At 66.0% G+C, this 115,343-nt stretch carries 93 protein-coding genes, 2 tRNA genes, 1 pseudogene and 2 other annotated features (1 of these 98 running past the window's edge); of the genes and pseudogenes, 28 read left to right on the top strand and 68 right to left on the bottom strand.

The window, feature by feature from the left end:
* From KF907_RS00005 to KF907_RS00030, 6 genes are all read right to left on the bottom strand, one after another.
* On the bottom strand, positions 1 to 1,844 hold a 1,844-nt coding region (locus KF907_RS00005), incomplete at its 3' end, for a phospholipase D-like domain-containing protein (protein ID WP_291216778.1).
* Positions 1,845 to 1,882: 38 nt separating this feature from the next.
* Complete coding sequence (locus KF907_RS00010) at positions 1,883 to 3,217, bottom strand: hypothetical protein (RefSeq protein ID WP_291216780.1); 1,335 nt, start codon at positions 3,215 to 3,217, stop codon at positions 1,883 to 1,885.
* 46 nt (positions 3,218 to 3,263) lie between these two features.
* A complete protein-coding gene (locus tag KF907_RS00015; RefSeq protein ID WP_291216782.1) occupies positions 3,264 to 4,358 on the bottom strand; it encodes a hypothetical protein in 1,095 nt (364 codons plus the stop codon).
* Positions 4,355 to 5,698 carry a restriction endonuclease subunit S gene (locus KF907_RS00020; RefSeq protein ID WP_343214745.1) on the bottom strand — a complete coding sequence of 448 codons (1,344 nt, stop codon included), beginning with the start codon at positions 5,696 to 5,698 and terminating at the stop codon, positions 4,355 to 4,357. The genes KF907_RS00015 and KF907_RS00020 overlap by 4 nt, the downstream gene beginning before the upstream one ends.
* Positions 5,688 to 7,289, bottom strand: coding sequence for a type I restriction-modification system subunit M (locus KF907_RS00025; RefSeq protein ID WP_291216784.1), 1,602 nt, complete (start codon positions 7,287 to 7,289; stop codon positions 5,688 to 5,690). The genes KF907_RS00020 and KF907_RS00025 overlap by 11 nt, the downstream gene beginning before the upstream one ends.
* Before the next feature lie 29 nt (positions 7,290 to 7,318).
* A complete protein-coding gene (locus tag KF907_RS00030) occupies positions 7,319 to 7,915 on the bottom strand; it encodes a recombinase family protein (protein ID WP_291216786.1) in 597 nt (198 codons plus the stop codon).
* 189 nt (positions 7,916 to 8,104) lie between these two features.
* Here KF907_RS00030 and KF907_RS00035 point away from each other — a divergent pair, with 189 nt between their 5' ends.
* Genes KF907_RS00035 through KF907_RS00045 form a run of 3 tightly spaced genes read left to right on the top strand, consistent with a single transcriptional unit; the run spans position 8,105 to position 11,662 of the window.
* On the top strand, positions 8,105 to 8,560 hold the full coding sequence (locus KF907_RS00035; protein ID WP_291216787.1) for a MerR family transcriptional regulator: 456 nt from the start codon (positions 8,105 to 8,107) through the stop codon (positions 8,558 to 8,560).
* Complete coding sequence (locus tag KF907_RS00040; RefSeq protein WP_291216790.1) at positions 8,557 to 10,905, top strand: N-6 DNA methylase; 2,349 nt, start codon at positions 8,557 to 8,559, stop codon at positions 10,903 to 10,905. Before KF907_RS00035 ends, KF907_RS00040 begins: the two co-directional genes overlap by 4 nt.
* A gap of 1 nt (position 10,906) precedes the next feature.
* On the top strand, positions 10,907 to 11,662 hold the full coding sequence (locus KF907_RS00045; protein WP_291216791.1) for a hypothetical protein: 756 nt from the start codon (positions 10,907 to 10,909) through the stop codon (positions 11,660 to 11,662).
* A 690-nt stretch (positions 11,663 to 12,352) separates the two neighbouring features.
* Here the strand turns inward: KF907_RS00045 and KF907_RS00050 are convergent.
* The 4 genes from KF907_RS00050 to KF907_RS00065 all read right to left on the bottom strand — a co-directional run bounded on the left by KF907_RS00050 (position 12,353) and on the right by KF907_RS00065 (position 15,340).
* Positions 12,353 to 12,730, bottom strand: a complete 378-nt coding sequence (locus KF907_RS00050) for a hypothetical protein (protein ID WP_291216793.1) — start codon at positions 12,728 to 12,730, stop codon at positions 12,353 to 12,355.
* Positions 12,731 to 13,069: 339 nt separating this feature from the next.
* Positions 13,070 to 13,303 carry a GNAT family N-acetyltransferase gene (locus KF907_RS00055; RefSeq protein ID WP_343214746.1) on the bottom strand — a complete coding sequence of 78 codons (234 nt, stop codon included), beginning with the start codon at positions 13,301 to 13,303 and terminating at the stop codon, positions 13,070 to 13,072.
* Positions 13,304 to 13,410: 107 nt separating this feature from the next.
* Positions 13,411 to 14,931, bottom strand: a complete 1,521-nt coding sequence (locus tag KF907_RS00060; protein ID WP_291216796.1) for a WS/DGAT/MGAT family O-acyltransferase — start codon at positions 14,929 to 14,931, stop codon at positions 13,411 to 13,413.
* Positions 14,932 to 15,082: 151 nt separating this feature from the next.
* The gene (locus KF907_RS00065) at positions 15,083 to 15,340 is read right to left on the bottom strand and encodes a hypothetical protein (RefSeq protein ID WP_291216798.1); all 258 of its coding nucleotides are present in this window, start codon (positions 15,338 to 15,340) and stop codon (positions 15,083 to 15,085) included.
* A gap of 218 nt (positions 15,341 to 15,558) precedes the next feature.
* On the opposite strand from KF907_RS00065, the gene KF907_RS00070 reads away from it, so the two are divergent.
* Entirely contained in the window at positions 15,559 to 20,520 is a 4,962-nt protein-coding gene (locus KF907_RS00070) for an alpha-2-macroglobulin family protein (RefSeq protein WP_291216799.1), read from the top strand.
* A gap of 33 nt (positions 20,521 to 20,553) precedes the next feature.
* The gene (gene pbpC, locus KF907_RS00075) at positions 20,554 to 22,962 is read left to right on the top strand and encodes a penicillin-binding protein 1C (RefSeq protein WP_472843805.1); all 2,409 of its coding nucleotides are present in this window, start codon (positions 20,554 to 20,556) and stop codon (positions 22,960 to 22,962) included.
* A gap of 33 nt (positions 22,963 to 22,995) precedes the next feature.
* Here the strand turns inward: pbpC and KF907_RS00080 are convergent, their stop codons facing one another.
* Positions 22,996 to 23,217, bottom strand: coding sequence for a hypothetical protein (locus tag KF907_RS00080; protein ID WP_291216801.1), 222 nt, complete (start codon positions 23,215 to 23,217; stop codon positions 22,996 to 22,998).
* On the opposite strand from KF907_RS00080, the gene KF907_RS00085 reads away from it, so the two are divergent.
* The gene (locus KF907_RS00085; RefSeq protein ID WP_472843842.1) at positions 23,138 to 25,204 is read left to right on the top strand and encodes a TonB-dependent receptor family protein; all 2,067 of its coding nucleotides are present in this window, start codon (positions 23,138 to 23,140) and stop codon (positions 25,202 to 25,204) included. The genes KF907_RS00080 and KF907_RS00085 overlap by 80 nt on opposite strands.
* A 119-nt stretch (positions 25,205 to 25,323) precedes the next feature.
* Here the strand turns inward: KF907_RS00085 and rnk are convergent, their stop codons facing one another.
* The 5 genes from rnk to KF907_RS00110 all read right to left on the bottom strand — a co-directional run bounded on the left by rnk (position 25,324) and on the right by KF907_RS00110 (position 34,873).
* On the bottom strand, positions 25,324 to 25,743 hold the full coding sequence (gene rnk / locus KF907_RS00090; protein ID WP_291216803.1) for a nucleoside diphosphate kinase regulator: 420 nt from the start codon (positions 25,741 to 25,743) through the stop codon (positions 25,324 to 25,326).
* Between the two features lie 177 nt (positions 25,744 to 25,920).
* A complete protein-coding gene (locus KF907_RS00095; RefSeq protein WP_291216804.1) occupies positions 25,921 to 28,023 on the bottom strand; it encodes a zinc metalloprotease in 2,103 nt (700 codons plus the stop codon).
* A gap of 101 nt (positions 28,024 to 28,124) precedes the next feature.
* Positions 28,125 to 31,478, bottom strand: a complete 3,354-nt coding sequence (locus KF907_RS00100) for a hybrid sensor histidine kinase/response regulator (protein ID WP_291216808.1) — start codon at positions 31,476 to 31,478, stop codon at positions 28,125 to 28,127.
* A 123-nt stretch (positions 31,479 to 31,601) separates the two neighbouring features.
* Positions 31,602 to 32,633, bottom strand: a complete 1,032-nt coding sequence (locus tag KF907_RS00105) for an extracellular catalytic domain type 2 short-chain-length polyhydroxyalkanoate depolymerase (protein ID WP_291216811.1) — start codon at positions 32,631 to 32,633, stop codon at positions 31,602 to 31,604.
* Complete coding sequence (locus tag KF907_RS00110; protein WP_291216813.1) at positions 32,633 to 34,873, bottom strand: TonB-dependent receptor; 2,241 nt, start codon at positions 34,871 to 34,873, stop codon at positions 32,633 to 32,635. Before KF907_RS00110 ends, KF907_RS00105 begins: the two co-directional genes overlap by 1 nt.
* A gap of 201 nt (positions 34,874 to 35,074) precedes the next feature.
* Here KF907_RS00110 and KF907_RS00115 point away from each other — a divergent pair, with 201 nt between their 5' ends.
* Positions 35,075 to 36,472 (top strand): GntP family permease, encoded by a 1,398-nt coding sequence (locus tag KF907_RS00115; RefSeq protein WP_291216816.1) that lies wholly within the window; start codon positions 35,075 to 35,077, stop codon positions 36,470 to 36,472.
* A 211-nt stretch (positions 36,473 to 36,683) separates the two neighbouring features.
* Here KF907_RS00115 and KF907_RS00120 read toward each other — a convergent pair whose 3' ends face one another.
* Complete coding sequence (locus KF907_RS00120; RefSeq protein WP_291216819.1) at positions 36,684 to 37,670, bottom strand: hypothetical protein; 987 nt, start codon at positions 37,668 to 37,670, stop codon at positions 36,684 to 36,686.
* Positions 37,667 to 38,224: an RNA polymerase sigma factor gene (locus tag KF907_RS00125; RefSeq protein ID WP_291216821.1), complete on the bottom strand. Its 558-nt coding sequence runs from the start codon at positions 38,222 to 38,224 to the stop codon at positions 37,667 to 37,669. Before KF907_RS00125 ends, KF907_RS00120 begins: the two co-directional genes overlap by 4 nt.
* A 388-nt stretch (positions 38,225 to 38,612) precedes the next feature.
* On the opposite strand from KF907_RS00125, the gene KF907_RS00130 reads away from it, so the two are divergent.
* Complete coding sequence (locus KF907_RS00130; protein WP_291216824.1) at positions 38,613 to 40,103, top strand: dioxygenase family protein; 1,491 nt, start codon at positions 38,613 to 38,615, stop codon at positions 40,101 to 40,103.
* A gap of 95 nt (positions 40,104 to 40,198) precedes the next feature.
* On the top strand, positions 40,199 to 42,889 hold the full coding sequence (locus KF907_RS00135; RefSeq protein WP_291216826.1) for a S8 family serine peptidase: 2,691 nt from the start codon (positions 40,199 to 40,201) through the stop codon (positions 42,887 to 42,889).
* Positions 42,890 to 43,057: 168 nt separating this feature from the next.
* Here KF907_RS00135 and pnp read toward each other — a convergent pair whose 3' ends face one another.
* The 25 genes from pnp to tpiA all read right to left on the bottom strand — a co-directional run bounded on the left by pnp (position 43,058) and on the right by tpiA (position 68,755).
* Positions 43,058 to 45,157 carry a polyribonucleotide nucleotidyltransferase gene (gene pnp / locus KF907_RS00140; RefSeq protein WP_291216829.1) on the bottom strand — a complete coding sequence of 700 codons (2,100 nt, stop codon included), beginning with the start codon at positions 45,155 to 45,157 and terminating at the stop codon, positions 43,058 to 43,060.
* Positions 45,158 to 45,318: 161 nt separating this feature from the next.
* Entirely contained in the window at positions 45,319 to 45,588 is a 270-nt protein-coding gene (rpsO, locus tag KF907_RS00145; RefSeq protein WP_291216831.1) for a 30S ribosomal protein S15, read from the bottom strand.
* Positions 45,589 to 45,818: 230 nt separating this feature from the next.
* Positions 45,819 to 46,751, bottom strand: coding sequence for a tRNA pseudouridine(55) synthase TruB (gene truB, locus KF907_RS00150; RefSeq protein ID WP_291216833.1), 933 nt, complete (start codon positions 46,749 to 46,751; stop codon positions 45,819 to 45,821).
* Positions 46,752 to 46,775: 24 nt separating this feature from the next.
* Positions 46,776 to 47,132 carry a 30S ribosome-binding factor RbfA gene (rbfA, locus tag KF907_RS00155; RefSeq protein WP_291216835.1) on the bottom strand — a complete coding sequence of 119 codons (357 nt, stop codon included), beginning with the start codon at positions 47,130 to 47,132 and terminating at the stop codon, positions 46,776 to 46,778.
* Between the two features lie 112 nt (positions 47,133 to 47,244).
* On the bottom strand, positions 47,245 to 49,842 hold the full coding sequence (gene infB / locus KF907_RS00160) for a translation initiation factor IF-2 (protein ID WP_291216837.1): 2,598 nt from the start codon (positions 49,840 to 49,842) through the stop codon (positions 47,245 to 47,247).
* Between the two features lie 71 nt (positions 49,843 to 49,913).
* Positions 49,914 to 51,398, bottom strand: a complete 1,485-nt coding sequence (nusA, locus tag KF907_RS00165; RefSeq protein ID WP_291216840.1) for a transcription termination factor NusA — start codon at positions 51,396 to 51,398, stop codon at positions 49,914 to 49,916.
* 34 nt (positions 51,399 to 51,432) lie between these two features.
* Positions 51,433 to 51,963: a ribosome maturation factor RimP gene (rimP, locus tag KF907_RS00170; RefSeq protein WP_291216843.1), complete on the bottom strand. Its 531-nt coding sequence runs from the start codon at positions 51,961 to 51,963 to the stop codon at positions 51,433 to 51,435.
* A 143-nt stretch (positions 51,964 to 52,106) separates the two neighbouring features.
* Positions 52,107 to 52,183 (bottom strand) — tRNA-Met (locus KF907_RS00175).
* Positions 52,184 to 52,345: 162 nt separating this feature from the next.
* Positions 52,346 to 53,800, bottom strand: coding sequence for an NADH-quinone oxidoreductase subunit NuoN (gene nuoN / locus KF907_RS00180; RefSeq protein WP_291216845.1), 1,455 nt, complete (start codon positions 53,798 to 53,800; stop codon positions 52,346 to 52,348).
* A 10-nt stretch (positions 53,801 to 53,810) separates the two neighbouring features.
* Complete coding sequence (locus KF907_RS00185; protein WP_291216848.1) at positions 53,811 to 55,319, bottom strand: NADH-quinone oxidoreductase subunit M; 1,509 nt, start codon at positions 55,317 to 55,319, stop codon at positions 53,811 to 53,813.
* 22 nt (positions 55,320 to 55,341) lie between these two features.
* Positions 55,342 to 57,357 carry an NADH-quinone oxidoreductase subunit L gene (gene nuoL / locus KF907_RS00190; protein ID WP_291216850.1) on the bottom strand — a complete coding sequence of 672 codons (2,016 nt, stop codon included), beginning with the start codon at positions 57,355 to 57,357 and terminating at the stop codon, positions 55,342 to 55,344.
* Positions 57,358 to 57,492: 135 nt separating this feature from the next.
* Positions 57,493 to 57,798: an NADH-quinone oxidoreductase subunit NuoK gene (gene nuoK, locus KF907_RS00195; protein ID WP_291216853.1), complete on the bottom strand. Its 306-nt coding sequence runs from the start codon at positions 57,796 to 57,798 to the stop codon at positions 57,493 to 57,495.
* A complete protein-coding gene (locus KF907_RS00200; protein ID WP_291216855.1) occupies positions 57,795 to 58,400 on the bottom strand; it encodes an NADH-quinone oxidoreductase subunit J in 606 nt (201 codons plus the stop codon). Before KF907_RS00200 ends, nuoK begins: the two co-directional genes overlap by 4 nt.
* Positions 58,401 to 58,418: 18 nt before the next feature.
* Positions 58,419 to 58,907 carry an NADH-quinone oxidoreductase subunit NuoI gene (gene nuoI, locus KF907_RS00205; protein WP_291216858.1) on the bottom strand — a complete coding sequence of 163 codons (489 nt, stop codon included), beginning with the start codon at positions 58,905 to 58,907 and terminating at the stop codon, positions 58,419 to 58,421.
* Between the two features lie 25 nt (positions 58,908 to 58,932).
* Entirely contained in the window at positions 58,933 to 59,994 is a 1,062-nt protein-coding gene (gene nuoH / locus KF907_RS00210) for an NADH-quinone oxidoreductase subunit NuoH (RefSeq protein WP_291220186.1), read from the bottom strand.
* An 11-nt stretch (positions 59,995 to 60,005) separates the two neighbouring features.
* Positions 60,006 to 62,348 (bottom strand): NADH-quinone oxidoreductase subunit NuoG, encoded by a 2,343-nt coding sequence (gene nuoG / locus KF907_RS00215; RefSeq protein WP_291216861.1) that lies wholly within the window; start codon positions 62,346 to 62,348, stop codon positions 60,006 to 60,008.
* 118 nt (positions 62,349 to 62,466) lie between these two features.
* Complete coding sequence (gene nuoF, locus KF907_RS00220) at positions 62,467 to 63,777, bottom strand: NADH-quinone oxidoreductase subunit NuoF (RefSeq protein WP_291216864.1); 1,311 nt, start codon at positions 63,775 to 63,777, stop codon at positions 62,467 to 62,469.
* 93 nt (positions 63,778 to 63,870) lie between these two features.
* Positions 63,871 to 64,398: an NADH-quinone oxidoreductase subunit NuoE gene (nuoE, locus tag KF907_RS00225; RefSeq protein ID WP_291216867.1), complete on the bottom strand. Its 528-nt coding sequence runs from the start codon at positions 64,396 to 64,398 to the stop codon at positions 63,871 to 63,873.
* Complete coding sequence (locus KF907_RS00230; RefSeq protein ID WP_291220188.1) at positions 64,395 to 65,624, bottom strand: NADH-quinone oxidoreductase subunit D; 1,230 nt, start codon at positions 65,622 to 65,624, stop codon at positions 64,395 to 64,397. Before KF907_RS00230 ends, nuoE begins: the two co-directional genes overlap by 4 nt.
* A 27-nt stretch (positions 65,625 to 65,651) precedes the next feature.
* Positions 65,652 to 66,371 carry an NADH-quinone oxidoreductase subunit C gene (locus tag KF907_RS00235; RefSeq protein ID WP_291216870.1) on the bottom strand — a complete coding sequence of 240 codons (720 nt, stop codon included), beginning with the start codon at positions 66,369 to 66,371 and terminating at the stop codon, positions 65,652 to 65,654.
* A 90-nt stretch (positions 66,372 to 66,461) separates the two neighbouring features.
* Complete coding sequence (locus KF907_RS00240; protein WP_472843806.1) at positions 66,462 to 67,016, bottom strand: NuoB/complex I 20 kDa subunit family protein; 555 nt, start codon at positions 67,014 to 67,016, stop codon at positions 66,462 to 66,464.
* Positions 67,007 to 67,363, bottom strand: coding sequence for an NADH-quinone oxidoreductase subunit A (locus KF907_RS00245; protein WP_291216876.1), 357 nt, complete (start codon positions 67,361 to 67,363; stop codon positions 67,007 to 67,009). Before KF907_RS00245 ends, KF907_RS00240 begins: the two co-directional genes overlap by 10 nt.
* 71 nt (positions 67,364 to 67,434) lie before the next feature.
* Positions 67,435 to 67,519: transfer RNA gene (locus KF907_RS00250), tRNA-Leu, on the bottom strand.
* Between the two features lie 6 nt (positions 67,520 to 67,525).
* On the bottom strand, positions 67,526 to 67,981 hold the full coding sequence (gene secG, locus KF907_RS00255; protein ID WP_291216879.1) for a preprotein translocase subunit SecG: 456 nt from the start codon (positions 67,979 to 67,981) through the stop codon (positions 67,526 to 67,528).
* A 15-nt stretch (positions 67,982 to 67,996) separates the two neighbouring features.
* The gene (tpiA, locus tag KF907_RS00260; protein WP_291216882.1) at positions 67,997 to 68,755 is read right to left on the bottom strand and encodes a triose-phosphate isomerase; all 759 of its coding nucleotides are present in this window, start codon (positions 68,753 to 68,755) and stop codon (positions 67,997 to 67,999) included.
* Positions 68,756 to 68,887: 132 nt separating this feature from the next.
* On the opposite strand from tpiA, the gene KF907_RS00265 reads away from it, so the two are divergent.
* Complete coding sequence (locus KF907_RS00265) at positions 68,888 to 69,703, top strand: SDR family NAD(P)-dependent oxidoreductase (protein ID WP_291216885.1); 816 nt, start codon at positions 68,888 to 68,890, stop codon at positions 69,701 to 69,703.
* Between the two features lie 18 nt (positions 69,704 to 69,721).
* Here the strand turns inward: KF907_RS00265 and KF907_RS00270 are convergent, their stop codons facing one another.
* The 4 genes from KF907_RS00270 to dksA all read right to left on the bottom strand — a co-directional run bounded on the left by KF907_RS00270 (position 69,722) and on the right by dksA (position 74,341).
* Complete coding sequence (locus tag KF907_RS00270; RefSeq protein ID WP_291216888.1) at positions 69,722 to 71,266, bottom strand: hypothetical protein; 1,545 nt, start codon at positions 71,264 to 71,266, stop codon at positions 69,722 to 69,724.
* Positions 71,267 to 71,410: 144 nt separating this feature from the next.
* Positions 71,411 to 72,346, bottom strand: a complete 936-nt coding sequence (locus tag KF907_RS00275) for an isopenicillin N synthase family dioxygenase (protein WP_291216890.1) — start codon at positions 72,344 to 72,346, stop codon at positions 71,411 to 71,413.
* 41 nt (positions 72,347 to 72,387) lie between these two features.
* Positions 72,388 to 73,761: a phosphoglucosamine mutase gene (glmM, locus tag KF907_RS00280; RefSeq protein ID WP_291216893.1), complete on the bottom strand. Its 1,374-nt coding sequence runs from the start codon at positions 73,759 to 73,761 to the stop codon at positions 72,388 to 72,390.
* A 100-nt stretch (positions 73,762 to 73,861) separates the two neighbouring features.
* Positions 73,862 to 74,341: an RNA polymerase-binding protein DksA gene (gene dksA / locus KF907_RS00285; RefSeq protein WP_291216896.1), complete on the bottom strand. Its 480-nt coding sequence runs from the start codon at positions 74,339 to 74,341 to the stop codon at positions 73,862 to 73,864.
* A 16-nt stretch (positions 74,342 to 74,357) separates the two neighbouring features.
* Between dksA and KF907_RS00290 the strand changes: the two genes are divergently transcribed.
* The 4 genes from KF907_RS00290 (at position 74,358) to KF907_RS00305 (ending at position 77,317) form a co-directional block, all read left to right on the top strand.
* Complete coding sequence (locus tag KF907_RS00290; protein WP_291216899.1) at positions 74,358 to 74,816, top strand: hypothetical protein; 459 nt, start codon at positions 74,358 to 74,360, stop codon at positions 74,814 to 74,816.
* Between the two features lie 97 nt (positions 74,817 to 74,913).
* Complete coding sequence (gene yidD / locus KF907_RS00295; protein ID WP_291216902.1) at positions 74,914 to 75,180, top strand: membrane protein insertion efficiency factor YidD; 267 nt, start codon at positions 74,914 to 74,916, stop codon at positions 75,178 to 75,180.
* Positions 75,177 to 76,511, top strand: coding sequence for a dihydroorotase (locus KF907_RS00300; protein WP_291216905.1), 1,335 nt, complete (start codon positions 75,177 to 75,179; stop codon positions 76,509 to 76,511). The genes yidD and KF907_RS00300 overlap by 4 nt, the downstream gene beginning before the upstream one ends.
* Positions 76,511 to 77,317 (top strand): M23 family metallopeptidase, encoded by an 807-nt coding sequence (locus KF907_RS00305; protein ID WP_472843807.1) that lies wholly within the window; start codon positions 76,511 to 76,513, stop codon positions 77,315 to 77,317. The genes KF907_RS00300 and KF907_RS00305 overlap by 1 nt, the downstream gene beginning before the upstream one ends.
* 83 nt (positions 77,318 to 77,400) lie before the next feature.
* Here the strand turns inward: KF907_RS00305 and KF907_RS00310 are convergent, their stop codons facing one another.
* The gene (locus KF907_RS00310) at positions 77,401 to 78,573 is read right to left on the bottom strand and encodes a phosphoglycerate kinase (RefSeq protein WP_291216908.1); all 1,173 of its coding nucleotides are present in this window, start codon (positions 78,571 to 78,573) and stop codon (positions 77,401 to 77,403) included.
* Positions 78,574 to 78,941: 368 nt separating this feature from the next.
* Between KF907_RS00310 and KF907_RS00315 the strand changes: the two genes are divergently transcribed.
* The 3 genes from KF907_RS00315 to KF907_RS00325 all read left to right on the top strand — a co-directional run bounded on the left by KF907_RS00315 (position 78,942) and on the right by KF907_RS00325 (position 81,496).
* Positions 78,942 to 79,721, top strand: coding sequence for a helix-turn-helix domain-containing protein (locus KF907_RS00315; RefSeq protein WP_291216911.1), 780 nt, complete (start codon positions 78,942 to 78,944; stop codon positions 79,719 to 79,721).
* Between the two features lie 188 nt (positions 79,722 to 79,909).
* Positions 79,910 to 81,103: an NnrS family protein gene (locus KF907_RS00320; protein ID WP_291216914.1), complete on the top strand. Its 1,194-nt coding sequence runs from the start codon at positions 79,910 to 79,912 to the stop codon at positions 81,101 to 81,103.
* 3 nt (positions 81,104 to 81,106) lie between these two features.
* Complete coding sequence (locus KF907_RS00325; protein ID WP_291216917.1) at positions 81,107 to 81,496, top strand: SirB2 family protein; 390 nt, start codon at positions 81,107 to 81,109, stop codon at positions 81,494 to 81,496.
* 100 nt (positions 81,497 to 81,596) lie between these two features.
* Here KF907_RS00325 and KF907_RS00330 read toward each other — a convergent pair whose 3' ends face one another.
* On the bottom strand, positions 81,597 to 82,256 hold the full coding sequence (locus KF907_RS00330; RefSeq protein ID WP_291216920.1) for a PepSY domain-containing protein: 660 nt from the start codon (positions 82,254 to 82,256) through the stop codon (positions 81,597 to 81,599).
* 118 nt (positions 82,257 to 82,374) lie between these two features.
* Here KF907_RS00330 and KF907_RS00335 point away from each other — a divergent pair, with 118 nt between their 5' ends.
* The 3 genes from KF907_RS00335 to KF907_RS00345 are packed head-to-tail and all read left to right on the top strand — an operon-like array spanning position 82,375 to position 85,042.
* Positions 82,375 to 83,076 carry a PepSY domain-containing protein gene (locus tag KF907_RS00335; RefSeq protein WP_291216923.1) on the top strand — a complete coding sequence of 234 codons (702 nt, stop codon included), beginning with the start codon at positions 82,375 to 82,377 and terminating at the stop codon, positions 83,074 to 83,076.
* Positions 83,076 to 83,735, top strand: coding sequence for a response regulator transcription factor (locus tag KF907_RS00340; protein WP_291216925.1), 660 nt, complete (start codon positions 83,076 to 83,078; stop codon positions 83,733 to 83,735). Before KF907_RS00335 ends, KF907_RS00340 begins: the two co-directional genes overlap by 1 nt.
* A 2-nt stretch (positions 83,736 to 83,737) precedes the next feature.
* Positions 83,738 to 85,042 (top strand): sensor histidine kinase, encoded by a 1,305-nt coding sequence (locus KF907_RS00345; protein ID WP_291216928.1) that lies wholly within the window; start codon positions 83,738 to 83,740, stop codon positions 85,040 to 85,042.
* Between the two features lie 144 nt (positions 85,043 to 85,186).
* Here KF907_RS00345 and KF907_RS00350 read toward each other — a convergent pair whose 3' ends face one another.
* The 6 genes from KF907_RS00350 to KF907_RS15395 form a co-directional block, all read right to left on the bottom strand.
* Complete coding sequence (locus tag KF907_RS00350) at positions 85,187 to 87,289, bottom strand: S9 family peptidase (RefSeq protein WP_291216930.1); 2,103 nt, start codon at positions 87,287 to 87,289, stop codon at positions 85,187 to 85,189.
* Positions 87,290 to 87,377: 88 nt separating this feature from the next.
* The gene (locus KF907_RS00355) at positions 87,378 to 90,287 is read right to left on the bottom strand and encodes a serine/threonine-protein kinase (RefSeq protein ID WP_291216932.1); all 2,910 of its coding nucleotides are present in this window, start codon (positions 90,285 to 90,287) and stop codon (positions 87,378 to 87,380) included.
* Positions 90,288 to 90,339: 52 nt separating this feature from the next.
* A complete protein-coding gene (locus tag KF907_RS00360) occupies positions 90,340 to 90,915 on the bottom strand; it encodes an ECF-type sigma factor (RefSeq protein WP_291216933.1) in 576 nt (191 codons plus the stop codon).
* Positions 90,916 to 90,972: 57 nt separating this feature from the next.
* A complete protein-coding gene (locus KF907_RS00365; RefSeq protein WP_291216935.1) occupies positions 90,973 to 93,339 on the bottom strand; it encodes an amino acid kinase family protein in 2,367 nt (788 codons plus the stop codon).
* Between the two features lie 200 nt (positions 93,340 to 93,539).
* Positions 93,540 to 94,169 carry a DUF2238 domain-containing protein gene (locus KF907_RS00370; protein WP_291216937.1) on the bottom strand — a complete coding sequence of 210 codons (630 nt, stop codon included), beginning with the start codon at positions 94,167 to 94,169 and terminating at the stop codon, positions 93,540 to 93,542.
* Between the two features lie 20 nt (positions 94,170 to 94,189).
* Entirely contained in the window at positions 94,190 to 95,350 is a 1,161-nt protein-coding gene (locus KF907_RS15395) for an ABC transporter permease (RefSeq protein ID WP_472843808.1), read from the bottom strand.
* A gap of 161 nt (positions 95,351 to 95,511) precedes the next feature.
* Here KF907_RS15395 and KF907_RS00385 point away from each other — a divergent pair, with 161 nt between their 5' ends.
* Together KF907_RS00385 and KF907_RS00390 are read left to right on the top strand one after the other, a co-directional pair.
* On the top strand, positions 95,512 to 96,051 hold the full coding sequence (locus tag KF907_RS00385) for a hypothetical protein (RefSeq protein ID WP_291216939.1): 540 nt from the start codon (positions 95,512 to 95,514) through the stop codon (positions 96,049 to 96,051).
* A gap of 235 nt (positions 96,052 to 96,286) precedes the next feature.
* Positions 96,287 to 96,703, top strand: coding sequence for a hypothetical protein (locus tag KF907_RS00390; protein WP_291216941.1), 417 nt, complete (start codon positions 96,287 to 96,289; stop codon positions 96,701 to 96,703).
* Positions 96,704 to 96,768: 65 nt separating this feature from the next.
* On the opposite strand, the gene KF907_RS00395 is transcribed toward KF907_RS00390, so the two are convergent.
* On the bottom strand, positions 96,769 to 97,371 hold the full coding sequence (locus KF907_RS00395; RefSeq protein ID WP_472843809.1) for a hypothetical protein: 603 nt from the start codon (positions 97,369 to 97,371) through the stop codon (positions 96,769 to 96,771).
* Positions 97,372 to 97,544: 173 nt separating this feature from the next.
* Here KF907_RS00395 and KF907_RS00400 point away from each other — a divergent pair, with 173 nt between their 5' ends.
* On the top strand, positions 97,545 to 97,820 hold the full coding sequence (locus KF907_RS00400; protein ID WP_291216942.1) for a hypothetical protein: 276 nt from the start codon (positions 97,545 to 97,547) through the stop codon (positions 97,818 to 97,820).
* A gap of 53 nt (positions 97,821 to 97,873) precedes the next feature.
* On the opposite strand, the gene KF907_RS00405 is transcribed toward KF907_RS00400, so the two are convergent.
* On the bottom strand, positions 97,874 to 98,587 hold the full coding sequence (locus tag KF907_RS00405) for an HAD family hydrolase (protein WP_291216944.1): 714 nt from the start codon (positions 98,585 to 98,587) through the stop codon (positions 97,874 to 97,876).
* A gap of 324 nt (positions 98,588 to 98,911) precedes the next feature.
* Between KF907_RS00405 and KF907_RS00410 the strand changes: the two genes are divergently transcribed.
* A protein-coding gene (locus tag KF907_RS00410) for an IS3 family transposase (RefSeq protein ID WP_472843810.1) occupies positions 98,912 to 100,143 on the top strand; the annotation gives its coding sequence in 2 pieces (ribosomal slippage) (positions 98,912 to 99,200 and positions 99,200 to 100,143; 1,233 coding nt in all).
* Positions 99,190 to 99,306 (top strand) — a sequence feature (AL1L pseudoknot). Its footprint overlaps the gene before it by 117 nt.
* 731 nt (positions 100,144 to 100,874) lie before the next feature.
* Here KF907_RS00410 and KF907_RS00415 read toward each other — a convergent pair.
* The 3 genes from KF907_RS00415 to KF907_RS00425 all read right to left on the bottom strand — a co-directional run bounded on the left by KF907_RS00415 (position 100,875) and on the right by KF907_RS00425 (position 102,385).
* A complete protein-coding gene (locus KF907_RS00415) occupies positions 100,875 to 101,129 on the bottom strand; it encodes a helix-turn-helix domain-containing protein (RefSeq protein ID WP_291216946.1) in 255 nt (84 codons plus the stop codon).
* A 1-nt stretch (position 101,130) separates the two neighbouring features.
* Entirely contained in the window at positions 101,131 to 101,418 is a 288-nt protein-coding gene (locus KF907_RS00420) for a type II toxin-antitoxin system RelE/ParE family toxin (protein WP_291216947.1), read from the bottom strand.
* A 163-nt stretch (positions 101,419 to 101,581) separates the two neighbouring features.
* Entirely contained in the window at positions 101,582 to 102,385 is an 804-nt protein-coding gene (locus KF907_RS00425; protein ID WP_291216948.1) for an SGNH/GDSL hydrolase family protein, read from the bottom strand.
* Positions 102,386 to 102,765: 380 nt separating this feature from the next.
* Between KF907_RS00425 and KF907_RS00430 the strand changes: the two genes are divergently transcribed.
* A protein-coding gene (locus KF907_RS00430) for an IS3 family transposase (protein WP_472843811.1) occupies positions 102,766 to 103,997 on the top strand; the annotation gives its coding sequence in 2 pieces (ribosomal slippage) (positions 102,766 to 103,054 and positions 103,054 to 103,997; 1,233 coding nt in all).
* Positions 103,044 to 103,160 (top strand) — a sequence feature (AL1L pseudoknot). It overlaps the preceding gene by 117 nt.
* Before the next feature lies 1 nt (position 103,998).
* Here KF907_RS00430 and KF907_RS00435 read toward each other — a convergent pair.
* The 3 genes from KF907_RS00435 to KF907_RS00445 all read right to left on the bottom strand — a co-directional run bounded on the left by KF907_RS00435 (position 103,999) and on the right by KF907_RS00445 (position 105,331).
* Positions 103,999 to 104,307 carry a hypothetical protein gene (locus KF907_RS00435; RefSeq protein ID WP_291216951.1) on the bottom strand — a complete coding sequence of 103 codons (309 nt, stop codon included), beginning with the start codon at positions 104,305 to 104,307 and terminating at the stop codon, positions 103,999 to 104,001.
* 126 nt (positions 104,308 to 104,433) lie between these two features.
* On the bottom strand, positions 104,434 to 104,826 hold the full coding sequence (locus KF907_RS00440) for a hypothetical protein (protein WP_291216953.1): 393 nt from the start codon (positions 104,824 to 104,826) through the stop codon (positions 104,434 to 104,436).
* A gap of 121 nt (positions 104,827 to 104,947) precedes the next feature.
* The gene (locus tag KF907_RS00445) at positions 104,948 to 105,331 is read right to left on the bottom strand and encodes a hypothetical protein (RefSeq protein WP_291216954.1); all 384 of its coding nucleotides are present in this window, start codon (positions 105,329 to 105,331) and stop codon (positions 104,948 to 104,950) included.
* Positions 105,332 to 105,599: 268 nt separating this feature from the next.
* Between KF907_RS00445 and KF907_RS00450 the strand changes: the two are divergent.
* A pseudogene (locus KF907_RS00450) lies at positions 105,600 to 105,935 on the top strand (phage integrase N-terminal SAM-like domain-containing protein); the annotation flags it as partial.
* A gap of 123 nt (positions 105,936 to 106,058) precedes the next feature.
* On the opposite strand, the gene KF907_RS00455 reads toward KF907_RS00450, so the two are convergent.
* From KF907_RS00455 to KF907_RS00470, 4 genes are all read right to left on the bottom strand, one after another.
* Entirely contained in the window at positions 106,059 to 106,847 is a 789-nt protein-coding gene (locus tag KF907_RS00455; RefSeq protein WP_291216955.1) for an NRDE family protein, read from the bottom strand.
* Positions 106,848 to 106,873: 26 nt separating this feature from the next.
* Positions 106,874 to 109,396, bottom strand: a complete 2,523-nt coding sequence (locus KF907_RS00460; protein WP_291216958.1) for a serine/threonine-protein kinase — start codon at positions 109,394 to 109,396, stop codon at positions 106,874 to 106,876.
* Positions 109,397 to 109,580: 184 nt separating this feature from the next.
* A complete protein-coding gene (locus KF907_RS00465) occupies positions 109,581 to 111,698 on the bottom strand; it encodes a RelA/SpoT family protein (protein WP_291216960.1) in 2,118 nt (705 codons plus the stop codon).
* Between the two features lie 111 nt (positions 111,699 to 111,809).
* A complete protein-coding gene (locus KF907_RS00470; protein WP_291216963.1) occupies positions 111,810 to 112,883 on the bottom strand; it encodes a hypothetical protein in 1,074 nt (357 codons plus the stop codon).
* 191 nt (positions 112,884 to 113,074) lie between these two features.
* Here KF907_RS00470 and KF907_RS00475 point away from each other — a divergent pair, with 191 nt between their 5' ends.
* Both KF907_RS00475 and KF907_RS00480 read left to right on the top strand, forming a co-directional pair.
* Entirely contained in the window at positions 113,075 to 113,560 is a 486-nt protein-coding gene (locus KF907_RS00475; protein WP_291216966.1) for a hypothetical protein, read from the top strand.
* 26 nt (positions 113,561 to 113,586) lie between these two features.
* Entirely contained in the window at positions 113,587 to 114,069 is a 483-nt protein-coding gene (locus KF907_RS00480; protein ID WP_291216969.1) for a hypothetical protein, read from the top strand.
* Between the two features lie 3 nt (positions 114,070 to 114,072).
* Here the strand turns inward: KF907_RS00480 and hrpA are convergent, their stop codons facing one another.
* Positions 114,073 to 115,343, bottom strand: partial view of an ATP-dependent RNA helicase HrpA gene (hrpA, locus tag KF907_RS00485; protein ID WP_291216971.1) — the 3' end only. Its footprint extends 2,686 nt past the window's final position; 1,271 of the gene's 3,957 nt are visible here — the last part of the coding sequence; its start codon lies beyond the right edge, outside the window — the gene reads right to left on this strand; it ends in the stop codon at positions 114,073 to 114,075.

The raw sequence follows: 115,343 nt of genomic DNA on the forward strand, positions 1-115,343 counted from the left end.
AGGAAGGCCCACTCGTCCGGCATCGCAGGATCGCATTGCCGTTCGATGGCATTGACGACCGCGCGTGCGCCAACCGGCCCATCGAGGCGCCACGCTAGCGCGGACTCGGACAGAACTGGTTGTGCGAGCCGCTCCCGAAGGTGCTGCAGTGCACCGCACGCTCGTTGGACGCGCTTGATGAGAAAGCCGCTGGTATCCACCTTCTGATGCGGGTCCACCAGTTCCGGGCCTTGCAGGCCATCCGGGTCATCGTCGTCCGGTTGTCGACGCAGCCAGCCTCGCATGGCCTCATGCAGGGGTCTGGCAGAACTGAGCAACTCGAGTAGAGCGGCCAGCGTCAACCCGCGCAGCTCTTCCGGCGGAGGTAGTGCGCTGGCGTTGCGTACATTCACCGGCCAGTCGGCCATATGCCGCGCCCCGGCGGCATCGATCCACTCAACCACCAGTAGCGAAGGTGGCGGGCCCGAAACTGGCAGTGCGAGCTGCACGATGTCCGGTTGCCCGGCTGCGGTCCAGGAATCGCGCCCGAAAACCTGCTTCGAATCGCGAGACACGAACCAGTCCACGGGCGCGCATCGCGGCTCCAGACGCAGCGTCAACTCGTGCTGATCGTCGGTGCTGGCCAGCAGGTCAGCCTCGAGAAAGAACGCCGGCAGTGGCGGCAAGCCCGCACCGTCCGCATCCTCATCGTTGAATGCCGGGGTGAACTGCGCTCCTGAGCGCAAGTCCACTGCTGTCCCGCCCCGTAGGCCACCCGCTTCGATGGCTTTGTACAGGGCATGCGACGCTTCGGTCCGCACGAAGTAGAGGACATTGGCTTCGAAGTTGCGCCGGTGCTTGCTGAGCCCGGTGCCCGCCGACGTGAAGTTGCTCGACCCTATCAGCCAGGCAACCCAGCCGGGATGCCGAAGCGTGAACATCTTGGCGTGCAAGGGCCTTCGTTCCGGGCCGGCATCGGTAGGGGCCGCTCCGATGTCCACGGGATGCAGGCTGAGCACCGCGCCGCTGCGAGAACTCGGAGCCGATTGCAACACGTGCTCAGGCACCTGCAGGCGCCACTGACCAATCTCCGGCGCGTACTCTCCCGCAACGTGCAGATGCAGCTCGGCCTCACCTCGCTGCCGCAGCATCGCCCACAGCTGGGACTCGGGACCGCCCTGACGAAGTTCGTCGTCGAAGAACGGCGACACGACATGCGCGATCTCCGGTCTGCTAGCTGGCAGCAGCCTGTTCAACTGATCGAAAAGGCTCTCTCGACCGGGGCCCGTCAGCACCAAACGGCGCTGCAAACCTCGCCCCGGCGTGGGGCTGTTGGGCAACGTCTCGTCTACCCAGTCCAGCAGGCGCTCTGCGCGGACCCGGGCTGTGCCCGAGGTGGTCGCCAGGATCTCCCGCAGAAAGGCGATCAGCGGATCGAGTAGTCCTCGATCGGCAGAGCCTCGGTCGAACTCCAGCACCGCCGCGCACTCCTGGCTTCGTCGATAACCCTCGCTGGTGAGGTTTGCCGAGGCCACGATGACCCGTACAACGTCGTTCCAGACCAGGAGGCTGATCTTGGCGTGCATGACCCCAGAGGCGGGTCTTGATGCGAGCAGATCCCAGCGCAGGCTGCGTCGCCCGCCGCAGTGGTGAACATCGGCGACCACGGCTGCGCAGAGAAGCGACGCCAGCTTCTCCTCACGCTCAATCCGATACAGAGCGCCATCACGACCCGGATCGCTCTGGACACCGGCGAAGCGCGCCAAGCATTCCTCCTCGAACAGGGCCGTGTCCAGCGTGAAGGTGGTGGCGAGGACGCCGACCGGTGCGCCGGCGCGTGCAGGTGGCTCCCAGAGCGAGAGCATGCGCCGCTGGTGTTCCAGCTTGTTACGCGAGCGGGCCACTACGCAACCGCCTCAGTGACGCGGGCGCGGCCCAGATCGATGGCGAAGGACCAGATCGGCCGTGTGCGATAGGCGTGCACGTACTCACCCTCAGCGGGAGCGAATTCCTTGGGCTCGTAGGCCGGGCGGATACCAATGCGCCCGTCTCCGAAGGTATCGAACCAGGGCCGCTTTCCATTAGGGGGTTTGGCGCGTTGCACCCGCTCGTGATGCGCGAGCAGGTGAGCCGCAAACTCGGATGCGTTCACGGGCTCGCCCACCCAGGACAGGGAAGACTCCGCACGGACTCGTGCCACGGGATCCACTTCCCCAAGCAGCAGCAAGGCGTCACGCAAGGCCGCCGCACCTTCGCGACTTGCCCGCTGAACGCACGCACCGCCGGCAATCCAGCCTGCAGTCACAGGTCGCCCTTCCTGCGACATGTTCCAGCGCGCCTCGTCGAAGGCATCGGTCAGCAGGCGGGCCAGCCGCTCGAAGGCGCGGATGGTGCGCAGTAGGTGCCGCATGGGCAGGCTGGCGCGGTTGAGCAGGCTTTCGTGGTATGCCGCTTCACTGTCTGCAGCGTTCTGCCAGTCCGCTTGACCGGTCGCATCGGTGAGCAATGCGGCGTACTCGCCACGCAGCGCATCCGACTGAGTCAAGGTCGACCACAGAACGTCACGCTCCATCGATGCCGGCCGATGGGGATTCAGGTGTGCCGCAATCCACGCGCTGATGTCACTACCCGGCGCCGCCATGTGTCCGGATTCAAGCCCAGCACGCACAGTCTTCTCGATTCCACGACGCAGATCGCGCCCGGGGCCCTCGCCATTCAGGAAACCCGCCAACTGCTGATCCTGCTGCCAGGCTTGCAGCACGCGACGACCGCGCTCCAGGGGATTTCCGTCGGCATCGAACAACCCGACCTTGACGCCAAGCACACGATAGATGCCATGGAACCCGAACACGGAGGGCGTCTTGAGGTAGTTGCTGGCACAAACCGGCTCACCCCGTCGCAGGCACTCGGCCACCTTGTCCCGCCCCGGAATGCCCTGAAGATCAGGCGTCCCTGCGAAACGCCTCACCAACGATTGGACGACAAGCCACTCGAAGACCAGCCACGCCGGCAACCGCTTCTGGCTGCCCAATTCCTGCAGCGCACCCTGACAGACCGCGAAGCCTGCCAACGCCAAGGTCAGGTAGCGGGGCTTCGACTGCCGCTCGCGCACGCCCGGCGCAAGTCGAACGCCAAGCGCATCGGCGATCGAGTACAGGCCCAGTGGATCGAGGCTACCTTCCGCCTGCTGAGGCGGGTCGAACGCGGTCTGGAAGGGAAGCAGGGCAAGCGCGCTCACGCTGTCCACTCGCCCGGTGAGTTCGAGATGGAATTCGGCTCATAGATCATGGCTCGATGACCACGTCATCGACGAGACTTTCGAATCCAGCCTCCATGGCACGCCAGAGCGTGGCGAGTTCCCGATAGTCCTCGGCGGTGAACGTGCGACCGTGGTGCGACCGGGCGCGCAGCTGGCCAAGGCGGCCGATCATTTGCCGCAGCGCGTCGACATCCTCGTAGGCAACGGCGAACACCGCCTCGAAGTGTTCGTCGTGGCACATGATCAGCTCGTAGTGCTTGTAGTCGGCGTGGTCCAGCACCGACTCGTCGCCTTCCAACGGCCGTCCAAGCAGCTTCTTGCAGCCGCACAGGGGAAGTCTCTCTTTCGCCCAGTCCTCGCCGTAGGCCGCTTCCATGCACTGGGCGATGAGGGTACGCAGAACTTTCTCGTTCCGATGCACAAGGCCCTGCGCCTTCCTGACCGGAGCGGGCATCGCGTTGTCCTTGATCAGAACTCGGATGTGCCTCCGCTTTTCCTTCCGGGTCAGGATGCGGAACCGGGGGGCGCGTAGCAGGCCGGAGATGCCGAGCAACTCGCGGGCTTGCCGGACGGTGTGCAGTTCGAGCCAAGGGTCCGAGAGCACCGAGTCGATGGCCGACCAAGCGTCGCGACCAAGTACGTCGATGCGGTCGAACATCGTGGAAAGCGCCGAATGCGCGTTCAGCACCTCCGCGCAACCGTCCTCCCACCAGGACAGTCGGTGCGCGTCTGCGAGCTGCGCGGCCAGCGACATGTCCGTGACGCGGTACTGTTCGAGCAGATCGGGCAGCTCGAACGCACCACCGAGGCGAGCCGCCTCGACGGCACTAGCCAGCGAGCCAAGGGCATGATTCGTCTGCAGGTCGAACGCCGATTGACCGACCAGCTGACGATAGGAGTCGAACGCATGGTCCCGCTTGAGGCGCTCCTGCTCGATGATGCTCTCGACAGCCGCCGCGCCCCCCAGCATTCGGTAGAGGTCGTCCGCTGCGGTTGACGCAAGGGGGCGGAGAAATTGCTCCCGCTCTGCGCGCTGCTGCTCCATCACTTGTTCGATGACCGAACTGGCTCCTACTGCGCGAGCCATCTCCCGGATATCGAGATATCTGGAGAGCGTCATGCCACGGCCTCCTCGATCGATTCCTCGACTTTGGGCAGGCGAAGCCTTCCGGAGATCAGGCGTGGAAGCAGGGTGTCCCGGATCTCCGAAAGCAACTGAACCTGCACCGAGTTCGCATGAACTCGACGGTGCATCGACAAGGCGATCAGTTCAAAGGCCTGGATTGCCTCTTGAGGGGGCAGAAGCTGAGGTAAGCCATGCACGTGGTTTCGGTTCAACGTCGGTACTGCCGAGCCTGCGTTGAACTGTTGGAAATCAATTCGACGCAGCAACTCATAGGCGTAGCTGGGTCCGCAGGCGGAGTAGTTCTTGATCCACAAAGTCGTGTTCAGGGGCCAGAAGTCTTCCAGCTCGAGGAAGACCTTACCGAGAACGCCGGACCTTCCCGTAACGATTCCGGGACCTTGCACTTTGGCCTCAGCATGCGTTCCAGCAGGTCCACTGGCTGCGATGATCGGGTATGCACCTGGAACCCGTTGCGTCGCCGGCAGATCGAATCCCCTCTGCAACTCAAGCAGGTCGAGCAAAGTCCCAACGCGCCACCCTTTGGGAATCAACCCTAGCTGCGAGTCCTCGAACTCGCTGGGGAAGAGTGCGGCAGTAGCGGCGTCCATGCCGTCCGGCTCGCGGCCTTCGGCCTTGGCGCGCACCGGGACGAAGTCCACGAACCAGGACTTGAACAGGGCTTGGGCCATGTCTTCAAGGGTGGCGTTGGATTGGCGGAGGAGGTCGATGCGATCGTCGAGCGCCGAAAGCGTGTCCGCAATGCGCTCCTGTTCGCGAATGGGAGGGAGGGCAGCGTGAAATGCCTTCACCTCGGGGAAGTAGATTGTCTGGTGCGTAGTGCCCGACGCGAAGCGTAGAAAGCTCTCCCGCTCTGCCAGAAGCACATACTTGAGGTAGCGGAAGTCGAGATCTTCGGAACACACCCAATTGACGAAATCTTGGCTCGTCGCCATTGGGCGCCCCATGACCACGACGTAGCCGACGGACGCCGTTCGCGACAGGCAAACAGTGTTCACCGGAAGCACTCGAGCAGACGAATTCGCGATTCCCAGATCATTGGTGTACTGATTGGTTCGAAAGAGCGTGCTGCCGTGGTTGGCGGTCGCATCCTTCGTACCGATCCACGGAACGTCACCGCCCCAGTACTCGGGATGCTTTCGACTTGGTGTGTGACCAGTTTCCAAGCGAGCTACATCGGTGAGCCTTGTCCAATGCCAGCCGTCCGGCAAAGGAGACGAGGGCATTCCCACTGAGAGCGCGTAGTCGCCGAGAATGACGCCCGTGGTAGCCGCTCGGCCGCCAGTTCTCGTCTCGCTACGGCCTTTAGACGCCATATCCCAGCGCCCCCAGCTTCTCTCGAATCACCGCGTCCAGCTCCGCCCCCTTTGCCATCTGCTCGGCCAACTGTGCCGTCAGCCGCTCCATCTTGTTGGCGAAGGCCTCGTCGTCATCGTCCTCGACCACAGCGCCTACGTAGCGGCCCGGGGTGAGCACGTAGCCGTGCTTCTCCACATCCTCCAGTGATGCGGAGTAGCAGAAGCCCGGTTCGTCGGCGTACTCACCGCCTTCGCAGAACTCGGTGCCGCGCCAGCGGTGGTAGGTCTGACCGAGTCGCTGCAGGTCATCGTCGTTGAACTCGATCTGGGTGCGCGAAACGCGGCCGCTGGCAGCCTTGCGGGCATCGATGAAGAGGATCTGCCGGCGGCGGTCGATGCGGCCGTTTTCGCCGGCCGCCTTGTTGCGCGACAGAAACCACAGGCAGACCGGGATCTGGGTGTTGGAGAACAGCTGGCCGGGCAGCGCGACCATGCACTCCACCACGTCGGCCTGCACCATCGCGCGGCGGATCTCACCTTCGCCGGACTGCTGCGAGCTCATCGAGCCATTGGCCAGCACGATACCGGCGCGGCCGCGGCTGGAGAGACGGGCCAGCATGTGCTGCAGCCAGGCGAAGTTGGCATTGCCCTTGGGTGGGATGCCGTGCACCCAGCGCGGGTCGTCGGTGAGCTTGTCGCCGTCCCAGTCGGAGATGTTGAAGGGCGGATTGGCCAGGATGTAGTCCGCGCGCAGCGTCTTGTGCTGGTCGTTGGTGAAGCTGGAGCCGTAGGTCTGGCCCAGGTCGCCATCGAGGCCGTGCACCGCAAGGTTCATCAGGCACAGGCGGCGCGTCTGCGCCATCAGCTCCTGGCCGTAGATGGCGAGATCGCCCTGCTTGCCCAGGGTCTTCTGGTGGGCGTCCTTGAACTTGGCCGACTGCACGAACATGCCGCCGGAGCCGCAGGCGGGGTCGTAGATCGTGCCCTTGAAGGGCGCCAGAATCTCGACCAGCAGGTTGACCACGTTCTTGGGCGTGTAGAACTCGCCGGCCTTGGCGCCCTCGTTCATCGCGAACTGGCCGAGGAAATACTCGTACACCTCGCCGAACACGTCGCGGCTGCCGTGCTTGGCGGGGTCGAACTTCAGCCGGGCGATCAGTCCCATCAGCTCGCCAAGCTTGCCCGGCTCCAGGGCAAGGCGTGAGAACTCGCGATACAGCACGCCGCGCAGCGACGGGTTCTCGGCCTCGATGTCGCCCATCGCCTTGTCGAGCAGTTGCGGCAGGTCGGGCGCCGTCGCCAGGGCCAACAGCGTGCTGAAGTGCGCGCCCTTCGGGATCCAGAACACGTTGTCCTGGTCGTAGAAAGTCTTGTCGCCGACGAAGACATCCTCGCTGGCCCTCCGCGTGGCCTCGTCCTCGATGTAGTAGTCCGAGCCTGGCTCGGCGATACGCTGGCGAATGACGTTCGACTGCGCATCGAACAGGTCCGACACGTACTTCAGGAACACCATCCCCAGCACCGGGTACTTGTACTCGGCCGCCGACACCGAGCCGCGCAGCTTGTTGGCGGTGTCCCAGAGTGTGCGTTTGAGTTCTTCGTTGGTCATCGGGTGACTCGTGTCGGCATTGGGGGGGCTCAGGATTCGGGGGTTGGTCGCGCAGAGCCCGTGGCAGCATAGCCTTCGCGAGCCAGCGCCGCGTTCAAGGTGACGCGGCTGACGCTGAAATGCTTGGCGACCTCGGTTTTGGTGATATTCGGATCGGACAGCATCGCCGCCGCCTTTCGCGTGTCGGCCTTCGACATGACGGGCTTGCGGCCGCCCTTCCGACCACGGGCGCGGGCCGCGACAAGGCCGGCCATCGTCCGCTCGCGGATCAGGCTGTGCTCGAACTCGGCGAGCGCGCCGAAGATGTGGAAGACCAGGCGGCCGCCACTGCTGGTGGTATCGATGGCTTCGGTGAGCGACCGGAAGCCAACGCCGCGTTGGTTGAGGTCGTGGACGATCTCGACCAGGTCCTTCAGCGACCTCGCCAGACGGTCGAGCTTCCAGACCACCAGGGTGTCGCCCTTGCGCATCGAGCGCAGGCAGGCGGTCAGCTCAGGCCGCTCGCGGAACTTGCCGGTCGCCTTTTCCTGGAACAGCTCCTCGCAGCCGGCGCCACGGAGCGCGTCGAGCTGCAGCTCCGGGTTCTGGTCCTGCGTACTCACGCGGGCATAGCCGATGATCATCAAACGTACCTTGGCTGTACGTTGATTGTTTTACGACATTTCTTGCGGTCTGGCTAGCGGAAAGTGCAGCTTGGCCTAGCGGTCGTGGAGGCGTACAGGAAACGATCGTTTTCGTTCCTTACCCGGGCAGTCGTGCTGCCCAATCTAATTCGTTGTATGCAACGAATTAGATTGGGAGTATAGTTCAGCGCTATGCGCTACACCCCAGCCCAAGTCAAGGAAGCATTGGAGATCACCGAAGAGACGCTGCGCCATTGGCGAAAGTCTTTGCCGCCGCTCAAGGACAAGCGAGGGTATTCCCCGTGTTTCAGTCCTGGAGATTTGCTTGCGCTAAAAGTTGTCGCTCGGCTCCACGCTTTGGGCATCAGCGTCAGTCAGTTGAAGCTGCACGCTGAGAAGCTTTTTCAGGCCTGCTCTCGATCCGCGTGGTTTGGTTTGGAGGACAAGGTGGTGGTCTACGACGGGCAGACGCTGGAAATGGTTGTTGTTGGTGCAGACGGGCACTGGTCCGAAGTAGTGCGGGTTGCTGCACCGCTTGGGCCGCTTATCCGGCAGTTGCGTCAGCGTCTGTCGGAGGAGGACTCCAATCCTGCGCAGCCTGAAATCGCATTTCCGCCACTGGGCGTTGCCCAAGGGAGGCCTCAATGAGCACACGGCTTCTCCTCAACAGGCTCGATACGTGGCGCACCGAACTAGGACTGATGCCGGTCCCGTTGTTCGGCCACGAAGACGAGAGCCGCTACGTGCTCCTCAATGGTGGCAAGGGCAACTTTTGTTTAGATCTTGCAGGGGACGGGCAGGATGACGCCGGCGCTGAGCGTGATCGCGCTTGGTCGGCCGACGTGGGTCATTACGTAAAGGTGCTGCAAGACCAGGTGCACGTCTGGCGCTGGGACCAGTCGTCCGCGGAGATCATCAAGCGTGATCTCGTTGCCAACAACATCGTCCAGTTCCAGACCTATCTCGAAGAACGCCAGCCGTCCAGGACAAGCTCGGTGGTCGGGCACTTCATCTCGATCTATCGGCAGGTGCGCACGCTTCTGGGCAGTAATGTGGACGGATCTGGCGCTTTGCAGGCATTCCTTTACCTGCTGGCCTGCGCCGACGACTCGAACGGCAATAGCTCGGTCTCCCATATCGACTGGAACAAGCTGCCCCGCGCCCGTGAGCTTGCCGAGTCACTGACACAGCTACAGCGCGATGGCATTCGCGAAGAGATGGTGTGCACACGGCCAGGCGACCGCCTGACGCCCATTATTCCCCTCGTGCTACGTCATGCATCCGGCCGCCTGTTCCAAGAGGCGCACTATCTGGTGGAGCTGGATCCGCAGCAGTCGTTGTTTGGCGCTCCGGAAGCCAAGCCCGTGGGGCGCGATTCGACACTCGGCGCGTTCTTTACGCCGAGTCCGTTGGTGCGTACTGTGGTGGAAGAAGCACTCAAAGCGCAGCCGGCCCTCGCAGCCGATGTCACCGTCTTGGATCCGGCTTGTGGGTCGGGCGAGTTCCTGCGCGAGGCTCTACGCCAACTCCAACTACGCGGACATGCTGGTCGAGTCAGGCTGGTGGGGTGGGACATCTCATCGGCCGCGTTGTCGATGGCGCAGTTCGCACTGGACTGGGAACGCAGCCAATCCGGCCTGAACGTCGACGTTGAGCTCGAGGAACGTGATGCATTGGCGCTCGATGCCTGGAATACAGGCGCGAGCCTGATCCTCATGAATCCACCGTTTGTTTCCTGGCAGGGCATGAATGAGGTGCAGCGTCAGCGCGTGACCGAACGTCTCGGTGCACTGTCCTCCAAGCGGCCTGATTACGCGAGTGTGTTTTTCTTCAACGCCGCCAATGCACTGGGCGAAAACGGAGTCATCGGCGCCGTGTTGCCAGCCTCCCTGCTGGATGGTGAGTCCTACGTGGACTTGCGTCAGGCGATCGCCAACATAGTGAGGCCACATCTCATCGCTAGGCTCGGCAGCCACACCGTATTCGCCGATGCCATGGTCGATGCCGGACTCTACGTTGGTGTTCGAGGGCAGATCGACCGACCACCTCTCGCCGTATGGTCTAGCCATAAGGCGGATTCTTCCGCTCGGGCGCTGCGTCGGCTGAGGTCAATCACGCCTATGCAGGTATCTTCCCACGCCTTCGATGGTGGGGACTACAGCGTCTACGCCGCCGAGCACCTTGGGCGCGATGGAACAAGTTGGGCGCCGCGCCCGTACGCGGCCTATCAACTTCTGCAGGAAGTCGGCCACTTGCCCAAGGTGGGGTCGCTATTCGATGTCTCGCAAGGCACGATCACTGGCCTCAACAGCGTGTTCCTGGTGCCACGAGAATACGTCGAAGCCCTTCCAAAGGGGGAGCGCAAGTATTTTCGTCCGGCGGTGGTCAATAACTCGATCACCAACGGCGTGCTGAACGACAACACCTATGTGTTCTATCCACACGGAAAGGGCCTAGAGATTGATTCGGAAGAGGTGTTACTTAAGAAGCTGAAGGTGTTTTCAGCCGACCGACTCGTTCCGAACATTACCGCTTTGCGCAAGCGCTCGCGAATCAAAGCCGACCAGTGGTGGGTGCTTTCGCTGCCCCGCCAGAAACTGGACGCTAAGGGACCGAAGCTTCTTTCGACTTACTTCGGCGGGGCTGGGTCGTTTGCGTGGGATTCGGATGGGCGCTACATCGCAATTCAAGGCTATGGGTGGACTCCCAAGTCCAACGCAATAGGCGGATGTGAGACTGCCTACCTTGCACTTCTGAATCACCCTCTGGTCGACACGTTGCTGTCTGGCGTCTCCAACAACCTTTCCGGTGGACAATGGAACCTATCCGAGCGATACGTTAATCATCTGCCCTTGCCCAAGTTGCGGGCCGACGAAACGATCACCGAGGTGCTAACTGTCATCGGTAACGCGCTTGCACAAGGCCAGCCCATCGACCGCGATATGTGGAACCGGAGCGTTAGCGCAGCATTCGGCCTGAAACGCAAGGTGTAACGTGGCGAAGCGCCCAAAACGGAGTTCAGCGCCGCTGGCTGACACGGTTGTTCCTCAATGCATCGTTGCTGACGTCGATAGGCTAGCGCGCCAATGCTCGGAGGCATTGAAACGTGCACTGGACTCGCGAGGCGTTTTCGCTACCAAGCGTGAAAGAGGGTCATCGATTTCCATCTACTTCACCGACGGACTCAAGGTCCAAGCGAAGATTCGTGACGCAGAAACGCGCCCCGTCCTTCCCCTCCCAAACACAACAACCGGATGGCTCCATGTCGCCATTGATCTGAATTTCGTGGATAGAAATCAGTGGCGAATTAATCATGTCTCCATTGGTCTTCTACAGGGTGAAACCTCTATCGAGGACAAGAAATCCATTCTGCGCGCCGAGTGGCAGAACCATGAGAAGGCCAACGACTCTGGGCATGCGCAACCCCATTGGCATGTCCTCGGCGCTGCAGGGATTGATGACACGCAGTCGCCACAATTCGAGGAAGTCGTCGAAGTTGCTTCAACAACCCAGTTCGACAGTTTCCTGGCCGAACCTCAGCCCAAAGTCGAACCCTCCAAGGAATTCGCACATTTCCACTACGCGATGGTGGCCGACTGGCATGCCACGCCTTCGCGTGGCCCTTGCCAGACCTTGGATAGTGAAGAGTCGCTCGTATCCTGGCTGGAGGGCTGCGTGCGTTACATCTGCCATCAACTCGTCCACGTCGCAAGCAAGTCAGGTGCGACAGCCGCCGGCGCAGCGGTATAGGGGCCTCTCCAGAGCTTTCGTGTTCTTGCTGCCGGCGTATTGTGATGGCTCAAGCGTGCGTGCGAAACAGATGCCGAGGCTCGAAACACGTGCTGAGCGCGGTCCATGACGCCTATCAAATTGCCGAGCTGATGCCCGACCGGGCGCACTCGCAGTCTCTATCGTGACGAGTCTCAGCGAGTGTTTTTCAGCTTTAGCCAAGCACTTGAAGCATGGAAGACGAAGTGCAAGCATGAACGATCAGAAGTCCAAGCCATTGAAGAGAAGCCAGTCACACCTCCAGGCTCTTCTTCCTGCTGGCAGGAGCAACAGCAGGGGAATAGTTCACACCCTCTCCTGCAATAGTTCACCTATCCGGTTTTCGTCTGCATTCCCCAGTGCTGGCGCGATTTCCGGGCATGGCCTCGCGAGCGCCACCCCTCCGAACCCTGCGTTTTCACCCCTGCCGCCGCCTCTCCGTTCTCCGTTTTCTCTGGTGGTCTCGCGAGCGTTCGCGAGGGCACTTCCTGTATTGGCGCGGGTTTAGGTGCCAAAGGTTGTGGCTGGCAACTCCTGTTGCGGTGGCGACCGAGAGCCGGTCAGGCGCAAAAAAACCGCCCGGAGGCGGTTGCTGGCGCTGGGCTCGACGCCATCACACGGGCGGCGCGAGCACCCGCATCTGATCGCTCCACGAGAGCCGCCGCGTGTCGGCTACCAGTTCATCCAGCAATAGAAATCGCTGTAGTCCTCACACAGGAAACGCTCCCAGCGTGCGATGGTCGCGCGCAGGCTGTCGACCTCCCATTCCTTGACGTCCGGTGACGCAAGACGGAGTTCGTGCTGGCGCCTGCGATCCGCCACCCAGTCCGCAAATCGCGCCGGTTCCAGGGTCCGGAGCCGCTGCGCAAGCGCGGAGATCATTCGTTCAGTCTCGCGGATTTCTTCGGTCACCTTGTCCCAGGCGGCCTGATCATCAGGCCCGTAGCTCGGCGAACGCTCGCTGGCGCCCCAGTAGTAGATGGAGAGCCCCCATAATTCCTGACGACGGCGCAGCAATTCCTCCAGCCTCTCCAGCGGATCACCATTCAAAGGGCACGCCTCCCGAGAAAAAGTGAGAGAAACTAACGAGGCTCCGCCTCAGACCGACAAGCATGCCTGCTTCGATGGAGGCTGTCTTGTCTCCACACCCCCTGCGTCGCGCGCGTGAGTCACTCGACAACCCCTGGTCTGCGCTGCGCGCGCCGCCGCCCCCTTGACTCAAGGGGGCTCCACTGGGCGCTGTCGCAGCCAGCGGCGCAAGGTCTTGAGGCTGACTTGCCAGCGGTCGGCCACGTGCTTTTCGGTCATCACGGGGTAGTGCATCTTTTTCTCCTGAACAGATGACCCCATGACAACGCTGTTCACCGTTGAAGCCAAGCTCGGGATTGATCAAGCCTTGACGGAATTCAAACGCAGCATCAGCGTCATCGGATGGAGCGGCGACGCCTGAAAACCGTAGTGCTCGTAGAACGCCTTGGCGTGGTCGTGCAGTGCGTGCACCAGCAGCGCCCGGACACCAGCATTCTGCGAGACCATCACAGCGCGATGAACCGCGTCCTGCAATAGCGCCCCGCTCAACTGGATGCCTTGGGCGCGATGGTCGATGGCCAGTCTGGCAAGCACCACTCTGTTTCTGCGAAGGAGGACTTCGCATCTCACCCGCTTCAGGGTACGCCGACAGTGCCGGCAACGAGGACGAGGGGTGCAGCCCTCACTGCCATGGTGGTTGGCTAAGCCCGAGGTGAGCGCTGCCTGCGCGGGGACGTTCCGTTGCGCGGGACGGCTTCGCCGGCAAAGCGCGCGAGGGTGGCGGCGGCGTCGCCGGCGCCGATGTCGTCGTCCCAGTCCTCCATCAGGGTGAGCAGGACGAGCTTCTCGAACTCCTCGCCGAAGCGCACGGCGACGGCATCCGGGTCGCGCACGCGCTTGGCGTCGCCGATGATGCCGAAGTGCACGCGGCCGTTGTAGCTGAGGATCGACACGCCGACGCCGATCGAGCCGGTCTGCGGTACCCAGAACATCAGTTCGCGCACTTCGACGCCGGCCAGGAACAGCGGTTGTTGCGGGCCAGGAACATTGGTTGCCACCGTGCTCGCCTTGCGGCTGAACAGTTCGAGTGCTGGCCCCTGCACGGCCGCCGGCGCCATGCCGACCAGGGCGAGCAGACCGAGTGTCACCATGGCCTGGCGCGAACGCTTGAGCTCGCGCATGCCGGCGGCGACGCGTTCGAGGCGACGCAGCGGATTCGCTTCGCCGATCGGCAGTTCGAGGAAGACCAGACCGAAATGATTGCCGAGCTTCTTCGCGTGTTCGAGTGGACGCAGGTTGACCGGCACGGTCGCGCGGATGGTCAAGCCGTCGACGTCGTCGCCGATATCGCGCAGGTAGCCACGCAGCGCGCCGCTGGCGCAGGCGAGCAGGACGTCGTTGACCGTGCAGCCGAGCGTGCGGCCGAGCGTCTTGACCTCCTCCAGCGGCAGCGGCTCGGCCCAGGCCACGCGCTTGACCACGCCGAGCGGGCCCTTCAGGTGCGTGGCCGGATCGTCGGCGAGGCTGAGCGCGACCGCGAGTTCGCGCGTGATCTCGCCGCCCTCACGCGCGAACTCCGCGGCGGCAGCGGGATCGGAGGCCAGGTGCCCGACCGTTTCCCAGGCCTTGACGCCCAGCTTCATGGCCTTGCCCAGACCCGCCTGCGCCGGTTCGAGCATGCGCTGCCACACGCTGCCGCCGTCGCGCTTGAGCCAGGTCCGTGCAAGTTCCGTCTTCTGGCTCGCATTGGTGCTGGTGTCGGTCAACGACAGCAGCACCTGCACCAGGGCCAGGCCATCGGCGTAGCAGTGGTGAATGCGCGCGACCAGCACGCCGCCGCCGCGGTAGTTCTCGACGAGATGGAACTGCCACAACGGCTTGGAATGGTCGAGCGGCGTCGAGGCGAGCTCGCCGACGAAGATTTCCAGTTCACGTTTGTCGGCCGCACCGGGCAGCGCGCAGACTCGCAGATGCCAGTCGAGATCGAAATCGGCATCGGTTTCCCAGTAGGTCGACGTGCCGGCGCTGGTCGCTTTCTGGCGGAAGCGGCGGAAGGCGAGGAAGCGTTCGCCGAGCAAGGTCTTGATCGCGGCCGGATCGAGCGGGCCGGTGAACATCAGCACGCCGGTGATCATCATCAGGTTGGTCGGACGTTCCATGCGCAACCAGGCCGTATCGACCTTGGACATCGCCTCGCGACCGCCACCAGCCGTCTCGAACATCGCCACCTCCGTCATGCCGCCGCGCGACGCACGGCGGCGAGGGCTGCCCGGCCGCGCCGCGTCACGGCGCGATCGGAGCGTCCCTAGCATCGACGCCCGTCAGACAAAACGCAATGATGTCGTCAGGCTGCGCCCGTCGTGCCAGCCACGATCACACGCTTGCGCCCCGCGCACTTGGCGGCGTACGGCACGCGATCGGCAGCGACAACCAGGGCCGCACCGTCGCCGCGGCGACGCCGATGCTCAGCGTGACCCACGGCGCCACCGTCGAGGTCGGATGGTCCAGGCACGGCGACTCGATCTCAACGCGCAGCCGTTCGGCACGCCGGCCCGCCTCGGCTTCGCCGCAGGCCGGGAACAGCAGGGCGAACGCCTCGGGATGCGCTGACCCATTCCGTAACGGCGTCATGCGCATCCGCAAGGTTCGCAGCATGGTGGGCGTGGCGAAATGCAGGCCGACTGCCTGGACGAACGGCGTTCGCCGCGTCACGGGCGTTGTGGAATGGATCGGAGCATCCCGAATCCTGCCGGGTCTTGCCCGCGGAATGCCACAAGCGCGCGGCTATACTGCACCGCGCACGCCACGCGTGCGTCCCGCCGTGCACGCCAACACTGGAAGGTTCCGCGATGCTCTCCTGCCCGTCCCTGCTGCGCCCGAATCGCCTGCTCGTCCTGCTGCCCCTGCTTGTGCTCGCCGCCTGCGGCAAACCGCCGACGAACGTGCCCGAAGTGCAGGTGCCGGAACCGGTCACGGCGCAAGCGGCGAGCGAGCAAGTGCAGGACTTCGCCCTGGTTTCCGCGCGCCCCGAGCAGCACGAGGGCCGGCTCGCGCTGACCCTCGAGTTCTCGCGCCGGCTGACCGGCACGCAGGCCTTCGATGACCTCATCACGGTCAAGCGCGAAGGCAGTGAAACAACCACCGGCAGCTGGGTGCTCGACGAGGACGCGAAGACACTGCGCTTCCCGTTCGTGAAGGCCGATGCGAACTACACGGTCACGCTCAAGCCCGGCCTGACCGCGGTCGACGGCAGCACGCTCGGCGAGATCACCAAGGATGTCCACACCGGCCCGCTCGAACCGGCGGTCGGTTTCGCCGCGCAGGGCAGTGTGCTGCCGGCACGTGATACGCGCGGCCTGCCGGTGGTGTCGGTCAACGTCAGCGAGATCGACGTCGAGTTTCTGCGCGTACGCGACAGCGAGGTGGCGAACTTCTTCGCCGCCTACCAGAAGAATGGCAAGCGCAGCACCTGGGAACTCGATCCTCGCTACGGCTGGTACAACCGCCAGGGCAAGCCGGTGGCCACGATCGCCGAGTCGGTGTACGCGAACCGCTTCGCCCTGACCAGCAAGCAGAACGAGCGCGCGCTGAACTACCTGCCGATCCAGAACATCAACGAGCTGGCCCAGCCGGGCCTGTACTTCGCCACGCTCAAGCGCGCCGGCAGTTTCGAGGACGAACTCGAGACGAGCTTCTTCTTCGTCAGCGACATCGGTGTGCACACGCGCGCCTACAAGGATTCGTTGTTCGTGCACGCCGCTTCGCTGAAGTCCGGCGAGGCAATTGGCGGCGTCCAGTTCCAGATGATCGATGGCGCAGGCAACATCGTCGCCCAGGCCCGTGCCGACGAGTTCGGCAACGCGATGCTGGCCTGGACGCTCGACGCAGCGCACGTGCTGGTCGCGCGCAGCGGGCGCGACGTCTCGTTCGTGCCTTTCAACCAGCCCGCCCTCGATCTTTCCGAGTTCGCCGTCGCCGGGCGCAAGCAGGCCTGGTTCGATGTGTTCGCCTGGTCGGGTCGCGATCTCTACCGCCCGGGCGAGACGGTGCGCCTGTCGGCCTTGCTGCGCGACTTCGACGGCCGGCCGATCAAGCCACAGCCGCTGTTCGTGTCGCTGAAGCAGCCGGATGGCCGGCTGTACGCCGAAGCACGTCTGGAACCGAAGGACCTCGGTTATTTCGAGTGGTCGCGCGAGATTCCCGCCGATGCGCCGACCGGGCGCTGGCAGGTGGAGTTCCGCACCGATCCGAAGAGCAAGGAAATCAGCCAGGGCATGACCCTGCGCATCGAGGAGTTCCTGCCCGAACGCCTCAAGCTCGAGCTCGCCAGCGCGCAGCCAACGCTCGCCCCCGCCGAAGCCCTGAAACTGGAGGTGCAGGGTGACTACCTCTACGGCGCACCGGCCGCTGGCAACCGCTTCAGCGCACGCCTGGTCCTCGCCCCGGACCCGCATCCGGTTGCGGAACACAAGGATTTCTTCTTCGGCGATCCGCTGGTCGAACTGCCGAAGGAAGCGAAGGACATCATCGATGTCACGCTCGACGACAAGGGCCACGCGAGCGAGGAGATCACACTGCTGGACGCGACCGCAGTGAAGGCACCAGTGCTCGCCCTTGTCTCCGGCAGTGTCTACGAGACCGGCGGACGCACGGTCACGCGCACGCTCAAGCGCACGATCTGGCCGGCCGATGCGCTGGTCGGCGTGCGTCCGCTGTTCGATCCGAAGGACGGTGCCGACGCCAACGCGCGGGCCGGCTTCGAGCTGATCCGCAGCAATGCGGCCGGCGAACGCCTGGCCGGCGCCGGCCTCAAGCTCACCCTCGTGCGCGAACGCCGCGACTACCACTGGGTGTGGGACAGCGAAAGTGGTTGGCGCTTCAACTACAAGCAGAGCTACGACAACCTCGAGACGCGCACGCTCGATGCCGAAGCCGGCAAGGCGATCCGCTTCGACGTGGCGGTCGAATGGGGCGGCTACCGCATCGAGATCGAAGACCCGGCGACCGGTCTGGTCATGCGTTATCCGTTCACCGCCGGCTGGAGCTGGAACGACGACAACCGCGGCAGCGAGGCGCGCCCGGACAAGGTCAAGCTCGCCCTCGACAAGCAGGCCTACCGCGCCGGTGACACGCTCAAGGTCACCCTGACGCCGCCGCATGCCGGCCCCGGCGTTCTGATCGTCGAATCGGACAGGATGCTGTACACGCGCAACATCCAGGCCAAGGCCGGCGCGACCTTCGAGATCCCGGTCACCGAGGACTGGGAGCGCCACGATGTGTACCTGACCGCATTGGTGTTCCGCGGCGGCTCGGCGACCGAACGCATCACGCCGGCCCGCGCGGTCGGCGAGGCCTTCGTGCCGATCGATCGCAGCGAGCGCCGTGTCGTCGCCAGCATCGAAGCGCCAACACTGATGAAGCCACAGGCCGACCTGCCGGTCACGGTCAAGGCTCCGGCGCTGGCCGGCAGAAAGGCCTATGTCACCGTGTCCGCGGTCGACGTCGGCATTCTCAATATCACGCGCTTCGCCGTGCCCGATGCGATCGACTGGTTCTTCGCCCAGCGCCGCCTCGGCATCGACGCCTGGGATCTGTATGGCCGCGTGATCGAAAGCTTCGACGGCGGCCTCGCCCGCCTGCGCTACGGCGGTGACATGGCGCTCGATGCGCTGCCGCAAGCACGCCGGCCGACCGCGAAAGTGCTCACCGTGGATCTCTACTCCGGCGCGGTCGAACTTGACGCGCAGGGCAACGCTAAGCTCGCCCTGCCCGTGCCGGACTTCAACGGCACCCTGCGCGTCAGCGCGCTGGTATTCGGCGAGGACCGCTACGGCAAGGCCGACGTCGAAACGGTGGTGCGCGCACCGCTGGTCGCCGAAATCAGCTCGCCGCGCGTGATGGCACCGGGCGACACCGCCGCGGTCGCGCTCGACCTGCAGAACTTCTCCGGCGGCGAGCGCACGTTCAAGGTCCGCGTCAGCGGTGAGGGCCCGATTGCCGTGCGCGACGGCGAACGCAGTGTCACCCTGGCCGACAACGCCAAGACCACGCTGTCGGTGCCGCTGCTCGCCACCGAGGGCTATGGCATCGGCCGCATCCGCGTGACCGCCGAGGCGACGCAGGGCGGTGAGCCGATCCGCGTCGACCGCCGCTTCGAATTGGTCGTGCGCGCCGGCTGGCCGGCCATCGTGCGCTCGACCACGCAATCACTCGACACGCTCGCGCCGGTCACGCTCGGCAGCGGCACGCTCGACGGCCTCATCGCCGACTCCGTGCAGGCACGCCTGACCGTCAGCAGCCTGCCGCCGCTGCCGTTCGCGACCGCACTCAAGGGCCTGCTCGAGTATCCGTACGGCTGCGTCGAGCAGACCACGAGCAAGGGCTTCGCTGCCTTGCTGCTCGACGAGGCGACCGCGGCGAAACTGCACGTCGAAGGACTCGGCGCCGAACAGCGCCGCGAGCGCGTCGAAGGCGCGATCGGCCGCATCGCCTCGATGCAGGCCGCCAACGGACACTACTCGTTCTGGGGCGGCGACACCGGCGTCAATCCCTTCCTCACGCCGTACGTGACCGAGTTCCTGCTCGATGCGCGCGACGAGGGTTTCAACGTGCCCGAGGCGGTGCTGCAGAAATCGCTGGAACGCCTGTCCGAGGATCTGCTCGCCGGTGGCCATCCGTACTACGCCTACGACGAGTCCGACCACCTGCGCTTCGCCGACCAGGCCTGGTCGGGCTACGTGCTCGCACGGGTCAAGCGCGCGCCGCTCGGCACGCTGCGCGCGCTGTTCGACAACGAGCGCGGCAAGGCCAAGACACCACTGCCGCTGGTCCATCTCGGTGTCGCTCTCAAGCTGATGGGCGACGAGCCACGCGCGGCCAAGGCCGTCGAGGAAGCCTTCACCACGACTTACGAGCGTCCGCGCTGGCTCGGCGACTACGGCTCCGAACTGCGCGACGGCGCGCTGATGGTCAGCCTGGTACAGCGCCATGGCCTGTCGAAGCCCGAGTACGGCGGCCGCGTGTTCGAGCTTGCGCGCCTGCTCAAGGTCGGCCAGCGCCAGGCCGAGCAGTACCGCTGGAACATCAACGGCCGCCTGTACCTCAGCACGCAGGAACAGATCGCCATCGCGCGCCTCGGCAAGGGCCTGATCGCCGACGGCGACACGGTCGTCTCGGGCACGCTGGCGATCGGCGCGGAATCGACGCCAGTTTCGCCGGATCGCATCTGGAGCCGCGGCTTCGACGCCGCCGCGCTGCGCGCCGGCGTGCGCATGACGCCGAACGGCACGCTACCGCTGTACGTGTCCACTGATGTCGCCGGCGTGCCGCGCTCGGCACCGGCGGCCGACGACAGCATGGTCGCGATCACGCGCAGCTGGTACACGCTCGACGGCAAGCCGTGGCAACCGGGACCGCTGAAGGAAGGCGACGGACTGATCGTCGGCCTGCGCATCGAGGCACGCGAAGCGATGCCGGATGCCTTGCTCGTCGATCTGCTGCCGGGTGGACTCGAAATCGAGAACTTCAACCTGACCGAAGCCGACCAGTGGGCCGACGTCGTCGTCGACGGCATCAGCATGAGCGAGCGCAGCAGCGCCGCCGACGTGCAGCACGAGGAGTTCCGCGATGACCGCTACGTCGCCGCGCTGAAACTCGACCGCGGCCAGCGCGTGAACGTGTTCTACCTGGTGCGCGCGGTCTCGCCCGGCAGCTTCCTCGTGCCGCCGCCGCAGGTCGAGGACATGTACCGCCCCGGCGTGCGCGGCATCGGCCGCTCGTCGATCACCTCGATCAAGGTGGTCCAGCCCTGATGCGGATCCGGCGCATGCCGGATTCCACGCACGATGAATGCAATCTTCCCCCGCAGGAGCCCGCTTACGGGCGATGCTTTTTCGGCACGTCCCAACGGAGCATCGCCCGTCAACGGGCTCCCGCGCAGGATTTTTCTTTTCACCGCCGCGCTGCTCATCGCCGCAGTGGTGCTCGACCGGCTGTTCCCGCTGCCGCTGCCGGATGACCGCGGCGACGGCACGGTCGTGCTGGCGCGCGATGGTTCGCCGTTGCGCGCATTCGCCGATGCCGAGGGCATCTGGCGCCATCCGGTCACGCCGGTCGAGGTCTCGCCGCTCTACCTCGACGCGCTGATCGGTTACGAGGACCGCTGGTTCGAACATCATCCCGGCGTCAATCCGGTCGCGATGGCGCGCGCGTTCGCGCAGATGGTCGCCAGCAGGCGCATCGTCTCGGGCGGTTCGACCCTGACCATGCAGGTCGCGCGCATCCTCGAACCGCAGACGCGCAGCCTCGGCGGCAAGCTGCAACAGGTGCTGCGCGCGTTCCAGCTCGAAGCGCATCTGTCCAAGCGCGAGATCCTCACGCTCTATCTCGACCGCGCACCGTTCGGCGGCACCCTGCAGGGCGTCGAGGCGGCGGCCTGGGCCTATCTCGGCAAGCCGGCGCGGCGCCTCTCGCATGCCGAAGCCGCGCTGCTCGCCGTGCTGCCGCAGGCGCCGAGCCGCCTGCGCCCGGATCGCGCACCCGAAGCGGCACGCGCCGCCCGCGACAAGGTGCTCGACCGCATGGCTGCGCTCGGCGTGTGGAGTGAGGCCGAGGTGCGCGAGGCGCGCATCGAGACCGTCGTCGCGCGCACGCTGCAACCGCCGCTGGCCGCCGCCCTGCTCGCCGAACGTCTGCGCGCCGCGTACCCGCGCGAGCGACGCATCGCCACAACGATCGACGCCGAACTGCAACGCGCGCTCGAAGGCCGCGTACGCGACTACCTGTCGCGCCTGCCCGAGCGCACTTCGGCGGCCGTGCTGGTCGTCGACAACAGCGATCTCGCCGCGCTCGCCTATGTTGGCTCCGGCCAGTTCGGCGATGCCGGCCGCCTCGGCCACGTCGACATGGTGCGCGCCTGGCGTTCGCCCGGTTCGACCCTCAAGCCGTTCCTCTACGGCCTCGCCCTCGACGACGGCCTCGTGCATTCGGAAAGCCTGCTCGTCGACGCGCCGCAATCGTTCGGCAACTACCGGCCCGGCAATTTCGACATGGCCTACAACGGTCCGGTCGGCGTCGCCGAGGCATTGCGCCTTTCGCTCAACGTGCCGGCGGTCGACCTGCTCGACCGCGTCGGTCCCGCGCGCTTCGCCGGCCGCCTCGCCAATGCCGGTCTCGACCTGCGCCTGCCGCGCGGCGCAACGCCGAACCTGTCGATCATCCTCGGCGGCACCGGCGTGCGCATGGAAGATCTGGTCGGCGCGTTCAGCGCGTTCAACCGCGACGGCCTCGCCGGCCGCGTGCGCTACCGGCCCGACGACGAAACCGTCGAGCGCCGCCTGCTCTCGCCGGGCGCAGCCTGGATCGTGCGGCGCATGCTCGAGGACAACCCGCGCCCCGGCTACCGGCCCGGCACCTTCGACACCGGCAGTCGTGCGCGCGTGGCCTGGAAGACCGGCACGAGCTATGGCTTCCGCGATGCCTGGGCGGTCGGCGGCACGCGCCGGCACACGCTGGCGGTATGGGTCGGCCGACCCGACGGCACGCCGCTGCCCGGCCAGTACGGCGCGGTGACCGCGCTGCCGTTGTTCTTCCAGATCGCCGATGGCCTGCCGCACGGCGCGCTCGCGAATGTCGCCGAGGCGCCGCCGCCCAGTGTCACGAAAGCCGACGTGTGCTGGCCGCTCGGCCTCGCTTTCGATGCAACGAATCCCGCGCTGTGCGCACGCAAGCACGAGGCCTGGATCATCGATGGCGTGATCCCGCCGACGCTGGCAGAGCGCGATGCGGCGTCGTGGCATGCCGGCCTCGTGCGCGTGAAGGTCGATGTCGACAGCGGCCGGCGCGTGCCGGCCGACTGTGCAGGCCATCGCACCCGCGAGGTCGAGATCGCGCGCTGGCCGGTGCTGGCCTACCCGTGGCTGTCGCGTGAACAGCGCCGTCGCGCCAGCCTGCCCGCGCTGGCTGCCGACTGCCGCGCCGATGCGCTCGAAGCCTTGCAGGCATTGCGCATCGAGGGCATTGCCGAAGGCGCCACCATCGCACGCGCACCGAACAGCCCGAACCCCGCCAGCGTGCAGCTGCGCGCGCTCGGCGCAGCAGGCGAAGTGAGCTGGCTGATCAACGGCCGCCTTGCCGCCATCACCGCGAACGACGCTGCCTTCGAACACGCCTTCACCGACACCGGCGCGCACACCATCACCGCAATGACGCCGGCGGGTGCGTGGGCACAGGTGCGCGTCCATGTGCTGCGTTGACGAACTTGCCCGTCCGCGCGGGCGGCGCGACGATCACGGTGCGTCGACTTGCGCGGGGAAGCGGATCTCCATTTCTTGCGCACCGCGGATCTCAGGATCGCGCGACTCCGGCGCATCAGAACGCTGCCCAGGCATCCACTTGCTCGTGAACACGCCACTGCGTATCGCCTTGGTCATGGCAGCCATGCCGATTGCTTCGGCCGGATCCGCCGATGATGCGGTAGTGCCGCTGGAAGACATCGTCGTGACTGTCATGCGCCACGAGGATGCCGCCCTCGAAGTGCCCGCCTCGATCGACGCGATTGCGATCGAACCGGGTCACTACAATCGCGCCGGCACTCACCTTTCCGAAGTGCTCGGACTCACCCCGGGCGTGTCCGTGCGCAATCGCCAGAACCATGCGCAGGACGAACAGCTCTCGATCCGCGGCTTCGGCGCGCGCGCCACCTTCGGCGTGCGCGGCGTGCGCCTGTATGCCGACGGGATTCCGGCCTCGATGCCCGATGGCTCCGGCCAGGTGTCGCATTTCTCCCTCGACGGCGCGCAGCGCATCGAGATACTGCGTGGCCCGTTCTCGGCGCTGTACGGCAATTCCTCCGGCGGCGTCATCCAGATCTTCAGCGCAACCGGCACCGACGAGGACCAATGGCGCGTCACCGGCCGCAGCGGCAGCGATGGATTCCGGCGCTTCGGCGTTTCCGGCCTCGGCAGGATCGGCGACACCGCCTACAACGTTTCACTGGCCCGATTCGAAACCGACGGCTTCCGCGACCACAGCGCCGCGCGACGCGACGCCGCCAACCTCAAGCTGGACCGTGACTTCGGTTCGCGCCGTCTTTCCCTGATCGCCAATGCCATCGACATGCCCGACGTGCAGGACCCGCTCGGCCTGACCTGGCAGCAGGTGCAGGACGATCCACGCCAGGCCACCGCTGCCGCACGGCAGTTCAATACGCGCAAATCCGTATCGCAGGCACAGGCCGGTCTCGCCTTCGAACAGGACATCGGGCACGCACACACGCTGCGCCTGCTCGGCTACAGCGGCAACCGCGCGGTCGAGCAGTTCCTCGCCATTCCAATCGCCCCCCAGGCCCATGCGCTGCACTCGGGAGGCGTGGTCGACCTCGGTACCAGTTACAACGGTCTCGATGCACGCTGGTCGTACTCGACCGAATTCGCGGACCGCAGCTTCAACCTCGTGGCGGGCCTGAACATCGACAGCCAAAACCAGACCCGGCGCGGCTACGAAAACTTCATCGGAACCACGCCCGGCGTACGCGGAGCATTGCGGCGCAACGAAAGGAACTCGGTGAAGGACTTCGACCAGTACCTGCAAGCCGACTGGCGCATCGGTGAACACTGGTCACTGCTCGCCGGTGTGCGCCGCAGCGCAGTGAAATTCGCTTCGCGCGATCGCTACATCGTCGGCGACAATCCTGACGACAGCGGCAGGGTGAAGTATTCCGCCACGACGCCGGTGGCGGGCCTGATGATCCACGCCAGCGACAGGCTGAAGCTGTACGCGAGCCATGGCGAAGGTTTCGAGACACCGACGTTCGCCGAGCTGTCCTATCGCGCCGATGGCGCGGCCGGCCTGGCCTTCGACCTCGTTCCCGCGACAAGCCGCAACCGCGAAGTCGGCCTGAAGTGGCAGCCAACCGGAAGGCTGTCGCTGGAAGCCGCGCTGTTCCGCGCCGACACCAACGACGAACTGGCAGTGGCACGCAACACGGGTGGGCGCTCCAGTTTCCGCAACATCGGCACGGCACGGCGCCAGGGCGCGGAGTTCTCCCTGGCGATGCAACTTGCGCAGCCCTTGTCGCTGCGCCTGGCCTGGACGCGCGTCGAGGCGCAGTTCCGCGCCGATTTCCTGGCCTGCACCGGAACGCCGTGCCTTGCGCCCGATACCCTAGTCGAGGCCGGCGCACCGATTCCGGGCGTGCCGCGCTCGCAACTCGCTGCGCGCCTGGAATGGAAACAAGGGGCGTGGCAGGCCGCGTTCGACGCGAGCCGCACCGGCGTCGTCGTGGCCAACGACATCGGCAGCGCGTTCGCGCCTGCCTGCACACTCGCCGGCCTCGAAGCCGCGCGCGGATTCGGCAGGCTGCGCCTGTCCGCGCGGCTCGACAACATGTTCGACAAGGCCTGCATCGGTTCGGTCATCGTCAACGAAGGCAATGGCCGCTACTACGAACCGGGCCCCGGCCGCCAATGGCTCGCAGGGGCGCAATGGATGTTCTGAACCAAGCCGAGAAGCATCGCCCCTGAAGGGGCTCCTGCGGGGGCATGTATTCATGCGCAGGAACTCGTTTACGGGCGATGCTTTTCGGATCGACGAGAGCATCGCCCCTGAAGGGGCTCCTACTCGGGTAACCCCTTCTCTTCGGGCTGGTAGAGGATGCGGGTCGCGGTCAGGCGCGTCGCACGACCGCCGGGCAGCGGCCATTCAATGGACTGGCCGACCGACAGGCCGAGCAGGGCGGCACCGACCGGGGCGAGCACGGAAACGTGGCCGAGCGACATGTCGGCTTCGTGCGGATAGACCAGGCGCAACACGCGCACCTCGCCGCTGGATTCGTCGCGGCACTCGACAATCGAGTTCATGGTGACCACGTCGGGTGGGATCGCCTCGGGTTCACGCACGTCGGCGCGCACGATCTCGTCCTCGAGGCGCTTGGCCGAGGCCGGAAGGTTGTCACCTGCATGCGCGAGCAGGGCTTCGAGCCGGCGCACATCGCGCGCGGACATGATGAGCGGGGGATTGGCGGGGGCGGCAGTCATGGCGTCGCGCGCACACGTGGACGTGTGCGTCCTTCAGGCGGGGGAATGGCGCCACCGTAGCCGCGTGCGTGAACAAGGTCAACCATGTCGCCGCGGCTTGACGACGCACGGTTCCACATCGGCGCCAGGCCCCGGATCGACAATCCGGCCCGGGGCCTGTTGCCGCAACCCGTTGGCTCAGTCTGCTTCGAACCCGTGCTTGAAGATGCGGTCGGTCACCACTTGCCGATAGGCCAGGGTGAACGTGCCCTGCGCGGTATTGTTGTAACCACGGACCTCCACGGTGCGCATCGTCGTCGATGCGCTGGTGAACTGGATCCGCGACTGCAGACCGCAATAGTCATCGTTGCTGATGACGCCGACCACGCTCATCAACGTGTCGAAGCTGGCCGTCCCTCCGCCCAACGCGTTGCACAGCGACAGTTCGTAGGTACGACCGGCGACGACTGGCAGATTGAGGCGCCAGATGCCGGACGGTCCGACACGACCGAGACTCCATGTGCGCCAGGCTTCGATCGGCGCCAGCGTCGCTGGAACGTTGTTGACGGTCAGTTGTACGTTCGGCGACGAGAAGGCCGAGTTGTTCTCGGTATCCTCGTCGCCGGTGAGACGCAGGTACAGGGCCGGATAATAGCGACCGACCGGCACCGTGGACGGAATCGTCGTCCCGCCCGGCGTATGGACGATGGTCGCCACAGGCGCCAGCGTGGTCCCGAACGTAGCCGTGCGCAGGTAGATGTACGGTTCGCTCCAGTCACGCCATGCGTGGGCAAGGTAGATCTCGACCTTCGGGTTGCTGAAGGTCGTGCGCCCGGGGTTTTCGATGTTGAAGCCTCCGAGCGCCAGCGAACTACCGTGCGTGATCGAGGTGCTCGACGAAAATGCCCCCGTGTAGCTCGCCTGCATCGACGCGCTATCGTCGGCAGTCCGGTACATCGAGACCAGGCCATCCAGGTTCGTCGACGCCGTACCCGGAAAGCTGGTGCGTGCCGCAGCCGTATCGTCCGCGTGCAGCATCGGCAAGCGGAACTGCTTCGGCGCATAGTTCATCACCGAATCAACCCAGACGCTGTAGAACTCCCAGGGATGGTCGAGCCCCCAGCCGTGACCGAGTTCGTGCAGCGCGGTCTGGCGGACGCCCCAGCAACTGCCAGCCTGCGTCGCCGAAACGAACTCGTCGAGTGTCCAGCAGTACGCCGGGTTGAAGGCGATGTCCACTTCGAGAATGACGCTGCCGCTCCAGCGCCGCCAGGCGACGGCCAGCGTGGACGCGCCCCAGCCTTCGCCGAACTGGTCGATCATCATCTGGTTCGTCGGCCAGCCGACCATCTCGAAGCGGTCGTTCTGCCACGCCCAGGTATCGAGCTGGCTGTTGCTGACGAGGTTCAGGTCATCGACGATGCGGTTCCACTTGATCATCATCGCCTGGTCGACGTGGCCCACCCACCAGTCTTCCGGCCACTGGTCCCATACGATCGGCCGGTTGGAGAGCCGCGCGACGTGCCAGGCTGGCGCGTCCGGCGTTGACACGTGGTCCTGGCTCGGTTCCGCGGCATCGTTGGCCTCGGGTGAGAGCGGTTCACCGGGAATCGGCGTCTCGATATCGGGTGCATCCTCTGCCGTCGGCTTGCGCGAGCCGGCGACGGTACCGCCCGCTCCTGCGGGCGAATAGGTCTTCGATGGCATCGGCCGCAGGCTCTGCGGATCCGCCCGGTGCACGCGCAGCGGCGGGTCGTTGCCCCGCAGCGCCAGCAGCGACTGCACCTCGCTGACGAGATCACTGAGCATGAGGCGATCGTTGCCCGACAAGGCGATGGCAACGCCATTCGTGTCGACGCGGTAGATGCCCTGACTGCCGCCGACGAACGGCGGAAACACTTCGCCACGGTCAGGGTCGAGGAACACGACATAGCGTTCGCCGACCCGCAGGCGCGGGTTGGACGTCATGTCCTGGCCTTCGTTGCCGATGGTGCCGCCACCCTGTGTGACGACGAACTCGAAACCGCCAATGCCGCCGTCGAGCAGGGTCTGCTCGATGCGAAAGCGGTAGTCCGTGACAATGAGGGTGCGCTTGGCATTCCAGCGCGACTGCGCCGACAGCAGCCTTGCCACGCTGATCGATTGCGCTTCGAGAACGAGGTCCGACGGCGTCATCGGCACCTCGTGCTGGGCGCTTGCCTGCGCCGCCATCGCCAGCACGCCCGCGGCAACCCAGCCCAGGCGGTGCCGCCAGTACGCGCGAATTGGACGTCCCACACCCGGTATTCCCCGACGACTCATGCCCGCTGCTCCTTGACCACGAATGGAATGCGCTGCGCTCCCGATGGGAACGACAGCTATTCATACAAACGAAATCCGGCGCGAAATCGTGACATCGCCGCTCACGCAGGCGTGCGGACGGTTATGCGCGCGCTTCCGCCGAGACGTGCCATCAGCGAACGCAGCGCCAGCGGCCTGAGCGGCTTGTGCAGCAGGTGCACGCCGGCGGCAAGCACGGCGTCGCGCACGACGTCGCCGTGGTCGGCCGTGATGATCACGCAGGGCAAGCCGCGCGCCTCGTCACCGAGCGCCGCACGCAGGTCGAGGCCGGTGACGCCGTGGTCGAGGTGGTAGTCGAACAGCAGCAGGTCGAAGCGTCCAGCGTCGGCGAATGCAGCCTGCGCCTGGTCGGGCGTCCGCGCGGCGGTGACCTCGCACCGCCAGCCTTCAAGCAATGTCTGCATGGCCTTGAGCACGGCCGGATCGTTGTCGACGACGAGCACGCGGCTGCATGGCAGGACGTTGACCGGCGCCGCAGTCGCGACCACGGCGGGTACCTCTGGCGCCACGATCGGCACTTCGATCGCGAACATCGTGCCGCGGCCCGGCGTCGAACGCAGGCGCAGGCGATGTCCGAGCAGGCGCGCGATGCGCCGCGCTATGGCGAGGCCAAGACCGAGCCCCTCGCCGGTATCGCCAAGACGGCGGAACTCCTCGAAGATCAATTCGTGGTCGCCTTCGGCGATGCCGGGGCCGCTGTCCCAGACCTCGATCGACAGCGCATCGCCGCGGCGCCGGCAGCCGAGCACGATCCGCCCATGCAACGTATGGCGTACCGCATTGGCCAGGAAGTTCTGCACCACGCGGCGCAACAATTGCGGGTCGCTGCGCACCCAGGCACGGGAACCGATGCAACGCAGGGCCAGGCCCTTGTCCGCGGCGAGCACGCTGAACTCGGCGGCGAGTCCACGCAGCCAGTCGTCGACGCACCAGACCTGTACGCTGGCCTGCATGCGCCCCGACTCCAGCCGCGACATGTCAAGCAGGCCGGCGAGCAAACCCTCGGCCGAGGTCAGCGCACCGTCGATGTGAGCAACGGCTTCGCGGTACTCGTCGTGCACCAGGCGCTGTGCGAGAGCATGCGTGAACAGATGCGCGGCATTGAGCGGCTGGGCGAGGTCGTGGCTGACCGCGGCAAGGAATCGTGACTTCGCGCGATTCGCGCGCTCGGCCTCGCCGGTCGCAGCGGCCAGTTCAGCGGTTCGCGCCTCGACGCGCTGTTCGAGCGTCTCGGCGACCCGTTTCAGTTCGGCCTCGCTGTGGCGGAACGCGGTGACGTCGGTGAAGGTCGCGACGAAACCGCCGCCCGGCATCGGGTTGCCGCGGATCTCGACCACGCGATCGCCATGGGCGCCGGCGAAGCGCCGCTCGGTGACATAGGGAGTCCCGGCACGCATGTGGGCGATACGCTTGCGTACCTCTGCTTCGACGTCGGCACTGCCGGCGAGTCCGCGGCGCGCGTTGAAGCGCACCAGGTCCTCGATGGACACGCCGACCCGCAGCAGTTCGCGTGGATAGCCGAACAGTTCGGCATACGGGCGGTTCCACGCCACCAGGGCAAGATCGCGGTCGACCACACTGATGCCCTGGCTCATGTTCTCCAGCGCCGCTTCGAGCACGCGCTGGTTGAAGCGCAGATCCTGCGAAGCCTCGCCGACGATCGTCGCCACCGTCTCGAGTTCGTCGGTGTGCTCGCGCCGCGCGACCGAAACGAGCAGGCGTGCCGAGGCGGCGCCAATCACCGCGGCGAGCTCGTGCTCGACCTCGGCGATCAGCGGCTCGGAGGCGGTCCCGCCGGTATCGTGGTCGCCGAACAGGGCCTGCACGCGCTCGGCCGGGAGGAAGCGCAAGGCCAGCTCGCGCAGTTCCACCGTACCGACCACGCCGAGCTCGCCGCGCGAGCGCGCATGGGCGAAGCGCGAGCCGGCAACCAAGGCCAGCACGGCAACGTTCGCAGCAAGGCTCACCGTGACGGCGCGCCCGATTCGGCTCCAGTCACCGAGGCCGAACAGTGCATCGGGAGCGAGCCAGGCGATGCCGAACGGCCCCTCCCGCAACCAGGCGCTCTCGCCTGCGAGCAATGCCGGCAGCAGCAGTGCGTACAGCCAGACCAGGGTGCCGACGACGAGACCGGCAGCGACGGCGCGCGCCCCGAGCTGTGGCCGATACACGGCGACGAGCACACCCGGTGCGATCGCCGACAGCGCCGAAAACGACACCGCACCTATGTCGGCCAGTGCGTCATTGGCGACGAGCACGCGGCTGTAGGCCCAGGCGAGCAGGATGACCACGAGGATGATCACGCGGCGCTGGACCAGTACCTCGCCGCGCAGGTCGCCCGCCAGGCCGCGGCTCCAGCCGGTACGCACACGCAACGGCGCGATCCAGTGGTTGCCGATCATCAGGCTGAGAGCCAGCGTGGCGATCACGACCATGCTCGTCGCCGCGCTCAGGCCGCCGAGGAAGGCGACGAGGGCGAGTGCATTCTGCCCTTCGGCCAGCGGCAGGGCGAGCACATACAGGTCTGAGGGCACCCCGAGTGGCGCCAGCATCGCATCGCCCGCGCGCGCCAGCGGCAGGATCGGCAGCGCGATCAGCAACATGTACAACGGGAACAGCCAGCGTGCCGTTCGCACGTGGCCCGGATCGCGGCATTCGACGACGCCGGCATGGAACTGATGCGGCAGGGTGAACATCGCCAGCGCACCGAGGACGACCAGAGCGGCGAAGCCGGAGGTATCGGCAGCGGATTCGCGCGCCGGAGCGGCCGGCAGGTCGATGCCGAACCAGACCAGCGCGCCGAGGGCGAGCATGGCGAGGAGCTTGAACATCGACTCGAACGCCATCGCCAGCACGAGGCCACGGTTGTGCTCGGTCGCGCTGGCGCGGCGTGCACCGAACAGCATCGCGAACAGGGCCATCGCCAACGCAACCCACAAGGCACTGTCCTGCCACGCGGGCGCGATCAGCTCCTGGCGTCGACCGAGCATGCCGTAGCTCATCGCCACGGCCTTGAGCTGCAATGCGATGTACGGAACGATGCCAATGACCGCCACCGTGGTGACCAGTGCGGCGATCGCCGGACTGCGACCGAGGCGGATGGCTACCAGATCGGCGACCGAACTGCTGTTGTGGGCGCGCGCGATGGTGACCAGGCGCATGAGCAGACCGAACGCGAACACGTACAGCAGGATCGTGCCGACGAAGGTCGGCGGCAGCCACCAGCCCGAACGTGCGGCTTGGGTGACCGTGCCGTAGAACGTCCACGACGTGCAGTAGACCGCGAGCGAGAGCGCGTAGACGATCGACCAGTGGCGTGCGAACACCCCCTCACGGCGATCACCGAGCAGGGCGACACCAAACAGCAGGCCGAGCCAGAGCAAGCCAGCGGCAATGACGCCGAGATCAGACAGCATGACCGTGGTCCGGGGGGGACGGCGTTTGCGCCGGGTGGATGCAGGCATCGCCCCTGAAGGGGCTCCTGCAGCGCGTGGAACCCGTAGGAGCCCCTTCAGGGGCGATCCCGCCCCCTGTCCCGCCTACTCGAGCGGCGCCCCCAGCGCGGCGGCGGCTTTCGCAAGCCAGCGCAACTGCACACCGTCGCGCGTGTCGTAGTCCACTCCGCCGTAGCCCCACCAGTCCCAGCATGCCTTCGGATTCAACGGCGCGAAACTCGCTCGCGTCTGAGGATACAGCACGACCACGCCGTAGGCGTCGGCCCAGCGGTTGTAGCCGGCATCGCGCACGAAGGCCTCGCCGATCGCATCGGCGTTCTGCTGGCAACCATGGAAGGCGATGTGCAGGCCACAGGTTTCGCCGGCCGCGCAGGCTTTGGGCACGTAGACGAAACCTTGTTCGGCGAGCATCGCGTCCTTGCCATCGGCGCGGTAGGCGTCCTGGTCGAAGCGGCGCAGTTCGCCGTCTGCCGCGCCGACGGCAGCCGGCGGCGGTCCATACAGCGCGGCAAAGAGCGCAGCGGCACCATCGAAACCGCATTGGCCGATGTACGGGCTTTCGCTGCGGTCGCAGGCCCCACCCTTGTCCATGGTCGGGAAGGTATGCGCGATCGCGCGCCCATCGTCGAGTTCGACGCGGGCTCCGCCGAGTTCGCGGTACAGCTCGGCTGCAGCGTTGCTGACAGCCATACCCACCGTGGTATCGAGCGCGCCGTGCATGACCAGCACCGCATCGCCGGCCAAGCCGTCGAGCGCGGCAATGCGCCCGCCCGCGGCACGTGCGCGAACCGTGTCGGCGAGTGCGGCAACATCCGGCAGCATGCCGGCTTCCGGAGCAAGGCAGGAACCCAGGGCGATCTCGAGGCTGCCCTGCGCGCAACCATAGGGACCACCGGCGAACAACGCCGCACCCGCGATGCGGTCCGAATAGGCCAGATGCACCTGGGTCGCCATGTACGCACCCGACGACAAGCCGGAGACTGTCGTGCGCGCGGCGTCGAGCTTGAGCGCGGGCAGTCCGGCCGATGGCGCATCGCCCGAACAGGCGGTGGCGAACAGGGCCGACACCGCAAGCGCGGTGCCGGCCTTGGCCATGGAACGGCGCGGCAGGTTCATCAGAAGTTGTAGCGTGCAGTGATGTAGTAGTTGCGCGGCATGCCGTAGTACGCCGTCTGGATGTTGCCGACGCTGGAGAACTCCTGCGCATCCGTCTTGTACAGCTTGTCGGTCAGGTTGCGCACCCCGGCGCGGATCTGCCAACGATAGTCGGCGGAATCCCAGATGCCGAACAAGCCGACCAAGCCGAATGCGTCCTGCTTGAGCACATCGCGGTTGTCGACGCTGAGCCAGCTTTCGTCACGATAGGAAACGTCGCCGCCAACAGTCAGGCTGCCGGCATCGCCGAGCTGGAATACCTGGCTGGCAGCGAGGCGTGCGGTCCAACGCGGCGAGAACGGCACATGGTCGTGCAGGCCGGCAAGCGCCGGCGTGGTCTCCACGCGCGGATCGTTGAACTCCGCGTAACGCGCATTCATCCAGCCGACCTGGGCCGACAGGCGCGTGCCGTCACCGATCAGGGCCATGCCTTCGAACTCGACGCCGTCGATCTTCAGCTTGGCCGCGTTGAGTACCGGGAAGCTGCCGGCTTCCTCACCGCTGACGCGGGCCTGGAAGTCGTCGTAGTTGCTGTGGAAGGCGGTGATGCCGCCGAGCAGACGACCATCGGCCGAGCTCATCTTGAGGCCGATCTCGTAGGTCCAGACGAACTCCGGATCGAACTCGGGGCGTGCCGCTTCTGCGACCGCATTGGCGCGCCCGTTGAAACCACCCGACTTGAAACCACGGTTGGCCGAGACATAACCCATGAGCTGGTCGCTGAACTGCTTCTGCAGGCTCAGCGACGGCGTGACCGCGTTCCAGGTCTTCTTCGCGTCGAAGGCAACGGTGCCGTTCAGCGACGCCAGCACCGGCCCCCAGAACGTGCTCGTCGTGCGGTCGTAGTCCTTGGTCTCGCGCGTGTAGCGCAGGCCGGCGCCGAGGGTCCAGCTCGGCGCGAACTCCCAGTTGACCTGGCCATACGCGGCGGCGCTGCGCGTGGTCAGGTCGTCGTCGATCGTGCGCAGGAAGGTGATCGGCGTGCCGGCGAAACCGAAGAAGTCGTCGGCCCAGGCGAGCTGCGCGGACGGCACGTGCTCACGCATGTAGTACAGGCCCCAGGTCGCATGCAGGTTGCCGCCGTTGTCGTATTGCGCCTGCAGTTCCTGGCTGAACTGGTCCTGGTCGATGCCGACGTAGACGTCACCGAGCGAGAACTCCGAAGCGTCGATGTCGATGTAGGCCTTCGAGACGAGGTCGCGCCAGGCGGTGATGCTCTTGATCGTCCAGGCATCGGATGGCGTCCACGTCAACGCCGCCGAGGCACCCTTGTGGATGAGCTTCTGGCGCTCGTCAGGACCGAACGACGTGCGCGTGCGGTAATCGTAGCGATCCGCGTCGATCGGGCGCAGCACGATCGGGCCAAGCGCCAGGTCGGTGCGGATCAGCGGCGCCTCGGGATGACCGAGCGTCAGCGGATTGTCCTGGTGCGTGTAGTCGACGGCAAACACCGCCTTGAACGTGTCGCTCGGCCGGCCGACCAGCTTGAGGCGGATCGCTTCGTTGTCGTTGGAGTTGTAGCGCTTGCGTGTTGTCGGGTCCTTCACGTAGCCGTCGTTGTCGGTGCCGACCACGGCGGCGCTGATGCCCCAGCGGTCATTCAGCGGCGTGGCGACATAGGCCTTGGCCTCGAGCAGGCCGAAACTTCCGGCCGTGACCTCGACGCTGCCCGTGGTCTCGTCACCCGGCTCCTTGGTCACGATCTTGATCGCGCCGCCGGTCGAGTTCTTGCCGTACAGCGTGCCCTGCGGGCCACGCAGCACTTCGATGTGATCGACGTCAAACAGGTTGAACAGCGCGCCCTGGATGCGCGAGTAGTAGACGTCGTCGACGTACATGCCAACACCGGGATCGAAGGTCTGCAGCGCATCCGGCTGGCCGATGCCGCGGATGAACACGTTGACCGACGAGGACGAGCCACGGCCCTGCACGATGTTCATGTTGGGCACCGAGCCCTGCAAGCCATCGATGTTGCTGACCTGCATCTCGACGAGATCATCAGCCGTGAACGCGCTCACCGCGACCGGCACTTCCTGCAGGGTTTCCTCGCGGCGGCGTGCGGTGACGACGATGTCGTCGAGGCGCTGCGATTGCTCGGTGTCGTTCGACGGCGTCGCCGCCGATTCCTGCGCGAAAGTCGCGCCGGATGCCCAGACACCGAGCAGCAGGCCGATGGCAAGACTGATTCTGTTGCGCTTCATGACGCCCCCTTCTCTGGCGATCTGGCTGATGGGTAATCGGGTTCGGCAACCACGCGGCCCGCATGCGCGGGATCCCGGGCTCCGGCGGGGCGCAGTCTGGCGGCGATGCGCCGGGGGCGACACCTGTACCTTGGTACAGTGGGCCGCGCATGCCATGCCTGCCGATACTCCGCGACCATCGCGCGTGCCCTGGAGTCCCGGATGTCGCTGTTGATCGTGCTGGCCGCGCTGGCCTTCCTGATGCTGGTCGCCTACCGCGGCTACAGCGTCATCCTGTTCGCCCCGGTGGCCGCGCTCGGTGCCGTGCTGCTGACCGATCCGTCGCTGGTCGCACCGATGTTCACCGGCCTGTTCATGGACAAGATGGTCGGCTTCCTCAAGCTGTATTTCCCGGTGTTCGTGCTCGGCGCCGTGTTCGGCAAGCTGATCGAAATCTCGGGGTTCTCCAAATCGATCGTCGCCGCGACCATCCGCATGGTCGGCGCACAGCGCGCGATGCTGTCGATCGTACTGGTCTGCGCGCTGCTGACCTATGGCGGCGTGTCGCTGTTCGTCGTCGTGTTCGCGGTCTATCCATTCGCCGCCGAGTTGTTCCGCCAGAGCGACATCCCGAAGCGGCTGATCCCCGGCACGATCGCGCTCGGCGCGTTCACCTTCACGATGGACGCCCTGCCCGGTACGCCGCAGATCCAGAACATCATCCCGACCGGCTTCTTCGGTACCACCGGCTGGGCCGCGCCGGCGCTCGGCACGCTCGGCGGTCTGTTCATCCTCGTCGTCGGCATGCTCTACCTGGAGTCGCGCCGCCGCGCCGCCGCACGCGCCGGTGAAGGCTATGGCGGCAATCTGCTCAACGAGCCGGAGCCGTTTCGCGGTGACCGCCTCGCCCATCCGCTGATCGCGATCCTGCCGCTGGTGCTGGTCGGCGTGGCGAACTTCCTGTTCACGCGTTGGATTCCGCAGTTCTATGGCACCAGCCAGTCATTCGTGCCATCGGTGATCGGCAATCCGGCCCCGGTCGTGCAGGAAGTCGGCAAACTGGCTGCGATCTGGGCCGTGCAGGGCGCGCTGCTGGTCGGCATCGTCTGCGTGCTCGTGTTCGCCTGGCGCACCGTGTTCGCGAGCTTCGCCGAAGGCTCGAAGAACGCGGTCGGCGGTGCCCTGCTCGCCTCGATGAACACGGCGTCCGAATACGGCTTCGGTGCCGTCATCGCTGCCCTGCCCGGCTTCCTTGCCGTCGCTCACGCCCTGCAGTCGATTCCGAACCCGCTGGTCAACGAGGCCGTGTCGGTCACCGCCCTGGCCGGCATCACCGGCTCGGCCTCGGGCGGCATGAGCATCGCGCTCGCCGCGATGGCCGACAGCTTCATCGCCAACGCCAACGCCGCCGGCATCCCGATGGATGTCCTGCACCGCGTTGCTTCGATGGCCTCGGGCGGCATGGACACGCTGCCGCACAACGGCGCCGTCATCACCCTGCTCGCCGTGACCGGCTTGAGCCACCGCCAGAGCTACAAGGACATCTTCGCGATCACCGTCATCAAGACGCTGTCGGTGTTCGTCGTGATCGCGCTGTTCTACCTGACCGGGTGGGTTTGAGGGGCTCCGACGACCCGCCCCGCAATCCCGGCACGACGCTCGGACAACGCCGCGGGCGTACCGGCGTGGATTCCGGCGTCTGGCTGGCCATCAGGGAAGCCGAAGCGCTCAAGGGGTGAGGAAACAGCCTTCGAGGATATGCGTGCGGGTACGGCCGGCGGCTGTCGCTGCACGGCCGAACGCCGATTCTCCGTGGTCGGGTGGTCACCTATCAGGCCCACGCATCGCGCCAGTTGAGCCACCAGCGCTTGGGCTGTACCGGCAGGCGCGCCCACCATGCGTCGATCGCCTCGCGCGAACCCGTCTGCCAGGCGCGGCGATGGGTGGGGTCGACCGATACGCCAAGCGCACGCGCGAGGCGCGGATACAAGCGACCTGAAGCCAGCTCGGGATATTCGGTCAGCAGACTCAACAGCGTGATGGCATCGGTATCCTGGGCCACGTCGGCGACGCGATCGGCCACTCGCGCAAATGCGTCATGGTCTCCATGCGGGGAGAGCCGCTGTGTCTCGAAGGCAGCCATCGCCTGGCGCAACGCCGGCTCGGCATCCATTCGCAGCGGCAAGGTGATGCGCTCGCCGTCGAAATGCACTTCGAAACCTGCCGGAACGAGCTGTTCGTCCATTCCACTGCGCCAGGCGATCCAGCCGCTGTGGACGATAGCGCGCCCGCTGCCGTCAGCCTGCTTCCAGACCTCGAAATCGCAGCCGAGATCGACGATCTCGCGGTGCCTGTCGCTGAGGCCGAAATAGCCGGGCGGCGCCCAGATGCGTGCACGCAGATGCCCGTGCTCCAGATCGACGCGATGATGTGCCGTGCGCGTCTCGACCAGCCGCAGCACGGAATCGGGTGACAGCTCGATGCGACCGATGCGCGCGACCTCGATCGATGTGCCGGCGTCGCCGGTGGCGATGCGCTGCCCCTCGGCGAGCGTGCGCATGGGTCCGTCGAGCGCCCACGATCGCCCAGCCTCCCATTGCAGGCGATGGTGGTGCAGACCGGACACGATCAGCATCACGGCCGCGGCTGCGAGGGGCCACCACCGCCCAACCGAACGACGCCGGCGCACGATCCGCAACGCCGGCCAGCGGGCGATGCCGCGCGCGGCGACAGAGTACGGCGCCAGCATCGCGCGCAGACCGACCAGTTCCGCGTCGGGCGCAGCCTCGGGATCCCACAGCGGATCGTCATCGATCATGGTGATGTCTCCTTCGCGATCGCATCCTCGGTGATGCCGAGCGCGGCGCGCAGCAAGCGCATGCCGCGATGCAGGTTGACGCGCACGGAACCCGCGCCGAGGCCGGTGAGCGCGGCGATCTCGGCACCGCCGAGGCCCTCAACGAGGCGCAGCATCAGGGTCTCGCGATAAGCCTCGGGCAGGCTCGAGATCGCGCCGAGCACGCGCGCGGCCTCGGCACGCTGTTCGGGTGTCGCCTGCGGGTCGGGGATTTCTTCCGGAACTTCGGCCAGGGCTTCGCGCGACGGCAGCTCGATGCGCCGCGCGATCACGGCGATCCAGGCGCCGAAGCGCCCGTCCTCGCGCAACTGGTCGAGACGCGCAAAGGCCAGGGCGAAACACTCCTGGGTCAGTTCGTCGGCGAGCGCAGGGCGCGTGCGGCCAAGTAGGATCGCATGCACGAGCGGGGCAAAACGGGTGTAGAGCTCAGCGAAAGCCTGCTGCGAACCGCGCCGCGCCGCGCGCGTCCACAACGCGACATCGAAGGCAACGGGCTTCGCGGTGGTCGGTTGCAAGTAGGCATCCATCCGCTACGGGAGGGCTCCCGCGGGCGCGGCGTTAACAAGGGATGCTCTGATCAATCCCACAACGGCGCCACCGTCCAGTGCGGGCGCAGATCAAGGCGCGACGGCGAAGGCAGGCCGCCTGTCGAGCCGGCGCAACGCCGAGCTGCGCCCGCACAGGACGGCCCCAACCTTGCGGATGTCATGACGCCATTGCGGGATTGATCAATGCATCCCAAGGGTTTCGATTCATCTCCAGCGTGGCTGCAACCGATCGCGCGAGACCTGTACCGGCGGGAGCGATTGCAGCCGCGATCAGTGCGGATCAGCACTCCCTGAAGGTTAACGCAGGCCGCGCCAGCGCACTCGTGTAAGCAAACCCCCGAGGAGTCTGTCACCGATGCGTCACTTGTCCATCCTGTTGTTCGTGCTGCTGGTGCTGCTCGTGGGCTGCACACCGGCACTGGCCGGCGTTCCGCGCTGGGATGCCCTGCCTGCCCTTGATGTCGAACATCTGGCCGGCCCGCATGCCGGCACGCGCGTCTGCCCGATGTGCCGATACGGCTACGATGCCGGCCTGCTCGTCCTCGTGCCGGCGGCGCTGGCGGAAGGCGCAGCAGCCGAGATGAGCGGTCGGCTCGGTGACGTCGCACGCCGGATCGGCGACGAACGCTTCCGTGCCTTCATCGTCGTGGAAGGCACGCCGGCGCCTGCCTTGCTCGACCGCCTGCGCAGCGACGCGCCGGGCTGGCATGTGGCCCGCGGTGAGCGCTTCCCGGACGCGCTGTTCGACAGCCCAGATCGCAGCGTCGCCTACGTGTTTGCCCAACGCCGCGTGCTCGCCCAGTTCGATCCGCGAGACACGTCCATCGATGTCGATGCACACGCGCACGCAGCGATGCGCCTTCTTGCCGCGACCTACGCGCACGCAGTCTCCGACATCGACCCCGACACCCCGAAGGGCAAGCTCTGGCTCGCACCGATGCACCTCGATCACCGTGCGCGGATCGGTGCCGACGATTCGGCACCCGCGCGCCGCATCTGCCTGGTCGATGCGGCTGGTCGGCCCATGCCGGGTACGCTGCTGGCCCTGCGCAGCGTCCCGAGCATGCGCGTACGCCCTTCGCAATGGCTGCGCACCGATGACGAGGGCTGCCTGAGCCTGAGCGGTGCGGACGCGACCGTCGAACTGCATGCCGAAGGCTTCGTGGTCGACGGCAGCGCATTCGCCGCGCAACTCGATACACAACCACGCGACATGCCCTTGCGCCCGCGGCTGCACCGCACCGATGGATCGGCAGTGAGCGGCCGCGAGCGCGTCGTCGGGCTGCCCTGCGAAGACTGCGCGGACATCCTCGCCACGGCGCCGACCTCGTTCGCGTCGCAGGCAAGCCTGGCCGATCTTTCGGAACCCGGCGAACGCCTGCACGTTTCCGGGGTGGTGCGCGACCGCAGCGGACATCCGCGCGCGGGTGTGATCCTGTTCGCCTACCAGACCGACGCCGCCGGCCTCTACCACCCCGACCCGCGAGCGGGAGGCCTGCCGTCAGCACAGGCGCGCCTGCGCGGCTGGGTGCGCAGCGACAGCGACGGGCGCTATCGGCTGGACACGATCAGGCCCGGCCACTATCCCGGCCGCGCGGTACCGGCGCACATCCACCTGCACGTGGTCGAACCGGGACGTTGCACCTGGTACGCCGGCGACATCCTGTTCTCCGACGACCCCCTCCTCGACACGACCACACGTGCCGAGAGCAACAGGGCTCATGGCGGCAGCGGGATCGTCGATCCGAGGCGCGGCAGCGATGGTTCTTGGAGCGCCGAGCGCGATCTCATGCTCGGCCTCGATGTGGCGGGCTACGAGGCCTGCAGGGCAACCGACTCTTCGTGACGGCGGGAGCCCTGCACGATCTCCGGAGGCCGACCTTGCGCCAGGAAGCGAGGTGTCTCTAGCATTCGGAGTTCACGACTTCCGGGGAACCGTCCTTGAAACGACTCGCCTTTGCGATCGCCGCTACGATCGCTGGTCCTGGCGCACTTGCCGCGCACACCTCCACCACTGAATCCACCTGGCTGCGAGTCGACGCCTCCGCGTCCGCACTCGTGCAATTCAGTGCGCGCGGCAGCACGGCGATCGACTACGGCCGCTTCCAGTGGCTGCCGGCCTCGGCCGTCGACGCCGATGCGCTGCACGCCGCCGGGGTGCGGGTCGAACAGATCGCCGACGCCTACCTGCTCGATCTCGGTGGCTCGCGCTTCGACCCACTGGTGGCGGTGCCGGCAACGACCGCGCCGCGCGACAGCGGTGCCGACTGGCGCCTCGTGCAGTTCAAGGGCCCGGTCAAGGCCGAGTGGCTCGCACGCCTGCGCGCCGATGGCGCGATCCCGGCACAGTACATCCATCCGTTCGCCTATGTGGTCTGGAGCGACGCATCCACGCTCGCGCGCAGTGCCGCGCGCGAGGAAATCCGCTGGAGCGGCGAGTTCCAGACCGCGTTCCGCGTGCAGCCGGAACAGCGCGCCTTCGCCGCGACACGCCGTCCGACCCTGGCCTTGGTCAGCCGCCATCGCGATACGCAACTCATGCTCGGCGAGATCAAAGCGCTCGGCGTGCAGGTCGAATCGTTCACGCCAGTCGACGAGCATTTCGCGGTCGTGCATCTCGACGCGCCGGGCGACCGCTATCTCGACCTCGCCGCTCTCGCCGGCGTCTACACCGTGCAGGACAGTCCCGCCACCGGCGGCCCACGCGGCGAGATGAGCAACCAGTCGATCGTCGGCGCACACGCTGCAGCGCCCCCATACACGATCGTGCCGGGCTATGCGACCTGGCTCGATGCACTCGGCTACGACGGCACCGGCGTCATCGCCAGTGTGATCGACGGCGGCATCCGCACGACACACACCGACCTCGCATCGCGCATGTTGCCCTGTGTGTCCGCAGGCGGCTCGCCGACGAGCTGCACGAGCGGCAACAACTCGCATGGCACCCATGTTGCGGGCGCGATCGCCGGCACCGGTGCGAGCGGCATCTCGCTCAATGGTTTCCTGCGCGGCCAGGGCGTCGCGCCGGGCGCAAACCTGGTGCAGCAGCGATACAACGCATTCCTCGGCTCGGGCAGCGGCTCGATGATTGCCAACGGCATGCTCACCCTGCTCAAGGAGGCCAGTCTGAGCAGTGCCGTACTGACCAACAACTCGTGGGGACCGACCTCGACACCGCAGGGTTACGACATCCCGACCCAACAGGTCGACATTGCCACGCGCGATGCCAATGCCGATGTTCCCGGCAACCAGCAACTGCTCAATGTCTGGTCGATCATGAACGGCAACGGCGATCGCCCGAGTGGGGCCTGCGCACCTTCGTCGCTGGGATCGCCCGACGAGGCGAAGAACCTTTTCGCCATCGGCTCGACGACCCTGCAGAACACGTCCGGCGTGCAGCAGGCCGGCATCTTCAACGTGTCGGCCAACTCCGCGCACGGCAATGCCTGCGATGGCCGCCGCGTGCCGCACATGGTCGCCCCGGGTTGCTACACCGATTCCACTGGCAGCAGCAGCGATACCGCGTTCGGCTTCAACTGCGGCACCTCGATGGCCTCACCTGTCGCCACCGGCGCCGCAGCCGTGTTCATCGAGAAGTATCGTGCCGAACACGGTGCCGCGACGCCGAGCCCGGCGCTGGTGAAGGCCGCGTTCACGGCCGTCGCCAAGGACCTGTCCGGCTTCAACGACGCCGACGGCCGCACCATGGGTCATCGCCCGGATCGCTTCCAGGGCTACGGACGTCTCGATCTCGATGCCGTCGCCGATCCGGTCGTTCCGGTGCTGTACTTCGATCAGGCCGTGGTACTCGACGCGACCGGTGCGAGCTGGACGCGCCAGGTGACGCCGGTCGACCCGTCACGCCCCGTGCGCATCATGCTTGCCTGGACCGATGCCAAGGGCCACGGCCTCGGCGGCACGACGCCGGCCTGGGTCAACGACCTCGACCTCACGGTGACCAGCAACAATGTCAGCTACCGCGGCAACGTCATCGGCGCCGACGGATGGTCGGCCAGCGGCGGCAGTGCCGACACGAAGAACAACCTCGAAGGCGTGTTCCTTGGTCCGGATCAACTCGGCGGACCGATCGCGATCCAGGTACTCGCCGCGAACCTGGGCTCCGATGCGCTGAATCCGTACACGCCCGGCGCACCGGCCCAGGACTTCGCCCTGGTCTGCTACAACTGCAGCGATGCCCCGCTCGGCAGCGCCGATCTCGGCCTGTCGATGGCGGGCGTACCGGCGGTTGCCAAGCCGGGCGGCAGCGTCCACTTCGTCGCCAGCATCGTCAACTTCAGTGGCGATCCCGTGCCGAACGTGAAACTGGTACTCGAACTCGCCGATGGACTTTCCTACGTCGGAAACCGCTCCGTCACCGGTGGCGGAAACTGGATCTGCACCGGCACGACGACCGTCGAGTGCACGCTCGAAGGCGATAGCATCGCCCCCGGCACCTTCGCCCGCATCCTCGACATCGAAGCGCAGGTCGATGGCGATGCTGTTCCGGGCAGTGTCCTGGTCAGCACCGGCACGGCGAGTGCCGACCAGTTCGCCGACCCGAATGCGGTGAACGACAGTGCCTCGGTCACGACACTGATCAGCGATTCGATCTTCGCGGACGGGTTCGACTGAGCGGCCCGTCTCCGCAGGAAGCCCCGCAGGAGCCCCTGCAGGGGCGATGCTCTCCGGCGCACAAACGAAAAGCATCGCCCGTACACGGGCTCCTGCAGCCGGCTTTCAGACCCACAAAAAAGCGGGCCGTAGCCCGCTTTTTTTGTTTGCCATCGTGTCAGGCGTGGCTCAGAGGCCTTCGCCCTCGGCCACTGCCTTCATCGACAGGCGGATGCGACCCTGCTTGTCGACTTCGAGCACCTTGACCTTGACGACATCGCCTTCCTTGAGCTTGTCGGAGACCTTCTCGACGCGCTCGTTGGAAATCTGCGAGACGTGGACGAGGCCATCCTTGCCCGGCAGGATCGTGACGAAGGCGCCGAAATCCATCAGCTTGGCGACCTTGCCCTCGTAGATGCGGCCCGGTTCGACGTCGGAGACGATCATCTCGATGCGCTTCTTCGCTTCGTCGGCGGCAGCGCGATTGACCGAGGCAATGACCACGCGACCGTCGTCGGTGATGTCGATCGTGGTGCCGGTTTCCTCGGTGATCGAGCGGATCACCGAACCGCCCTTGCCGATCACTTCGCGGATCTTGTCCGGGTGGATGTGCATGGTCAGCAGGCGCGGCGCGTATTCGCTCATCTCGGTGCGCGCGGCGCTGATCGCCTTGTTCATCTCGCCGAGGATATGCAGGCGGCCCTCTTTGGCTTGGGCCAGCGCGACCTTCATGATCTCCTCGGTGATGCCGTCGATCTTGATGTCCATCTGCAAGGCGCTGATGCCGTCGGCGGTGCCTGCGACCTTGAAGTCCATGTCGCCGAGGTGGTCCTCGTCACCGAGGATGTCGGAGAGCACGACGAAATCGTTGCCTTCCTTGACCAGACCCATGGCGATGCCGGCAACCGGCGCCTTGAGCGGCACGCCGGCATCCATCATGGCCAGCGAGGAACCGCACACCGAGGCCATCGACGACGAGCCGTTCGACTCGGTGATTTCCGAGACCACGCGCAGCACGTACGGGAATTCCTCGATGCTCGGCTTGACCGCGAGCACGCCGCGCTTGGCGAGGCGGCCATGACCGATCTCGCGGCGCTTCGGGCCCATCATGCGACCGGCCTCGCCGACCGAGTACGGCGGGAAGTTGTAGTGGAACAGGAAGGTGTCCTTCCACTCGCCCTCGACCGCGTCGATGACCTGCGCGTCGCGCCCGGTGCCGAGCGTGACCGTGACGATCGCCTGGGTCTCGCCGCGGGTGAACAGCGCCGAGCCGTGCACGCGCGGCAGCACGCCGGTGCGGATAGTGATCGGACGTACCGTGGTGAGGTCACGGCCATCGATGCGCGTCTTGGTCGAAAGGACCGAGCGGCGCAGGGTGTTGTATTCGAGGTCACCGAATTCCTTGGCGATGTCGCCGACGGCCCAGCCGTTGGCTTCGGCCTGCGGCTTGAGATCCTCGATGACGCTCTTCTTCAGCGCGGAGATGGCATCACGGCGCTCGAGTTTGTCGCGCACCGCATACGCCTTGGCAAGCTGGTCGCCGACAAGGCCAGAAACCGCGGAAATGAGGGCATCGTTCTTCGCCGGCGCCTGCCACGCCCACGGCTTCACACCGACCTCGGTGGCCAGCTCGTTGATCGCACGGATGACGGTCTGCATCTGCTGATGGCCAAACATGACCGCACCAAGCATGACCTCCTCACTGAGCAGCTTGGCCTCCGACTCGACCATCAGCACAGCGTTGCTGGTACCGGCGACGACGAGCTCGAGCTCGGAGGTCTTCAGTTCGGTCGCAGTCGGGTTGAGGATGTACTGCCCGTTCGCATAGCCGACCTTGGCCGCGCCGATCGGGCCGGCGAACGGCAGCCCGGACAGGGCGAGCGCGGCGGATGCGCCAATCATCGACAGCACGTCACCGTCGATCTCCGGGTTCAGCGACATCACCGTGGCGATGATCTGGACTTCGTTCTTGAAGTCTTCCGGGAACAGCGGGCGAATCGGACGGTCGATCAGGCGCGAGGTCAGCGTCTCCTTCTCGGTCTGGCGACCCTCACGCTTGAAGAAGCCCCCGGGGATGCGCCCACCGGCGTAGAACTTCTCCTGATAGTCGACGGTGAGCGGGAAGAAATCCTGCCCCTCGCGCGCCGACTTCGCGCCGACTGCGGTGACCAGCACGACGGTGTCGTCCATGCGGACGATGACCGCGCCACTGGCCTGGCGGGCGATTTCGCCCGTTTCCAGCGTGACCTGATGTTTGCCGTACTGGAAAGACTTGGTTACTTTCGCCACGTTGATTGTCCTGTCTGGAAAGGCGCACTCCCCACGGAGCCCGCTCGTGCTTCACTTGAAAAGCGCGGCCATGAATGGCCGCTCTGGAGTTTCACGTCGTGCGGAGTGCATGCGCCCATGAGCCGGCAGATCCTGCCGCGCTCATGGACGGACGCACGCACTTACCTGCGCAGGCCGAGGCGTTCGATCAGCGACTTGTAGCGGTCGCCGTCCTTGCTCTTGAGGTAGTTCAGCAGGCGGCGGCGCTGGTTGACCATCTTGAGCAGGCCACGACGCGAGTGATGGTCCTTGTCGTGGTGGGCGAAGTGCGTCGAGAGGTGCTCGATGCGCGCGGACAGCAGGGCGACCTGCACTTCCGGCGAACCCGTGTCATTGGCGACGCGGCCGTAGTCCGCGATGATCTTGCTGGTCTGTTCTGCGTTGAGCGACATGGAAATCAACCTTGTTGGAGCAAGGCGAGGCTTGGGAACGGCCACCACCCGGTGACGGTTTCCAAACCCCGCGTGGAGGTTCGGGGGGATGAAAGCTCGCCATTTTAGCCGGCAAAGCCGCGCCGCAACAAGTTCCCCGGCCTTGGACGGCATTCGCGCCCGCCCCCGGGCGGCGCGCGCAACTCACTGATTCAGCAAGCATTCCGCGTGAACGGTGCAGCTGCTGTCGTTCAGCGCCGAGCGAAACCGCGCAGGCTGCGCACGCGGCCCGCTGCATCCATCCCGACCAAGGCAACGGCCTGTCCGTCCGGGCCGCAAGCCAAGCCACGCCCCCCGGGCAGGGCGTAACCGCTCAGCATCTGCCCCTGGGCCAGGCGCATCGCCTCGCCAGCATCGAGGTCGAGGCGCGGCAGCCCGGCGAGCCCGGCCTCGAGCGGCAACAGCAACCCATCGAGCGCGGCCTCGCCGCCATCCTTCGCGATCGCCTCGAGTTCATCGAAGGTGTACATGCGCGGGTCGCGGAACGGCTCGACCCACAGGCGGCGCAGCGCGGTCACATGCGCGCCGCAGCCGAGGCGCTCGCCCAGATCGCGCACGAGGCTGCGCACATAGGTGCCGGAGCCGCACTCGACGGCAAGGCGCAGACGCTCGCCATCGCGTGCAAGACACTCGAAGCGGAAGACCTCGACCTCGCGTGGCGCAATCTCGACGCGCTCGCCACGTCGGGCACGCCGGTACAGCGGCTCGCCGTCACGCTTGAGTGCAGAGTAGACCGGCGGCACCTGGGCGATGCGGCCGCGGAACGTGGCCAGCGCACGTTCAAGGGTAGCGTCATCGAAGGCCGGTACCGTGCGTCGTTCGAGGACGGCACCCTCGGCGTCATCGGTTTCGGTGGTGACACCGAGCAGGCACTCGGTCTCGTAGGCCTTGCGCGAACCGAGCAGCAGACCGGCGATCTTGGTCGCCTCGCCGAAGCACAGCGGCAGGAGCCCGGTGGCGAGTGGGTCGAGACTCCCCGTATGACCAGCCTTGTCGGCCCGAAACAGCCGCCGCGCGCGCTGCAGGGCGGCGTTTGAACTGATCCCGCCGGGCTTGTCGAGCAGGAGGATGCCGCCCAAAGGCCGGGAATGGGGGGTGGGGGTCGGGGAATCGGAAAAAGCCATGCTCTTTGCCGCTTTCACCATTCCCTATTTCCCGGTCTCCATTCCCCGCTCTCCGCGCAACAACGTCTCGATGCGTTCGCCACGGTCAACGGAATCGTCGTAGTGGAAGCGCAGCTCCGGCACGCGCCGCATCTTCAGCGTGCGCGAGAGCTCGCGGCGGAACTCGACGGCCAGCTCGTTGAGCGCATCCACGGCCAACTTCGACTCGTCGGACAACAGCGTCGTCACGTAGATGCGGGCCATGTCGAGATCCCTGGTGACCTCGACGTCGGACACACTCGCCGACGGCAACGCATGGTCGCGCACGGCGCGATGCACGAGCACCGCGACTTCCTTGCGCAGTTGCACGGCGATGCGATCGGAGCGGGTGAAGTCGGGCATGGGGCCGGGAATAGAGTGTCGGGAACAGGGATGGCAGAAGCGATGATTCAGAAAAGCAGGACCGAGCGTGGAATCGGCTGCTCACCGATTCCCCATTGCCGAATTCCCGCCTTCAGAGCGTCCGAGCCACCTCGATGCGCTCGAAGCACTCGATCTGGTCGCCGGGTTTGACGTCGTTGTACTGCTTGACGGCGATGCCGCATTCGGTACCGTTGCGCACCTCGTCGACGAGCTCCTTGAAGCGGCGCAGCGATTCGAGCTCGCCTTCGAAGATCACCGTGTTGTCGCGCAGCACGCGGATCGGCTTGTTGCGGCGGACCACGCCTTCGACAACCATGCAGCCGGCGACGGCACCGAACTTCGACGAACGGAACACCTCGCGCACTTCGGCAATACCGATGATCTCCTCGCGCACCTCCACTCCGAGCAAACCCGTGGCGACCTGCTTCACCTGGTCGATCACATCGTAGATGATCGAGAAGTAGCGCAGATCGACACCATTGGCCTCGATGATGCGGCGCGCGGATGCGTCGGCGCGCACGTTGAAGCCAATGATCGTGGCTTTCGACGACACCGCACGCATCGCGTCGGACTCGGTGATGCCGCCAACACCCGAGGAGATGACGTTGATCTTGACGAGATCATTGCCGAGCGCAGTCAACGACTGGCGCAGCGCCTCGACAGAGCCCTGCACGTCGGCCTTGACCACAAGGTTCAGCGACTGCTGACCTTCGCCCTGGCCCATCTGGGCCATGATGTCTTCCATGCGGTTGCCTGCGGCCTGCACGAGGCGTTGCTCGCGACGCTTGGCGTCACGCTGCTGGGCCACGTCCTTGGCCAGGCGCTCATCGGCGACGACGACGAAGTCATCGCCGGCCTCGGGCACACCCGACAGGCCAAGCACCTGCACCGGGATCGACGGACCGGCTTCGTCGACCTGTTTTCCGGTTTCGTCGAACAGCGCGCGCACGCGGCCATACTCGACGCCACAAACAAGGAAGTCGCCCTTCTTCAACGTGCCCTGCTGGACAAGCACGGTGGCGACCGGGCCGCGTCCTCGATCGAGGCTCGATTCGATGACCGCGCCGGAGGCACGACCGTCGCGCACGGCCGTCAGCTCCATGACTTCGGCCTGCAGCGAGATCGCCTCGAGCAACGCATCGATGCCCATGCCGGTCTTGGCCGACACCGGCACGAACTGCGTGTCGCCACCCCAATCCTCGGGAATGACCTCGTGCTGGCCGAGCCCTTGCTTGACGTTGTCCGGATTGGCGTCGGACTTGTCCATCTTGTTCATGGCGACGATCAGCGGCACCTTGGCTGCGCGCGCATGCTGGATCGCCTCGATGGTCTGCGGCATCACGCCGTCGTCGGCGGCGACGACAAGGATGACGATATCGGTCGACTTCGCACCACGCTGGCGCATCGAGGTGAATGCTGCATGGCCCGGCGTGTCGAGAAAGGTGATGACACCCTTCGGTGTATCCACGTGGTACGCACCGATGTGCTGGGTGATGCCGCCGGCTTCGCCAGAAGCGACGCGCGTGCGACGAATGTAGTCGAGAAGCGAGGTCTTGCCGTGGTCGACGTGCCCCATGATGGTGACGACCGGCGGACGCGGCTCGCGCACGCCGCCCGTCTCGCTGTGGGCGATGAGGTCGATCTCGGCGTCATTGTCGCTGGCACGCACGGCAGTGTGGCCCATTTCTTCGACAACGAGCACCGCAGTGTCGTGGTCGATGACCTGGTTGATCGTCGTCATGACCCCCATCTTGAACAGCGCCTTGACGACCTCGGCACCCTTCACCGCCATCTTCTGGGCGAGGTCGGCGACGCTGATCGAATCTCCGATCGAGACTTCACGCACGACTGGCGCGGTCGGACGCGAGAAGCCGTGCGTGCCGGTCGCGCCACGCGCGCTTTCACCGGGACGGGCGCGTGGCTTCTTGCGACCGGTGCGGCGCGCACTGCCTTCTTGTGAGAGATGCAGTTCGTTGCCGAAATACCGGCCCGGCGAAGGGGAGTCATCGTCGCCGCGGCCGCGATGGCCGCCGTGACGGGGCTTGTGACGGCTGCCGGCATCGCCGGAGCGGTCCTCGCGCCGGCCATGGGTGCCGCTCGGCGGCGGTGGTGGTGCCGCATCGCGCACCGGCGGGCGCTCCACCACCGGCTGCTTGCGTGACTCCGTAGCCTGCTCGGCCTCGGCGCGCGCCTGCTCGGCAGCCTGCTGGCGTGCCTCTTCGGCGGCACGCTGCTTCGCCTCTTCTTCCTGGCGGCGGCGCTCCGCCTCGGCACGCGCCTGGTCTTCCGCCTCGCGCTTCTGCTGCGATTCCTGCAGCTTGCGCAAAGCGTCCTCGCGTTCGGGATCGAGCACCTGGTCGTCGACCGCACTGCGCTTGACGTAGGTGCGCTTCTGGCGCACTTCGACGTTGACCGTCTTGGTTGCTGCACCTCGCTGACCGGGGTTGACCGTCAGCTCACTGACCGTGCGACGCTTGAGCGTGACCTGACGCGGCGCAGCGTCGTCGCTGGAGGCTTCCTGCTTGCCGTGGTTGCGGCGCAGAAAGCCGAGCAGCTTCACCTTCTCGGTGCTGCTGATCGATTGTTCCGGATCCGAGAACTTCATTCCGGCCTCGGCAAGCTGCGCGAGCAGCTTGTCGACCGGCGTGCCGAGCACGGTGGCCAGTTGCTTGATCGTTACGTCCGACATTCTTGCTGTACTCCTGACCCGCCGCGCGTTGCCCTTGCCACCATCGACCGCCCTACCCGCTCAAGCCTCCATCACGCGGCACGCGCCGCCATGATGAGCTCGCGCGCACGTTCCTCGTCGATGCCATCGATGGCCAGTTCGACCAGTTCGTCGGTGGCAAGGTCGGCGAGGTTCTCGCGCGTCACGACGCCGTTGCGGGCGAGTTCGTAGGCGAGCGCCTCTTCCATGGTGTCCACCGCCAAAAGATCGTCGGCCGGCCTGTGTTCCTCGATTTCCTCTTCGACCGCCAACGCGTCGGTGAGCAGTGCATCGCGCGCTCGTGCGCGCAGCTCCTCGACGATGTCCTCGTCGAAACCGTCGATTGCAAGCAACTCGGCTGTCGGCACGTAGGCGATCTCCTCGATCGTCGAGAAGCCTTCCTGCACCAGGATTTGCGCGATCTCCTCGTCCACCTCGAGCTTGGCGATGAACAGCTGGCGCGCGGCTTCCTGTTCGGCCTCGCTCTTCTGGCGCACCTGGTCGGCGGTCATGACGTTGAGCTGCCAGCCACTCAGCTTGCTGGCGAGACGCACGTTCTGCCCACCGCGGCCAATCGCCTGCGACAGCTTGTCCTCGGCGACGGCGATGTCCATCGAGTGCTTTTCCTCGTCGACGATGATCGACTGCACTTCGGCCGGCGCCATCGCGTTGATGACGAACTGCGCGGGATTCTCGTTCCACAGCACGATGTCGATGCGTTCGCCGTTCAGTTCGTTCGACACCGCCTGCACACGCGAGCCGCGCATGCCGATGCAGGCGCCGATCGGGTCGGTGCGGTGGTCATGCGCGAGCACGGCGATCTTGGCGCGGTCGCCAGGATCGCGTGCACAAGCCTTGATCTCGACCAGGCCCTGACCGACCTCGGGCACTTCGAGTTTGAACAGCTCGATCATGAATTCCGGGGCAGTGCGCGAGATGAACAGCTGCGGGCCGCGCGCTTCCGAACGCACCTCGTGAAGATATCCGCGCAGGCGGTCGCCGGCGCGCACGGCCTCGCGCGGGATTGCCTTGTCGCGCGGGATGAAGGCCTCGGCGTTGCCACCGAGGTCGATGTAGATGTTGCCGCGCTCGACACGCTTGACGATGCCGGTGATCAGTTCGCCGACGCGGTCGCGGTAGGCGTCGACGACCTGGGCGCGCTCGGCCTCGCGCACGCGCTGCACGATGACCTGCTTGGCCGCCTGCGCAGCGATGCGCCCGAACTCGGGATTCTCGATCTGCTCCTCGATGAAGTCGCCGACCTCGACGCCCTCCTTCTCGTCAACTGCATCCATCAGGCGGATCTGCCGATCCGGCGATTCCATGACGACATCGTCGGCGACGACCTCCCAGCGGCGGAAGGTTTCGTACTCGCCGGAATGGGTGTCGATCGACACGCGCGTGGCGACGTCCTCGTTCGGATAGCGCTTCTTGGCGGCGGACGCCAGCGCGGCCTCCATCGCCTCGAAGATCACGTCCCTCGGCACGCCCTTCTCATTGGCGACGGCATCCACGACCAGCAACAGCTCTTTGCTCATGACTCTCGGCTCCTGCGCGACCGCTCCGGCGGCCTCACCCGTGTTTCGGACCGCGCTTGCGCGGTCCGCTGTCCTCATTCCTGCGCTTCGCCGCGACCAGGCCCATGGCCTCGTAGTCGGGCACCAGGCGCGCCTTGGCGATGTTCGTATGCGCGATCGCCACCTCACGCCCATCCTGCTCGATCACGACCGTCGCATCGTCGACGGTACGCAACACGCCGTGAAAGCGCCGCCGACCTTCGATCGGCAGCGCCGTGTTCACGCGCACCTCGCTGCCAATGAAGCGCGCGAACTGCGCCGGCGTGAACAGCGGCCGGTCCAGGCCCGGCGACGACACCTCGAGCGTGTAGCGCCCTTCGATCGGGTCGTTGACGTCGAGCAGCGCGGAAATCTCGCGGCTCGTGCGCTCGCAATCCTCGATCGTCACCGGGCGCCCCGGCGCGTCGATATAGACGCGCAGCAGGCTGCTGCCCCGGTTCGGGCTGAACTCGATGCCCACGTACTCGAGACCGAGGTCGGTCACGAGCCGTGCGAGCATGTCGCCAAGCTGTTCGTTCGTCGCCATGCCGTCCGTGTCGAAGAAAACCAAAAAAAAATGGGCGCAAGGCCCATTCCGTAGTCCGCCGTTGTCTGCTTCCCAACATCGGCAACCTGCGCATCCTGCGCCCCCGGCAGAAGGGCCGCCGAGGCGGCCCTTCACCGAAGTACTGGTAGCGGGGGCAGGATTTGAACCTGCGACCTTCGGGTTATGAGCCCGACGAGCTGCCAGACTGCTCCACCCCGCATCAGAGCCGGCTATGGTAGTCGGAATGCTGCATCTGCGCAACACATTTGCAGGCGCCACCGCCCACGGACACCTGCTGCAGGGGGGAGGAGAAGGCGCGGTATGCGGATGCGCGGTTCGAGTCACGTTCGCTCGATCCGCGCCGGCGAGGCTCGCCAAGGGCTCAGGAGACGCCGAAGGCGCGGTTGCACCAGTCGAACAGCGGTCCCCACAGGAAGCCTAGCGCGACCAGGGCGAGGCCGTTCAGCGAGATCACCCAGCGCAGCGGCAGGTCGGCCGGCAGCGGCAATGTCGCCTCGTCGGCCGGCGTATCGAAGTACATGACCTTGACCACACGCAGGTAATAGTAGAGGCCGATGATCGCGAACACGATGGCGACGATGGCCAGCCACAGGAAGCCGGCGTCGATCGCCGCCTTCAGCACGAGCAGCTTGGCGAAGAAGCCGAACAGCGGCGGCACGCCGGCCAGCGAGAACATCGCGATCGCCATGATGCCGGCGTACCACGGGCTACGCTGGTTGAGGCCCTTGAAATCATCGATCTCCTCGGCCTCGAAGCCGGCGCGTGCGAGCACCGCGATCATGCCGAAGGCGACCACCGCGGTCAGCACGTAGCTGATCGCGTAGAACATCGCCGCCGCGTAGCCGTCCGGCGTCGCGCCGACGAAGCCGAGCAGCAGGAATCCGACGTGCGAGACCGTCGAGTAGGCGAGCATGCGCTTGAGATTGGTCTGCGCGATCGCAAACAGGTTGCCGACCGCAAGCGAGGCAACCGCGAGCATCGCCAGCATCAGCGACCAGTTCCCACCCAGGCCACCCAGGCCTCCTTCGAGCAGGCGGTAGGCGAGGCCAAACGCGGCGAGCTTGGGAGCCGAGCCGATGAAAATCGTCACCGCGGTCGGCGCGCCGTGGTAGACGTCTGGCAGCCACATGTGAAAAGGCGCCGCACCGAGCTTGAAGGCGATACCGACGACGACGAAGACGAGGCCGAACGCCAGCAGGTTGGCATGTTCCACCTGGCCGATCGAGGCGTGGATGCGCGCAAGGTCGAGCGTTCCGGTCGCGCCGTACAGCATCGACATGCCGTACAGCAGCAGTCCGGAAGCCAGCGCGCCGAGCACGAAGTACTTGATCGCCGCCTCGGCCGACACTGCCGAATCGCGATTCAACGCGACCAGCGCATACGACGACAGCGCCAGCAATTCGAGGCCGAGATAGGCGGTGATCAGGCTTCCGGCCGACACCAGCAGCAGCATGCCGAGCGTGGCGAACAGAATCAGTAGGTAGAACTCTCCCACCAGCAGGCGTCGCTCGCGCATGTAGTGGCGGCCATAGATGAAGGCAAGAGCACTCGTCAGCAGGATGAATTGCTTGAGTATGACGCCGATGCCGTCATGCAGGAACATGCCATTGAACACAGCGATGCCCTTGCCCGTTGGCAGCGCACCCTTCCAGACGAATACCGACGTCGCAGCCAGCGCCAGCAGCGCCAGCGTATGGGTGATGCCACGCTGTGCCGGCTTAAGGAACAGGTCGACGAGCAAGATCGCGCAGGTCGCGCCAAGCAGGACGAGTTCCGGCAGGATCGCGAGCAGGTCGTTCGGGTCGAATTCGATCATCGTCGGATACTCAGGCCTTCGCGAGCAGCAGGGCTGAAACGAGTTGCTGTACCGAAGTCTCCATGAGGTCGGTCAGCGGCTTCGGGTAGATGCCGAAGAACAGCACGGCGGCAGCGAACGAACCGAGCACGATCCATTCGCGCATGTTCACGTCGTCGAGCTTGGCTACCTTTGGGTTGGTGATTTCGCCGAAGATCACGCGCTTGACCAGCCACAGCGTGTAGGCCGCGCCAATGATCAGGGTGAAGGCGGCGACCGCCGCGACCCAGACGTTGTCCTGGAACGCCGCGAGGATGACCATGAACTCGCCAACGAAACCGCTGGTGCCGGGCAGACCACAGTTGGCCATCGCGAACAGCACGAAGAAGGCCGCGAACCACGGCATCGCGTTCACCACCCCACCGTAATCCTTGATCATGCGCGAATGCAGGCGATCGTAGAGCACGCCGATGCAGGAGAACATCGCGCCCGAAACGAAACCGTGCGAGATCATCTGCACCATCGCACCCTGCATGCCGAGGCGGGCGGCATCGGAATTTTCGTGGATGCGCACCAGGGCCAGCGCAATGAAGATGCCCAGGGTGACGAAGGCCATGTGCGCGATCGACGAATAGGCAATCAACTTCTTCATGTCGTCCTGCACGAGGGCGACGTAGCCGATGTAGACAACCGCGACCAGCGACATCGCGATGACCACCCAGGCGTACTCCTGCGAGGCATCCGGCGTGATCGGCAGCGAGAAGCGGATGAATCCGTAGCCGCCGACTTTCAGCATGATCGCTGCCAGCACGACCGAGCCGCCGGTCGGCGCCTCGACGTGTGCATCCGGCAACCAGGTGTGTACCGGCCACATCGGCACCTTGATCGCGAAGGCAATCAGGAAGGCGAAGAACAGCCAGAACTGTTCACGAGAGCCGAGCGTGGCCTGGGCGAACGCGGCCAGCGAGAACTCCCCGGTCTTCATGTGCAGGTAAATCAGCGCGATCAGCATGAAGATCGAGCCGAGGAAGGTGTAGATGAAGAACTTCAGCGTCGCGTAGACGCGGCGCGGCCCGCCCCAGATGCCAATCAGGATGAACATCGGGATCAGCATCGCCTCGAAGAACACGTAGAACAACAGCGCGTCGGTTGCCGCGAACACGCCCACCAGCATGCCTTCGAGAGCGAGCATCATCGCCATGTACTGCGACACGCGCGTGTCGACCGAACCCCAGGCACCGATGACCACGAGCACGCTGGTGAACGTGGTCAGCACGATCAGGGCGACGGAGATGCCGTCGACGCCGAGCGCGTAGAACACGTTGAGCGCCTGGATCCAGGAATGTGATTCGACGAACTGCATGCCGCCGCGCGCGGCGTCGTAGTGCAGCCACAGCGGAATGCTGATCGCGAAGGTCGCCAGGGCGACGGCGACGGTCAGCCAGCGCGCGGCATCGGCACGGCGGCCGCAGGCGAGCACGGCGACGGCGCCGGCGATGGGCAGCCAGATGAGGACGCTGAGAATGGGCCAGTCAGGCATGGTGGTCGTCGTTCCCCGTCGATCAGGCTGCAACGCGAGTGATCCACCACAGTCCCGCCAGCAGCAGGATGAGGCCGAGAATCATCGCGAACGCGTAGTGGTAGAGGTAACCGGATTGCAGGCGGCGCACGCTCGCGGAGACGCGCGCGACCAGGCCAGCCGAACCGTTGACGACCGCGCCGTCGATCACGCCGGCGTCGCCGGCACGCCAGAGACCGCGGCCGAGGGCGATGCCACCGCGTGCGAATACGGCCTGGTAGAGGTCGTCGATGTGGTACTTGTTCATCAGCAGCGAGTGCAGCGGTTTAAGCGCACGCTCGGCCGCGTCGGCGATGCCGGGCTTGAACAGCCAGATCCAGGTCGCCGTGGCGAAACCGGCCAGGGCAATCCAGAACGGCGGCTGCATGATGCCGTGCAGGACAAAGCCGAGCGGGCCATGCCAGTGCTTGCCGAGTTCACCGACGACATCGTTCGCGTCGCGCACGAGGATCGCGTTGCCGAAGTACTCGCCGAACAGCATCGGTCCGATCGTGAACCAGCCGATCGCGATCGATGGGATCGCGAGCAGGATCAGCGGCAGGGTAACCACCCAAGGTGACTCGTGGGGCGCGTGCGCGAGATGCCCTGGCGCATGGTGCCCATGGTGGTCTTCGTGGCCGTGACCGTGATGCTTGTCGACGACGAAACGCTCCTTGCCGTGGAAGGTCATGTAGAGCAGACGGAAGCTGTACAGCGCAGTCACGAACACACCCACCATGACGCAGAAGTACGCATAGCCGGCGCCGACGCGCTGCGATTCGTGCACGGCCTCGATGATCGCGTCCTTGGAGAAGAAACCGGAAAAGAACGGCGTACCGGCCAACGCCAGCGAACCGATCCACATCGTGATCCAGGTGACCGGCATGTACTTGCGCAGCCCACCCATATGGCGCATGTCCTGCTCGTGGTGCATGGCAATGATGACCGAGCCGGCGCCGAGGAACAGCAGCGCCTTGAAGAAGGCGTGCGTCATCAGATGGAACACGGCCGCCGAGTAGGCCGACACGCCGAGCGCGACGGTCATGTAGCCGAGCTGAGACAGGGTCGAATACGCAACCACGCGCTTGATGTCGTTCTGCACGATGCCGATCAGACCGGTGAACAGTGCCGTGGTCGCGCCGATCACGAGCACGAAGCTCAGTGCTGTGTCGCTCAGTTCAAACAGCGGCGACATGCGCGCGACCATGAAGATGCCGGCCGTGACCATCGTCGCCGCGTGGATCAGCGCCGAGATCGGCGTCGGGCCTTCCATCGAGTCCGGCAGCCAGACGTGCAGCGGCACCTGCGCGGACTTACCCATCGCGCCAACGAACAGGCAGATGCAGACGATCGTGGCCACGTGCCACGGATGGCCGGCCAGCAGCTCGACCGTGCGCGCCCCCATGTCGGCAGTCGGATCCTGGGCGACGGCGAACACGCTGGCGTAATCGAGCGACCCGAACCACAACAGCACGCCAGCGATGCCGAGCAGGAAGCCGAAGTCGCCGACGCGGTTGACCAGGAAAGCCTTCATGTTGGCGAAGATCGCCGTCGGCCGCCTGTACCAGAAGCCGATCAGCAGGTACGAAACAAGACCGACTGCCTCCCAGCCGAAGAACAGCTGCAGGAAGTTGTTGCTCATCACCAGCATGAGCATCGAGAACGTGAACAGCGCGATGTAGCTGAAGAAGCGCTGGTAGCCATCATCCTCGGCCATGTATCCGATCGTGTAGACGTGGACCATCAGCGACACGAAGGTGACGACGACCATCATCATCGCGGTCAGGCGGTCGACGAGGAAGCCAACGTGGGCCGAGTACTTGCCGACAGCGAACCAGGTGTAGATGTTCTCGTTGTAGGTCGGCGCGCCGCCCCAGACGAGGCTGTAGAGTACGTGGATCGACAGGACGCAGCTCAGGGCGACGCCGGCGATGGTGACCGTATGCGCGCCGACCCGGCCGATCTGGCGGCCGAACAGGCCGGCCAGCACGGCACCGGCCAGCGGGGCGAGGATGATCATCAGTAGTATGGTCTTGCTGATCACAAACTACCCTTCATTCAAGTAACCGTCCATGGTGCGTGGTTCCGGTCTCGACATCCGTGTCGAACCGTTTGTCGGCTCGCGATGCCCGATGGCATCGCTCGAAAGCCCGACTCACCCCTTGAGCCTGTCGATGTCGGTCACGTCGATCGTCGCGCGGTTGCGGAACAGCACGACGAGGATCGCGAGGCCGATCGCCGCTTCGGCGGCGGCGACGGTCAGGATGAAGAACACGAACACCTGGCCGGCCGGATCGCCGAGGTGGCGCGAGAAGGCGACGAAGTTCGTGTTGACCGCCAGCAACATGAGCTCCAGGCACATGAGCAGGACGATCACGTTCTTGCGGTTGATGAAGATGCCGGCCACGGCGATACAGAACAGCACCGCGCCGATTGCGAGAAGATGGGCGAGCGTCATCATGGGGCGGTGCCTCCCTTCGTTTCCGCGTCCATCTTGACCATGCGCAGGCGGTCCGCGGGATCGACCATGACCTGGCGGCCCGGGTTCTGGCTGCGCACTCCTGCGCGACGACGCAGGGTCAGCGGCACGGCGGCGATCAGGCCGACAGTCAGGATCAGTGCGGCGATCTCGAACGGCAGCAGGAAGTCGCGGAACAGCGCATTGGCCAGCCAGGCGATGTTCGATTCACCAGCCGGGTTCGGCGCGGGCGGCACGGCAAGGGCCTTGAGGCCAATCAGAGCGAGCATCTCTACCAGCATGACCGCGGCGATGACGATGCCGCCCGGCAGGAACTTCACGAAACCTTCGCGCAGGGGTGCGATGTCGACGTCGAGCATCATCACCACGAACAGGAACAGCACCATGACCGCGCCTACATAGACGAGGACAAGGGCAATGGCGAGGAACTCGGCCTCGGCCAGCAACCACACGCAGGCCATCGAGAAAAAGGTCAGCACGAGGCAGAGCGCCGCGACGACTGGATTCTTCACGCTGATCACGCCGAGCGCGGCCATGGCGGCCACGATGGCGAAGAAGTAGAAGCAGACGAGCTGGAACGTCACCGTGTATCTCCCCGTTGCTCAGCGGAATGCCGCATCCTGCGCGCGCGCAGCGGCGATCTCGCGCTCGTAGCGATCGCCAATGGCGAGCAGCTGTGGCTTGGTCACGACGTTCTCGCCACGCAGCTCGAAATGGTATTCATGGATGCCTGTCTCGACGATCGAGTCGACGGGACAGCTCTCCTCGCAAAACCCGCAGAAGATGCACTTGAACAGGTCGATTTCGTAGCGCGTCGTGCGGCGTGTGCCATCTTCGCGTGGTGCCGAGTCGATCGTGATCGCCAGTGCCGGGCACACCGCCTCACACAGCTTGCAGGCGATGCAGCGCTCCTCGCCGTTCGGATAGCGCCGCAGCGCGTGCAGGCCGCGGAAGCGATTCGACTTCGGGATGCGCTCTTCGGGGTAGCGCATCGTGTACTTCGGCTTGAACATGTAGCGCAGGGTCAGCCACATGCCGGCAAGAAGCTCGAGCAGCAGCAGACTCTTGAAGTAGTGGACAACTCTGTTCATGGCTCGGATCCGGGTCCTGGCTCGCTCATGCACCGATGGTTACGATGCCGAAGTGCTTCATCAGCGCCGCGACAACGACCCAGGCCAAAGTGATCGGAATGAACACCTTCCAACCCAGGCGCATGATCTGGTCGTAGCGGTAGCGCGGGAACGTGGCGCGAAACCACAGGTAGATGAACGCGAACAGGAAGGCCTTGATGAAGGTCCACTGCCAGCCGCCCTTCCAGAGCCAGTCGATCCACGGTACGTCGGCGCTGACCCAGCCCTGGATCGGGCTCAGCCAGCCGCCCATGAACAGCACCGAGGCGAGGAACGCGATCAGGATCATGTTCGCGTATTCGGCCAGGAAGAAGATCGCGAAGGCCGAGCCGGAGTACTCGACGTGGAAACCGGCGACGATCTCGGATTCGCCCTCGGCGACGTCGAACGGGGCGCGGTTGGTCTCCGCAACGCCCGACACGAAATAGATGACGAACATCGGCAGCAACGGCAGCCAGTACCAGTCGAACAGACCCTTGCTGCCGCGCTGGCCCTCGACGATGACCGAGAGGTCGAGGCTGCCGCTGAGGATGACCACGCTGACCAGCGCAAAGCCCATGGCAATCTCGTAGGAGACTGTCTGCGCCGCTGCGCGCATCGCGCCGAGCATCGCGTAGCGCGAGTTCGAGGCCCAGCCGGCGATGATGATGCCGTACACGCCAGCCGAGGTCATGGCCAGCAGGAACAACAGGCCGACGTTGATCTTCGACAGCGCCACTCCGGCATCGAACGGGATCACCGCCCACGCCGCGAATGCCGGCACGAGGGCGACCAGCGGGGCGAGGAAGAACAGGAAGCGGTTTGACGCCTGTGGATGCAGGACTTCCTTGAACAGCAGCTTGAACACGTCGGCAAAGGCCTGCAGCAGGCCGAGCGGGCCGATCTGGTTCGGCCCCATGCGCACGTGCATCCAGCCGATGACCTTGCGTTCCCAGTAGACGAACATGGCCACGGCGATGATCAGCGGCACCGCGATCGCAAGGATCTTCAGCACCACCCAGACAACCAGGCCGGTGTTGCCGTAGGCGAGCAAGGTGTCGCGCAACATATCGAGCATGCTCAGGCCCTCGCGATCGTCAGGCCCGCGCCGTTCGGCGGCAGCAGGGCGGTTTGCGGATATCCCGATTCGACCCAGGCAGCGCCACGCGGCACGGCATGGCTGAGCTCGACCGGCAGCACTACGCCGTTGACACGCGCAGTGGTACCGGCACCGAGGCCGAGGCCGAGCGCGTCCTCGGGATGCAGGGTGACGCAGGCGCGGCGCGTGAGCGGATGCGTATTGAGCGCCGTGGCGCGGCGCACGACCGCATCGACGCGGTAGATCGCCGTGGTCGCGATGCGCACAAGGCCCTGCACCGGCGTCGTCGCGCGCGCGGCCGGCGCGGCGGGCGCGGGCGAAACGATGTCGGCGAGGCCGGCACGCACTTCGTCGAGGGTGGTGAACTCGAAGCCCTCAAGTGCCAGCGCGGCACCAAGCGCGCGCAGCACCTTCCAGCCTGGGCGCGCATCGCCGGGCGGCTTCGCGCCTGCGGCGACGCGCTGGACGACGCCATCGACGTTGGTGAGGCTGGCATCGATCTCAGGGAGAAGGCCGATCGGCAGGATCACATCGGCGACATCCTTGAGCGACGCACTCGCGTACGCGGAGAAGGCGACGACCTGGCCAGCGGCGGCAAAGGCCTTCCAGGCCGCCGCGCCATCGGCGAAATCCAGCGGCGACTCGATGCCGTACAGCAGGTAGCCCTGGCGCGGCGTGGCGACCTGGGCGCGCGCATCGAGACCATTGCCCTGCGGCAGCACGCCGGCACGGCCGAGGCCGAGCGCATTGGCGCCGAGCGGAATCTCGTTGCAGGCGCTGCCCGTGGCCTTGGCAACGAAACGCGCCGCGGCACGCAGCCAGGCCGCTTCGGCATGCGTCGTCACCGATTCGCCGAGGACGATGACGGCCGAAGCGGCATCGGCAAGCGTCCTGACCAATTCCTGCGCGGCGGCATCGGCGGACAGTCCGGCGATCGCCTGGGCCAGCGCCGAGGATTCCGGCAGGTGACCGGCATCGTTGGCGGCCTTGGCCAGGCCCAGCAGCACATCGACGAGGGCGGCCGGTGCGAGCACGCGCTCGCTGGCCAGCGTGAAGATCGGATCGAGCGCGAGCGTGTTGAGCGCATGGATGTGCGCGCCCCGCTTCGACGCCTTGCGCAGGCGTGCGCCGAGCAGCGGCAGTTCGCTGCGCGGATCGCAACCGACGAGGACGATGACGTCGGCCTTCTCGATTTCGGCGAACGGCAGCTCGAACGCGGTCGCCGCGGCGCGATCGGAAAGATCAAGCGATCGCAGGCGGTGGTCGAGATGCTGGCTGCCGAGACCGTGGGCGAGGCGGCGCAGCAGCGCGCCTTCCTCGGTCGAGGTCGCGCCGTGCACGAGCACGCCGAGATCGCCCGTCGGCACTGCGCGCAGCGCATCGCTGGCAGCGCGCAGCGCTTCATCCCACTCGACCTCGCACCACGCGCCGTTGCGCTTGACCAGCGGCTTGCGCGCACGATCGTCCGAATCCAGCCCCTGATGACTGTAGCGGTCGCGGTCGGACAACCAGCACTCGTTGATCGCTTCGTTGTCGCGCGGCACCGTGCGCAACACCTCGCCGCGACGTGTGTGCAGCCACAGGTTCGAGCCGAGCGCATCGTGGTAGCCGATCGACTCACGGGCGATGAGTTCCCACGGCCGCGCACGGAAACGGAACACCTTGTTGGTCAGCGCACCGACCGGGCAGACGTCGATGACGTTGCCGGACAGTTCGCTCATCAGCGGCTTGCCGACCCAAGTGCCGATCTGCAGCCGCTCGCCACGCTCCATGCCGCCGAGTTCATAGGTGCCGGCCACTTCGGCCATGACGCGCACGCAGCGCGTGCATTGGATGCAGCGCGTCATCTCGGTCTCGACCAGCGGGCCGAGGTCCTCGTCCGGGATCGTGCGCTTGCGTTCGGCGAAGCGGCTGACCGAACGGCCGTAGCCAACCGAAAGATCCTGCAGCTCGCATTCGCCGCCCTGGTCGCAGATCGGGCAATCGAGCGGATGGTTGATCAGCAGGAACTCCATCACGTTGCGCTGCGCCGACAGCGCGCGCTGCGACTGGGTGAAGATCTTCATGCCGTCGGCGACCGGGGTCGCGCAGGCCGGCTGCGGCTTCGGCATGGGCCGGCCGCCCATCTCGACCTCGACCATGCACATGCGGCAGTTCGCGGCGATCGGCAGCTTCTCGTGGTAGCAGAAGCGCGGAATCGCGATACCGAGGCGGTCCGCGGCCTGGATGATCATCGAGCCCTTCGGCGCGAAGGTCGGCGTGCCATTGATCTCGATGGCGACGTGATCCGGTGGCGTGTTCGGGTTGACGGGCTGGGCGCTCATGCCTTGGCTCCTTGCGGAGCGGGGAATGGGGAATGGGGAATGGGGAATGGGGACAGCAGGACGCAGCGGGTTTCAGACCATTCCCGATTCCCGAACCCCGATGCCCAACGACGGACGCTCATGCGACTGCCTCCAGCCGTGCATCAACCATCGAGCGTCCGTTGGCAATGAAGTATTCGAACTCGTGCCAGTAGTGACGCAGGAATCCCTGCACCGGCCAGGCGGCGGCTTCACCGAAGGCGCAGATCGTGTGCCCCTCGATCTGGCCGGCAGCGGCCTTGAGCATGTCGAGATCACCGACCTCAGCCTTGCCTTCGACGATGCGCGTGAGCATGCGGTACATCCAGCCAGTGCCTTCGCGACACGGCGTGCATTGCCCGCAGGATTCGGCAAAGTAGAAGCGCGCGATGCGCTGGCAGGCGCGCACCATGCAGGTGGTTTCGTCCATGACGATGACCGCACCCGAACCGAGTCCGGAGCCGGCCTTCTGGATCGCGTCGTAATCCATGGTCAGGCCCATCATCGTTTCGCCGGGCAGCACCGGCATCGACGAGCCACCCGGGATCACCGCCTTGAGCTTGTGACCATTGCGCACGCCACCGGCCATCTCGAGCAGTTCGGCGAACGGCGTGCCGAGGCGGATCTCGTAGTTGCCGGGCCGGTTGACGTGACCGGATACCGAGAAGATCTTCGGGCCGCCGTTGTTGGGCTTGCCAAGATTGAGGAACCACTCGCCGCCATTGCGCAGGATCGCCGGCACCGAAGCGTAGGTTTCGGTGTTGTTGATCGTGGTCGGCTTGCCATACAGGCCGAAATTGGCCGGAAACGGCGGCTTGAAGCGCGGCTGGCCCTTCTTGCCCTCCAGCGACTCCATCAACGCGGTTTCCTCTCCGCAGATGTAGGCGCCGGCGCCGAGCGCATTGTGGATGTCGACATCGATGCCGCTGCCTTGGATGTCCTTGCCGAGCAGGCCGGCCGCGTAGGCCTCCCGCAACGCTTCCTCGATGTGTTCGAATGGCTCGTGATGGAACTCGCCGCGCATGTAGTTGTAGGCGACCGTCGAGCCGGTCGCGTAGCAGGCAATGGCCAGCCCCTCGAGCACGGCGTGCGGATTGAAGCGCAGGATGTCGCGGTCCTTGCAGGTGCCTGGCTCGGATTCGTCCGAATTGCAGAGGATGTACTTTTGCATGGCACCCTTCGGCATGAACGACCACTTGAGCCCGGTCGGGAAGCCGGCGCCACCGCGACCGCGCAGGCCGCTCTTCTTCACTTCCTCGACGATCGTCGCCGGATCGGGCTTCTCGGCAAGGATCTTCTTCCACGCCTGCCAGCCGCCGGTCGCGAGATAGTTCTCGAGCGACCACGGCTTGTCGTGGTGGAGCGTCGTATAGACGACCTGGTGTGCCTGGGGTGCTGGACCGTATGCCATCGTCGTTCTCTGGTGCTTCGCTTCGGTGCCTGGCTTCGGACAATGGGGTCCGGAACACGGGCATCGCGGCTGAAGCCGCTTCCTACGGGGTGTTCATTTCAGGGCGTCGAGAATCTCGTCGACCTTCGCGGTGTCGAGCTTCTCGTGGTAGTGACCGTTGACGACCATCATCGGCGCGCCACAGCAAGCGGCGAGGCATTCCTCTTCCTTCTTTAGATAGATGCGCCCGTCCGCGGTGGATTCGCCGAGCTTCGTGCCGAGCTTCTTCTCGCAATGGCGCACGAGGTCCTCGGCGCCGTTGAGCCAGCAGGAAATGTTCGTGCAGATCGCGACGTTGTTGCGGCCGACTGGTTTCGTCTCGAACATCGAGTAGAAACTCGCCACCTCGAACGCCCACACCTGTGGCAGGTCGAGGTACTTCGCCACCGCGACGATCAACTCATCGGTCAGGAAGCCGCCGTTCTGCTCCTGCGCTGCAAACAGCGACTGGATCAGCGCCGAGCGCTTGCGGTCGGGCGGGAATTTCGCTTTCCAGTGCTCGATGTGATGGCGCGTGTGCTCGTTGAGCACGACCATCGGGTCGACGTCCTTGATCTCGTTGAAGGTGCCAGTCGCTTTCATCGGTCGATCTCCCCGAACACGACGTCGTAGGTGCCGATCATTGCCACGACGTCGGCGAGCATGTGGCCACGCACGACCGCATCCATCGACGACAGGTGGGCGAAGCCGGGCGCACGCAGCTTGACGCGAAACGGCTTGTTGGCGCCGTCGGAGACAAGGTAGCAGCCAAATTCGCCCTTCGGCGCCTCGACCGCGGCATACACCTCGCCAGCCGGCACGCTGTAGCCTTCGCTGAACAGTTTGAAATGATGGATGAGGGCTTCCATGTCATCCTTCATCTCTTCGCGCTTCGGCGGAGCGACCTTGTAGTTCTGCACGATCACCGGGCCCGGGTTCGCACGCAACCACTTCACGCACTGCTGGATGATGCGGTTGGACTCGCGCATCTCGGCGACGCGCACCAGGTAACGGTCGTAGCAGTCGCCGTTGCTGCCGACCGGGATGTCGAAGTCGACTTCGGCATACTTCGCGTACGGCTGCTTCTTGCGCAGGTCCCAGGCGATGCCGGAACCACGCAGCATCGGCCCGCTCATGCCCCAGGCACGGGCCAGTTCCGGCGAAACGATGCCGATGTCGACGGTACGCTGCTTCCAGATGCGGTTGCCCGTCAGCAGATCCTCGTACTCGTCGATCTTGGCCGGGAAATCGGCACAGAACTGTTCGAGGTAGTCGAGCATCGAGCCTTCGCGCCAGGCGTTCATGCGCTTGAGGTCGTCACCCTTGTGCCAGCGCGATTCACGGTACTTCGGCATCTGCGCCGGCAGGTCGCGATAGACGCCACCCGGTCGGTAGTAGGCCGCATGCATGCGTGCGCCGCTGACCGCCTCGTAGCAGTCCATCAGTTCCTCGCGCTCGCGGAACGCGTACAGGAACACCGCCATCGCGCCAAGATCGAGCCCATTCGAACCGAGCCACATGAGGTGGTTCAGGATGCGCGTGATCTCGTCGAACATCGTGCGGATCCACTGCGCGCGCTCGGGCACCTCGATGCCGAGCAACGCCTCGATGGCGCGCACGTAGGCGTGTTCGTTGCACATCATCGACACGTAGTCGAGCCGATCCATGTAGCCGATCGACTGGTTGAACGGCTTGGACTCGGCGAGCTTCTCGGTGCCACGGTGCAGGAGGCCGACGTGTGGGTCGGCACGCATCACCGTCTCGCCGTCCATCTCGAGCACGAGGCGCAGCACGCCGTGTGCAGCGGGATGCTGCGGTCCGAAGTTCATCGTGTAGTTACGGATTTCCTCCACGGCTTATTTCCCCGCCTCGCGTTCGGCGTTGGCCTGTTCGTAGCGCGAATCCCCGCGCAGCGTGCGCGGCACGAGCACGCGCGGTTCGATCGACACGGGCTCGTAAACGACGCGCCGCTTGTCGGGGTCGTAGCGCATCTCGACGTTGCCGATCAGCGGGAAATCCTTGCGGAAGGCGTGCCCGACGAAACCGTAATCGGTGAGGATGCGGCGCAGGTCCGGATGACCCTCGAAGACGATGCCAAAGAGGTCGAACGCTTCGCGCTCGAACCAGTTGGCCCCGGGCCACACCTCGACCAGCGAGGGCAGCACGGGCAGGTCGTCGTCGGTACAGAATGCGCGCAGGCGCAGGCGTTGGTTGTGTTCGATCGACAGCAGGTGGACAACGACGGCGAAACGGCGCGGGATCGCAGCGGGGCGCGGACGATCCTCCCAGCGGAAGCGACCCGGCCCGGCGCCCTCGACGCCGCGCGAGAAGCCTTCCGAGGAGACGTCACTGGTGTCCCACTCACCCTCGCCATAGCCAAGGTAGTCGACGCCGCAGACGTCGATGATGACGTCGAAGCGCAAGGCGGGATCGTCGCGCAAGCTGCGCGCGACGGCGAGCCAGTTCTCCGGCAGCACCTCGATCGTCGTCTCGCCAAGGCGTTCGACGAGCGACACGAGGCGCTGGCCCAGCGTGGCTTCGAGCTTCTGCGCGAACGGGGATGGGGTTGCTGTCATCGCTTCACTGCCGCTTCGATTGGGTTGCATCCTGCGGCCTCGACACGGGGCTTCATGCCCGCGCGTTGTTCGTTGCGGGTGGCCGCGCGCTCAACGCGCGATCGTATTGGTCCGGCGGATCTTCTTCTGCAACTGGAGGATGCCGTGGATCAGCGCCTCGGCCGTGGGCGGGCAGCCCGGCACGTAGACGTCGACCGGCACGATGCGATCGCAGCCGCGCACGACTGCATAGGAATAGTGATAGTAACCACCACCGTTTGCGCACGAGCCCATCGAGATCACCCATTTCGGCTCGGGCATCTGGTCGTAGACCTTGCGCAGCGCCGGGGCCATCTTGTTGACCAGGGTGCCGGCCACGATCATCACGTCGGACTGGCGCGGCGACGGGCGGAAGATCACGCCGTTGCGGTCGAGGTCCAGACGCGCGGCTCCGGCATGCATCATCTCGACCGCGCAGCAGGCCAGGCCAAACGTGACCGGCCACATCGAGCCGGTGCGCGCCCAGTTGACCAACTCGTCCAGGCGCGCGGTGACGAAGCCGCGCTCGAGCAGCGGGTTGTCGTCACCGGGGCGCAGGATGTCGTCGACCGGACCCGACGGCGTCGGGTTGTGCATGACCCGGCTGATGGTGTCGCTCATTCCCATTCGAGCGCTCCCTTCTTCCAGACGTAGACGAAGCCGAGCACGAGCAGCCCGACGAACACGCCCATCTCGATCAGGCCGAACAGGCCGAGGCTGTCGAAGACGACCGCCCACGGGATGACGAAGGCGATTTCGAGATCGAAGATGATGAACAGGATGGCGATCAGGTAGTAGCGCACATCGAACTTCATGCGCGCGTCCTCGAACGCCTCGAAGCCGCACTCGTAGGGCGCGGCCTTCTCTGCAGCCGGCTTCTTCGGCCCGAACAGGTTGCCGAGAACCAGCAGGGCCACGCCGATCACGGCTGCCACCGAGAGGAACAGCAGTACCGGAAAATACTCGGTCAGCACACGCACCTCCGCGCCTGGCGGCGCATCAGCGGTTGTCGCAAGCCTCACGACAACGACGGTTACTTTCAGTTTGGTGCCCAAGGGGGGACTCGAACCCCCACAGCTTTCGCCGCTACCACCTCAAGGTAGTGCGTCTACCAATTCCGCCACCTGGGCAACGCTTCAAGCTCCGTCCTTCCCCTTCTCCTCGGGCTTCGGCACGTCGGCCGGCTGGCCTGCCTCGGCGGCCGGTTGCGCCAGATCGGCGGGCACCGGGGCCGGGGCGTCCGCAGCCGGCTCCGCCACCGGCGTCGCCGCCGGGACTTCACCGGACGCGGGTGCAGGCTGCTGCACCGAAACGCCGGACATCACGCCAAGGTCGTCGGAAGTGACGCCGACGGCACCCGGGCGACCGTGGAAAATGCCCATGCCGAGGCTGAGCAGGAAGAACAAAGTGGCAAGGACCGCCGTGCTGCGCGAAAGGAAGTTCGCCGAACCGCGCGCACCGAAGACGGTCGCCGACGCGCCGCCACCGAACCCGGAGCCTGCATTGGCACCGGCACCACGCTGCATGAGGATCAGCGTGATCATCGCGGCTGCGATCAGCACGTAGAAAACCTGGGCAATGATCGAAAGCATTACTGCGTTTGCACCTTAAAGCGCGGCGTTCCGAGCCGCATCGACGATCGCCAAGAAATCGGCCGCCACCAGCGAAGCGCCGCCGATCAGCCCGCCATCGATGTCGGGCCTCGCGAACAGCTCGCCGGCATTGGCGGCCTTCACGCTGCCACCGTAGAGGATGCGCAGCGAGTCGGCGATTGTAGCATCGAGCGCCGAAATTTTTCCACGCAGGAAGGCATGGACCTCCTGAGCCTGGTCCGGCGTGGCCGTACGGCCGGTGCCGATCGCCCACACCGGCTCGTAGGCGACCACGGCATGGGCGAAGGCGGCGACGCCGGCCGCAGCGATGACCGCCTCGACCTGGGCGCCGACCACGGCCTCGGTCCGACCGGCCTCGCGGTGTTCGAGCAGCTCGCCGACGCACAGTACCGGGACCAGCCCGGCCGCCTGTGCGGCCATGAACTTGCGTGCGACCACGACATCGGTTTCGGCGTGGTACTGGCGGCGCTCGGAATGCCCGACCAGCACGTAGCGGCAGCCGATGTCGGCCAGCATCGCGGCAGAAACCTCGCCGGTGTACGCGCCCTGCGCATGCTCGCTGAGATCCTGGCCGCCGAAGGCGAGCGCCGCGCCGGCATGCGCCTCGACGAGACCGGCGAGATACGGGAACGGCGGCAGCACGACGACCTCTACCGTGCCGGTCGCAGCCGGCACGAGCGCGTCGACCAGTTCGCGCGCCATCGCGCGCGATCCGTGCATCTTCCAGTTTCCGGCGACCAGCTTGCGGCGCATCGTGGCAAGGCCCTGCGAAAGGGCCGCGAAGGATAGCCGTGCCGACCGGACGCCGCAAACGCCGGGGGCGGCGTATCACCGGGTGTACGGCTGCGGTTACCCTCGTGATCCGATCATCCAACGGAATCCGGCATGAACGCGAAACCGCGCGGCTACGCCCTCGTCACCGGCGCCTCGGCCGGCATCGGCAGCGCCTTCGCGCGCGAACTGGCGCGTCGTGGGCATGACCTCGTGCTGACCGCGCGCCGCGCCGACCGCCTCGACCAGCTCGCCGGCGAACTGCGCGCCAGCGCCGGCATCGACGTGCGCACCCTGCCCTGCGATCTCGCCGATCCGGCCGCGCCGGCCTTCCTGGCGGGGGAAACCGCACGTGCCGGACTCGCCATCGACATGCTCGTCAACAACGCGGGCTACGGCGTGACCGGCTACTTCCTCGCCCAACCCTGGGAGGTGCAGGCGACCTTCCTGCAGGTCTTGGTCACCGCGCCGACCGAGCTATGCCATCGCCTGCTGCCCGGCATGCGCGAGCGCGGGCATGGGCGCATCGTCAATGTCGCCTCGCTCGCCGCCCATGTGCCGGGCTCGGCCGGCCAGACCCTGTATGCCGGCGCCAAGAGCTACCTGGTCAAGTTGTCGCAGGCACTGACTCTCGAATACGCCCATGAAGGCGTGCACGCCTGTGCCGTCTGCCCCGGTTTCACCTGGTCGGAATTCCACGACGTCACCGGCTCACGCGCGCTGATGTCGAAGCTGCCGCGTTGGATGTGGATGGACGCCGACACCGTCGCCCGCCAGGGCCTCGACGCAGTCGAACGCGGCGAGGCCGTGTACGTCAACGGCCGTGTCAACCGCACGATCAAGACCCTGTTCAAGCTGCTGCCCGACCGCCTCGCCCTGCGCATGATCGGGCGGCGCAGCCGGCAATTCCGCAAGGCGTCCGCCGACTGAGTCAGCCTCGCCACGGGCTCACGGCACGCACTCGCGATTGCAGACGAAATCGACGCTCAGCAGGCCCTGTTCGACCTCGCTGCCGACATCGACGAACTCCCCGTCCCGCCAGGCCAGGAACAGCGCGTCGCGGATGTCACGCGCATCGATGCCTGTCTTGAAAGTGAGCGAGATCGTTTCGGCCGACCCCAGGCGCAGACGCGATTCGATGCCTTCCAGTCCGCGCGCCAACGCAAGCGGCGCAAGCCGCGATACGTCGACGCTGCCGCGTGGAACGATGTGGTACCAAGGCACGTGTTCCGTCTGGATGAGACACGCCGACACGCGCGCGAAGTCGGCGTCGGCAATGCTGCCCTTGATCGCCTCGTCGGAAATCCAGTGGAAAGTCCAGTCGTCCGTGCCGAGCAGGAAGATGCGGCACGGCTGCGGCAACACGGCCCGCGCGATCGCGGCATTCGCCGCGGCGACCCGTTCACCCTGCCGACGTGTCTCGTCGCGATGCTGGACGGTGAGCCGCTGTGCAGCGCCGACCCAGGAAACCGCCAGCAGGATCATGGCGACGGCCGCGGCTGCGCGGAAGGCGGGCCGCGACTGTGTGATGGGCATCAGCACGGCGGCGAGGAGCAGCACCAGGCCGATTGCCGCCGTATAGAAGTAGCGCGAATTGATCACGAGCAGCACGGTCTCGGTGGCCAACCCGACGCGAAGATCGACCACGGCGAGGAGCGGCACCTGCAGCAGTCCCGGCAGCGCAAACAGAATCGCGCCGACCAGCGCCAGGCGCACGCGCGCACGCGGCCAGGGCATCGACATGGCGAACAGCGAGGCAGCGCACAGCATCGCCAATCCGATGACGAGGGTGAAGCGCTTCCACTCGCCCAGGCGTTCCCAGTAGCCCAGGTGCGCCAGGCTGCCCTGAAACCAGCCGTGCATCCCCAGCGCGAAGGTCTCGACCAGCGAGCGATGCTTCAGCATCTTGGCTGCACCCGCATCGGCAATGACGAAGCCACGCAAGACGGCGCAGGCGAGCACGAGCACGACCAGGGCGAACAGCCAACGCCGCCGCTCCGGCCAATCCTCCCGGCCGCCGAGCATCCACCACGCGAACAGCGCCGCCGCGAAGGAGTACGCGATCTCCTTCGACAGCAAGGCCAGCGCGAGCGACATCAGCGCGACGATGCCGTCGCTGGTCCGCCGCGACCCGGCATGCAGCATGCCCGCACGCAGCGCAAGCAGGCCGAACAGGGCGGCGAGCAGGTCGAAGCGGTCGGACAGCCACGCCGTCGTGCCGATCGACACCGGATGCAAGGTGAAGGTCAACGCGAGCAGGAACGACAGGCCGGTACGCAAGCCTGCCCTTGCCAGGACACGCAGGAGCAGCACCCCGACTGCCGCATGCAGCGCGAGGTTGAACGTATAGTGCAACGCGGCCGAAGTGCCGAACACCCGTTCCGTCAACCACCAGACCAGCATGCCGACAGGTCGGTAGTAGGTGCTGCCGGGAATGTGGTCGGCGACGAAGTACTGCATCGGCGTGTCGACGAATCGCGCGATTGCGAGCATGCCGAAATCGTCGAGCATGAAGTACGCGTCGAACAGCGCGCGCCAGCGCGAGCACGGCGGCCACCATGACTACGCTGGCAACGACGTTCCGTGCCGGACGCGCCGGCACCGCGGGGACTCCCGCCGCGTGCGGGGACGACATGCTCAAATCAGCTTGATCTCGCGCAGGCGCTCGAGCAGGTACTCGTGTGCGGTGATCGAGGTCGCATAGCGCTTCGGGTTGTCGGGCGTCACACACGAGGGCAGCACGTCGAGTTCGACGTCGGGGTTCGGGTGCAGGAAGAACGGCACGGAGTAGCGCGGCTTGCGCGCGTTTTCGTCCTGCGGGTTGGTCACGCGGTGGGTGGTCGACGGATACACGTGGTTGGTCAGGCGCTGCAGCATGTCGCCGATGTTGACCACGATGGCGTCGCCTTGGGTAGTGATCGGCAGCCACTCGCCCTCGCGCGTCAGCACTTCCAGGCCGGCCGCGCTCGCGCCGACCAGCAGGGTGATGAAGTTGATGTCCTCGTGGGCGCCGGCGCGTACGTTCGGGATGTCGTCGGCCGTGATCGGCGGATAGTGGATCGGACGCAGGATCGAGTTGCCGAAATTCGTCTTGTCGGCGAAATAGTGCTCGGGCAAGCCGATGTGCAGGGCGAGCGCGCACAGCACACGCGAGCCGAGCGCGTCGAGTGCCTCGTAGAGGCCATAGCCATGCTCACGGAAGCCCGGAACCTCGTCGGGCCAGAGGTTCGGCGGCATCACCTCGGCATACTTCGAATCACGCGCGATCTCGCGCCCTATGTGCCAGAACTCCTTGAGGTCCGGGTACTTGGAATCCTTGGCCGTCTCGATGCCGAACGGTGTATAGCCGCGCGCGCCACCGCCACCCGGCACGTGGTATTTGAGCTTTGTTTCGGCAGGCAGGGCGAAGAAGCGCCGGAACGCATCGTAGGCGCCATCGATCGCCGCCGCCGGGATCCCGTGCCCGCTGATGCAGCAGAAACCGAATTCGCGGTAGGCCGCGCCGATCTCGGCGACGAAGGCGTCGCGATCGCTGTCATAGCGGCGGATGTCGAGGGTGGGGACGTGCTTCATGTGGGCGCCTCCGGCAGGATGCCCCATTCTCGCCGATCCGCTCAGGAAACGCGCGCGGCAGCAGCGCGCACCGCGCCAGCGAGTTCGTCGGCGAGACGCGCGACGAGCTCGGGGTCGCCGGCCTCGACGGTGACGCGCACCAGTGGCTCGGTACCGGACGGGCGCAACACGACACGCCCCTGCCCTTCGAGCTCGGCGCGCACGCGCGCGAGGACGTCCTGCACAGCGGGATCGGCAACCAGGGTGGCGCCACCGGCCGCGCGCACGTTGACCGTGGTCTGCGGCACCTTGCGCATGTCGTCCGCGCACTCGGCCAACGTGCGTCCGCTGCGCGCGAGTGCCTCGAGTACCTGCAGGGCGCTGACGATGGCGTCGCCGGTGCTCGCCCGATCCAGGCAAAGGATGTGGCCGGAGGTCTCGCCGCCGAGCACACCGGCGCGCTCGCGCAGCACCTGCATGACATAGCGGTCGCCGACGTTGGCGCGCAGGAACGGTACGCCGAGCCTGGCCATGGCCTGCTCGAGACCGTAGTTGCTCATCAGCGTGCCGACCACCGGGCCGCGCAGGCGGCCCTGCGCATGCCAGTCGATCGCGAGGATGCATAGCAGTTCGTCACCATCGATGAGGCGGCCGTGGCGATCGACCATCTGCAGGCGGTCGCCATCGCCATCGAAGGCAATGCCGAGGTCGGCGCCGGCCTCGACCACGGCCTGCGCCAGTGCCGCCGGATGCGTCGAGCCGACCTCACGGTTGATGTTGAGCCCGTCGGGGCGGTTGCCGATCGCGCTCACCCGCGCGCCGAGTTCGGCAAACATCTTCGGCGCGATCTGGTAGGTCGCGCCATGCGCGCAGTCGAGCACGATGTGCAGACCATGCAGGTGGAACGAGCGCGCCACGGTCGACTTGCAGAACTCGAGGTAGCGTGCCGAGGCATCGTCTATGCGCGCCGCCTTGCCAACGGCCTCGGATGCGACCGTCGAGAACTGGGCGTCGATCTCCGCCTCGATGGCGTGTTCAACTTCGTCGTCGAGCTTCTCGCCGATCGCCGAGAAAAACTTCACGCCGTTGTCGTGGTGAGGGTTGTGCGAGGCGCTGATGACGATGCCGGCATCGGCGCGCATCGAGCGCGTGAGATAGGCCACGCCCGGGGTCGGCATCGGCCCGAGCAGACGCACGTCGGCACCGCCGGCGAGCAGGCCGGCCTCGAGCGCCGATTCGAACATGTAGCCGGACACGCGCGTGTCCTTGCCGATCAACACGACCGGCTTGTCGCCTCCGCGTGCCAGCACCGCGCCGGCGGCGCGCCCGAGCCTGAGCATGAAGTCCGCCGTGATCGGCCACTCGCCGACGCGGCCACGAATGCCGTCGGTGCCGAAGTAACGTTTCACGTAAGCGGGGAATGGGGCATGGGACATGGGGAATGGTTGGAGCAGCGCATCACGGAAGGATGGTTCGCTACGGGATCGTGGAAATACACGATCCCCCATCCTCCATTCCCGATTTGCGGCTCCACCCTCAATCGCCCATCTGCTTCTGGCGGTGCTCCCAGCGCTCCTGTGCATCGAGGCAGAGTGTCGCGATCGGGCGGGCCTCGAGCCGATCGAGACCGATCTCCTCGTCGGTTTCCTCGCAGAAACCGTAGCGGCCTTCTTCGATGCGCTTGAGGGCCTTGTCGATCTTGGCGATCAATTTGCGGTAGCGGTCGCGCGTGCGCAGTTCGAGCGAGTTCTCGGTCTCGCGCGTGGCGCGCTCGGCCTCGTCACCGACGTCGCGCACTTCGTCGCGCAGGTTCTCGATGGTCTGCTTGGATTCCTCGACCAGATCCTCGCGCCAGGTCTGCAGCTTGCGGCGGAAGAATTCGAGGTGCTTGGGATTCATGTACTCCTCCTTCGGCGACGGACGATAGCCGTTGGGGAGGTCGATGCGGGTCGTCGCAGGCAGCGCATAGCGGCCATCCTGCATGGTCACGCTGTCGGCCGGCGGTGCGGGCGGCACGGCACGAGCCTTGAGCGTGGCCGATGCACCGACGGGCGCAGTCTTGGTATTGCCGACTTTCGGATTGGCGGCTTTCGTATTGCTCGTTGCAGTCACGGAACTCTTGCTGGTCTTCGTGGAGGGTGGGGACGCCGGCACGCTCGTCTTCGCCGACGACGGCTTGGTCACGACCTTCGCTGTGGGCCGCTTCGCTGCCTGCGTGACGGACTTGCGCGCCGTGGAGGGTACTGCCTTCTTCGCCGGCTTCGCGGGCGCTGCCGGCTTGCGCGCCGGTGTTGCCTTCGCGGCAGGTTTCTTTGCGGCGACCGGACGCTTCGGCTTCGCCGCCGGCCTGGCAGCCTTGGCGGGCGCCTTCTTCGCGACCCTGCTCGCGGCCTTGGCTTTTGTCTTCGCTGCCGGCTTCGCCTTTGCGGCAGGCTTGGCATTCGAGCGCTGCTTCGGCTTCGTCTTCGCCATCTCCGAACTTACCTTGTGACCCGGCGGCCGCGTGTTATAGCCTAAGAATCCGCCCCCGGCAACCGAAGTTTTTCCCGCCGCGGCCAGCGCTTGCGCGCGATTGACGGCAGCCTTCCGTGTCCCGCCTGATTCTCGTCCCGATCGCCTTCTACAAGCGCTGGATCAGCCCATTGCTCGGGCAGCGTTGCCGTTTCCATCCGAGCTGTTCGGATTACACGCGGGTCGCCGTCGCGCGCTTCGGTGCATGGCGCGGCTGCTGGCTCGGTGCGGCGCGCATCGCGCGCTGTCATCCGCTGTGCGATGGCGGCCACGATCCGGTCCCCGTCGAATTCCGCTGGCTGCCCCGCCGCGAACAGCCAACATCCAACGAAGGCCCGCCATGACCGACCGCCTCATCATCAATGCCACGCTCGTCAACGAGGGGCGCCGTTTCGAGGCCGACCTGCGCATCCGCGGCGGTCGCATCGAGCGCATCGACCCGAACCTCACGGCGATGACCGGCGAGAAGGTCTTCGATGCCGCCGGCGCCTGGCTGCTGCCCGGCGTGATCGACGACCAGGTCCACTTCCGTGAGCCAGGCCTCGAGCACAAGGCCGACATCGCCAGCGAATCGCGGGCCTGCCTGGCCGGCGGCATCACCAGCTTCATGGAGATGCCGAACACGAAGCCGCCGGCGGTCTCACGTGAAGCGATCGAGGACAAGTACCGACGTGGCGCAACCAGTTCGCGCGTCAACCATGCTTTCTACTTCGGTGCCACCAACGACAATCTCGACGAGATCCGCGCAATCGACCCGGCCACGGTGCCGGGTCTCAAGGTGTTCATGGGCGCCTCGACCGGCAACATGCTCGTCGACGACCCGGCCGTGCTCGACGCGATCTTCCGCGACGCGCCGGTGCCGATCATCACCCACTGCGAGGACACGCCGACGATCGTCGCCAACGAGGCGAAGGCTCGCGAACGCTGGGGCGAAGACATCCCGGCCGCCCAACACCCGCTGATCCGCTCGCGCGAGGCCTGCATCCAATCCACGCGCCTGGCCATCGAACTTGCACGGCGCCACGATGCGCGCCTGCACGTGCTGCACATCTCCACCGCCGACGAACTCGCCCTGTTCGAACCAGGCCCGGTCGCCGGCAAGCGCATCACTGCCGAGACCTGCGTGCATTTCCTGCATTTCTGCGATGAGGACTACGCACGCCTCGGCCACCTGATCAAGTGCAATCCGGCGATCAAGACCGCCGGCGACCGCGAAAGCATCATCGCGGCGCTCGCCGACACACGCATCGACGTGCTCGCCACCGACCATGCGCCACACTTGCTCGCCGAGAAGAACAACCCCTATCCATTGGCCCCATCGGGCCTTCCGCTGGTGCAGTACGCCTTGCAATGCGCGCTCGAACGCGTGTTCGACGGCAAGCTCACGCTCGAGCGCGTGGTCGAGGCGATGAGCCACGCCCCGGCCACGTTGTTCGGCGTGCGTGAACGCGGCTACCTGCGCGAAGGTTTTGCAGCCGACCTCGTCATCGTCGACCCGAACAAGCCGCACACGGTCACGCGCGAGGAGGTCCTGTCGAAATGCGGCTGGTCGCCGTTCGAGGGCACCACGTTCCGCTCCAGCATCGTCGCCACCTTCGTCAACGGCCTGCTCGGCTGGCACGCCGGCTGCCTCGACGACAGCGTGCGCGGCCAGCGCCTGGCGTTCGCGCGCTGATGCGTCTCGCTATCGTGATGATGCTCGCCTTCGCAGCGCCGTCGGCGTTCGCCGCGGATGTCGTGTTTCCGCCACGAGTCTCGCAAGGCGCGCTGGTGTTCGGCAGGGTGCCGGCCGGCAGTGTCGTGCGCCATGGTGGACGCGTGCTGCGCGTGACGTCCTGGGGCACGGTCGTGTTCGGCGTCGGCCGCGACGAGAAGGGACCGCTCGCCGTCGCCGTCGAAACACCCGACGGTGCACGCAGGACAGTTTCCATCGAAGTGTTCACGCGCGACTGGCCGGTCGAGCAGGTCGACGGCGTGCCGCCGAAGACGGTCGAACCACCGCCGGAGATTGCCGAACGCATCCGCCGCGAACAGGCTCGTGTCGCCGCCGCACGCGAGCGCGACGACGAGCGCACCGACTTTGCCGCGACCTTCGTGCGTCCCGTCGAAGGCCGCATCAGCGGTCGCTTCGGCAACCAGCGTGTGTACAACGGCAAGCCCGGCAACGCGCACTCCGGCATGGATATCGCAGCCCCGACCGGCACCCCGGTCGTCGCCCCATCCGGCGGCGTGGTCAGCTTTGCCGATGCCAACCTCTATCTCACCGGCGGCACCATCGTCCTCGACCACGGTCACGGCGTCAGCAGCAATTTTCTGCACCTCTCGCGCATCGACGTGCACGTGGGCGAACGCATCGAACAGGGCCAGGCCTTGGGCGCCGTCGGTGCCACCGGTCGCGCCAGCGGCCCGCACCTGCACTGGGGCATGAACTGGTTCAACGTGCGCATCGACCCGCAACTGGTACTCGAACGTGGACGGTGACGCAGGAATGACCGGAGTCCTGTCATTGCTGCGCTGATCGGCTGCGCGCTGCAGGGTACGAAATGCGGATGTGGCCGATCCCGTCATCCCCGCGCAGCGAGCGCGGCAACGGCCGGCAACTCCTTGCCTTCGAGGAACTCGAGGAAGGCACCGCCGCCGGTCGAGATGTAGGACACCGCATCGGCGATGCCGTACTTGTCGACCGCGGCAAGCGTGTCGCCACCGCCGGCAATCGAGAACGCGTCCGATGCTGCGATCGCGCGCGCCAGCGTCTCGGTACCATGGCCGAAAGCATCGAACTCGAATACACCGACCGGGCCGTTCCACACCACCGTGCCGGCCTTTGCGACCAGTTCCGCGTAGCGCGCCGAGGTTCTCGGGCCGATGTCGAGGATCATGTCATCGGCAGCGACGTCGGTGACGTTCTTCACGGTCGCCGGGGCGTCGGCCTTGAACTGCGTGGCAACGACGACGTCATCCGGCAGCGGCACGTCGCTGCCGCGCGCATGGGCCGCGGCGACGATGCGTCGTGCGGTGTCGATGAGGTCAGGCTCGCACAGCGACTTGCCGACCGGATGACCTGCGGCGGCGAGGAAGGTATTGGCGATGCCACCGCCGACGATGAGCTGGTCGACCTTGCCGACCAGGTTCTCGAGCAGGCTAAGCTTGGTCGAGACCTTCGAGCCGGCAACGATGGCCAGCAACGGACGCGCCGGATGTTCGAGTGCCCTGCCGAGTGCGTCGAGCTCGGCCATCAGCAGCGGGCCGCCGGCGGCAACTTTCGCCTGGCGGATGACGCCATGTGTGGAAGCCTGTGCGCGATGCGCGGTGCCGAAGGCATCCATCACGAAGACGTCGCACAGCGCCGCATACTTCTTCGACAGGTTCTCGTCGTCCTTGCCCTCGCCAACGTTCATGCGGCAGTTCTCGAGCAGGACGATCGAACCGGGAACGACCTCGACGCCATCGACCCAATCACGCACCAGCGGCACCTCGCGACCGAGCAGTTCGCCGAGGCGCGCGGCGACCGGCGCCAACGAGTCCTCGGCACTCCACACGCCTTCCTTCGGTCGACCGAGATGCGACATGAGAAGCACGGTCGCGCCTTTTTCGAGGGCGAGTTTCAGCGTCGGCAGCGATGCCGTGATGCGTTGCTCGGAGGTAATGCGTCCATCCTCGATCGGCACGTTGAGATCCTGACGGATCAGCACGCGTCGATTGGCCAGGTCGAGATCGCTCATGCGCACGATGGGCATCTGAAATATCCTCGCGGGAACGGTACAGAATCCGCCGATTACAGCGGCAGCAACAACGCTTTGCAAACCGGCCCGTGGGGTGCCCTGATCAATCCCGCAATGGCGTCATGACATCCGCAAGGTTCGCAGCGCGGCCTTGCGCCGGCTCGACGGACGGCCGGTCTGGCTTCGCCGTCGCGCCTTGATCTGCGCCCGCACAGGACGGTTACGCCGTTTCTGGATTGATCAGAACATCCTTGCATGCCGCAGCGCTGTGCAGTGATGTCGCATGTGACTGCCGGCGAACGTCGCGCTTTTGTATCATCCGGGGGTGGCCACGGCGGTGCACGGTGCCCCGCGGCCTTTCTGGCAAGCAGATGGGGAATGGCGTGTCGAATCATGCGTTGCAGCCCGCGCCACTCGACCCCGGCCCGGGCGATGGCAATGATGTCCAGTTCTGTTCGACCTGCGCCTTCGGCGCCGTGTGCCTGCCCAGTGGCTACGACAAGGCTGCACTCGCCGAACTGCACTGTCTGGTCGAGCACACCGGCCCGCTGCACGCCGGTGATCGCATCTTCAGCACCAACGACCGATTCGAGTCGATCTATGCGGTACGCGCCGGCATCGTCAAGACGCGCACGATCGACGTGCAGGGCCGCGAGCAGGTGCTCGGCTTCCACCTGCCTGGCGAGTTCATCGGCCTCTCGGCGATCCATCCGGCGCGCTATCCCTGCGACGCCATCGCGCTCGATACCGTGTACCTGTGCCGCTTCTCGTTCCCGGCACTGGCCTTGCTGGCGACGAAGATGCCGCATGTGCAGCAGCAGTTGTTCCGCCTGATCAGTGCCGACATCAACAAGATCACCCTGCTGACCGGCGACCACAGCGCCGACGAGCGCCTTGCCGCCTTCCTGCTCCGCCTGTCCGAACGCTTCGCCGCGCGCGGCTTCTCGCCGACCCGCTTCCGCCTCGGCATGCCGCGTTCGGACATTGCCAACCACCTGCGCCTCGCACCGGAGACGGTCAGTCGCGTGCTGCGCCGCTTCCAGAACGAGGGCCTGCTGCGGGTAGATGAACGCGAGGTCGAGCTGCGTTCGATCGAGCGCCTGCGAACGATCGCCGCAACCCTCGCTCCAGGCGCGGAGAACGGGGTACTGCCCCCGTCTTGATGCAGATCAGGGCAGCGACCGGCGCAGGCTCGTGACAATCCAGACGTTCTCCGATCGAAGTGTCGCCATGCCCACACATCGTCGCCACCGGCCAAGTCTCACCTTCCCGCCTGGCGCAAATGCTTCCACTGCACATGTCGGTTGATCGCCCCGTGGGGTCGCGGCCAGCACCGGCGGATCTGGCTGCCATGCTGGCCGCGGCACCGCACCGTCTGATGTTCTTCGCCGGCGTCACCGCCGTGCTGGTGTCGATGACCTGGTGGGCGCTGGTGCTCGCCGGCTGGCGCTGGGGCTGGCCGGTGCCGCAGCCCGCGCCTCCGGTACCGGCCGGCTGGGCGCACGCGGTGATGCTGGTGTTCGGCATGCTGCCGATGTTCTTCTTCGGCTTCCTGCTTACCGTGTTCCCGCGCTGGCTGGACCGGCCCGCGCTGAGCCGTCGTGCCTACGTGCCGGTGTTCGCCTGCACCTTCGGCGGCTACCTGCTCGCGCACGCGGGCCTGCTCGGCACGCACGCACTGTTCGTCATCGGCCTGCTGTTCGTGTTCAGCGGGCATACCCTCGCCTTCGCCGTGCTTGCCGGTGTGCTGCGTGCCAGCGGTCGCCGCGATCGCCATGCCATCAGCGCGATCAGCGCGCTCGCCTGTGGCCTGGTTGCACAGGGCCTGTTCCTCGCCTTCGCGCTCGGCGCACCGGCGACGCTGGCCCCGGCGGCGATCGAACTCGGCGTGATCGGCTTGCTGCTGCCGGTGTACTTCACCGTCTGCCACCGCATGATTCCGTTCTTCAGCGGCAATGTCGCCCCGGGCTATCGCGTGGTGCGCCCGACGTGGAGCCTGCCGGTAATGTGGCTGCTGCTCGCCGCGCACGCCGCCTGCACGCTGGCCCACGCGCCCGAGTGGCGCTGGCTGGCTGACCTCGGCCTGTTCGCCCTGTTCGCTTGGCACGTGGTGGCCTGGCAACCATGGAAGGCGCGTCGTCCCGGCCTGCTCGCGGTGCTGCACATCGCCCTGGCTTGGTTGCCGGTCGCCTTCGCCCTGTACGCGTGGCAATCGCTCGCCTTGCTGCTCGACCTGCCCGGTGTCCCACCGCGCGTGCCCGTGCACGTGCTCACGGTCGGCTACTTCGGCTCGATGCTGGTCGCCATGGTCACCCGCGTCACCCAGGGACATTCGGGAAGGCCGCTGGTCATGGGCACGCTGCCCTGGGTTACCTTCATCGGCGTGCAGGGCGTGGTATTGCTGCGCGTGCTTGCGGATTTCTCCCGCGATCCTGGCGCCTGGCTCGCCATCGCGGCGGCAGCCTGGATCGTTGCCTTCCTGCCGTGGGTGCTGCGATCGGCGATGATCTACCTCACTCCCCGCATCGACGGCAAACCGGGTTGAACGATGGCCACGCATTACCTTTCGATCAAGATCCTGCACATCCTCTGCGTCGTCCTGTCCGGCGGCCTGTTCGCGCTGCGCGGGATTCTCGTGCTCGCCGGTTCGCAACGGGGCAACCATGTCGTGCTGCGCTGGCTGTCCTATCTGATCGACACCACCCTGCTGGTCAGCGCCCTGCTGCTGGTCGTGATCCTGCACCAGTATCCATTCGTGCACAGCTGGCTGACGGTCAAGGTCTGCCTGCTCGTCGTCTACATCGTGCTCGGCGTGTTTGCCTTGCGCCGTGCGCCGACACGCACGAGCAAGGCTATCGCGTTCGCCGCCGCACTGGCGGTGTACCTCGCCATCATCAGCGTCGCACGCGCGCACCATCCGCTCGGCATCCTGGCTTGACGCGGAGGACTGCCGCTGCAGGTACGTCGCCGCTGCGCGATCAACCCGCCGCCGCTTCGACGGCATCGCCGGACAAATGCGCGGCGATGCCGTCCTGGGTTCAGTCGCGCTCTTCGTGCAGGACCGCGCCGGTGCGCGGATCGATGCGCAATTCCACGCGCTGGCCCTGGGTATTGCGCGCGTCGGCCTCCCAGTAACCATCATCGTCGTACTCGAGGTCGCGGATCTGCGTGTAACCGGCTGCTTCGAGGGCGGCGCGGATTTCGGCCGCACTGAGCAGGCCCGCGGGCGCGCTGGACGAACCACGTGGAGTTTCGGCGAGCACTGCACCGGTTACGGGGTGAATGACGAGGTCGACGCGCTGGCCGCTGGGATTGCGCGCCTCGGCTTCCCATGCACCGTCGTCAAACTCAAGATCGTCGATCTGCGTGTAGCCAGCCACGACGAGGCGTTGGCGGACTTGCGCGGCGGTGAGGAACGGGGCGGTCGCGCTACCGACAGCCCAAACCGCACCGCTGACGCCATCGACGACGACATCGACACGGCGACCGTCGAGCGTCGTTGCCTCGGCCGACCACAGACCATGACGGAACGCGAGATCGTAGATCGCGTGGTAACCAGTGGCGGCGATGCGCGTTAGCGCCTCGGGTGCGGTCGCCACGGGTTCTGTGGCCGCGGTCGCCTCCTCCGAGGCATGGACCGAAACGACGACCGGGGCAAGAAGGGCCAGTGCGATGGCGAGGGAAACGGGGTTTTTCATGGGAAGCTCCATTGCTATGTCGGCGGGTGCCGCGGAAGCAGGATCGCCCCTTGCCGATAAACCGGTGTTGACGGCATCGTTCACACTCGGTTTATTCCCGCGTATCGAGCATCCGCCCATGATTGCCCGCCTCCTTGCCATGACATTGCTGGTCGCCACGAGCGCCCATGGTGACGATCCTGGCACCGTGCGAGATGCCGTCGAAGCCGGCGAGATCCGCCCGCTTTCGTCGATTCTCGCCGCCGTGCAGGAGCGTTACCCGGGACGCATTCTCGATGTCGAGCTCGAGCGCGCGCGAGATGGCCGGCGCATCTACGACATCGAACTGGTCGGAACCGACGGCCGCCGGCTCGACGTGCACGTCGATGCCGCCACCGGCGAGTTCATCGATGCACATGCCGGCCTTGTCCACGGTGCTGGCGCACGCCCATTCGCCACAATCCTGCGTGACCTGCTGACGCGCCACTCCGGTCAGATCGTCGATGTCGAACTCGAGCGCGATCGCAACGGCCGCGAGGTCTACGAAATCGAATTGCTGCGCGACGACGGACGCGCCCTCGAACTGACTGTCGACGCCGCCAATGGACGCATCCTCGACGAACACGTGCGCAAGCCAGTTGCTGCGATGATGGCATTGCCCGATGTGCTCGACCGGCTGGCTGCCGCCTATCCGGGCACGATCGTCGAAGTCGAGCTCGAACGCGCCATCGACGGCCACCCCTACTACGAGATCGACGTGCGCGCCGACGATGGCCGCAGGTTCGAGGTGCGCGTCGACGCGGTCAGTGGCGTCGTGCTCGGCCATGAAGGAGGCAACTGATGCGCGTCCTCATCGTCGAGGACGACAGCGAGCTGGCGGATCGCCTGTGCGCGGTGCTTGGCGACGCCGGTTTCATCGCCGAGACGGCCGCCGACGGCGACAGCGCGGCCTTCCTCGGCTGCACGGAGACATACGACGCAGCCGTGCTCGACCTGGGACTGCCGCAACGCGATGGCATCTCGGTGCTGCATCACTGGCGCGAACAAGGTTGCACGATGCCGGTGCTGATCCTGACCGCGCGCACGCGCTGGAACGACAAGCTCGCCGGGTTCGGTGCAGGTGCAGATGACTACCTCACCAAGCCGTTCGAGCTTGGCGAAGTCGTGCTGCGTCTGCGCGCGCTCATACGCCGCATGGGTGGCCATGCCGACAGCGTGCTGCGCGTCGGTCCGCTGAGCTACGACACCCTCAACGCACGCTTCTCGCTCGACTCCGAGCCACTCGCGCTGACCGCACAGGAGCAGCGTATCCTTGCCTACCTGATGCATCGTCCCGACCAGGTGGTGAGCCGCAGTGAGATCGGCGAGCACGTCTATGCACGCGACCTCGATCCGGATTCCAACACGATCGACGTACTGATCGGGCGCATCCGCCGCAAGCTGGGTCGCGCGTTGATCCACACCGAACGCGGTCTCGGTTTCCGCCTCACGGCCGGATAAGCATGCGCAGCAGTCTGGCCTGGCGTGTATTCGCAATCGGTTTCGCAGCCGCGCTGGTGATCACGCTGACGGGTGGCCTCGTGCTGCGCACGAACCTGCACGCGATCGTCGAGCGCGGCCATGCCCAGCGCCTCGACGAACGTGCCGAACGCATCGCTGCGCGCCTGGTGCGCGATATGGACGGTCGCCTCGTGCACGAGGAAACCCGCTCGGCAGATGACTTCAACCGCATCTTTTCGGGCTGGTACTGGCTGGCCGAGGATGGCGACGGACGTCTGCGTTCACGCTCGGTCTGGGACGACGAGGTCGGTGCGATCACGGTTTCCGCGCGCGATGAGCACATCCTCCGCGCGCTTGGCCCGGGCGGCGAGGCCCTGATCGGCGTTGCGCGCACGCTGCGCGTCGGCGGCCGTGACGTTGTCCTGCGCACTTTCGGCCCCGCCGCGGGGGTCGACCGTGAGCTCGAACGCATCGACACGCTGCTGCTTGCCGCGTTCGGCGGGTTGCTGGCGACATTGGCGGTGATGGCCATGATCCAGGTACGCGTCGGCTTGCGCCCGCTGACCCGCCTGCGTGAAGCGATCGCCGAGGTCGATGGCGGCACACGCACGCGCGTCGGCGAGGGCTACGGCAGCGATCTCGATCCGCTCGCCCGTGAACTCGACGGCTTGTTCGCGCGCAATGCACGCGTCGTCGCGCGTGCGCGCAGCCATGCCGCGGATCTCGCACATGCGCTGAAGAAGCCGCTGGCCCTGCTCGCCGTCGAAAACAATGGCAGCACGATCGACCGCAACACGATCGCTGCACAGATGCGGGCGATGAATGCCCTGATCGAGCGCCACCTCGCACGCGCCGGCAGCGGTGCCGGCGAGCGGCGCCGTGTCGATGTCACTGCTCGCATCGCCACGATGCTAGACCTGATGCGGCGCCTGCATGCCGCACGCGACCTCGACTGGCACTTCGCCGCGACGCCCGCAGTGTACTGGCGCGGCGATACAACCGACCTCGAGGAAATGCTCGGCAACCTGCTCGACAACGCGGGAAAGTGGGCGCGTTCACGCGTCGCAGTCCATATCGCTGGCGAAGGTACGCACTGCACGATCGAGATCGTCGACGACGGGCCTGGCCTCGACGATGCACAACTCGCACGCGCCGCACAACGCGGCCAGCGTTTCGACGAAACCGTCGACGGCTCAGGCCTTGGCCTGGCCATCGTCGCCGACATTGCTCACACCTACGAAGGCACGCTCGAACTCGAACGCCACGGGTCAGGTGGTCTGTGTGCGCGCCTGCATTTGCCGCGCTGACCGTCCCGTGCTCGCCACGCCCTCGTTGCAGACACTTGAGGGATAGTGCTCCAGAGCGTCCCCGCAATGCCGGACCGTCGGCGAAGGGGCACTGCGGACACCCTCGCCGCAGGAGCCCGTTCATGGGCGATGCTTCTCACTCGATCAATCACCCTTGGCAGCAACCGGCTTCACATCATCGAGCCAGCGCGCGAGCCAGTCGCCAACTTCGCGATAGAAGAATCGACTGTTCTCACCGTTGAGCACCCAGTGGTTCTCCTCCGGGAAGACGATGAAACGACTCTCGACCTTCTGCCGCTGCAATGCCGACCAGTACTCCAGGCCGTTGTTGAGCGGCACGCGATAGTCCTTCTCACCGAAGGTCACCAGCACGGGGGTGCGGAAGTTGGCTGCAAGACGGATCGGATTCTGCTCGCGCCAAACCGCTGCCTGCTCCCACACCGGCCCGCCGGCACTGACTTCGCGCCCGTAGATTGAGTCGCTCGTGCCCCATTGCGTTTCCAGGTTGACCAGGCCGGCATGGCTGATCAGGCAGCGATAGCGCGTAGTCGTTGCCTGCATCCAGTTGGCCAGGTGCCCGCCATAGCTCGCACCGCCGGCACACTGGCGGCTCGCGTCGATGAAGGCGTATCGCTTGATCGCCTCGTCGGCGGCAAGGTTGATGTCGCTGGCGGGGCCCTTCAGCGGATCGCCCTGGATCGCCTGCGCGAAGGCTTCGCCGAAGCCGGTCGAACCAACGTAGTTGGTCAGCAGCAGCACATAGCCCTGCGCGCCGAGCAGATGATAGTTCCAGCGCAGCACGAACTGGTCGCGCCACTGCGTATGCGGGCCACCGTGCATCAGCACGAGCAGCGGATACTTCTTCGCCGGGTCGAACTTGGGCGGCTTGACCAGCATGCTGTGGATACTCTGTCCGCGCGCGTTGTCGACTCGGAAGTGCTCGACCGGGGCAAGGTCGAGCGTCGCCGCGCGCGCAACGGCGAACGCGGTGAGCCGCGTGTGCGCGCCACCGCGCACGTCGAGACGCACGATCTCGGCCGGTTCGGTCGCGCTCTCGTAGCTGGCGACAAGTACCGGTTCGCGCGTGCCGCCCACGGCGAGCGCCGCCCACGTGCCCTGCTTCGGCGAGCCAACCAGCCTGGCCATGCCTGCGCCCACCGTGGCTTCGTAGAGCTTCTCCTGTCCCGCATCCTCGGCCGTGATGAAGACTCGGCGGCCGTCTGGCGAGACGCCGAAACTGCCGATGTCGCGGCCCTCGGGCAGTTCGATCCGACCACGCTCGCGCATCGACGGCCAGTCGAACACGGCGATGCGCGAGGCGTTGTAGACCTTTCCGGTGTACGGCTGGATGGTGGCGAACAGCGTCTTGCCGTCCCGGCTGAAGCGCGGATTGCCGAAGCTGTCGCCGGCATCGAGTACATCCCGGCCGGTCAGCCGTCGCGGCTCGCCACCGTCGACCGGCACCACGAACAGATCCGAATTCGTGAACGACCACGCCGCCCGGTCGCGATTGCGGCTGGCCGAAAACACGACCGACTTGCCATCCGGCGCCCACACCGCGCCACCGTCGGGCAGCGAATAGCCGGCGAGCTTGACCAGTTCGCTGCCGGCAAGCAGATCACGTGCCTCGCCACTGCCGATCGTCTGCACGAACAGGCGCGCCTGCTTGCCGTCGAGCCATTTGTCCCAGTGGCGGATCGGGAAACCCGTGTAGACACGCGCCTTGTACTTGCGATCCTCCTCTTCCTTGGCGAGGCGCTCGTTGTCGGCGTCGGTCTTGCTGTCCGGATACACGTGGCTACTGAACAACAGGCGTGTGCCATCGGGCGAAAACACCGGCGACGACGCGCCGGTCGACAGTTTCGTCACCCGTAGCGCCTCGCCACCCTGGGCGAGATCGAGCACGTGAAGCTGCGCCTGCTTGTCGTCGCCACGCTTGGCCGCGAACGCGATCCGTCGACCATCCCGGCTCCACGCGGCACCGCTTTCGCCGGCCTTGTCGCCGGTGAGACGGCGCGCCGGCGCGCTGCCATCGGTCGGGACCAGCCAGAGGTCGCTGACCGATTCGTCCTTCTTGTACGAAGGCTCGGACACGGAGAAAACGGCGAGCCGCCCGTCCGGACTCAGCTGCGGCGCGCCGACGCGCGGCATCTGCCAGAGGTCCTCGTGGGTGATCGTCTTGCGCTCGGCTGCGGCGAGCGGCCAGGCAGCGACGAGAGCGAGCGGAACCAGCAGCCAATGCTTCATCGAACAAACCCCCATGGGTGGCGATTCCCAGGTGATACGTGACGGCGGCACGTACGGCAAGTGTCGAGAGTCGGGGGCCGGAACACCCTCAATCCACGCCGACGCGGCGGCGCAGGTTCGCGATGCGCTTGTCCAGTTCGCTGGTGTCGGCGTGGTCGCTGTCTGCCAGTCGCTCGGCCTTGGCCACCTGACCGCGAGCAAGCACGCGGTCGCCGGCACGCAGAGCCCGTTCGGCGCGCAGCAGATGAACTTCGGCGCCAAGGGATGGTTTGGTCCCATCGGCAGCGATGACGGGTTCGGCCAGGTCGAGCAGCGCATCGACCTCGCCTGCCGACGCGACCGCATCGGCGGCAAACAGGGTGCGTGCGATCCTCAGACGTTGCTCGGCGACGTCGAGGTGCGCCTCCCCGTAATGCCCGCGCAGGTAGTCGAGCGCATGCCGCTGCAGCGCCAGCGCTTCGGCATGCCGCCCCTGGCGAAAACGCAGGGACCCGATGACCGACGCGCTGAAAGCGGCTTCATAGGAATTCGCCGTCATGGTCGAGGCGACCGCCGCCGCGGTATCGCTGGCGAGGCGATCGGCCTCGTCCAGCCTGCCGGCGGCGCCAAGCACGTCGACCAGCATGAGTTCAGTCAGCAGCGTATGCGTGCTTTCACCGGTGATCTTGCGAAAGATCTCGACCGAAATCCGCATACGCTCGATGGCGAGCGCGTACTGGCCCTGCATGGACGCGAGCACCGCGTAGCCCTGCATCAACTGTGCATAGTGCGCGCCCCTGTCGACCCCGAGGATTTCCGCGCCCGCGGCAAACGAGGCTTCGGCGGCGTCGAAGCGTCCCATGCGTCGTTGCGTGTCCGCCAACCGGAACAGCACACCGCCGATCATCGGGTGTCGCGGCGGCAACTGCTCGCGTGCGATCGCGAGTGCCTTCTCGATGTGCGTAACGGCTTCGCCGAAACGTCGCTGGTAGCGCAACAGATCGCCCATCTGGGAATGGAACGCAACCGTGCGCACGTGCCCGGCGCCACGGTTCCTCTCGACGATCGCGAGTCCCTCGCCGAACGTCCGCAAGGCGTCGTCGTAGCGCCCCATGACGCCCTCGATGACACCTATCTGATAGATCCCCGCCGCGGTCTGCAGATGCCCCTTGCCATGCGTGCGTTCGGCCACATCGAGCCCGTGGCGAGCCAGTGCAAGCGCCTCGTCGTGACGCCCGTTGAGCGTGGCGATGCGCACCAGCGCGGCTTCGGCCGCGACCACCTTCTCATGATCGCGACCAAGCGCTCCTGCCAGCTTCGCAACCGCCTCGCGCAACAATGGTTCGGCCTTCGCAGACTCCACGTCGAGCAGCGCCGCGGCATACGCCGCCTGTGCCTGGATCGCCGCTACATCATCGGCGCCGACCAGGTCGACCTGCTGCTTCCACGCACGCTCGAGTGTCGCAGTGCCGGCCTTGGTGTCGCCAAGGCTGGCCTGGATCTGGCCGAGATCGCGCAACAACTCGGCCTGCAGCAGCGGATCGCCCGCCAAACCCACGTCGACCTCGGCGATGCCATCGCGGATCAGTTCCGGGATCGTGCGCGCCTTCGCCCGTGCGCGACCCATCGGGTCCTGTTCGCGAAACAAGGTCAGCACGAACTCCTTGACCCGCTCGGCACGCTCGGCTTGCTGGTGGGCGACGTCGCGCTCGGCATCGGCACGCACGACAGCCGCTCGTGCCACTCCCGCCTGCCACAGTGCAGCACCGAGCCCGCCCAAGAGGGCGAGCAAGACGGCGGCCGCAGCGAACACCCCCAGTCGATGCCGACGCACGAACTTGCCGAAACGGTAGCGCGCGCTGTCGGGACGCGCCGAGATCGGCCGGCCCTCGAGCCAGTTGCGCAGATCGTCCGCGAACGCCACCGCTGTCGGGTAGCGCCGCTGTGGATCGCCGTGCATGGCCGTGGCGACGACGAGATCGAGGTCACCGCCGACCTGACGCGCGAGGCGGCGCGCATCGGCACGCATGCCGTACAGCTCCTGTGCATTTCCGGAGCGGATCAGGGCATCGCCCAGTCGCTCAGTCGACTCATGTGCGATCCCGGCGGCGAGCACTTCGGGATTGCGCGAGGCGCGCCGGTGCGGCAGTTGTCCGGTCAGCATTTCGTAAAGCAACACGCCAAGCGCGTACACGTCAGTCGCGGTACCGACTGGTTCGCCGAGGATCTGCTCGGGCGCTGCATAGGCCGGCGACAACACGCGCATACCGGTGCCGGTCTCGGTCTGCTCGGACGAGATCTCGAGCAGCTTTGCGATGCCGAAGTCGAGCAGATGCGGTTCGCCGGCCGCATCGACAAGCACGTTGGATGGCTTGATGTCGCGGTGCACGACGAGCTGGGCGTGCGCGTAACCCACCGCCTCGGCGATCTTGACCGCCAATGCCACGCGCGCACGCACGTCCAGCGCGGCGGCCTTCGCATGAAGGGTGACCGGCGTTCCGGCGACATGTTCCATGACGTAGTAGGGGCTCCCCTGCGCGTCCATGCCGCCGTCGAGGAGGCGCACGATGCCGGGGTGGTGCAGGCGGGCAAGGATGCTGCGCTCCTGCAAGAATCGTCGCAGGATCGCCTGCGTGTCCATGCCACGCTTGAGCAACTTGATCGCGACGCCCTGACGGTATTCGCCGTCTGCACGCTCGGCACGCCAGACCTCGCCCATGCCGCCGCTGCCAATCGGCTCGATCAGGCGATAACGTCCCAGCACGGTACCGGCGCGCGTTTCCCAGCCGCGGTCGCGCAAGGTTCGGTGCAGCTCGGGGGCAACCTCGTCAAGTGAACGGTCGAGCACGCCGGTCTGCGCCGCGTCGGCGGCGAGCATCGCAGCAAGCCGCGCCGCACGCTGCGGATGCTCGGCACGCAGGGTGGACATCCGCGCGGCAAGCGCCGATTCGTCGAGTTCGCTCAGTTCATCGAACAGGGCGGACAGCGTGGCCCATTCGGCTGCATCATCGGCAGTCACTGCGACACCTCCGCATGCTTCCACGCGAAACGAACCGTTGCGGGGCCAGTGGTCATTCGGATGCGTCGTCGAATGCCGGCGCGCCACCGATCTGCGCGTGCAGGAAGGCGCGCGCACGCCGCCAGTCGCGCTTGAGCGAGCGCTCCGAGCGGTCGACGATCGTGGCGATCTCGGACAGCTCCAGCCCGGCATGGAACCGCATCTCGACCAGTCGGCCGAGGGCAGGATCGAGCGCCATGAGTTTCTCGAGGCCTTCCTCGAGCGCGAGCACGTCGTCGCCACGCTGTTCCGCGGCGATCGCCAGGGCGCCGTCGCCGAGTTCCAGCGGCGCTTCACCGGCACCGCGCCGTTGCGCATCACGAGCACGCACGTGGTCGACGATGATCTGGCGCATGACACGCGCGGCGATCGCGTAGAAATGCTCGCGGTCGCGGATCTCGATGTCGGCACCGCGGGCCAGCTTGAGGTAGGCCTCGTGGACCAGGGAGGTTGCATGCAGCGGCGCGTTGCCACCGGCAAGCTGGCCGCGCGCGAGCATTTTCAGCTCCGAATACAACGAGGCGAACAGGCTCTCACCGGCCCGGCGATCGCCGTTGCGCGCGCGCTCGATCAGTTCGGTGATGTCCAAGTCCACTCCCCGGTGACGGGGTGATCATGACCCGTGCCTACTGGCTCCGCAACCGCTTCAGGCAACCGCGCGCAGCGGCTCGCGTGCCGACATCGGCACGGCAGGGAAATGGCGTGCGGCGACGTCGAGCAGATCGGCGAAGACACCCGCCGCGGTCAGATCGATCCCGGCCCCGGGCCCGGCGATGGTCAACGGCGCATCGCGGTAGTAGCGACTGCGCAGCCGCAGCGCGTTCTCGCAGGCGGCCAGGCGCCCGAGTGGATCACCCAGCGGCACGCGTTCCGGCCGCAGGCACGCAACACCGTCGGCGTAGCGTGCACGGTAGATCCAACATTCGCCTGCCGCCGCCGCCAGTTCCGCCGCGGCACGCCAGTGCGCGTCGAGCGCAGCCAGCTTGTCCAGCAGGCGTGAAGCATCGGTCTCGGCCAGCACGGCCGGATCGACCAGCGGCGTGCAATCGATGTCGGCCAGATCGACGGCGATGCCGAGCGCGCGCAGCAGGATGACGAGTTTGCGCGCGGCATCGATGCCGGCGAGGTCGATCCCCGGGTGCGGCTCGGCATAGCCGATGCGTACCGCCTCGCGGACTGCTGCCGAGAAGGCCGTGCCCTCGCGGACACGCGCGAGCACGAACGACAACGTGCCCGAGAGCACGGCTTCGAGCGATTCCACCACGTCGCCGGCACTGTGCAGCTCGCGCAGCGTGCGCAACAGCGGCAGCTGTGCGCCGACCGAGGTCTCATAGAGGAAATGTGCGCCCGAACCGGCAGTTGCCGTGGCGATCGTGCGTGCCAGCACGGCGTCCGCCGCTGGGCCATGCTTGCTCGGCGTGACCACGTCGATGCCTGCGGCCAGCCACTCCGGATAGCGAGCGGCAACCTCGGCACTGGCCGTGCAATCGACCAGCACCAGTGGCCGCAGCGGCAGGGCGAGCAGATCGTGCGACCAGTCATCGATGTCGGCCGCCGCTGCGCCAGCGATCCGGGCGTCGATCGAACCCAGCGCCATGCCCTCTGCGGCGATCACGGCCTTGCACGAAGTGGTCACGGCGACCACCCCGATGCATTGGCCACGCGCGGCGAGTGCGGCTTCCTGCTCGGCGAGCAGTTCGCGCACGCGCCGGGCGACGCGGCCGCTGGCGCCGACCAGGGCGACATGCACACCGGCCGGACCGTTGCCGCTGAGGAGCGCATGGTGCAGGACCTGAACCGCAGCCTTCGTCTCCGGGCGTGCAGTGGCGACGCGCACGGCGCGTTCGGCGGCGGACCACCAAAGTGCATACGGCACGATGCCGGCCTCGGCCAGCACGCGTCGGCATCGCGGCAGCACGCCGATGCCCAGGGCATCGTCGAAGATGCTGACCGTGCCGACCGCGACGGCTTCGTCGCCTGCGCACCGGTCTTCGCCGATGAGTGCAACCGAGATGTCGGCGCAGACGTCTCGGCCACGATCGAACACATCCTTGGCCTGGTCGGCGGCAGGTCCGCGCACAAGGTGGAGGTCATCGCGCCGCGCGATGCCACGCAAGGGCTCGGCCTCGGCGCCGCCGATACGCGTGCCTTCGCCGTCGGCGGCAAAGCTGTTGACGATGGTCAACGGCACCGGGGCGTCGAGCAGCGGCTCGAGCGTGCGTGCGTGGATGACGCTGGCGCCGGCGCGCGCGAACCGGTGCGCATCGACCAGGGAAAGCCGGCGCAAGAGACGCGGACCGACGACATCGCGAGGGTCGGCACTGTAGCAGCCGGCGACGTCGGTCCAGATCTCGAGCGGCCAGCCGAGCGCGGCGGCAAGCAGCGCAGCGCTGTAGTCCGAGGCATTGCGTCCGAGCGTGAGCGTGCGCGCCGCCGAGTCGGCGCCGGTAAAGCCGGGCATGATGCGCACGAGGGGCCGCCAGAACGCTTCGCCGCGAGCGTGGATCCGCGTGCGCGTGACCACCTGGTCCACTTCGACGCGGGCGCCGTCGCGCGTGGCGCGGATCAGCACCTCGGCCGGCACGATCGCTGCATCGACACCGCGCGCCTGCACGGCGCCGAGCAGCAACCAGGCCGAGAGCTTCTCGCCGCCAGCCAGCACGATGTCACGCGCCGGGGCACTTCCTGCGGCAACCGCCCACAACGCCTCATGGAAACGCTCGCCAAGGCGGTCGAGCGACCACGGCGCCTCGGTCGGCTCGACGAAAGCCAGTGCCCGCGCCACCGCGCGGTGTTCTTCGATCAATGCGTCGAGGGCGGCCAGCGCCTTGCGCGGCGAAACCGCAGCCTGCCCAAGGACCGCAAGCAGGCGGTCGGTCACGCCGGCCATCGCCGAGACAACCACCGCCACCGCCCCCTCGGCACGCGCCGCGCGCACGGCCTCGGCCGCGCGCGCGATGCGCGCCGCATCGCCGAGCGATGTCCCGCCGAACTTGATGACGCGCGATCGCATGCCTGGCTCCTCGTTCATATGCACGATTCATTTGGACGTATGGACGTCCAAATGGACGCGCATTGGACCACCGGGGATGTGGTGCGTCAAGCCATTCCGCAAACACACGCCCATCTCTCCACACACAGGGAGAAGCCTTGCCTGCAGGAACGCCTTCAGGCGCGACGCCTTTCGATGATTGCGATGAAGAGCGGAGTGTGTCAGCGGATGCGCATGCGGCGCAGCCAGACCGGCAACACCAGTGCGTTGCCGAGCACGGCCAGGGCCATGTCCTTGTGCGCATCCCAGGCATCACCCTGCGTGCCGAGATAGGCCTCGCCGAGATCGCCGCCGAACAGACTGGCCGCCAGCCACTCGAAAAGTTCATAGGCCAACGCATGCGAGGCCATGAAGGTGAACGGCACGAGGAAGCGCCAGACTCCCCGGGGCCGCACCCGCGCCTCGATCACCTCGACCGCTGCCGGCGTCACCAGCACGCCGTAGAGGAAATGCACCAGGCGGTCGTACTGGTTGCGCTCGAAGCCGAACATTGCGTCGAGCGAACCCCCGCCGCTGATCGCGGCGAACCAGGCCTCGTACGGCACCGCGGAGTATTGGTAGTGCGCACCGATCTCGTGCAGTACACCAAACACGAACAGACAGGCATAGGCCGCATCCGACAACGGCAGGCGGCGATACGAATGGACCAGCCAGGCCAGCGCGAGCACGACCAGGACATTCTCCAGCAGCCAGTCCTCTCGCGTCGCCGGAGCGATGCCGAGCACGACGGACAGCCCGATGAACAGTGCCAGCAGGATCGCCGGCACATGCCGACGTGCCGGCTGGGTCATCATAGGGCTGGCCCGCGCAATCATGCCGGCAACCACAGGCGCGCGAGGCAACCCTTCGCATCGGCACGGTTCTCCAGCGTCACGCGGCCGCCATGCGCCTCGGCGATCTGGCGCGCGAGCACCAAACCGATGCCCGAGCCACCGGGCTTGGTCGTGAAGAACGGCACGAACAGGTTCTCGCTCGGCGGCAGGCCGGGGCCGCCGTCGACGATCTCGACGATCAGGCCGTCTACCGCATGCGTCCAGCGCAGGCAGACACCACCGCTCCCTTCGAGCGCGGCGCGCACGGCGAATTCGCGCTCGCGCCGGATTGCCAGCGACAGTTGCAGGTTCATCGCGTTGGTCACTGCGATGGCGAGCAGGAACAGCACGCCGGCCAGCAGCACACCGAGCGCCGTGCGCACCGGTGCGGCGATCACCTCGGCGAGCGGCACGATGGCAAAGCCGCGCGCGTCCATCGTCTCACCGTGCGCGGCGAGCAGGCGCGCGGCCAACGCGCTCGCCTCGAGTCTTGCCTGCACGAGGCCATCGCCGGATGCAAGCAGGGCGAGCATCGACCAGTTGTGCGCGCTGCGGCTCCAGCCGAGCATCGTGGCATCGACGCCGACCCAGGCCGCGCTGTCGTGCGGGAAACCGAAGCCCGGTGGCATCACCCCGACGATCGTATAGTCACTGCCGTCGATCGAAATGCCGCTGCCGAGCACATCGGCGCGTCCCTGCAACAAGCCCTGCCACAGCGCATGGCCGATCACTGCGGAGGTCGCTCCGGTGCGCGCATCGAGTGCACGCCCGAGCCGCGGCGCCTGCCCGAGCACACCGAAGAAGTCGCCGCCGACGAAGGCAACGTGACTGCGCATGATCTGTCCGGGGATAGCGATGGTGGCGTCACCGTCGCCATAGTGCGTGGCCTTCTCGAACATGGCGACGCCGTCGCTCAGGTCGGTCACGTTCGGCCCGGTCAGGTCCATGCTGCGGCCGTTCCCGTCGATCTCGTTGACCTGCACGACACGTTCGGCATTCGGATAAGGCAGCGCGCGCAGAAGCACCACATCGATCACGCAGGCCATGGCAATGGCAAGACCGAGCCCGGCCGCGAGCAGCAGCGTCGGCAGGGCGAACGCCGCGCGATGCGTGGCGATGCCGCGAAGTGCCTGGCGGAATCCGTTGGTGAACAGGTTCATGGGGACCTCGCGGAGCGGTGGAAGGCGGACCTGGGAGCGTGGCGTCGGTTCATCATGCGGCGCTGCTCTGTTCCCTTCCCCTGCAAAGCGGGGGCAGCAAACAGAATGAACTATTCATCGCTCAACGCCTCCATCGGCGCGACGCGCGCGGCACGCAGCGCATGCAGAAGATCGTCAAGCGAGGCATTCACCACCACGCTCTCCATCGTATCGTCGCTCTCATCAAAGACCGGCGCTGGCAGGACCGCATGCACAGCGTGTGGCGGATGTCGTGGCTCCATGCGGCAAGCATCGGCAGGCTCCCGGCAGGCACGATCGAAGGTGGTGGATCAGCCCGTGCCACGCGCCGGGCGCAGCAGGCGCTGGTCTTCCTCGTGTCGCAGGCGGTGCATGGTTTCTTCGTATACCACGCGGCCGTCGAACATGAAGATCTTGCGGTCGGCAAAGTCGGCGTAGCGCGGGCGTGGGTGACCATGCAGATCGTCGAACCTGACCCATGCAATTCGTCGAGCAGCTGCATGACCGCCTCGCCATTCTTCGAATCGAGGTTGCCGGTCGGTTCGCCGGCGAGCAGGATCGACGGCTGGCCGACCAGGGCTCGGGCGACGCGTTTGCGCTGCTTGAGTTCGGGGCGGGCGATATCCATGCCGATGCTGGAGCACACCTCGTGCCAACCCCGGGATGGAAATACAACCATCTGATTTAAATGGATTTAATGGGTGACTCCGGGACCGGACAGGGTTCCCGATGTCCGCTTGCGAACACCCCCGCGGCAAAAGCGTTCACTCTGTCATGTCCCTTGGCCGCGGTCTTTTGCGTGTTGATTCAGGGCATCATGGCGCCGCGCCAGGAAGCGCCCGTCACGGACGCCACGAAAGCAATGCGCGCAGGATGCGCCATCCATTGCACAACCAACCAACACTCCGGGGAGAATCCATGACCGCCATCCTTTACATGATCGTCGCCCTTGTTATCGGCATCGCCGTCGGTGCCGGCATCCTCATGCTCGCAGCACGCGTTGCCGCTGGTTTCATGCCGAAGTTCCTGAGCGCGGTAGCTGTCGTCGTCGTCCAGTTCATCGCAGCCATGATCGTGGGCTGGATCCTTGGCATGGTGCTCGGCAACGGTACTTTCGCCGGCCTGGTGTCGCTGGTCGTCGTCTTCCTGGTCTACTCGGCCATCACCAACCTGTTGCTGAAAAAGCCCGATGGCAGCCAACTGGGTTTTGGCAAGGCCGCCCTCGTCACCCTCGTGCAGTTGATCATCCAGATCATCCTGGGCGTCATCCTGGTGTTTGCCTTCGGCACCGCGCTGTTGGGCATCTTCGGTGGCATGGCCGCGGTCGGCGGCTGAGTCGCAAGCCTCGTTTCATCTTCCGGGGCGCCGTGAGGCGCCCCTTTTTTTCGCGGCCCGTTCGCTCAGGGCTCGACGCCCCACGGTGGAGGTGGTGGCGTGACCGCCCTGGACAGATCGAACTCAACGCGAAAATGGCGGCTCGGCCGACGCAGTTCGTAGGCGAACATCCGGCCCGGCTCGACATCGATCGCCCATACGTTATCCACCGAAACGCCGAGACCAGCGGCGAGGAACATCGCCTTCGATTCGGCATCGGCCGGAAATTCCTGACGCGCAGCACTGCCCGCCGTGGCAGCGATGCTGTCGCCGCCGTACATCGTCAACGTATCGGAAGTACCGTCCTCATGGCGATGGTCGTGCTTGAGGCGCAGGCCCTCCTGCGTGCGCGTGACGACCCAAGTGCGTGAACGGTCGGTGCCGGCATGGAACGGGATGCGCACCTCGCCGGCCGTGCATGTACGCACGTGCATGACGGCAGGGCCGGCAAACAGCTTCGCATCGGCCTCATTGAATACGGCGAGACGTCCTTCGAAGGCCTGTCCGCACAGCGCCTGCAGACGAGCGAAGAAGGCATCGGCGGGCAAAGAGACTGGATTCCGCGCAACCTGCGGGTTCGTGCAGGCGACGAGCGGGGCGATCAGAACGGTCAACGGGAATGCGCGCATTCGGCCAAACTAGACGGCGCGCGGCATGATCGCAAGCGCAGGAAACCAACGGGTACCCTCCCACCCCGCGCGAACCTCAATCCAATCAATGACCTGGCGCACCCACAATTCATGGCACGCCAATTGCTTCCTCCTACTGCGGGCATCCCATGCCCGGTACAGGGGAAACACGCATGGCCAGCTTGTTCGGCAAACCGCTCCAGATCTTCGCCACCCGCCCTCGCATCGGCTGGGAAACGCGTGGCGAAGGGCGTCTTTCAGTCGCCCTCATCGACAACGTGCCGGTCGCCGGGATCTCCGGCCCGCTGCCCAGCGGCGGCTTCGCCCTGGCCTGGTGGTCGTCGCGCAATGCCGACGCATCACCGACGATGGAACTGCATGCCACGATGGAAGCGGCGCGCAGCCGCGTCGAACAAGTCACTGCCAGCCTGATGCGCGCAGCGGCCTGAGCGGCGGCGGACGCCGCCCACATCCTCGGGCAGCCACGCAGATCGCCGACCCGTCACTGCGCGCGCAGCGCTACCTGCTCGATAGCCGCGGCGATGCCGCCGGCGTCGCCGATCTCGATGACGCGCTGCGTACCGGACTCGAAACCTGGCTCGAGTTCGAGTGACCAGGTCGAGTGGTAGGGCATGTAGACGCCCCAGCCGCCGAGCGCGACCACCGGGGCGATGTCCGAGCGCAGCGAGTTGCCGACCATCGCGAACGCCGTCGCCTCCACACCGCACTCGCGCAGCACGTGCGCATAGGCCGCAGCGTCCTTCTCCGACACGATCTCGATGCGATGGAACAGGTCGCCGAGCGCCGAGCGCCGGACCTTGGCCTGCTGGTGGATCAGATCGCCCTTGGTGATGAGCACGATGCGATGCCTTGCGGCGACCTGCTCGACGGCCTCGCGGATACCGGGTAGCAGTTCAACCGGATGTGCCAGCACCTCCTTGCCAAGGCCAACCAGGCGATGCAGGTCGCCCGAGCTGATGAGGCCGCCGGTGATGTCGAAAGCGGCCTCGATCATCGACAGCGTCATGCCCTTGGCGCCGTAGCCGAAAACGTGGATGTTGCCAGCCTCGATCGCGAGCAGGCGATCGTGCACGCGCGCGTCGGCGAGATCGACGTACCGGCCGACGATGCGCTCGAACTCGGCCTGCGCGGCGTCGTAGTAGTCCTGGCTGTGCCAGAGCGTATCGTCGCCGTCGAAACCCACCAGTTCGAGCATCACGCGCCCACCAATCGTTGCGGGGGACGGATTCTAGCGTGCGCCCGTTGCCGCCGAAGGGTGATCTTGCCCCCGCTCGACGAAACACCTCTCTTCCGGAGGAGCCCGTTTACGACGGTACGACCCGCTTCAAGACAGTTGCTGAGTTAAGCCGACCTGCGTAGTGGAGGCAAAGCCATGGCAAGCTTCTTCTGCCATGGCTTTGGTGTAACGAAGCAAGTTCGGCTTGAACGAATTGTTAGGTTGCACCCGCCTATTCCCCTTGCGCATGCTTTGAACCGCCCCGGGAAACGTGGAGGCTCCAACTCTTGAGAGAATGGAGCCATGAACAAGTCGAAGAAGTTTTCCCCTGAGGTCCGCGAGCGTGCAGTCCGGATGGTGCTGGAGCATCGCGGGGAGTACCCGTCGCTGTGGACGGCCGTGGCGTCGATCGCCCCCAAGATCGGCTGTGTGCCGCAGACGCTGCTGACGTGGGTGAAGCAGCACGAGGTCGATGCGGGGACGCGCGATGGCGTGACGACCGCGGACGCCAAGCGGATGAAGGAACTGGAGCGCGAGATCAAGGAACTGCGCCGGGCCAATGAGATCCTGAAGCTGGCGAGTGCTTTTTTCGCCCAGGCGGAGCTCGACCGCCGGCTGAAGCCCTGAGGACGTTTGTCGCCACGCACCGGAGCACGTTCGGGGTCGAGCCGATCTGCAGGGCCTTGCAGATCGCCCCGTCCGGCTACCGGCGACACGCGGCCCGCCATCGCGAGCCTGAGCGACGCCCGGCGAGGGCGAAGCGCGACGAGGCCCTGATTCCCGAGATCCACCGGGTATGGCGGGCCAACCTGCAGGTCTATGGCACCAACAAAGTGTGGCGACAGCTCGGCCGTGAGGGCATCACGGTGGCTCGATGCACGGTCGAGCGACTGATGCGCCAGCAGGGCCTGCGCGGCGTGATGCGCGGAAAAGCGGTGCGAACGACGATCAGTGATCGCAACGTGCCGTGCCCACAGGACAAGGTGAACCGGCAGTTCCGCGCCGAACGGCCGAACCAGCTGTGGGTGTCGGACTTCACCTACGTTTCGACCTGGCAGGGCTGGCTGTACGTGGCCTTCGTCATCGACGTGTTCGCCCGCCGCATCGTGGGCTGGCGGGTCAGCGACTCGATGCGGACGGACTTCGTACTCGATGCGCTGGAGCAGGCGCTGTACGCACGCCAGCCGGAGCGTGACGGCACGCTGATCCATCACAGCGATCGGGGTTCGCAGTACGTGTCGATTCGCTACAGCGAGCGGCTCGCCGAAGCGGGCATCGAGCCGTCCGTTGGCAGCCGAGGAGACAGCTATGACAACGCGCTGGCCGAGACCATCAACGGGCTCTACAAGGCCGAACTGATCCACCGCCGTGGCCCCTGGAAGACGAAGGCGGCGGTGCAACTGGCGACGCTGGAATGGGTGTCGTGGTTCAACACCCAGCGCCTCCTCGGATCGATCGGCCATATCCCGCCGGAAGAGGCTGAGGCAAACTACTACCGGCAACTCGCCGAGAGGCCCGTTGCCGAGCTGGTCTGACTTAAACCAAACAGCCTCCACGAAAGCCGGGGCGGTTCAAGTTCCGTACGTGGTCCAGCGACGGCTTTTCCCGACCAATTTGAAATCTCGCCAGTCCGTAAGCGCTTCGGATCGCCATGTGGCAGATAGATTTTGATCGTAGCGCTAGGCATATGTCTTGACCGTATAACACCCGAGGAGCGGAGCGCGTCCGCTGGATTGAGTTGTTAGGCTTCACCGCGCACGCCCGTTCGTAACATGCTCTTTGAAGCCCTGCCTTGCCTCAGTTGTGAAAGCCGAAAGCTCTCTCTCCGGCACCGCGAAAACCGAAACTCCGTGGCGGGCTGCTTGGACAGGGAGCGTGGCCTCGAATTTCCCGGCTGGCACAAATAGCTTTGAAGGGAACTGCCGCTTGTGACCCCACGCGGTTTTGAAGAGACGCTTTGCCTCCAACTCAGATGGCTCGTGTTGCTTAGTGGGCACCATGGCAGTAGCCAGGATGAAACAACTTGCCGCATCCATGAGGCACACTGCGTTGAACGAGCCGTCTTGCGCGGTGTTGATTGGCGTGTCATTGAGCTGAAAGACAAGCCAAGCTTCGTTGACGTTGAATTGGTTTGGATCTAGCACGAACAATCCTAGTGAAGCCTAACACCTGAGTTAAGCCGACTTGCGCAGCGCAGGTAACGGCGTGGCAAGCTTTACCTGCCACGCCGTTGGCGGAGCGAAGCAAGTTCAGCTTGAACGAATTGTTAGGCAGCAGATTCCAGTTGCCAGCCCGGGAAAACCAATACGGCAGGATGGCAGTGAAGGGCGCTGCCAAGCACTTTGGCGCGCTCAACTCCAAGGTTGACGCGACCGTTCTCGATGCTGGAAATAGTAGTCTGCGGGATGCCGCAGAGCGCCGAGAGCTGAGTCTGGCTGAGGCCTTGCAGCTCGCGGATGATGCGAACCGACTCACCAGGGGTGACGTCGATGCGCTTCTTGGCTGGAATGAACTTGCGCATATCAGCGTTTCCGATAGTCATGCGGGGTGACGCGAACAACCTGAACAGTCATGACTGCGGCCTCCACGGAGTAGATGACCCGCCATTGCTCGTTGAGTCGGGATGACCTGAATCCCTCCCAGTCTCCGGAGAGCGCTTCGTCGCGGAAGCCTTTGATGGCGCGCAGTCCTTGCGGGCCAGAGAGCATTGCGATGTCTTTCCATTTCTCGTAGCGCTTGAGGATCTCGGTTGGCACGCGCCCTGAGGAGAGCTCTTTGTCCGCTTGGCGGTGTTCCAGGATCGTCCACATGTCACATTGTGGCTAGTACAAATATGATCTGTCAAGTGCCAGTGATGTGTGGCTGCTGCCTAGCACCTGAGTTAAGCCGACCTGCGTAGCGCAGGCAAATGCGTGGCAAGCTTTACCTGCCACGTAATTGCCGGAGCGAAGTAGGGTCGGCTTGAACGAATTGTTAGCTGCCTGTCCGGGCATCTAGCAACCTTAGCAGGGTTTGAAGTGCACTTGCGGGGTACTCGATGCTGATTGGAGTGGTTGCCAGCGGCGGCGGATCCTCGGCGTTACGTACGGATTCGGTCAAGCCGCTGGTGGTGCCGTAGATTGGGGCATTGACTGTGAATGCATTTGGCTTTGGAGGATTTCCGAGCAAGGCTTGATGCAGGATGGTTGCGTTGAGCAAGACCAATGCTGGGCCAGGATGCATGCCGTCGGAGGCGAACCAGCCCAAGGCGGGCGACGCTGTGCGAAGTGTTTGTAGCTTCTGAGAAATTTCAAGGTACGGTATACCGGCTTCGGCAGCCGCGGCAGACTCTGCTGCGACAAGGGAAACCGATGCTGCTGGGTTGTCTTGGTAGGTTCCGAGTAGATACGTCTTGGCGCCAGCCTTTTTGGCAAGGGCGACGATTGCCTGAATGGTTTGCCGCGAATCTGAGCATGAGTTAGGGCCGAACGAGCACAAGAGGTCACCACCGCGCTCCTGCAGCACAATAGCTGTATAGCGCTTCGCAGCCAAGGCTCTGGCAATGGAGCCATCATTGAAGCGCTGGGTGAGAGTTGCGCCGCCTTTGACGATCATATCGCTTGATATTTCGACGCCGTTTGCATGAGCTAACGCATCGAACACCGCAGGTGTATTTCCCACATATGTGAGACTGTTTCCGACAAACAAGACCGAATGGCTGTGTGTTGATGTTCGCGTTGAATTGCCAGACGAACAAGCAGCAGTGAGGATTAGGAAAAGGAAACACAAGATGCGCATAGGTCTCCAAAAGGCAGCTAACGCCGCAGTTCAGCGGCCGCGTAACCACGTGTCCAGCGCGACGCACGTGCGGCGCGCGCGACGCCGTATCACGGTCCGCTGCAACTGCTTGTTAGGCGGCTGGCACAACACTGAATGCCTCTCGAGGCGGTAGTTGCTGGTTCTGAAACGTGCGCACGCTCCTGCGTCCGAAGTAGTTGAAGAGCAAGAGCCCCATACGATCGCTGACAGGCCGACCCTCGAGTGGGTAAGCAAGAACCCAGCGATACGGACGCCCGTTTGAGTAGAACACCTGCAGCGAGGAATCGGCGCAAAGAAGCGAGCGGACGATGAACCGCCCCGGGAAACGTGGAGGCTCCAACTCTTGAGAGAATGGAGCCATGAACACGTCGAAGAAGTTTTCCCCTGAGGTCCGCGAGCGTGCAGTCCGGATGGTGCTGGAGCATCGCGGAGAGTACCCGTCGCTGTGGACGGCCGTGGAGTCGATCGCCCCCAAGATCGGCTGTGTGCCGCAGACGCTGCTGACGTGGGTGAAGCAGCACGAGGTCGATGCAGGGACGCGCGATGGCGTGACGACCGCGGACGCCAAGCGGATGAAGGAGCTGGAGCGCGAGAACAGGGAACTGCGCCGGGCCAACGAGATCCTGAAGCTGGCGAGTGCTTTTTTCGCCCAGGCGGAGCTCGACCGCCGGCTGAAGCCCTGAGGACGTTTGTCGCCACGCACCGGAGCACATTCGGGGTCGAGCCGATCTGCAGGGCCTTGCAGATCGCCCCGTCCGGCTACCGGCGACACGCGGCCCGCCATCGCGAGCCTGAGCGACGCCCGGCGAGGGCGAAGCGCGACGAGGCCCTGATTCCGGAGATCCACCGGGTATGGCGGGCCAACCTGCAGGTCTATGGCACCAACAAAGTGTGGCGACAGCTCGGCCGCGAGGGCATCACGGTGGCTCGATGCACGGTCGAGCGACTGATGCGCCAGCAGGGCCTGCGCGGCGTGATGCGCGGAAAAGCGGTGCGAACGACGATCAGTGATCGCAACGTGCCGTGCCCACAGGACAAGGTGAACCGGCAGTTCCGCGCCGAACGGCCGAACCAGCTGTGGGTGTCGGACTTCACCTACGTTTCGACCTGGCAGGGCTGGCTGTACGTGGCCTTCGTCATCGACGTGTTCGCCCGCCGCATCGTGGGCTGGCGGGTCAGCGACTCGATGCGGACGGACTTCGTACTCGATGCGCTGGAGCAGGCGCTGTACGCACGCCAGCCGGAGCGTGACGGCACGCTGATCCATCACAGCGATCGGGGTTCGCAGTACGTGTCGATTCGCTACAGCGAGCGGCTCGCCGAAGCGGGCATCGAGCCGTCCGTTGGCAGCCGAGGAGACAGCTATGACAACGCGCTGGCCGAGACCATCAACGGGCTCTACAAGGCCGAACTGATCCACCGCCGTGGCCCCTGGAAGACGAAGGCGGCGGTGGAACTGGCGACGCTGGAATGGGTGTCGTGGTTCAACACCCAGCGCCTCCTCGGATCGATCGGGCATATCCCGCCGGCAGAGGCTGAGGCAAACTACTACCGGCAACTCGCCGAGAGGCCCGTTGCCGAGCTGGTCTGACTTAAACCAAACAGCCTCCACGAAAGCCGGGGCGGTTCACGAAACCGAGACAATCTTCCACGATTTGCGCATAGCTCATGCGCGGCGTGTTGTAGTCCCACGGCGCGCCATGCCAATCGCCGGCGTAAGGGTAGAGCCCATAAGCTTCGGCCTCAATCGCGACGTCAAAGCCCGTGGCGCTGGCCGCGGGGAACTTCAGCGTGCGCTTGCCGGATGGCTCGGAGATCCATTGATGCACAAGTGCTGGATAGCCAGCAATGACGCGCTGAGCCATTTCGAAGAATGTTTCAGGCAAAGATGCCGCCGACATGGTTGCCGCCTAACACCTGAGTTAAGCCGAACTGCGTAGCGCAGGTGACGGCGTGGCAAGCTTAACCTGCCACGCCGTTGCCGTAGCGAAGCAGTTTCGGCTTGAACGAATTGTTAGGCGGCGTACCTAGAAGTATCCGCCCTCTGCCTCTAGCCACATCTGATATCCCTCTAGCTCCTCGGTGTTCACTGACGACTGTTGAACAAACGTGGCTTCCCAGCCAGAGAAGCTCTGATTGGATACGGGGAGGTGCCCCATGCCCAAGGGTTCCTCCTCCCGTTTGTCTACGCCCGCCATGTACAAGGTGGACTCATCAATGTGCGAGGGAGGTGCGGGATACACGTTGCTGTAGATGCGAATGTGTACGCCATGGTCGTCCACTTTTAGGATCTTGAGCGGGACAAACCTGCCGTTCTCTTGTGGAGTCACGTAGAGACCGCCCTCAAGCCACTGACCTGCCGCAACTGGCGAGGTGGCAACTGCGGAGCCGAACAGAACTGCGAATAGCCTTTTGAGCATGATTAGCCGCCTAACACCTGAGTTAAGCCGAATTGCGCAGTGGCAACGGCTGCGTGCTAGCGTAGCGTAAGCACGCAGACGGTGCCACGAAGCAATTTCGGCTTGAACGAATTGTTAGGCATCAATCCCACCACGCAATAAGAGCGGAATCTCTGTCTGCTTGCGGTAACGAGTCACCAAGTGCATCTGAGTCCGCAGGCCCAATCTCATCGGGCTGAAGATCCGCAATAGCTGTGCGCAACGCTTCAGGCGTCACGTTGCCTGTAACTACTACGGTATCCGAGAACGGCCATGCGTCATCGCCTGGGTCGAGCTCAGTGATTAGGGCATACACCGCCGAAACATCAGGCCGTTGCAGGAGCCCCACCAATGTATCGCGGAACAACCCAATGCCTGGGTGAGGGTAAAGATTGCAGCCGATCGAGCCTTCATCGTCGTTTCCGTCAAAGAACTTGTCTATCGGAACTAACTGGGGTTCTGGCTGGCTCTCGAGCTGCTTCTTCAAGGCGTCGCTCTTTGCTTGGTCCACGGAAATCCCTCTATTGATGCCTAACTACAAGTAGACCCCGAATCCGAGGTGTAGCATGGATCGTTCAGCATCGGCGCGGTGCGCGTCAAGCGGCTTTCCTGCATGAAATCAATCCTTTGTCCGATTCCAGGGGCGACGGATTTCACTGAACGTCCCTGCGTTGTCGACGGATGCGGGGTGTTATGGAATATCACGATGGATCGGAGGGATAGCAAGTGGTGCGGCGGACCGGCCCGCTCGGCGCCTGTTCGACGAGATTCGGCGCATATTGCGGCTCAAACACTACAGCTTGCACACCGAACGGGCGTACACCGGATGGATCCGCAGGTTCATCCTTGCCAGTGGCCGTCGACACCCTCGGGAGTTGGGGGCGGCGGAGGTTGAAGCCTTCCTGAGCGGACTGGCCGTGCAGGGTCGCGTGGCGGCGAGCACGCCGAACCAGGCGTTGTCGGCGATCCTGTTCCTGTACCGCAATGTCCTTCGGATCGACTTGCCATGGCTGGAAGGCGTGGTGAGGGCGAAGCGGCCGCGCAAGCTGCCGGTGGTACTTTCGAGCGGCGAGCTGCATGGTTTGCTGGCGGCTGTGGGCAGGCGAACCACGAAGCACCCCTCTTCCACAGGCGCACCTTCAGCAGCGCTTCCCCTTCGTGTGCCCCCGTGTCGAAGAGCACCGCCCGTAATCGGGCCCCTGCGGAACTTGGGATCAGCCCTCCTCCGCCGGCACCCACTCGCCTTCGGGGGAGCAGCGCCAGGCGACGTCGCTGATGACTTGGCCATCCGCTCCGAAGCTGCGTTCGCGCAGGTAGGGCGCTTCTTCGACGTGGTGCAGCACGAGCGTGCTGGCGCGCGTGCCGTAGCGCGTGCCGGTGATGTACACCGGCGCGAGCAGGCGCTCGAGTTCGGCACCGACGCCGGTATCGGGCAGGTCGGCATCGGCCGGCTGCCAGCGGTCGGCGAGCAGGCCGAGCAGGGTCTTGTCATCGGCCAGGCCGCGCCGCGTCGCTTCGACGAAACGCTCGCGCAGGCGCCGCGCCTTCGGCCAGTCGGACAGGCCGGGGCCATTGCTGAGCACGTGCACGCCGCGCGCGAGGCGACTGCATGTCGCACTGGCGCCTTCGACCAGCCACGCCGTGCCAGCTTCGCCGAGCACGAGATTGAACGGCCCGAACTGATCGCGTACGGCGACGATGCGTTCGGCGTATTCGCCGGCTTCATCGGCACCGACCACGAAATCGCGCACCAGCGCACCGCGCGAACGCGGCGCGCTTGCCGGCAGGCCACTGCGCAGGTTGGTCACCGCGGCGAAACGCCCGTCGTTGCGCTGCGCCAGCCAGCTGCCATGGGCGACGAGATCGCGACCACCGACGACGTCCGCTGCCTCGCGCCACGGCGCCGCCACGGCACTGGCGCGCGTATGGAATTCGTCACGGTTGCCAAGCAGGACCAGCGGCCAATCGGGGAAACATTCGACGGCGACGAGCAGGAGGCACATGACGGCGGTTGTGGTGCCGCGACCGATCAGCCGGCCGGTGCGGAAGCTTCGAGCTTGCGCTCGATGGTGGCCAGACGTGCATTGCCCGGATCGAGTTCGCGCGCGGCCTTGAGTGCGCGCACGGCATCCTCGCGGCGCTGGTCGGCGATGCGCGCATCGGCTTCGTCGAGCCAGGCGCCGACGAGGCGTTCGCGCATCGCAGTCGCCGCGGTGTCGGACGGCGCGAGCTGGCGGTACGCCTCGTACATCGCCCGCGCGCGCGGCAGCGATTTCGCCGCCAGCGCCTCGTCGTACAGCGTGCGTGCGCGCGCCGGCAGGCGCGCCATGCCGTCGAGTGCGGCGCGGTTGTCGCCGTCGATGGCGAGCGCGGCGCGGTACTTGTCATAGGCCGAGTTGCCAGGCGGTTCGATCAGCCGGCCGGCCTCGACCGCAGCGAGGGCTTCCGCGACGAGCTTGCCGACGCGCTCGACATCGGCCGGTGTCAGCGTCGGCCGGGATGCCGCGATCGCCAGGCGCTCACGCAACTCGCGCAACTCGATGCGCGCGGTGCGTAGCTCGGCGAGGTCGGGGGAAAGGCGCGCCGCTTCGTTGAGCAAACGCTCCGCCGCGCCGGGATTACTGTCCTCGACCGCGGCACTGGCCTGCACGACGAGGGCCTGGGCGACGCGGCGCAGGCCAGCCTGGGCGCGTGCATTGCCCGGCTCGCGCGCGAGCACCGACTCGAACACGGCCTGCGCGGAATCCGCGGTGCCGCTCACGCGGCCGGCGCGCAGCCGGCTTTCGGCGCGCGCGAGATCCTGTTCGATCGCCTTGGCCGCGTCGTCACGCGCGCGTCCGAGGCGGGCGCGCAACTCCGGCAATCCGGCATGGCCGGGCAGGATGCGGGCGATCTCCTCGGCCAGCCGGTTGGCCTCCTCAAGGTCGCCGCCATCGAGCGCCGTGCGCGCCTGCGCATCCAGACGTTCGCCACTGCGCGCGAGGCCGGCACGCGCGACGGCATTGCCAGGATCGGCCGACAGTGCACGCTGGTACAGCGCCACGGCGCCGTCATCACCAAGCACGCGGCCGGCGTCGAGCGCATCGCGCGCCGAGCTGACCAGTCCCTCCACCTCGCTGCCGCGCGATTCAGCGGCCACGATCGAACGTGCCAGCTCCTCGACCGCGCTGCCACCACCGAGCAGTTCACGCGCCGAGGCCAGCGCCGCGCGCGCGCCTTCGGAATCGTTCGCTTCGAGCGCGGTTCGCGCACGCGCGAGCAGGCGGTCGGCGACCTCGCCGAGTCCGCGGCGCGCGATGTCGTTGTCGGGGTCGAGCGATCGGGCGCGCTGGAACAGCTCGCGCGCGCTCTCGCCGGCGCTGCCGTCGAGACGGTCCGCGGCGAGCGCCTGCTGCGCGCGGGCGAGGATGTCGTTGAGCTCGGTGCTCGGCAGCATCGCGCGCAGGCGATCCTGGTATTTCCACACCGAGAAGCCGGCCACGCCGACCAGCACGCAGGCAAGCGTCACCCACAGCGACATGAGGCTGCGCCGCGCCGGGCGTGCCGCCACCCGTGCGCGACTGGCGCGCTGGATGTGCTGGTCGGTGGCGGCGGCGATCTCGTCGAGGCGGCCAAGCGAAGGTTCGGCGCGATGCCGCGCGCGCATTTCCACCGGCGATGGCCGCGAGGAGATGCGCGTTGGCGTCACTGCTCCTCCATTCGCATCGCGACGGAAGCCAGGCGGCTCGCCAGCGAGTTCGGGCAATTCGCCTGACGTGATCGCCTGTTCGAAACGCGCGATCGCCGCGGCGGCTTCGGCGCCAGTCTGGAAACGCTCGGCCGGTTCCTTGGCGAGCAGACGATCGATCAAGGGCTGCAGCACGGCCAGCGTCCCCGCCAGCACCGGCACGGGCTGGGTGATGTGCATGATGCCGACCGCGAGCGAGTCCTCGGCGTGGTATGGCACGCGACCGACCAGCATCTCGTAGAGCACGACGCCGAGGCTGTAGAGGTCGGAGCGTCCGTCGATCGGCCGGCCGCGAGCCTGCTCGGGACTCATATAGTGCGGCGTGCCGACCACCGCACCGGTGCGCGTCATGCGCGTCGACGAATCATTGGCGCGAGCGATGCCGAAATCGGTCAGCGCAGCCGAACCATCGTCACGCAAAAGGATGTTGTCGGGCTTGATGTCACGGTGGATGAAACCCTTCTGCTGCGCGTAGTTGATCGCGGTGGCGATCTCGCGGATCACGCGCAGCGCAAAGGGCACGCTGCGAGGCCGGCCGTCCTTGCCCAGTACCGGGCCACCAGCGAGGTACTCCATGGCGATGTAGTGATAGTCACCGGCACGGCCGACGTCGTGGATGCCCACGACATGGCGATGGTGCAGGCGCGCGGCGATCTTTGCCTCACGCAGGAAGCGCTCGCCGAAACTCGGATCCGCCAGCAGAGCCGGTGACATGACCTTGAGCGCGACTTCGCGATCCACCGATTCCTGGATGGCGAGATAGACCGTGGCCATGCCGCCACGGCCGAGCTGGCGCAACAGGCGGTATCCGGGAATCTCGATCACGGGCGGTCCGTATCCAGGGCATCGGCCCGCGCTGCGGGCGAGGTGCCTAGCATATCAGGCGCTTGCGGCCCGCCAGCCGTTCCCTGGCCTGCCCCGATCAAACCCTGCACGGTCGAATCGGCTGCTGCCGCCCCAAATCCCCGGGGAATTGCTTCGTTCGCGGCAGACAAGAATCGAGCCCCTTTTACGCCAGGCGGCGTGCCTCGATCACGTTTGGCACGGCAAGGATGCGTGCGAGCAAGGCCGAGAGCTGGCCGAAATCAGTGACGCGCAGGCTGAAGTGCATCGCAACCTCGCCACTGGCGGCGTCGACCCGTGCATTGATCGCGACCATGTACACATTGGCCGCGGCGATGACATTGGTGACGTCCTTGTGCAGCGACTTGCGATCGTAGGCACGCACGAGCACGTCGACCTCGTAGGACTGCCCGGCGCCGCCGCCCCAGTCGACTTCGACCACGCGCGCCGGGTCACGCTCGCGCAGGCGCGCGAGCTGCGCGCAGTCGGCGCGGTGCACGCTGACGCCACGCCCGCGCGTGATGAAGCCGAGCACCGGATCACCGGGCAACGGCTGGCAACAACGCGCGAGCGCAGTCATCAGGTTGCCGACACCGTCGATGACCACGGCATCACGCCCCCGCGGCGGCGGTCGCGGCGCCTTCGGCTGGCTGCGTTCGCGCGGCGCGACCTGCTCGTGCAGCGCGCGCGCGACCTGGGTCGCGGTGATGTCGCCGAGGGCGAGGCCGACGTGGACCTCGTCGAGGGTCTGCAGATCGAGCTGGGCCGGCAGCCGTTCGAGATCGACCGCACCAAGAGCAAGGCGGCGCAGTTCGCGTTCGAGCATGGCGCGGCCGGCGGCGAGGTTCTGCTCGTGATCGATGCGCTTGAACCAGGTGCGTACCTTCTCGCGGCCACGATGGGTGTTGAGGTAGCCGTGATGCGCGGACAGCCAGTCGCGGCGCGGCTCGGACACCTTGCCGGTGAGGATCTCGATGCGGTCACCGCTGGCCGGCTGGAAGTTGAGCGGCACGATGCGCCCATCGACCTTGGCGCCGCGACAGCGGTGGCCGACATCGGTATGGATCGAGTAGGCAAAATCGAGCACGGTGGCGCCACGCGGCAGGTCGATCACCTGTCCCTTCGGCGTCAACAGGTAGACACGATCCTCGATGACATCGGTGCGAAAACCAGCCAGCAGGGCCGCATCGTCGTCGGCCGGATCCCGCGCCTCTAGCAGCTGACGCATCCAGGCGATCTTGCGCTCGAAGCTTGCGTCACCGCCTCCGCCTTCCTTGTAGCGCCAATGCGCAGCGACGCCGAGCTCGGCGTGCGCATGCATGTCGGGCGTGCGGATCTGCACCTCGAGCGTGCGCCCACCGGGGCCGATCACGGCGGTGTGCAGCGATTGGTAGTTGTTGCCCTTCGGCTGCGCGATGTAGTCGTCGAACTCGCCGGCGACGAACGGCCACAGGCCATGCACGACGCCGAGCGCGGCGTAACAGGTCGCCACGTCGGCTACCAGCACGCGCAGGGCACGGATGTCGTGGAGCGCGGCGAAATCGCCACCCTTGCGCTGCATCTTCCGCCAGATCGAATAGATGTGCTTCGGCCTCCCGGCAACATCAGCCTCGATGCCCGCGGCTCGCAGGGCTTCGCCGAGTTCCTTGCGCGCAGCCGCGATCCAGGCCTCGCGGTCGCCACGGCGCTCATCGAGCAGATCGGCGATGCGCCGATACGTGTCCGGCTGCAGATAGCGGAAGGCGAGGTCTTCCAGCTCCCACTTGAGCTGCCAGATGCCGAGCCGGTTGGCCAGCGGCGCGTGGATGTCAATGGTGAGCTGGGCCAGGGCGCGCCGGCGCTCGTCATCGAGCGCGGCAGCGGCACGCATGCGTGCGAGCTGACGCGCGAGCAGGATGAAGACCACACGCAGGTCGCGCACGATCGCCAGCAGGAGGCGGCGCAGGCCTTCGGCACTGCCGCTGGTGCCGCTGCGCGTCGCATGCAACGACCACACCCGTTCGGCCGCGCGCTGGCCCTCGACCAGCCCGATGACTTCAGTACCGAACGGACGCAGTTCGGCCTCGTCTACGGCGATTCCGGCCGCTTGGGCCTCGTAGAGAAGGAGCGCCGCCTGTGCCGCTTCACCGGTGCCGAGCGTGGCGAGCAGGGCTTTGGTCGTGTCGCGCTCGGTCGCAGTGGCATTCCATGCCGCGCGCACGCCCGCATCGGCTGCGGCGAGCTTCGCATCGACGAAGTCGAGTGCGGCGACCTGAGCGGTGCGATCGTCGGAAGCAGCGTTCACGTCACTCCCGCTGGACGGACGCGGATCGCAGCAGCACGCCTGCTGGCGCCGCGCGGGAACCGGGAAATAGTCGGCGACGGATCGAAAGCCGTCGCCACCACATGCGCGGGATCAGTACGTGTACCAGACGCTATCGTCGAGATACCAGTCCTGCATCTCCTCCGTCACGCCGAAGGAGACAGCGAGATCCAAGCGCAGCGCCGCAAAGGCCTGCCTCGGTTGTCCGGCGGAGGAGGTGCCCCTGACCGAACGCGAGACGAGCACATGGGCAGGAGCATGGAACCCGTTGGTGAAACCAAGGCCCTGGCGCACGAACTGGGACGTCTGCACTCCAGTGTTCGGGAACAGCGGAACAGCCGCACAGAGGCCTGCCGGGGGCACCCAGTTGTCGTCGTAGTCAGTGCCCGACAACGGATCCAGCAGACACCACTCGACCGTCCCCGACAGCACGCTGTTGTTGTAGGCATCGACGAGCATGACATCGACCGACCGGAGCGACGCCGCACCGACTGCCTTCTGCACTTCGACGCGCACGAGAGAGACCTCGCGGCCCGATGCATGGCCAGGGAACTGCTTGGCGACCACCTTGAAGTTCTGGTGCGAGCCGGACGGCCAATCCTGAGGTGGCCGGATACCGGGCCCGGCATCGAAGGTGTCGCCTGGATAGTCGCCGAAGCCGCTGCCGAACAGACCGCGATCGGCATTCCACGCGGCGGCAGTGTCTCCCGGGAGTGCGGTCAGGCAACGCGTGAGCGGACTGGCGGGCGTCTGGACTTGGTCGGCGCGCATGGCGAACCCGGTCCCCGTGGGCAGGTATTCGAACGCACCGACCTTGAAGTCCGGAAACTTCCAGACATCAGCAGCAGCGCCCGACGCCTGGTAGCGTGGCTCGAAACCGAGATTGCCGACGGCGGACTGGACGTTGGCGCAGAACATGTGGCGATCGAGATAGGCCAGCACCCCGGTCACCCCGGGGCCCTTGCCCTCGTACTCGAACTGCACGTCGCCGGCGAGCGCCAGCGTGGCCTGATCGCCGGCAAGCATGTTGTTCAGGTCATTCGGGTTGCTGGTCGCCTGCCTGCCGCCGACCAGTACGGAAATCTCGGCATGCGCAAGCGGGGCGAGCGCAAGGGCCACAAAGGCGGCGAGGGAGGAGCCTGCCAAGGAACCAAAGCGATGTGTCATCGGTATATCCGGAAAAAACGGGATGCACAGTCCATGCACGATTCCTGCCACCCGACTCGGGCCAAACGGCGGGTCGATGCTAGACTGTACAGGCTGCAATTGTACCTGCTGACCGTATTCGATGCACCTGTTAACCTCCCGTTAGACAAAGGTTTTTTTCGTTTAGTCGATCACGTTGTCAAGGATTCAGGATGGCCTTACGCCCGAACGTCCTCATCGCGGTGCTAGCCGTGCTGCCCACCGCGCTGCCCGCCGCCGCTGCCGACCCGACCATCAGCCGCATCGAGGAACGCATGTCGATCGAGGAATTCAGGGCGGCCGGACTTGACCGTCTCGCACCTGAACAGCTCGAATACCTCAATCGCTGGCTCGGCTCGAAGGGCGTCGAAGCCGCAGCGCTGCCGATCCGCCAGCGCGACGGCAAGGTCGACTACTACCCGGATGAATCGGCACGCGAGATCGTCGAGTCACGCATCGTCGGCACGTTCAGCGGCTGGAGTGGACGCACCATCGTCACGCTCGAGAATGGCCAGAAGTGGCAGCAAAGCGAATCGGGCTCGCGCGGCGACGTCAACATGAGGAACCCCATCGTCATCGTCAAGCCGATGTCGATGGGCAGTTGGCTCATGATCGTCAAGGGCTGCAACTGCAGCGTCCGCGTCAAGCGCGTCGGCTGACCTTCAATCGTCTTCGGAGATATCGCATGTACTTCCCGCGTTTCCTCGCCGTCCTGCTGGCCACCCTTGCTGCCGCGCCAGGCGCTTTCGCGCAGAGTGCCCCAACCCTGGAGGAGCGCCTCAGCGAAGCCCAGTTCAAGGCGTTTGGCCTCGACAAACTCACGCCGGAGGAACTGCAGGGCCTCAACGCCTGGCTGCAGGGTGACGTCGCCTCCAGAGTGGCCGCAGCGGCACCTGCCGGCGACCGCGACTACGCGCGCGGCTTCAAACCGAAGGATTCCGAGCGCGTGCAGATCAAGGCCCAGCTCGTCGGCACGTTTCGTGGCTGGAGTGGCAATACCATCTTCAAACTCGACAATGGCCAGGAGTGGCAGCAGGCCGAAGGCGGTTCCTACAACGCGCAGACGGTCGAGAACGCCGAGGTCACGATCAAACCGAAGGCCTTTGGCAACTGGTTGCTCGTCGTCGAGCAGTGCCAGTGCCGCGTCGGCGTGCGTCGCATCAAGTAAACCTCAGCCAAGCGCCTCCAGCGCTTTCGCCAGGCGCTTGGGCGATACCGGTTCCGGGGTGCGCAGTTCCTGCGCGAACACCGACACGCGCAATTCCTCGACCAGCCAGCGCAGCTCGTCGAGCGCGCGCTGCTCGACGCCGACCTCGTTGCGACGCTTGAGCACCTCGCGCCAGTAGCGCTGCACGCCAAGCATGCGCGCCTGGTCGCGCGCCGGGTCCTGGCGCAGACGTTCGGCGCGCAGGCGCATGGCCTTGAGGTAGCGCGGGAAGTGCACCAGCCGCGGCGGTGGCGTCGTGCGCAGGAAACCCGGCGCGAGCAGTTCCTCGCGCTGCTCGCGCAGGTCGTCATAGTTGGCCTTGGCGAAACCGATCAGCGGTGGCTCCAGCCACGGCAGGAGTTCGGCGTGCGCATCGATGATCGCCTCGGCGAGTTCGAGGCGTTCGACCGCTGCCGGGAACAGCTCGGTGGCGAGAGCCGCCTTCAGGTTTTCGAACGCGCTGCGCGTGCGCACGTCGAGGTCATGCGCATCGAGCCGGCTGCGCAACGCCGCTTCGACGAGATCGGCGCGCAAGGCTTCGGCGCTGCCGAGCGCCGCCCAGCGCAACGCGACCGCATTGGCCAGGGGCAGTTGCCGACGCGCCTGCTTGATGCGATCGGCAAGTGCGCGCCGCAACAGGCGCTCGACCCCGAGCCGGTGCGCGGCAAAGGCTTCGTCGCGTTGCTCGAACACGCGCAGGGCGACGCTTTCGCCGAGGTCGACGAAGGCCGGGTACGCGTGCAGGCCGCCTGCGGAAACGATCGCGTCGGGAATCTCCTCGACATCGAAACCGGCGACGTCCTCGCGGGCGAGGTCCGCATCGGCACGCTGCGAGAATGCGACCCGCGCTGCACCCGCCCACTGCGCCTGGATCGCACCGAGGTCGCGCCCTTCGGCGAGCACGCGACCGCGCTCGTCGCTGACCACGTGGCGCATGCGCAGATGCGCCGGCAGCTCGACCGCAGCGAACTCGGCCGCATCGACGGCAACTCCGGTCACGCGCGCAAGGTATTGCGCAAGCGCCGTCGCCAGCGGCTTCGCGCGCGCACCTTCGTCAAGCGATTCGACGAAGGCACGGGCGAAATCCGGCGCCGGAACGAAATTGCGCCGCAGCGGTTTCGGCAGGCCGCGGATCAGTTCGGCGACCTTGCCGGTCAGCAAGCCCGGCACCAGCCAGTCGGCACGTTCGGTGGTGATCACGTTGAGCAGGGCGAGCGGCAGGTGCAGGCTGACGC

Source organism: Dokdonella sp. (assembly GCF_019634775.1).
In the GTDB taxonomy this organism is placed as follows: Bacteria; Pseudomonadota; Gammaproteobacteria; order Xanthomonadales; family Rhodanobacteraceae; genus Dokdonella.

Excerpts from the sequence above, each read along its gene's own strand:
- KF907_RS00185 (WP_291216848.1), bottom strand. The coding sequence starts at position 55,319 with ATGCCTGACTGGCCCATTCTCAGCGTCCTCATCTGGCTGCCCATCGCC.
- tpiA (WP_291216882.1), bottom strand. The coding sequence starts at position 68,755 with ATGCGCCGCAAGCTGGTCGCCGGAAACTGGAAGATGCACGGATCGCGC.
- KF907_RS00020 (WP_343214745.1), bottom strand. The coding sequence starts at position 5,698 with ATGGCGTCTAAAGGCCGTAGCGAGACGAGAACTGGCGGCCGAGCGGCT.
- KF907_RS00060 (WP_291216796.1), bottom strand. The coding sequence starts at position 14,931 with ATGTTCGAGACGGCTGGTGGCGGTCGCGAGGCGATGTCCAAGGTCGAT.
- KF907_RS00385 (WP_291216939.1), top strand. The coding sequence starts at position 95,512 with ATGCAGAAGATCGTCAAGCGAGGCATTCACCACCACGCTCTCCATCGT.
- KF907_RS00370 (WP_291216937.1), bottom strand. The coding sequence starts at position 94,169 with ATGACCCAGCCGGCACGTCGGCATGTGCCGGCGATCCTGCTGGCACTG.
- secG (WP_291216879.1), bottom strand. The coding sequence starts at position 67,981 with ATGCTTTCGATCATTGCCCAGGTTTTCTACGTGCTGATCGCAGCCGCG.
- KF907_RS00240 (WP_472843806.1), bottom strand. The coding sequence starts at position 67,016 with ATGGGAATGAGCGACACCATCAGCCGGGTCATGCACAACCCGACGCCG.
- nusA (WP_291216840.1), bottom strand. The coding sequence starts at position 51,398 with ATGAGCAAAGAGCTGTTGCTGGTCGTGGATGCCGTCGCCAATGAGAAG.
- KF907_RS00065 (WP_291216798.1), bottom strand. The coding sequence starts at position 15,340 with ATGACGCCGTTACGGAATGGGTCAGCGCATCCCGAGGCGTTCGCCCTG.
- KF907_RS00395 (WP_472843809.1), bottom strand. The coding sequence starts at position 97,371 with ATGCGCGCATTCCCGTTGACCGTTCTGATCGCCCCGCTCGTCGCCTGC.
- KF907_RS00325 (WP_291216917.1), top strand. The coding sequence starts at position 81,107 with ATGGCCACGCATTACCTTTCGATCAAGATCCTGCACATCCTCTGCGTC.
- KF907_RS00235 (WP_291216870.1), bottom strand. The coding sequence starts at position 66,371 with ATGACAGCAACCCCATCCCCGTTCGCGCAGAAGCTCGAAGCCACGCTG.
- KF907_RS00110 (WP_291216813.1), bottom strand. The coding sequence starts at position 34,873 with ATGAAGCGCAACAGAATCAGTCTTGCCATCGGCCTGCTGCTCGGTGTC.
- KF907_RS00095 (WP_291216804.1), bottom strand. The coding sequence starts at position 28,023 with ATGAGTCGTCGGGGAATACCGGGTGTGGGACGTCCAATTCGCGCGTAC.
- KF907_RS00435 (WP_291216951.1), bottom strand. The coding sequence starts at position 104,307 with ATGTCGGCGGCATCTTTGCCTGAAACATTCTTCGAAATGGCTCAGCGC.
- nuoH (WP_291220186.1), bottom strand. The coding sequence starts at position 59,994 with ATGTTGCGCGACACCTTGCTCGCCTACGGCAACACCGGCCTGGTTGTC.
- KF907_RS00350 (WP_291216930.1), bottom strand. The coding sequence starts at position 87,289 with ATGAAGCATTGGCTGCTGGTTCCGCTCGCTCTCGTCGCTGCCTGGCCG.
- glmM (WP_291216893.1), bottom strand. The coding sequence starts at position 73,761 with ATGTCCCATGCCCCATTCCCCGCTTACGTGAAACGTTACTTCGGCACC.
- KF907_RS15395 (WP_472843808.1), bottom strand. The coding sequence starts at position 95,350 with ATGAACCTGTTCACCAACGGATTCCGCCAGGCACTTCGCGGCATCGCC.
- nuoL (WP_291216850.1), bottom strand. The coding sequence starts at position 57,357 with ATGATCATCCTCGCCCCGCTGGCCGGTGCCGTGCTGGCCGGCCTGTTC.
- KF907_RS00420 (WP_291216947.1), bottom strand. The coding sequence starts at position 101,418 with ATGTGGACGATCCTGGAACACCGCCAAGCGGACAAAGAGCTCTCCTCA.
- nuoF (WP_291216864.1), bottom strand. The coding sequence starts at position 63,777 with ATGGCATACGGTCCAGCACCCCAGGCACACCAGGTCGTCTATACGACG.
- KF907_RS00340 (WP_291216925.1), top strand. The coding sequence starts at position 83,076 with ATGCGCGTCCTCATCGTCGAGGACGACAGCGAGCTGGCGGATCGCCTG.
- nuoN (WP_291216845.1), bottom strand. The coding sequence starts at position 53,800 with ATGATCGAATTCGACCCGAACGACCTGCTCGCGATCCTGCCGGAACTC.
- KF907_RS00475 (WP_291216966.1), top strand. The coding sequence starts at position 113,075 with ATGGCCTTACGCCCGAACGTCCTCATCGCGGTGCTAGCCGTGCTGCCC.
- KF907_RS00230 (WP_291220188.1), bottom strand. The coding sequence starts at position 65,624 with ATGAACTTCGGACCGCAGCATCCCGCTGCACACGGCGTGCTGCGCCTC.
- nuoG (WP_291216861.1), bottom strand. The coding sequence starts at position 62,348 with ATGAGCGCCCAGCCCGTCAACCCGAACACGCCACCGGATCACGTCGCC.
- nuoI (WP_291216858.1), bottom strand. The coding sequence starts at position 58,907 with ATGAACAGAGTTGTCCACTACTTCAAGAGTCTGCTGCTGCTCGAGCTT.
- KF907_RS00345 (WP_291216928.1), top strand. The coding sequence starts at position 83,738 with ATGCGCAGCAGTCTGGCCTGGCGTGTATTCGCAATCGGTTTCGCAGCC.
- rpsO (WP_291216831.1), bottom strand. The coding sequence starts at position 45,588 with ATGTCGCTCAACGCAGAACAGACCAGCAAGATCATCGCGGACTACGGC.
- KF907_RS00335 (WP_291216923.1), top strand. The coding sequence starts at position 82,375 with ATGATTGCCCGCCTCCTTGCCATGACATTGCTGGTCGCCACGAGCGCC.
- KF907_RS00115 (WP_291216816.1), top strand. The coding sequence starts at position 35,075 with ATGTCGCTGTTGATCGTGCTGGCCGCGCTGGCCTTCCTGATGCTGGTC.
- KF907_RS00405 (WP_291216944.1), bottom strand. The coding sequence starts at position 98,587 with ATGCTCGAACTGGTGGGTTTCGACGGCGACGATACGCTCTGGCACAGC.
- KF907_RS00275 (WP_291216890.1), bottom strand. The coding sequence starts at position 72,346 with ATGAAGCACGTCCCCACCCTCGACATCCGCCGCTATGACAGCGATCGC.
- KF907_RS00480 (WP_291216969.1), top strand. The coding sequence starts at position 113,587 with ATGTACTTCCCGCGTTTCCTCGCCGTCCTGCTGGCCACCCTTGCTGCC.
- KF907_RS00365 (WP_291216935.1), bottom strand. The coding sequence starts at position 93,339 with ATGCGATCGCGCGTCATCAAGTTCGGCGGGACATCGCTCGGCGATGCG.
- KF907_RS00425 (WP_291216948.1), bottom strand. The coding sequence starts at position 102,385 with ATGCGCATCTTGTGTTTCCTTTTCCTAATCCTCACTGCTGCTTGTTCG.
- KF907_RS00455 (WP_291216955.1), bottom strand. The coding sequence starts at position 106,847 with ATGTGCCTCCTGCTCGTCGCCGTCGAATGTTTCCCCGATTGGCCGCTG.
- nuoE (WP_291216867.1), bottom strand. The coding sequence starts at position 64,398 with ATGAAAGCGACTGGCACCTTCAACGAGATCAAGGACGTCGACCCGATG.
- KF907_RS00330 (WP_291216920.1), bottom strand. The coding sequence starts at position 82,256 with ATGAAAAACCCCGTTTCCCTCGCCATCGCACTGGCCCTTCTTGCCCCG.
- KF907_RS00015 (WP_291216782.1), bottom strand. The coding sequence starts at position 4,358 with ATGACGCTCTCCAGATATCTCGATATCCGGGAGATGGCTCGCGCAGTA.
- KF907_RS00105 (WP_291216811.1), bottom strand. The coding sequence starts at position 32,633 with ATGAACCTGCCGCGCCGTTCCATGGCCAAGGCCGGCACCGCGCTTGCG.
- truB (WP_291216833.1), bottom strand. The coding sequence starts at position 46,751 with ATGGCTTTTTCCGATTCCCCGACCCCCACCCCCCATTCCCGGCCTTTG.
- KF907_RS00070 (WP_291216799.1), top strand. The coding sequence starts at position 15,559 with ATGCTCTCCTGCCCGTCCCTGCTGCGCCCGAATCGCCTGCTCGTCCTG.
- KF907_RS00305 (WP_472843807.1), top strand. The coding sequence starts at position 76,511 with ATGCGTCTCGCTATCGTGATGATGCTCGCCTTCGCAGCGCCGTCGGCG.
- rimP (WP_291216843.1), bottom strand. The coding sequence starts at position 51,963 with ATGGCGACGAACGAACAGCTTGGCGACATGCTCGCACGGCTCGTGACC.
- KF907_RS00320 (WP_291216914.1), top strand. The coding sequence starts at position 79,910 with ATGCTGGCCGCGGCACCGCACCGTCTGATGTTCTTCGCCGGCGTCACC.
- KF907_RS00085 (WP_472843842.1), top strand. The coding sequence starts at position 23,138 with ATGGCAGCCATGCCGATTGCTTCGGCCGGATCCGCCGATGATGCGGTA.
- infB (WP_291216837.1), bottom strand. The coding sequence starts at position 49,842 with ATGTCGGACGTAACGATCAAGCAACTGGCCACCGTGCTCGGCACGCCG.
- KF907_RS00265 (WP_291216885.1), top strand. The coding sequence starts at position 68,888 with ATGAACGCGAAACCGCGCGGCTACGCCCTCGTCACCGGCGCCTCGGCC.
- KF907_RS00390 (WP_291216941.1), top strand. The coding sequence starts at position 96,287 with ATGACCGCCATCCTTTACATGATCGTCGCCCTTGTTATCGGCATCGCC.
- rbfA (WP_291216835.1), bottom strand. The coding sequence starts at position 47,132 with ATGCCCGACTTCACCCGCTCCGATCGCATCGCCGTGCAACTGCGCAAG.
- KF907_RS00440 (WP_291216953.1), bottom strand. The coding sequence starts at position 104,826 with ATGCTCAAAAGGCTATTCGCAGTTCTGTTCGGCTCCGCAGTTGCCACC.
- KF907_RS00270 (WP_291216888.1), bottom strand. The coding sequence starts at position 71,266 with ATGCTCGCAATCGCGCGATTCGTCGACACGCCGATGCAGTACTTCGTC.
- KF907_RS00080 (WP_291216801.1), bottom strand. The coding sequence starts at position 23,217 with ATGACAGTCACGACGATGTCTTCCAGCGGCACTACCGCATCATCGGCG.
- KF907_RS00310 (WP_291216908.1), bottom strand. The coding sequence starts at position 78,573 with ATGCCCATCGTGCGCATGAGCGATCTCGACCTGGCCAATCGACGCGTG.
- KF907_RS00035 (WP_291216787.1), top strand. The coding sequence starts at position 8,105 with ATGCGCTACACCCCAGCCCAAGTCAAGGAAGCATTGGAGATCACCGAA.
- KF907_RS00025 (WP_291216784.1), bottom strand. The coding sequence starts at position 7,289 with ATGACCAACGAAGAACTCAAACGCACACTCTGGGACACCGCCAACAAG.
- rnk (WP_291216803.1), bottom strand. The coding sequence starts at position 25,743 with ATGACTGCCGCCCCCGCCAATCCCCCGCTCATCATGTCCGCGCGCGAT.
- pbpC (WP_472843805.1), top strand. The coding sequence starts at position 20,554 with ATGAATGCAATCTTCCCCCGCAGGAGCCCGCTTACGGGCGATGCTTTT.
- KF907_RS00120 (WP_291216819.1), bottom strand. The coding sequence starts at position 37,670 with ATGATCGATGACGATCCGCTGTGGGATCCCGAGGCTGCGCCCGACGCG.
- nuoK (WP_291216853.1), bottom strand. The coding sequence starts at position 57,798 with ATGATGACGCTCGCCCATCTTCTCGCAATCGGCGCGGTGCTGTTCTGT.
- KF907_RS00400 (WP_291216942.1), top strand. The coding sequence starts at position 97,545 with ATGGCCAGCTTGTTCGGCAAACCGCTCCAGATCTTCGCCACCCGCCCT.
- KF907_RS00130 (WP_291216824.1), top strand. The coding sequence starts at position 38,613 with ATGCGTCACTTGTCCATCCTGTTGTTCGTGCTGCTGGTGCTGCTCGTG.
- KF907_RS00415 (WP_291216946.1), bottom strand. The coding sequence starts at position 101,129 with ATGCGCAAGTTCATTCCAGCCAAGAAGCGCATCGACGTCACCCCTGGT.
- KF907_RS00470 (WP_291216963.1), bottom strand. The coding sequence starts at position 112,883 with ATGACACATCGCTTTGGTTCCTTGGCAGGCTCCTCCCTCGCCGCCTTT.
- KF907_RS00300 (WP_291216905.1), top strand. The coding sequence starts at position 75,177 with ATGACCGACCGCCTCATCATCAATGCCACGCTCGTCAACGAGGGGCGC.
- KF907_RS00040 (WP_291216790.1), top strand. The coding sequence starts at position 8,557 with ATGAGCACACGGCTTCTCCTCAACAGGCTCGATACGTGGCGCACCGAA.
- KF907_RS00100 (WP_291216808.1), bottom strand. The coding sequence starts at position 31,478 with ATGCTGTCTGATCTCGGCGTCATTGCCGCTGGCTTGCTCTGGCTCGGC.